General features: G+C 52.0%; 110 protein-coding genes, 1 tRNA gene, 1 pseudogene and 1 other annotated feature (1 of these 113 running past the window's edge). Of the genes and pseudogenes, 44 read left to right on the top strand and 68 right to left on the bottom strand.

All coding sequences use genetic code 11. The features are described from left to right. Both yicI and OGX83_RS20425 read right to left on the bottom strand, forming a co-directional pair. On the bottom strand, positions 1-1,763 hold the 5' portion of the coding sequence (gene yicI / locus OGX83_RS20430) for an alpha-xylosidase (protein ID WP_286588992.1). The gene continues 556 nt to the left of window position 1, outside the view; only the first 1,763 of its 2,319 coding nucleotides appear in the window; its start codon is at positions 1,761-1,763; its stop codon lies off the left edge, out of view. 10 nt (positions 1,764-1,773) lie between these two features. Continuing rightward, entirely contained in the window at positions 1,774-3,156 is a 1,383-nt protein-coding gene (locus tag OGX83_RS20425) for a glycoside-pentoside-hexuronide family transporter (protein ID WP_103014665.1), read from the bottom strand. Between the two features lie 290 nt (positions 3,157-3,446). Between OGX83_RS20425 and OGX83_RS20420 the strand changes: the two genes are divergently transcribed. Then, positions 3,447-3,541, top strand: a tRNA-Sec gene (locus OGX83_RS20420). A gap of 161 nt (positions 3,542-3,702) precedes the next feature. After that, positions 3,703-3,828: pseudogene (locus OGX83_RS20415) on the top strand (integrase arm-type DNA-binding domain-containing protein); the annotation flags it as partial. Positions 3,829-3,967: 139 nt separating this feature from the next. Here the strand turns inward: OGX83_RS20415 and OGX83_RS20410 are convergent. The 3 genes from OGX83_RS20410 to OGX83_RS20400 are packed head-to-tail and all read right to left on the bottom strand — an operon-like array spanning position 3,968 to position 6,382. Next, the gene (locus tag OGX83_RS20410) at positions 3,968-4,657 is read right to left on the bottom strand and encodes a primase 1D-like protein (RefSeq protein ID WP_257748587.1); all 690 of its coding nucleotides are present in this window, start codon (positions 4,655-4,657) and stop codon (positions 3,968-3,970) included. Then, positions 4,654-6,186, bottom strand: coding sequence for a dGTPase (gene dgt / locus OGX83_RS20405; RefSeq protein ID WP_286588987.1), 1,533 nt, complete (start codon positions 6,184-6,186; stop codon positions 4,654-4,656). The genes OGX83_RS20410 and dgt overlap by 4 nt, the downstream gene beginning before the upstream one ends. A gap of 7 nt (positions 6,187-6,193) precedes the next feature. Continuing rightward, complete coding sequence (locus tag OGX83_RS20400; protein ID WP_142878768.1) at positions 6,194-6,382, bottom strand: YlcI/YnfO family protein; 189 nt, start codon at positions 6,380-6,382, stop codon at positions 6,194-6,196. A gap of 128 nt (positions 6,383-6,510) precedes the next feature. Here OGX83_RS20400 and OGX83_RS20395 point away from each other — a divergent pair, with 128 nt between their 5' ends. Continuing rightward, entirely contained in the window at positions 6,511-6,801 is a 291-nt protein-coding gene (locus OGX83_RS20395) for a SymE family type I addiction module toxin (RefSeq protein WP_286588985.1), read from the top strand. Positions 6,802-7,020: 219 nt separating this feature from the next. Here the strand turns inward: OGX83_RS20395 and misL are convergent, their stop codons facing one another. Together misL and OGX83_RS20385 are read right to left on the bottom strand one after the other, a co-directional pair. After that, entirely contained in the window at positions 7,021-9,825 is a 2,805-nt protein-coding gene (gene misL, locus OGX83_RS20390; RefSeq protein WP_286588981.1) for an intestinal colonization autotransporter adhesin MisL, read from the bottom strand. Positions 9,826-9,899: 74 nt separating this feature from the next. Then, positions 9,900-10,517 carry a helix-turn-helix transcriptional regulator gene (locus tag OGX83_RS20385; protein ID WP_032945410.1) on the bottom strand — a complete coding sequence of 206 codons (618 nt, stop codon included), beginning with the start codon at positions 10,515-10,517 and terminating at the stop codon, positions 9,900-9,902. Positions 10,518-11,094: 577 nt separating this feature from the next. On the opposite strand from OGX83_RS20385, the gene OGX83_RS20380 reads away from it, so the two are divergent. From OGX83_RS20380 to OGX83_RS20370, 3 genes are all read left to right on the top strand, one after another. Next, entirely contained in the window at positions 11,095-11,868 is a 774-nt protein-coding gene (locus OGX83_RS20380; protein ID WP_128611378.1) for a winged helix-turn-helix domain-containing protein, read from the top strand. After that, on the top strand, positions 11,865-12,329 hold the full coding sequence (locus OGX83_RS20375; RefSeq protein WP_003827183.1) for a YqeJ family protein: 465 nt from the start codon (positions 11,865-11,867) through the stop codon (positions 12,327-12,329). Before OGX83_RS20380 ends, OGX83_RS20375 begins: the two co-directional genes overlap by 4 nt. Before the next feature lie 342 nt (positions 12,330-12,671). Further along, positions 12,672-14,168 carry a C69 family dipeptidase gene (locus OGX83_RS20370; RefSeq protein ID WP_032945412.1) on the top strand — a complete coding sequence of 499 codons (1,497 nt, stop codon included), beginning with the start codon at positions 12,672-12,674 and terminating at the stop codon, positions 14,166-14,168. Positions 14,169-14,204: 36 nt separating this feature from the next. On the opposite strand, the gene OGX83_RS20365 is transcribed toward OGX83_RS20370, so the two are convergent. Beyond that, positions 14,205-15,107, bottom strand: coding sequence for a LysR family transcriptional regulator (locus tag OGX83_RS20365; protein WP_234103334.1), 903 nt, complete (start codon positions 15,105-15,107; stop codon positions 14,205-14,207). Between the two features lie 238 nt (positions 15,108-15,345). On the opposite strand from OGX83_RS20365, the gene OGX83_RS20360 reads away from it, so the two are divergent. Both OGX83_RS20360 and OGX83_RS20355 read left to right on the top strand, forming a co-directional pair. Continuing rightward, positions 15,346-16,353, top strand: a complete 1,008-nt coding sequence (locus OGX83_RS20360; protein ID WP_234692476.1) for a zinc-binding alcohol dehydrogenase family protein — start codon at positions 15,346-15,348, stop codon at positions 16,351-16,353. Position 16,354: 1 nt separating this feature from the next. Next, a complete protein-coding gene (locus OGX83_RS20355) occupies positions 16,355-16,660 on the top strand; it encodes a putative quinol monooxygenase (protein WP_191227999.1) in 306 nt (101 codons plus the stop codon). Between the two features lie 39 nt (positions 16,661-16,699). Here OGX83_RS20355 and OGX83_RS20350 read toward each other — a convergent pair whose 3' ends face one another. Then, positions 16,700-17,476, bottom strand: a complete 777-nt coding sequence (locus tag OGX83_RS20350; protein ID WP_286588975.1) for an SDR family NAD(P)-dependent oxidoreductase — start codon at positions 17,474-17,476, stop codon at positions 16,700-16,702. 146 nt (positions 17,477-17,622) lie between these two features. Between OGX83_RS20350 and OGX83_RS20345 the strand changes: the two genes are divergently transcribed. Continuing rightward, positions 17,623-18,567, top strand: coding sequence for a LysR substrate-binding domain-containing protein (locus tag OGX83_RS20345; RefSeq protein ID WP_048227379.1), 945 nt, complete (start codon positions 17,623-17,625; stop codon positions 18,565-18,567). A 25-nt stretch (positions 18,568-18,592) separates the two neighbouring features. Continuing rightward, positions 18,593-19,495 (top strand): carboxylate/amino acid/amine transporter, encoded by a 903-nt coding sequence (locus OGX83_RS20340; RefSeq protein WP_003827166.1) that lies wholly within the window; start codon positions 18,593-18,595, stop codon positions 19,493-19,495. Between the two features lie 28 nt (positions 19,496-19,523). Here OGX83_RS20340 and nlpA read toward each other — a convergent pair whose 3' ends face one another. The 3 genes from nlpA to OGX83_RS20325 all read right to left on the bottom strand — a co-directional run bounded on the left by nlpA (position 19,524) and on the right by OGX83_RS20325 (position 22,034). Next, positions 19,524-20,342 (bottom strand): lipoprotein NlpA, encoded by an 819-nt coding sequence (nlpA, locus tag OGX83_RS20335; protein ID WP_008786507.1) that lies wholly within the window; start codon positions 20,340-20,342, stop codon positions 19,524-19,526. 123 nt (positions 20,343-20,465) lie between these two features. Continuing rightward, positions 20,466-21,392: an Rpn family recombination-promoting nuclease/putative transposase gene (locus tag OGX83_RS20330; RefSeq protein ID WP_286588974.1), complete on the bottom strand. Its 927-nt coding sequence runs from the start codon at positions 21,390-21,392 to the stop codon at positions 20,466-20,468. A gap of 225 nt (positions 21,393-21,617) precedes the next feature. Beyond that, the gene (locus OGX83_RS20325; protein ID WP_079934369.1) at positions 21,618-22,034 is read right to left on the bottom strand and encodes a GNAT family N-acetyltransferase; all 417 of its coding nucleotides are present in this window, start codon (positions 22,032-22,034) and stop codon (positions 21,618-21,620) included. 130 nt (positions 22,035-22,164) lie between these two features. Here OGX83_RS20325 and OGX83_RS20320 point away from each other — a divergent pair, with 130 nt between their 5' ends. Then, complete coding sequence (locus OGX83_RS20320; RefSeq protein ID WP_008786509.1) at positions 22,165-22,458, top strand: YicS family protein; 294 nt, start codon at positions 22,165-22,167, stop codon at positions 22,456-22,458. A gap of 37 nt (positions 22,459-22,495) precedes the next feature. Here OGX83_RS20320 and OGX83_RS20315 read toward each other — a convergent pair whose 3' ends face one another. Beyond that, positions 22,496-23,443 (bottom strand): LacI family DNA-binding transcriptional regulator, encoded by a 948-nt coding sequence (locus OGX83_RS20315; protein ID WP_032941556.1) that lies wholly within the window; start codon positions 23,441-23,443, stop codon positions 22,496-22,498. A gap of 292 nt (positions 23,444-23,735) precedes the next feature. Here OGX83_RS20315 and OGX83_RS20310 point away from each other — a divergent pair, with 292 nt between their 5' ends. The 5 genes from OGX83_RS20310 to OGX83_RS20290 all read left to right on the top strand — a co-directional run bounded on the left by OGX83_RS20310 (position 23,736) and on the right by OGX83_RS20290 (position 28,697). Next, a complete protein-coding gene (locus OGX83_RS20310) occupies positions 23,736-24,050 on the top strand; it encodes a PTS sugar transporter subunit IIB (protein WP_008786511.1) in 315 nt (104 codons plus the stop codon). Between the two features lie 12 nt (positions 24,051-24,062). Then, a complete protein-coding gene (locus tag OGX83_RS20305) occupies positions 24,063-25,394 on the top strand; it encodes a PTS sugar transporter subunit IIC (RefSeq protein ID WP_286588972.1) in 1,332 nt (443 codons plus the stop codon). 20 nt (positions 25,395-25,414) lie between these two features. Beyond that, positions 25,415-26,797, top strand: coding sequence for a 6-phospho-beta-glucosidase GmuD (gene gmuD / locus OGX83_RS20300; RefSeq protein WP_267458523.1), 1,383 nt, complete (start codon positions 25,415-25,417; stop codon positions 26,795-26,797). A 12-nt stretch (positions 26,798-26,809) separates the two neighbouring features. Continuing rightward, positions 26,810-27,112, top strand: coding sequence for a PTS lactose/cellobiose transporter subunit IIA (locus OGX83_RS20295; RefSeq protein ID WP_008786514.1), 303 nt, complete (start codon positions 26,810-26,812; stop codon positions 27,110-27,112). Between the two features lie 205 nt (positions 27,113-27,317). Beyond that, entirely contained in the window at positions 27,318-28,697 is a 1,380-nt protein-coding gene (locus OGX83_RS20290) for a carbohydrate porin (protein ID WP_286588970.1), read from the top strand. 61 nt (positions 28,698-28,758) lie between these two features. Here OGX83_RS20290 and nepI read toward each other — a convergent pair whose 3' ends face one another. The 3 genes from nepI to OGX83_RS20275 all read right to left on the bottom strand — a co-directional run bounded on the left by nepI (position 28,759) and on the right by OGX83_RS20275 (position 31,170). After that, entirely contained in the window at positions 28,759-29,952 is a 1,194-nt protein-coding gene (gene nepI / locus OGX83_RS20285) for a purine ribonucleoside efflux pump NepI (RefSeq protein ID WP_286588968.1), read from the bottom strand. Between the two features lie 141 nt (positions 29,953-30,093). Then, complete coding sequence (locus OGX83_RS20280; protein WP_234096620.1) at positions 30,094-30,618, bottom strand: SRPBCC domain-containing protein; 525 nt, start codon at positions 30,616-30,618, stop codon at positions 30,094-30,096. Positions 30,619-30,717: 99 nt separating this feature from the next. Continuing rightward, positions 30,718-31,170 carry a DUF1198 family protein gene (locus tag OGX83_RS20275; protein WP_003827141.1) on the bottom strand — a complete coding sequence of 151 codons (453 nt, stop codon included), beginning with the start codon at positions 31,168-31,170 and terminating at the stop codon, positions 30,718-30,720. A gap of 105 nt (positions 31,171-31,275) precedes the next feature. Between OGX83_RS20275 and OGX83_RS20270 the strand changes: the two genes are divergently transcribed. Next, entirely contained in the window at positions 31,276-32,181 is a 906-nt protein-coding gene (locus OGX83_RS20270; protein ID WP_048227350.1) for a LysR family transcriptional regulator, read from the top strand. A gap of 47 nt (positions 32,182-32,228) precedes the next feature. Here the strand turns inward: OGX83_RS20270 and uhpT are convergent, their stop codons facing one another. From uhpT to rbsK (OGX83_RS20235), 7 genes are all read right to left on the bottom strand, one after another. After that, a complete protein-coding gene (gene uhpT, locus OGX83_RS20265) occupies positions 32,229-33,620 on the bottom strand; it encodes a hexose-6-phosphate:phosphate antiporter UhpT (RefSeq protein WP_003023929.1) in 1,392 nt (463 codons plus the stop codon). Between the two features lie 142 nt (positions 33,621-33,762). Continuing rightward, positions 33,763-35,091 (bottom strand): MFS transporter, encoded by a 1,329-nt coding sequence (locus OGX83_RS20260; RefSeq protein WP_286588966.1) that lies wholly within the window; start codon positions 35,089-35,091, stop codon positions 33,763-33,765. Between the two features lie 9 nt (positions 35,092-35,100). Continuing rightward, entirely contained in the window at positions 35,101-36,603 is a 1,503-nt protein-coding gene (gene uhpB / locus OGX83_RS20255; RefSeq protein ID WP_057066455.1) for a signal transduction histidine-protein kinase/phosphatase UhpB, read from the bottom strand. Next, positions 36,600-37,193: a response regulator transcription factor UhpA gene (gene uhpA / locus OGX83_RS20250; protein WP_003023923.1), complete on the bottom strand. Its 594-nt coding sequence runs from the start codon at positions 37,191-37,193 to the stop codon at positions 36,600-36,602. The genes uhpB and uhpA overlap by 4 nt, the downstream gene beginning before the upstream one ends. Before the next feature lie 153 nt (positions 37,194-37,346). Continuing rightward, positions 37,347-38,360 carry an aldose 1-epimerase family protein gene (locus OGX83_RS20245; protein WP_079934373.1) on the bottom strand — a complete coding sequence of 338 codons (1,014 nt, stop codon included), beginning with the start codon at positions 38,358-38,360 and terminating at the stop codon, positions 37,347-37,349. 11 nt (positions 38,361-38,371) lie between these two features. Then, positions 38,372-39,688, bottom strand: coding sequence for an L-fucose:H+ symporter permease (fucP, locus tag OGX83_RS20240; RefSeq protein ID WP_003827126.1), 1,317 nt, complete (start codon positions 39,686-39,688; stop codon positions 38,372-38,374). Between the two features lie 27 nt (positions 39,689-39,715). After that, positions 39,716-40,636 carry a ribokinase gene (gene rbsK / locus OGX83_RS20235; RefSeq protein WP_003827124.1) on the bottom strand — a complete coding sequence of 307 codons (921 nt, stop codon included), beginning with the start codon at positions 40,634-40,636 and terminating at the stop codon, positions 39,716-39,718. A gap of 324 nt (positions 40,637-40,960) precedes the next feature. Here rbsK (OGX83_RS20235) and OGX83_RS20230 point away from each other — a divergent pair, with 324 nt between their 5' ends. Then, positions 40,961-41,746: a DeoR family transcriptional regulator gene (locus OGX83_RS20230; protein WP_003827122.1), complete on the top strand. Its 786-nt coding sequence runs from the start codon at positions 40,961-40,963 to the stop codon at positions 41,744-41,746. A 1-nt stretch (position 41,747) separates the two neighbouring features. Here the strand turns inward: OGX83_RS20230 and ilvN are convergent, their stop codons facing one another. The 3 genes from ilvN to ivbL all read right to left on the bottom strand — a co-directional run bounded on the left by ilvN (position 41,748) and on the right by ivbL (position 43,936). Continuing rightward, positions 41,748-42,038: an acetolactate synthase small subunit gene (gene ilvN / locus OGX83_RS20225; RefSeq protein ID WP_003023914.1), complete on the bottom strand. Its 291-nt coding sequence runs from the start codon at positions 42,036-42,038 to the stop codon at positions 41,748-41,750. Between the two features lie 3 nt (positions 42,039-42,041). Next, the gene (gene ilvB / locus OGX83_RS20220; protein ID WP_060682992.1) at positions 42,042-43,730 is read right to left on the bottom strand and encodes an acetolactate synthase large subunit; all 1,689 of its coding nucleotides are present in this window, start codon (positions 43,728-43,730) and stop codon (positions 42,042-42,044) included. A 107-nt stretch (positions 43,731-43,837) separates the two neighbouring features. After that, the gene (ivbL, locus tag OGX83_RS20215; RefSeq protein ID WP_003827118.1) at positions 43,838-43,936 is read right to left on the bottom strand and encodes an ilvB operon leader peptide IvbL; all 99 of its coding nucleotides are present in this window, start codon (positions 43,934-43,936) and stop codon (positions 43,838-43,840) included. A 522-nt stretch (positions 43,937-44,458) separates the two neighbouring features. Between ivbL and tisB the strand changes: the two genes are divergently transcribed. From tisB to emrD, 3 genes are all read left to right on the top strand, one after another. Next, a complete protein-coding gene (gene tisB / locus OGX83_RS20210) occupies positions 44,459-44,548 on the top strand; it encodes a type I toxin-antitoxin system toxin TisB (RefSeq protein WP_003023909.1) in 90 nt (29 codons plus the stop codon). A gap of 123 nt (positions 44,549-44,671) precedes the next feature. After that, positions 44,672-45,505 carry an EamA family transporter gene (locus OGX83_RS20205; RefSeq protein WP_286588963.1) on the top strand — a complete coding sequence of 278 codons (834 nt, stop codon included), beginning with the start codon at positions 44,672-44,674 and terminating at the stop codon, positions 45,503-45,505. Positions 45,506-45,696: 191 nt separating this feature from the next. Further along, positions 45,697-46,881: a multidrug efflux MFS transporter EmrD gene (gene emrD, locus OGX83_RS20200; protein ID WP_032934162.1), complete on the top strand. Its 1,185-nt coding sequence runs from the start codon at positions 45,697-45,699 to the stop codon at positions 46,879-46,881. Here the strand turns inward: emrD and OGX83_RS20195 are convergent. Both OGX83_RS20195 and dsdC read right to left on the bottom strand, forming a co-directional pair. Further along, entirely contained in the window at positions 46,808-47,890 is a 1,083-nt protein-coding gene (locus OGX83_RS20195; protein ID WP_286588961.1) for a cellulase family glycosylhydrolase, read from the bottom strand. The two genes, emrD and OGX83_RS20195, sit on opposite strands and share 74 nt — an antisense overlap. A gap of 78 nt (positions 47,891-47,968) precedes the next feature. Further along, positions 47,969-48,895: a DNA-binding transcriptional regulator DsdC gene (gene dsdC, locus OGX83_RS20190; protein ID WP_003827110.1), complete on the bottom strand. Its 927-nt coding sequence runs from the start codon at positions 48,893-48,895 to the stop codon at positions 47,969-47,971. A 229-nt stretch (positions 48,896-49,124) separates the two neighbouring features. Between dsdC and dsdX the strand changes: the two genes are divergently transcribed. After that, positions 49,125-50,462: a D-serine transporter DsdX gene (gene dsdX, locus OGX83_RS20185; protein ID WP_003827107.1), complete on the top strand. Its 1,338-nt coding sequence runs from the start codon at positions 49,125-49,127 to the stop codon at positions 50,460-50,462. Positions 50,463-50,479: 17 nt separating this feature from the next. Continuing rightward, positions 50,480-51,802 carry a D-serine ammonia-lyase gene (dsdA, locus tag OGX83_RS20180; protein WP_286588959.1) on the top strand — a complete coding sequence of 441 codons (1,323 nt, stop codon included), beginning with the start codon at positions 50,480-50,482 and terminating at the stop codon, positions 51,800-51,802. A 12-nt stretch (positions 51,803-51,814) separates the two neighbouring features. Here dsdA and OGX83_RS20175 read toward each other — a convergent pair whose 3' ends face one another. The 6 genes from OGX83_RS20175 to ibpA form a co-directional block, all read right to left on the bottom strand. Further along, positions 51,815-52,327, bottom strand: a complete 513-nt coding sequence (locus tag OGX83_RS20175; RefSeq protein WP_003827104.1) for a radical SAM protein — start codon at positions 52,325-52,327, stop codon at positions 51,815-51,817. 14 nt (positions 52,328-52,341) lie between these two features. After that, positions 52,342-52,704: a DUF202 domain-containing protein gene (locus tag OGX83_RS20170; RefSeq protein WP_032945444.1), complete on the bottom strand. Its 363-nt coding sequence runs from the start codon at positions 52,702-52,704 to the stop codon at positions 52,342-52,344. Beyond that, positions 52,694-53,041, bottom strand: a complete 348-nt coding sequence (locus tag OGX83_RS20165; RefSeq protein WP_252430567.1) for a YidH family protein — start codon at positions 53,039-53,041, stop codon at positions 52,694-52,696. Before OGX83_RS20165 ends, OGX83_RS20170 begins: the two co-directional genes overlap by 11 nt. Positions 53,042-53,226: 185 nt before the next feature. Then, entirely contained in the window at positions 53,227-54,888 is a 1,662-nt protein-coding gene (locus OGX83_RS20160; RefSeq protein ID WP_286588956.1) for a putative transporter, read from the bottom strand. A 124-nt stretch (positions 54,889-55,012) separates the two neighbouring features. Further along, positions 55,013-55,441, bottom strand: coding sequence for a small heat shock chaperone IbpB (gene ibpB / locus OGX83_RS20155; RefSeq protein ID WP_003827096.1), 429 nt, complete (start codon positions 55,439-55,441; stop codon positions 55,013-55,015). A gap of 92 nt (positions 55,442-55,533) precedes the next feature. After that, on the bottom strand, positions 55,534-55,947 hold the full coding sequence (ibpA, locus tag OGX83_RS20150; RefSeq protein WP_003023882.1) for a small heat shock chaperone IbpA: 414 nt from the start codon (positions 55,945-55,947) through the stop codon (positions 55,534-55,536). Then, positions 55,941-56,013: a sequence feature (ROSE (Repression Of Heat Shock gene Expression) occurs in the 5'-region of heat shock genes and acts as an RNA thermometer to modulate expression.), on the bottom strand. Its footprint overlaps the gene before it by 7 nt. Before the next feature lie 238 nt (positions 56,014-56,251). Here ibpA and OGX83_RS20145 point away from each other — a divergent pair. Then, the gene (locus OGX83_RS20145) at positions 56,252-56,584 is read left to right on the top strand and encodes a YceK/YidQ family lipoprotein (protein ID WP_003023879.1); all 333 of its coding nucleotides are present in this window, start codon (positions 56,252-56,254) and stop codon (positions 56,582-56,584) included. Position 56,585: 1 nt separating this feature from the next. Here the strand turns inward: OGX83_RS20145 and OGX83_RS20140 are convergent, their stop codons facing one another. Further along, positions 56,586-57,812 (bottom strand): YidR family protein, encoded by a 1,227-nt coding sequence (locus tag OGX83_RS20140; RefSeq protein WP_103014649.1) that lies wholly within the window; start codon positions 57,810-57,812, stop codon positions 56,586-56,588. Between the two features lie 99 nt (positions 57,813-57,911). On the opposite strand from OGX83_RS20140, the gene cbrA reads away from it, so the two are divergent. Then, on the top strand, positions 57,912-59,057 hold the full coding sequence (gene cbrA, locus OGX83_RS20135; protein WP_032945448.1) for a colicin M resistance lipid reductase CbrA: 1,146 nt from the start codon (positions 57,912-57,914) through the stop codon (positions 59,055-59,057). Here cbrA and OGX83_RS20130 read toward each other — a convergent pair. From OGX83_RS20130 to dnaA, 8 genes are all read right to left on the bottom strand, one after another. Continuing rightward, positions 59,046-60,173 carry a DUF4056 domain-containing protein gene (locus tag OGX83_RS20130; protein ID WP_192464106.1) on the bottom strand — a complete coding sequence of 376 codons (1,128 nt, stop codon included), beginning with the start codon at positions 60,171-60,173 and terminating at the stop codon, positions 59,046-59,048. The two genes, cbrA and OGX83_RS20130, sit on opposite strands and share 12 nt — an antisense overlap. Then, positions 60,170-61,300: a BamA/TamA family outer membrane protein gene (locus OGX83_RS20125; protein ID WP_008786539.1), complete on the bottom strand. Its 1,131-nt coding sequence runs from the start codon at positions 61,298-61,300 to the stop codon at positions 60,170-60,172. Before OGX83_RS20125 ends, OGX83_RS20130 begins: the two co-directional genes overlap by 4 nt. Next, positions 61,297-62,307: a hypothetical protein gene (locus tag OGX83_RS20120; protein ID WP_286588952.1), complete on the bottom strand. Its 1,011-nt coding sequence runs from the start codon at positions 62,305-62,307 to the stop codon at positions 61,297-61,299. The genes OGX83_RS20125 and OGX83_RS20120 overlap by 4 nt, the downstream gene beginning before the upstream one ends. A 171-nt stretch (positions 62,308-62,478) precedes the next feature. Further along, positions 62,479-63,291, bottom strand: a complete 813-nt coding sequence (gene yidA, locus OGX83_RS20115; RefSeq protein WP_008786541.1) for a sugar-phosphatase — start codon at positions 63,289-63,291, stop codon at positions 62,479-62,481. Between the two features lie 210 nt (positions 63,292-63,501). Continuing rightward, positions 63,502-65,916 (bottom strand): DNA topoisomerase (ATP-hydrolyzing) subunit B, encoded by a 2,415-nt coding sequence (gene gyrB / locus OGX83_RS20110; protein ID WP_008786542.1) that lies wholly within the window; start codon positions 65,914-65,916, stop codon positions 63,502-63,504. A 28-nt stretch (positions 65,917-65,944) separates the two neighbouring features. Then, complete coding sequence (gene recF, locus OGX83_RS20105; RefSeq protein WP_048215236.1) at positions 65,945-67,018, bottom strand: DNA replication/repair protein RecF; 1,074 nt, start codon at positions 67,016-67,018, stop codon at positions 65,945-65,947. After that, a complete protein-coding gene (gene dnaN / locus OGX83_RS20100; RefSeq protein ID WP_003023863.1) occupies positions 67,018-68,118 on the bottom strand; it encodes a DNA polymerase III subunit beta in 1,101 nt (366 codons plus the stop codon). Before dnaN ends, recF begins: the two co-directional genes overlap by 1 nt. Before the next feature lie 4 nt (positions 68,119-68,122). Continuing rightward, on the bottom strand, positions 68,123-69,526 hold the full coding sequence (gene dnaA / locus OGX83_RS20095; RefSeq protein ID WP_003827078.1) for a chromosomal replication initiator protein DnaA: 1,404 nt from the start codon (positions 69,524-69,526) through the stop codon (positions 68,123-68,125). Between the two features lie 222 nt (positions 69,527-69,748). On the opposite strand from dnaA, the gene OGX83_RS22920 reads away from it, so the two are divergent. The 10 genes from OGX83_RS22920 (at position 69,749) to OGX83_RS20050 (ending at position 77,792) form a co-directional block, all read left to right on the top strand. Then, complete coding sequence (locus tag OGX83_RS22920) at positions 69,749-69,904, top strand: hypothetical protein (protein ID WP_418657320.1); 156 nt, start codon at positions 69,749-69,751, stop codon at positions 69,902-69,904. Between the two features lie 228 nt (positions 69,905-70,132). After that, complete coding sequence (rpmH, locus tag OGX83_RS20090; RefSeq protein WP_003023858.1) at positions 70,133-70,273, top strand: 50S ribosomal protein L34; 141 nt, start codon at positions 70,133-70,135, stop codon at positions 70,271-70,273. A gap of 17 nt (positions 70,274-70,290) precedes the next feature. Beyond that, positions 70,291-70,650 (top strand): ribonuclease P protein component, encoded by a 360-nt coding sequence (gene rnpA / locus OGX83_RS20085; protein ID WP_003844432.1) that lies wholly within the window; start codon positions 70,291-70,293, stop codon positions 70,648-70,650. Then, a complete protein-coding gene (gene yidD, locus OGX83_RS20080; protein WP_003023846.1) occupies positions 70,614-70,871 on the top strand; it encodes a membrane protein insertion efficiency factor YidD in 258 nt (85 codons plus the stop codon). Before rnpA ends, yidD begins: the two co-directional genes overlap by 37 nt. A gap of 2 nt (positions 70,872-70,873) precedes the next feature. Next, the gene (gene yidC / locus OGX83_RS20075; RefSeq protein ID WP_003827058.1) at positions 70,874-72,520 is read left to right on the top strand and encodes a membrane protein insertase YidC; all 1,647 of its coding nucleotides are present in this window, start codon (positions 70,874-70,876) and stop codon (positions 72,518-72,520) included. Positions 72,521-72,625: 105 nt separating this feature from the next. Next, entirely contained in the window at positions 72,626-73,990 is a 1,365-nt protein-coding gene (mnmE, locus tag OGX83_RS20070) for a tRNA uridine-5-carboxymethylaminomethyl(34) synthesis GTPase MnmE (protein WP_008786545.1), read from the top strand. Between the two features lie 182 nt (positions 73,991-74,172). After that, a complete protein-coding gene (locus OGX83_RS20065) occupies positions 74,173-75,354 on the top strand; it encodes an MFS transporter (protein ID WP_048215234.1) in 1,182 nt (393 codons plus the stop codon). Then, on the top strand, positions 75,323-76,282 hold the full coding sequence (gene yidZ, locus OGX83_RS20060; protein WP_003827051.1) for an HTH-type transcriptional regulator YidZ: 960 nt from the start codon (positions 75,323-75,325) through the stop codon (positions 76,280-76,282). Before OGX83_RS20065 ends, yidZ begins: the two co-directional genes overlap by 32 nt. 166 nt (positions 76,283-76,448) lie before the next feature. Beyond that, positions 76,449-77,195: a 4'-phosphopantetheinyl transferase family protein gene (locus OGX83_RS20055; RefSeq protein WP_048227371.1), complete on the top strand. Its 747-nt coding sequence runs from the start codon at positions 76,449-76,451 to the stop codon at positions 77,193-77,195. A gap of 30 nt (positions 77,196-77,225) precedes the next feature. Beyond that, the gene (locus OGX83_RS20050; protein ID WP_003827046.1) at positions 77,226-77,792 is read left to right on the top strand and encodes an NADPH-dependent FMN reductase; all 567 of its coding nucleotides are present in this window, start codon (positions 77,226-77,228) and stop codon (positions 77,790-77,792) included. Positions 77,793-77,848: 56 nt separating this feature from the next. Here OGX83_RS20050 and adeP read toward each other — a convergent pair whose 3' ends face one another. Continuing rightward, positions 77,849-79,186, bottom strand: a complete 1,338-nt coding sequence (gene adeP / locus OGX83_RS20045; RefSeq protein WP_003827042.1) for an adenine permease AdeP — start codon at positions 79,184-79,186, stop codon at positions 77,849-77,851. 167 nt (positions 79,187-79,353) lie between these two features. Here adeP and yieH point away from each other — a divergent pair, with 167 nt between their 5' ends. Then, on the top strand, positions 79,354-80,019 hold the full coding sequence (yieH, locus tag OGX83_RS20040; RefSeq protein ID WP_003827040.1) for a 6-phosphogluconate phosphatase: 666 nt from the start codon (positions 79,354-79,356) through the stop codon (positions 80,017-80,019). A gap of 121 nt (positions 80,020-80,140) precedes the next feature. Here the strand turns inward: yieH and phoU are convergent, their stop codons facing one another. From phoU to asnC, 20 genes are all read right to left on the bottom strand, one after another. Then, the gene (phoU, locus tag OGX83_RS20035; RefSeq protein ID WP_003023824.1) at positions 80,141-80,866 is read right to left on the bottom strand and encodes a phosphate signaling complex protein PhoU; all 726 of its coding nucleotides are present in this window, start codon (positions 80,864-80,866) and stop codon (positions 80,141-80,143) included. 14 nt (positions 80,867-80,880) lie between these two features. Further along, positions 80,881-81,654, bottom strand: coding sequence for a phosphate ABC transporter ATP-binding protein PstB (pstB, locus tag OGX83_RS20030; RefSeq protein ID WP_003023821.1), 774 nt, complete (start codon positions 81,652-81,654; stop codon positions 80,881-80,883). 46 nt (positions 81,655-81,700) lie between these two features. Further along, a complete protein-coding gene (gene pstA / locus OGX83_RS20025) occupies positions 81,701-82,591 on the bottom strand; it encodes a phosphate ABC transporter permease PstA (RefSeq protein WP_003827037.1) in 891 nt (296 codons plus the stop codon). Continuing rightward, the gene (gene pstC, locus OGX83_RS20020; protein ID WP_008786549.1) at positions 82,591-83,550 is read right to left on the bottom strand and encodes a phosphate ABC transporter permease PstC; all 960 of its coding nucleotides are present in this window, start codon (positions 83,548-83,550) and stop codon (positions 82,591-82,593) included. The genes pstA and pstC overlap by 1 nt, the downstream gene beginning before the upstream one ends. Positions 83,551-83,693: 143 nt before the next feature. Next, positions 83,694-84,734: a phosphate ABC transporter substrate-binding protein PstS gene (gene pstS, locus OGX83_RS20015; protein ID WP_003827033.1), complete on the bottom strand. Its 1,041-nt coding sequence runs from the start codon at positions 84,732-84,734 to the stop codon at positions 83,694-83,696. A gap of 334 nt (positions 84,735-85,068) precedes the next feature. Beyond that, positions 85,069-86,898, bottom strand: a complete 1,830-nt coding sequence (glmS, locus tag OGX83_RS20010; protein ID WP_003827031.1) for a glutamine--fructose-6-phosphate transaminase (isomerizing) — start codon at positions 86,896-86,898, stop codon at positions 85,069-85,071. A 240-nt stretch (positions 86,899-87,138) separates the two neighbouring features. After that, positions 87,139-88,509 (bottom strand): bifunctional UDP-N-acetylglucosamine diphosphorylase/glucosamine-1-phosphate N-acetyltransferase GlmU, encoded by a 1,371-nt coding sequence (glmU, locus tag OGX83_RS20005; protein WP_008786550.1) that lies wholly within the window; start codon positions 88,507-88,509, stop codon positions 87,139-87,141. 671 nt (positions 88,510-89,180) lie between these two features. Continuing rightward, positions 89,181-89,600 (bottom strand): F0F1 ATP synthase subunit epsilon, encoded by a 420-nt coding sequence (locus tag OGX83_RS20000; RefSeq protein ID WP_003023809.1) that lies wholly within the window; start codon positions 89,598-89,600, stop codon positions 89,181-89,183. 20 nt (positions 89,601-89,620) lie between these two features. Continuing rightward, complete coding sequence (gene atpD / locus OGX83_RS19995) at positions 89,621-91,003, bottom strand: F0F1 ATP synthase subunit beta (protein WP_003023806.1); 1,383 nt, start codon at positions 91,001-91,003, stop codon at positions 89,621-89,623. Positions 91,004-91,029: 26 nt separating this feature from the next. Beyond that, positions 91,030-91,893, bottom strand: a complete 864-nt coding sequence (atpG, locus tag OGX83_RS19990; protein ID WP_006687765.1) for a F0F1 ATP synthase subunit gamma — start codon at positions 91,891-91,893, stop codon at positions 91,030-91,032. A 50-nt stretch (positions 91,894-91,943) separates the two neighbouring features. Next, positions 91,944-93,485 (bottom strand): F0F1 ATP synthase subunit alpha, encoded by a 1,542-nt coding sequence (gene atpA, locus OGX83_RS19985; RefSeq protein WP_003023802.1) that lies wholly within the window; start codon positions 93,483-93,485, stop codon positions 91,944-91,946. Positions 93,486-93,497: 12 nt separating this feature from the next. Beyond that, on the bottom strand, positions 93,498-94,031 hold the full coding sequence (atpH, locus tag OGX83_RS19980) for a F0F1 ATP synthase subunit delta (RefSeq protein WP_003827024.1): 534 nt from the start codon (positions 94,029-94,031) through the stop codon (positions 93,498-93,500). Positions 94,032-94,045: 14 nt separating this feature from the next. After that, the gene (atpF, locus tag OGX83_RS19975) at positions 94,046-94,516 is read right to left on the bottom strand and encodes a F0F1 ATP synthase subunit B (RefSeq protein ID WP_003827022.1); all 471 of its coding nucleotides are present in this window, start codon (positions 94,514-94,516) and stop codon (positions 94,046-94,048) included. Between the two features lie 59 nt (positions 94,517-94,575). Continuing rightward, positions 94,576-94,815 (bottom strand): F0F1 ATP synthase subunit C, encoded by a 240-nt coding sequence (gene atpE / locus OGX83_RS19970; protein WP_003023794.1) that lies wholly within the window; start codon positions 94,813-94,815, stop codon positions 94,576-94,578. Positions 94,816-94,861: 46 nt separating this feature from the next. After that, positions 94,862-95,677, bottom strand: coding sequence for a F0F1 ATP synthase subunit A (atpB, locus tag OGX83_RS19965; protein WP_003023792.1), 816 nt, complete (start codon positions 95,675-95,677; stop codon positions 94,862-94,864). 7 nt (positions 95,678-95,684) lie between these two features. Next, complete coding sequence (gene atpI, locus OGX83_RS19960; RefSeq protein ID WP_003827019.1) at positions 95,685-96,065, bottom strand: F0F1 ATP synthase subunit I; 381 nt, start codon at positions 96,063-96,065, stop codon at positions 95,685-95,687. Between the two features lie 614 nt (positions 96,066-96,679). After that, positions 96,680-97,303, bottom strand: coding sequence for a 16S rRNA (guanine(527)-N(7))-methyltransferase RsmG (gene rsmG, locus OGX83_RS19955; RefSeq protein WP_003827017.1), 624 nt, complete (start codon positions 97,301-97,303; stop codon positions 96,680-96,682). A gap of 102 nt (positions 97,304-97,405) precedes the next feature. Continuing rightward, a complete protein-coding gene (mnmG, locus tag OGX83_RS19950; protein WP_003827014.1) occupies positions 97,406-99,295 on the bottom strand; it encodes a tRNA uridine-5-carboxymethylaminomethyl(34) synthesis enzyme MnmG in 1,890 nt (629 codons plus the stop codon). A 372-nt stretch (positions 99,296-99,667) separates the two neighbouring features. Beyond that, a complete protein-coding gene (mioC, locus tag OGX83_RS19945; protein WP_003827013.1) occupies positions 99,668-100,117 on the bottom strand; it encodes an FMN-binding protein MioC in 450 nt (149 codons plus the stop codon). Positions 100,118-100,205: 88 nt separating this feature from the next. Then, complete coding sequence (gene asnC, locus OGX83_RS19940; RefSeq protein WP_003023780.1) at positions 100,206-100,664, bottom strand: transcriptional regulator AsnC; 459 nt, start codon at positions 100,662-100,664, stop codon at positions 100,206-100,208. Positions 100,665-100,815: 151 nt separating this feature from the next. Between asnC and asnA the strand changes: the two genes are divergently transcribed. Continuing rightward, the gene (asnA, locus tag OGX83_RS19935; RefSeq protein WP_003827009.1) at positions 100,816-101,808 is read left to right on the top strand and encodes an aspartate--ammonia ligase; all 993 of its coding nucleotides are present in this window, start codon (positions 100,816-100,818) and stop codon (positions 101,806-101,808) included. Between the two features lie 3 nt (positions 101,809-101,811). Here asnA and viaA read toward each other — a convergent pair whose 3' ends face one another. Then, positions 101,812-103,263, bottom strand: a complete 1,452-nt coding sequence (viaA, locus tag OGX83_RS19930) for an ATPase RavA stimulator ViaA (RefSeq protein ID WP_008786554.1) — start codon at positions 103,261-103,263, stop codon at positions 101,812-101,814. Further along, the gene (gene ravA, locus OGX83_RS19925; protein WP_234692999.1) at positions 103,257-104,753 is read right to left on the bottom strand and encodes an ATPase RavA; all 1,497 of its coding nucleotides are present in this window, start codon (positions 104,751-104,753) and stop codon (positions 103,257-103,259) included. Before ravA ends, viaA begins: the two co-directional genes overlap by 7 nt. A gap of 329 nt (positions 104,754-105,082) precedes the next feature. Between ravA and kup the strand changes: the two genes are divergently transcribed. The 7 genes from kup (at position 105,083) to rbsR (ending at position 113,029) form a co-directional block, all read left to right on the top strand. After that, entirely contained in the window at positions 105,083-106,951 is a 1,869-nt protein-coding gene (gene kup / locus OGX83_RS19920; protein ID WP_003827003.1) for a low affinity potassium transporter Kup, read from the top strand. Positions 106,952-107,143: 192 nt separating this feature from the next. Continuing rightward, the gene (rbsD, locus tag OGX83_RS19915; protein WP_003827001.1) at positions 107,144-107,563 is read left to right on the top strand and encodes a D-ribose pyranase; all 420 of its coding nucleotides are present in this window, start codon (positions 107,144-107,146) and stop codon (positions 107,561-107,563) included. Positions 107,564-107,570: 7 nt separating this feature from the next. Next, positions 107,571-109,076, top strand: a complete 1,506-nt coding sequence (gene rbsA / locus OGX83_RS19910) for a ribose ABC transporter ATP-binding protein RbsA (protein WP_003023764.1) — start codon at positions 107,571-107,573, stop codon at positions 109,074-109,076. A gap of 5 nt (positions 109,077-109,081) precedes the next feature. Continuing rightward, a complete protein-coding gene (gene rbsC / locus OGX83_RS19905; RefSeq protein ID WP_045449027.1) occupies positions 109,082-110,047 on the top strand; it encodes a ribose ABC transporter permease in 966 nt (321 codons plus the stop codon). A 24-nt stretch (positions 110,048-110,071) separates the two neighbouring features. Continuing rightward, positions 110,072-110,962, top strand: coding sequence for a ribose ABC transporter substrate-binding protein RbsB (gene rbsB, locus OGX83_RS19900; protein WP_003023760.1), 891 nt, complete (start codon positions 110,072-110,074; stop codon positions 110,960-110,962). A 141-nt stretch (positions 110,963-111,103) separates the two neighbouring features. After that, positions 111,104-112,033, top strand: a complete 930-nt coding sequence (rbsK, locus tag OGX83_RS19895; RefSeq protein WP_003826997.1) for a ribokinase — start codon at positions 111,104-111,106, stop codon at positions 112,031-112,033. Between the two features lie 3 nt (positions 112,034-112,036). Further along, positions 112,037-113,029, top strand: a complete 993-nt coding sequence (gene rbsR, locus OGX83_RS19890) for a ribose operon transcriptional repressor RbsR (RefSeq protein ID WP_095533112.1) — start codon at positions 112,037-112,039, stop codon at positions 113,027-113,029. On the opposite strand, the gene mdtD is transcribed toward rbsR, so the two are convergent. After that, the gene (mdtD, locus tag OGX83_RS19885; RefSeq protein WP_008786557.1) at positions 112,995-114,422 is read right to left on the bottom strand and encodes a multidrug transporter subunit MdtD; all 1,428 of its coding nucleotides are present in this window, start codon (positions 114,420-114,422) and stop codon (positions 112,995-112,997) included. The genes rbsR and mdtD overlap by 35 nt on opposite strands. A 1-nt stretch (position 114,423) precedes the next feature. Further along, positions 114,424-115,128 carry a FadR/GntR family transcriptional regulator gene (locus OGX83_RS19880; protein ID WP_003023753.1) on the bottom strand — a complete coding sequence of 235 codons (705 nt, stop codon included), beginning with the start codon at positions 115,126-115,128 and terminating at the stop codon, positions 114,424-114,426. Between the last annotated feature and the right edge of the window lie 215 nt (positions 115,129-115,343).

Below are 115,343 nucleotides of genomic sequence, written 5' to 3'. Positions count from 1 at the left end.
ATCATCGGCGTTCCGAGTTCATTGGCGCGCGCCGCTTCGCGATACAGGTATGGCATCATGCGGCATTTCTGCTCAGTGAAGTAGCGTACCACGTCGCAGGATTCATCATCGTACGCCCATGGCACACGGTAGGATTTACTACCGTGCAGGCGGCTGTGGCTGGAGAGCAGCCCGAACGCACACCAGCGCTTGTAGACGTGCGCCGAGGCGGTATTCTCAAAGCCGCCAATATCGTGACTCCAGAAGCCAAAGCCGGACAGGCCGATGGACAACCCGCCACGCAGGCTTTCGGCCATTGATTCATAGTTGGCGTAGCAGTCGCCGCCCCAGTGCACCGGAAACTGCTGCGCGCCGACCGAGGCCGAACGGGCGAACAGCACTGCCTCTTCTTCACCGACGGTCTCTTTCAGCACGTTCCATACCAGTTCGTTGTAGATGTACGCATAATGGTTGTGCATTTTCTGCGGATCGGCACCGTCAAACCACTTAACGTCAGTAGGAATGCGTTCGCCAAAGTCAGTTTTGAAGCAGTCAACGCCGATATCCACCAGACCTTTCAGCTTGTTGGCATACCACTCGCAGGCTTCAGGATTGGTAAAGTCATAAATCGCCAGGCCCGGCTGCCATTTATCCCATTGCCACAGGGAGCCGTCCGGGCGCTTGAGCAGATAACCTTTCTCTTTCAGTTCATTGAACAGTGGGGATTTCTGGCCGATATAAGGATTTATCCATACGCAGACCTTCAGCCCTTTCTCTTTCAGGCGGCGGATCATACCTTCCGGGTCAGGGAAGGTCACCGGATCCCACTCAAAGTCGCACCACTGGAAGGCTTTCATCCAGAAGCAGTCGAAATGGAAGACGTGCAGCGGCAGATTGCGCTCGGCCATCCCGTCGATAAAACTGTTCACCGTCGCTTCATCGTAATTAGTGGTGAACGATGTAGTCAGCCACAAACCGAATGACCAGGCTGGCGGCAGTGCCGGACGACCGGTAAAGCGGGTATAGCGATCCAGCACCGCTTTCGGCGTAGGGCCGTCGATGACGAAATATTCCAGATACTCGCTTTCAACGCTGAACTGCACTTTTGACACTTTCTCAGAGCCAATTTCAAACGACACGCACTGCGGATGGTTTACCAGCACGCCGTAACCACGGTTGGTGAGATAAAACGGGATGTTCTTGTAAGACTGCTCGGTACTGGTGCCGCCATCGCGGTTCCATGTTTCCACCGTCTGGCCGTTACGTACCAGCGCAGTAAAGCGCTCGCCCAGACCGTACACCGTTTCGCCAACGCCCAGATCCAGGCGTTCAAACATATAGTTTTTCCCGCTATTGGTGTCCTGCACGTAGCCGTTATTTTTCAGCTGGCTGCCGGTAATACGTTCGCCGTTACGCAGGAAATCCAGCGACCAGAACTCACCTTTAGTGACCCGCACGGTCAAATTTCCGCTTTTCAGTTCGGCAAATTCAGCGGTGTTTTGTATCTCTACATTGACGTCCTGCAGCACGTTCAGCGAATAGTGCGGACCGTTATTCAACGCGCCCTGGAAATGTTCCATACGCACGCCCACCACGCCTTCCTGTGGCGAGAAAAAGCGCAGGGTGAAGAGTGGAGTATCCAGTTGCCAGGTACGTTCACGCACATCGCGCGGCGCAACGTAGACAATCATCTCGTTACCCTGTTGCTCGACCTCGAATACCTGAATCGGGTGAGTTAAATTCAGGCCAGGCTGCGTCAGCCAGTTTCCGTCGCTAATTTTCATCGTTGGTTCCTTAGTTCTGTAATTCTTTCGTCGAAAAATCCTGCTGATTGCGGTGCGCACCCTGAGCCAGCTGACTCATGATTTCCGTCAGATACGGCGTTTTCAGGGTATAGAAGCGTTTGGCAATCACGGCACTCAACAGGTAACAAATAGCCGGGACAATCGTGAACAATGCGATAATGATGCTAATGGTGGCGCTGTTCTGGGTTTTCGCTGCGGCATCGTAACCGCCGCCCGCCAGCATCCAGCCGATCATCGCCCCGCCGAGCGCCAGACCCAGCTTGAGCACGAACAGCGTGCCCGCGAAGCTGATCCCCGTCAGACGTTTTCCGTTACACCACTCGCCGTAATCAACGGTGTCGGACATCATCACCCACTGGATTGGCGTCACGAGCTGATGCAGTACGCCAATCACGAAGATGAAGGCGAACATGGTGAGGTTGGCGTGCATCGGCACGAAGAACATTGCCAGACTGACGACCGCCAGCAGGGCGTTCGTCCACCAGAAGACGCTGACTTTGCATTTCCAGTCAGTCAGCGGTTTTGCCAGCGCAGAGCCGATAAGATTGCCGACGCAATAGGTGGTGAGGAAGGCGACAAACACTTCCGGGGTACCCAGAATCCAGGTGACGTAATACATCATCGCCCCGCCGCGTACGCAGACGGCAAGGATGTTGAGGATGGTCAGCAGGCCGACGATGCGCCATTGGTCGTTCTGCCAGATGTCGCGCAGGTCTTCACGCATTGAGTTGCTGCTCGGCGGCGCTTCCACACGTTCTTTGGTAGTGAAGAAGCAAAACGCCAGCATCAGGAACGCCACAACCGAGAGCACGGCAATCCCGCCCTGGAAGCCCAACGCTTTATCTTCGCCGCCAATCAGATTCACCAGCGGCATCATCAGCACGGTGGAGAGCATGCCGCCCGCCGTCGCCAGCACAAAGCGCCATGACTGCAGGGAGATACGCTGCGTTGGGTCATTGGTTATCACACCGCCCAGCGCGCAGTAGGGAATATTCACCACGGTATAAAGCAGGGTCAGCAGCGTGTAGGTGATTGCGGCATAAATCATTTTGCCGTGCAGGCTGAGATCCGGCGTGCTGTAGGCGAGCACACAGACCAGACCAAATGGCAGAGCGCCAAACAGCACCCACGGGCGGAATTTCCCCCAGCGCGAACGGGTGCGGTCGGCGAGCAGTCCCATGCAAGGGTCTGAGATAGCATCCAGCGCGCGAGCCAGTAAGAACATCGTGCCGACAAAACCGGCCGGGATACCAAAAATATCGGTATAGAAGAACATCATATATAACATAACGTTATCAAAGATGATGTGGCTGGCGGCATCGCCCATGCCGTAGCCAATCTTCTCTTTAACGGACAAAATCTCACTTTTCATTACGCATCCTTGTTAGCACTTTCACACGCACTGATACCGGTTACAGTTCTTGTAAACCATCCCTGTGAGCGCGGGTATTCCGATATCTCGTTATCAAATTACGATTCTTGTTTTCTGTGATCAGAGTAGCGTCAAAAAATGTGTCTAAGTGTAAGTAATGGATTTTGCGGGGATTTATTTGAAACTGGTCATGGTATGGAGAAACGGAAGTTAAAAAAGTGAGTGAGGGGGTGTGGAAACGTTTGGAAGTAGCTATAATGCGCCCCGCCTCCATGTAGCAATCGAGGCGCGGAAGATCGTCATCTCCGGTGAGGTGGCTGGACTTCAAATCCAGTTGGGGCCGCCAGCGGTCCCGGGCAGGTTCGACTCCTGTGATCTTCCGCCAAAGTTCCTCCGCCACCATCCGAGAACGTCTAAAAATCCTTTATTTTCAACATACATAGTAAATCACTTATCCGTAACCGTCCGACAAGTTCTCCCTGAATCCATGAAAAATATGTATAGTGATGTGTATAGATTTTTTATACATATTTTTGACTTATACTCATGCCACTAACAGACATACAAATTAAACGAGCAAAGCCCCAAGACAAGCCCTATACATTGAACGATGGACAAGGTCTGTCATTACTCATCAATCCAGACGGCTCAAAAGCCTGGCGCTTCCGATTTCTCCGCCAAAATCTATATACTTATTCGCTTTCACTAGAGCTAAAATAATTTTTCATATAGAATTTGGATAAAAAATATTATCTGAATAAGGAGTCCCACCTCCTCATTCAGATAATCTACAAGATTCGTTCTAGAATTGTTAACCTTCAAAATTTCTTATACTTTCATTTGAGATCCCATTAAGATCACCAAATGAAGTTAGCTCATCATAGAAACCTTGCTCATTGAAGTAACCAATATGAGTAGGATACTTTTTATATTTTGACGTGTTTTTACTCCACCGCAGAGATGAATAACCAGCTAAAATTCTATGCCCAACCCACCTATCATCTATGATTTTTGAAGATCCTGGCATATTTAGTAATAATAGGCTTCCCATGAAACTTATCCATTCGTTTTGACTCAAAAGTCGATTTCCATATGCATGGTAAGAGCGTCCGCTACTATAAGCTTGAAACTCTAGCCCCCAATAACTACAAAATTCCTTTAGGGTGGGTTCGAATAATCGACTATCTTTACCTCCAAAGTCGATCAATGGCATATGAAATGCTGAACCAATATCGAAAACCGTCGAGTGCAACGCTAATTCTTCATCATCTTCTAGATCCATTAACAAATCAAATAATGATGATTTGTTTAAATCAGCAATAGGTAAAGTGAATACTATTCTTTCATCATAATATGATTGCGGAATATATTTATACTTACTAAATTCCAATCGTGCATTTCTTGTTAAAACATTACTGTACATGTATTGATGCAAAAGATCAGCCACCCAAAATATTGGGTGTCTATTGATTTTTATATTAAGCCCTCTCCATTTATTCATTTTATCTTTATTCCTCTTAATAAATGATAAATTTCCATTGAAAATTGATCCGTCATTCCAGAAACAAAATCAACAATCAAGTGGGCTCGTAACATCCATTCATCACAAATGTCTATTTCATTAATTTTATTCTTAAATAGTTCATCTGACCATTTATCATCTTTTATAGATAACTCCGAAACAGCAGCTTTATATGCATTTAAGTGTTTTTCTGGTAAGCGGTTAAACAAGCGCCTTTCAATATGAAGCTTATTTTCTTTAATACCATCAGAGTCATTGAGTAATAAATACAAGAACTCTTGTTTTGTGAGCGATAAAATTTTTAGATACTCATCAAGAATACCTTTTATTATAGCAAAACCGGATAACTCCATTTTTTCGGCTTCATATGAAGAGAATAAATTTTCTGATGTATAATCTTTCAATATCTCTAATACATCATACTCAAACTCATTCTTACATATGATTGTTTTATTAAACTTTAAGGATAAGAATAAATTATAGTTATCAACGAATTTTTTTGCTACCTGTGCTACTAAATAGTTTGAAAGATTGGTTTTAAACGAAAGAAAAGGACCAATTGAAGATTTTTTTCTTCCTTCTAAAATATCTATTAACTCATTGCAATAAACTGTTCTATCTGGATATTTATCTTTAAGTTCTGTTAACCGCTCAATCACAAATTTGAAAAAATGCTCTTCATGAATAATATCTTTTTCTATCCCATCTTCAATATCACTTATACAGTAAGAAATATCATCGGATGCCTCCATCAAAAAACCTAATGGGTGTCTTGTATTTTTTGGCATACCTAAACCGTCCCAAGTACTATAAATAATATCTTTTTCAGAGTTAAAGTATCCTATTTTTTTACTAAATGGTATTTTCTCGACATTATCTTCATGCTTAGGCTTATCACTAGGGCCATAAGTATACTTCAAAAAACTTGCTAGCTGGCTATATGTCAAATTGAGGCCATTATATCCATCTTCCCCCTGAAGTTTTGTTAGAATTCGAAAACCCTGCGGATTACCATCAAACTCGATAAAGTCTGATAAAATACAATCGATATTGACATCACAAGAATCACCCAATGCTTTTTTTAAAGCATCTATTGTTTTTTCTGAGCGAGCCCACTCTTTTATCGCTGCTTCACCAAAATGACCAAATGGAGGATTACCAATATCATGTGCTAAACACGATATCTCAACCATATTTGAAATTGCCTGACTATTTTCTCGCCAACATTTTTTTTGCTCGTCATTCAAAGCATCTGACTTATCAACTAACTCACAAATTACAGAAACTATATACCGTCCAATGTGAGATACTTCTATAGAGTGTGTTAATCGAGAACGTACCGCAGAATTACTTTCGAGAGAAAAAACCTGAGCCTTTTGTTGTAACCTCCGGAATGCCGCAGAATAAATTAATCTAGCACGATCACTTTGCGTTACTGCCAAAAAAGATAGTTGTTTATCTTTAGATTCAGAAACACGATGCCTTTTATCGGAAAGATACTTGTTCATTAATACCTCAAGATTTAGAATTTATTTTACTTAATTGCTCATGGACTAACCTAATTTTGCACGCATCTTTCACCCACTTACTAAAATTCCCTTTCCCCGCAGCTTTCTCAATCTGCTCCAGAAGCTCATCCTCAAATCGAATGTTCTTCATCGTGCTCTTCGTGCGGTCAAAATTTGGCTTTTTTTTCTCTTGCATGGTAGGTACCACTTAGGTTAGTTTATCATCATATGGTACCTACCATACGGATAATGAAATCTAACGGCGCCCTAAGGTGCTCGAACACCAAAGGGCGTCTAACCTCACCAACTATCAAGGAGTTGATTATGGCTGATTCGCATTCTACCCCAGACACCGACCAATCTGGAACCGAGCGTTCGGTAATTGTGGGATATCGCCCGAATGTTTTCGACAAATCCACACCCAAAATTATTCTTTCCGGCAAGTGGCTACGCGAAGCGGGGTTTGATACCGGGCAACAGATTAGCGTAAAAGTGATGAACGGTTGTATCGTCCTGATGATCTACGGCGAGCAGGAACAACGGTTGCAGGATGAGCTGCAAGAAGCAAATCAGAAGTTAAAAAGAATTGAGAGCACGCTGGCAACTCTCCAGTGAAGTACGTCTGAACCTGTAAGCATTAATTACAGGTTAGCCAGATGCCGGATGGCGCTAACGCTTATCCGGCCTACGAACTGCACACAGCAAAAAATAACGTTGCGGCCTTTCATTTTCAGTTGTTCGGTTTTACCGAACAACTGCAATAACCATCATATTTAATACGTAAAAAAGCCGCCGATCGGTTAATCAGCGGCTTTTCCATTACCTGCAACTACGTCAGAAGTTATATTTCACGCCGAGCATACCGCGGGTATCGCTGTAGCCTTTATCGCCGACTTGTTGGGCCACGTTGCTCCACACGTTGAGGCGCGGAGTGATTTGACCTTCAACGCCGACTTTCAGCTCGCCGATGTTTTTGGTGCCGCGCATGTCATTGCTCACATCGTCCATCTTCACGCTGGTCGTCTGCGTGTTGTGGATCCAGTTGGCTTCAACAAACGGCTGGAACTCGCGAGATTTACCGTCGTCGATGGCGTTGTGCCCGTTGATAAAGGCTTTCACACCCAGACGGGTCATCAGGTTGCCATCGGTGTTGTCCTTCACGCGGGTACCGTTCGCTTCGCGGTGACTGTCGGCTTGCACGTCCATCCATACCACCTGCGCTTTCGGTTGCAGCCAGTAGCTGTTGCGTTCGCTTTCACCCAGTTTGAAGCTGTAACCGGCTTCAACCGAAGCGGTTATCCCGCTGGATTTGTATTTCTCTGCTGCCTGCTCCTGGCCCATCACTTTGTTATCAAACCAGTTGTACAGCGCCCAGGTATCCACGTAGGTGCCGGTCTTGTCGGCGTCATTGGCATACCATGTGCCATACAGCCCCACGCTGTAACCGGTGACCTGGCCACGTGAATGGTAGCCGGTCAGGCTGGACTGCGTGCGGTTCTGGCTGTTGGCATAACCGGCCATCGCGCCGAGGTGCCAGCGGTCAAGACCGTCGCTACTCCACTGCGCCAGGTCGCCGCCTAGCTGCATCACATAGCTGTTGCTTTGGGTTTTCAACTGCCCGCTACCGTCTTTGAAGCGGGTATGCGCCCCAACGTTACGCATCCACAGGCTGGTAACTTTCTTCTCGCCTGTCAGCATATCGACGTACTGCGTTTCACCCAGACGATCGTGCAGTCGGGTCATAAACAGCGTGTTAGCCGCATAGTTGTTCGCCAGATAACTGCCTGCTTCCGGACGGTATTGCTGCTCAGTGACAGGAGGCGCAACAGGTTCTTCCGGCTCAGGGATAATCGGGTCTACAGGATCGACCGGGTCTGGATCAATAGGGTCAACCGGGTCCGGATCAACAGGGTCAGGGTCATGCGGATCGACGGGGTCCGGGTCTTCCGGATCCGGCGGAGCAGGAATAAAGCTGGTCAGATACCAGTTACCGCCTTTCTGCACCACGTTATAGTCGTACGCACCGGCAACAATACGGCCCGCTTTCTCAAAAGTACCGTCAGAATTACCGGCCACTTCGATGATCTCAATACCTTCAATGGTCTGCGCCCCGGTTCCGCCAATGTTATTCACCGCCACAAACGCATTACCCGCGGTGTTGCCGAGCACTTTCAGCTTGTCGGTTTCGGAGGTATCGTCATTCAGGACAGTATTGAAAACCAGTTTGCCGCCGTTCCCGGTAAAATCTTCATTGATGGTAAGCGTCTGCCACGGTTCGCCGTCAGCATGCCCAAAGTTCACCACTGACCCGCCGTTCAGCGTCAGGTCGGTGAGCGTTGAGCTGTTAGTCATGTTCCAGGTCGCGTCGCTCATTTGCAGCGAGATAACGCCCGTCCCGGCAGTGGCGCTGGTGATGTATGACGCCCCGCTCCACAACGAGTTGTCGGTCATGTTGAGCTTAATGGTACTGTTTTGCTGCGGCAAGCTGCTGGTTGCAGCAGTCGCGCCAGCGGCATGAAGATCGCCGTCGATAAGAAAACGCCCGCCAGTAGAACCGTCTACGATGCCGCCCGTTTCAGTGCTGATGGCATAACTTTCGTTGCTGTGATCGCCCGCCATGGTAATGGCGGCACCGCCTGCCAGGTTTATCGCCCCGCGTGAAGTCGCATACAGGCCGCGTGGCGCTTTGCTGTATGACGCCGCTTTCGCCGAACTGTTCACGTTGATCGTTGCGTTTTCACCAAGATTCACGGTCGCGTTGGTGGAATAAACCGCATGTGCGCTGACGCCGTTGACCGTAATCGTCGCGTTGTTGCCCAGTTCCGTTTTGGACGATGAGGCGGCATAAATCCCCGTTGAAGAAGCACCCGAAGTCTCAATGGTGGCGTCATTGCCAAGCAGTATCGAGGAACCGCTCTGCCCGGTGCGAAGACCCTCTGAACTGTCACCTGTCGTCACAATGTGTGCCCGGTCGCCGACCACAATTGTATTTTTGGCCTGCGTGGCGTCTTTCATCGCGTTTGCTGTGATACCACGTCCCTGGGAACCGGTGGTTTGAATATACAGATCGTCGCCGACGTAAATGCTGGCCGAGCCCTTCCAACCCTGGCTATAGGAGTTGTAACCGGCGTTAATACCGTCACCATCCTGACCGTCCACATAAATACTGGTGCGATCCCCGGTGATGATAAAGACCGGGTTATCCGGCGTATTGGCCCCGTGCGTGCGGATACCGTCAACATCTTTACCATTATTGGCGGCATTCTTCGACTGCGTGCGAATCGTCAGGTCGTCCCCAAAAATAACGCCCGGACTACCCGTTGTACTGTTCTGAATAACGGTAACAGAGTGCTCAAAAGCTTCAGCGCCGGGTCCATTAATCGTTAATCCATTGCCATAAACGGGAATCGTGCCCGCACTCCATTGATAAACATAATTCGGCATGGCGCTGGTTTTAGCGAAACTGGCATTTGCCTGCGCTGGAATTATTGCCTGCAATTCCGGGGGCAGACTGCTAACCAGTCCGGTGGAGGGTAGACTATCAACGTCAACCCATGCCGCTTGAGCTGAAAATACCATAGAGGTTAATGCGGCTGAAACCGCTATGGCAATACGAGAATAAGATTTGGGATTTGGCATATTAGCCTCCTGCTTTCAGGCGTAGAGCGTCCACCACATCGCAAGGATGTGAAAATAATAAAATTCAAAAAACGTTATAAAATATTCGACAATATTTGATGAATACTATGGCCTAACTTATCTTCAAGCCTGAGCTTGTAGACATATATTTTCTTAATATCGATATTATCTATTTTGGTAATTTGCTGAATACTTTTCCCTGACACAAAACGCTTCAGTAATATCATTTCAGTATAGTTAAGTGAGCGTCCACGTTTGCTGTTAGCGAGATGACCAGTAAAGAGTCGCCTAATTTTCTGATGTTGAACTTCGTCATCATCATCAGAATATATAATCCCTTGTATTTTATTGCTTTTGGACAGCCAGTAGTTGGCTAACGGCGCCAGGTTCCTGTCTGCTATCAACACAATATGCATACCGCTGTAGGCAAGCCGGTCAACCCATTGCGGGTCGGCAAACAGGCGCAGATTCGGGAAAGAAAAGTCCACAAAAATAAACCCACGCGACAAATGGTTTTGATTATTAAGCAGAAGCTTTTCAATAATTCCTTTTTGCAGAAAGCCATTCCCCTCAGGCCAGATCGCAAATGCGGCACGGTGACAGTAACTGGCACGAACCGCAGTATCCGGAAATAATTGACAGGATAATTCACAGCTTATGCAACGAACAGTCTGTGACGGTGATCTCTTCATCAAAAATGACTCCTGTTATTTTTCCATAAATATTTCATTGGTAAATAAATGTGTCAATCCAACACGTAGTACGTTCCTTGTCAGCTAATAACAGTGGCGCTAATAAAATGTAATAAACTCCTGATGCACTAATATGTATGGTCTGTGAGTAATACGATTGCGCTAAGCTTATTTACGCTTTATCTCAGAATAACAACCTATGCATTAGGAATTTTATGCATAAATTCAGATTCCAGGATAAACAGTAAAAAAGCACTATTTGCTAAAAAATAACCTGCGCAAAAGTTACTTACTAATTACGTAATTCTGATAACTCAATCACCCTTGTCATGTTGTGGACAAATATAAAGATAATTCAGATAAAACTGTAATGAATTCTCATTATTTAACCTTAGTTAATTCTCACCTAAGAAATAAGATCGCTAACATATTGTATTTAAAGATGTTTTAATGAATTAGTGAAATTCTTATCTTCGTTCATGAACAAAGAGTGAGGCGCATTTTCGATTTGGATGTAAAATTTAAAGGATGCGTTAGCACACGCTGTGATTCGTTTTGGTTACTGAGGGCTGGGCAATTGTACCTTATCAATCAGTTGGTCGAATTTAATCCTGATAGCAAAAGTCTGGTCAATCGTCAGACCGGGCGAGCAATTCAGCTCCAGCTCCCTGCCTCGCTCTGTTTTCTCTATTTAATTACTCACGCAAGTGACATTGTTTCCCAGAACACGTTGATGACAATTGGTTGGGGTGAAAGAAATAATGTGACCACCACCAACACATTTTACCAGGCTATTCTGACGCTACGAAACGCGCTGGCGGACGTGGGGTTGCCTCGTGATACGGTGAAAACTATTTCCCGACGCGGGCTCAGATTAAATGAGAATACGCAAGTAGAGACAATAATGCTTCAACAGAGTGAAGTTTCCCCGCCGCCGGTTATTGAAGAAATCCCCCCCGCAAAGATAATTCCTTCGACACCACAACAAACGACGCAGATACCCTGGTTTGAGGTTTTATTTAGCGCCAGTGTCGTGATTGCCACGTTGATCATCTGGCTGGTGTGGTATCAAACGCGCCCTGTTATGCCGTTTAGTAAATTTGTCCAGGCTTCCATGCAGACGCCATCGCGGCAAAATTGCAAAATCTATTACTCACCAAATGAACACGACCAGCAAGGCTATTTCAATCTGATGCAGTTACATCCCTATCTCTGTGAAAACAACAAGCACGTGTTTCTTACCGGTTACAGCAAAGCGGAAAGGATCGTGGCATTTGTCTGTGATAAAGATGCACGGGTGGATGCTAACGCATTTTGTACTACTCATTATTACTGGATGCGCGGGCAATGAAAAAAACACGCCACCTTATAGTGCTCGTGGCCGGGCTGGTTACTGTGCTCGGTTCAGGCGGATGGTTATGGCATTCACGCTATGCCGACAAACCGCTGAATTGCATCGGTAACATGGAATGGAATATTGGCAGCAACCGCTTTACGGGTACGTTATCGTTTCGGATGTACAACAGTGAAGGCCTGGCCACTATTACCGGCAAACTGTACGGGCGTAATACCTCAGACATTAGCAGGAACATCTATTTTAACTACACCCAAAAGCGCGATGCCCGGGTGCTACAGGCGATGCAGGTCGTCAAAACCTTCGCTGACACCGCTGATGAAGCGGATATTAACGACACATTACCTGGATTTTACCGCCAAAGCGGACGAAGCCTGAGCCTGGTCATGGAGGAGTATAAAGGTGCATGGATTTTTGCCAGCTCCAATGTGCCCTCGCTGTATTGCCGCAAAAGGTAGCGTCATATCCGGAAACAAAAAGTACGGCCCCTCAATGAAATTCACATTTGTCATCATTGACTTACGCGACATGGGTCACTGAATCCACACATAACCCATTGCTATTCTTCATCGCGAATCAGGAAACATCCTGAATATCATAATATCCGTTGCGTAATAATTAAGCGAAATGGGCGTTATATTTTGCCCAGAAGACTTCAACCTACGGATGGATATTTGGAGAAGACGTGGGCAGGGGCGTTTATCTCTCTCGCGAGCAATGTCTGAGCGTTCAGGCGTTATCGCATTTCAGGAAACGGTGTGTTTCCGGTGTATTTTTGGCGTACATATGAGGGATACGTAATGTTTACTTTTAAAAAGTGCCTGATTGCACTTTCTATAAATTTGGCCGTTGTTTCATCAGGTTTTGCTTGTACGACCCTGCTGGTCGGCAACGAAGCATCAGCGGACGGCTCCATGCTGGTCGCCCGTAGCGCAGACAGCGATGCCCTGAAAGCACAGCATTTTGTCATTCATCCGGCAAAGCAAAATCAGACCGGGGTATACAGCACCAAAGCACATAATGGTGCGAATGATTTTACCTGGCCACTGCCGAAAAACTCTCTGCGTTATACCACTGTCCCAAACTGGAAAACCCAACTGCACGGCGCGACCGGATTTAACGAGCTGGGTGTCGGCGTGAGCGGTACAGAATCCATTTTTGCCTCACCGAAAGCACTGGCCGCCGACCCGTACGTTGAGGATAAAGGGATCACCGAAGACGATATCCCGGATATTCTGCTGTCACAAAGTAAAACCGCACGTGAAGCTGTGGCGCTGTTGGGCCATATCGTTGAGACCGTCGGCGCAGGCGAAGGTTTTGGCGTTGCCGTCGTCGACGATAACGAGATCTGGTACCTGGAAACCGGTAGCGGCCACCAGTGGATGGCGCAGCGTCTGCCGAATAACCAGTATTTTGCCACCGGTAATCAGGGCCGCTTACAGGATTACGATCCTAAAAGTCCGGACATGATGGCGTCAAAAAACCTGATTCAATTTGCGACTGAAAAAGGGCTGTACGATCCGGCGAAAGACGGTAAATTCAACTTCTCCAAAGCCTATACCCGTGATGACGAGCGTGACCGCACGTATAACGACCCTCGCGTATGGACCATCCAGAAAGAGTTCAATCCTTCCGTAAATCAGGATATGGCCAAAGGGCGCGAATTCCCGGTCTTCATGACGCCAGAGAAGAAAATGACGCTGGACGATGTGAAAGCCGTGTTGCGTAGTCACTATGAAGGGACCAGCCATGACCCGTACACCAACGGTCTGAACGGCAAAGAGCCATGGCGTCCGGTCAGCGTTTTCCGTACCTATGAAGCGCACGTTATGCAGGTCCGTCCGTGGTTGCCAAAAGAGATTGGTGAAACGACCTACATTGGCCTGGGCATGGCTGACCTCACCGCCTTCGTTCCGTACTACAGCGGTCTGAAAGCGTATCCGGCTAACTACACGATGGGTACCGATAAAGCGGACGATCAGTCTATCTACTGGAAATATCGTAAATTACAAACGCTGACGATGACCGATTATCCGAAGCTCGCGCCAATCGTCAAAAAAGCCTACAAAGCGTGGGAAGACAAAGTGGCGAAGGAGCAAAAAGAGGTCGAAGCAGAGTATCTGAAGATGGCGAAAACCGATAAACCCGCCGCGGATAAGATGCTGAATGACTTCAACCTACGCATCATGGCCGACGCCGAGAAGCTGACGGAAGATCTAACCAATCAGCTATTTACCATCCGTACTAAAGACATTCAGTCTGATATTTTCTTTGCGAATGCAACGAAAAAAGACTGAGTAACGACGCGATAGTATTCTGGCGTAAAGCGCTTATTAGCTTTGCGCCAGCATTTCACACCGTGCCCTCACCGCCTCGTGCAGAAGGCGTACCGCGGTTGAAAGCTGCTTCCGATGCGGGCAAATCATATTCAGCGGGACTTTCTCTCCCTGATAATCCGGCATCAGCAGTTGTAATCGACCGTCACGCACATCCTCGCTGACATCCAGCCACGACTTGTACGCCACACCTTCTCCGGCAATCGCCAGGCGCCGGATCACTTCCGCATCGTCACTCATAATGGTGCCGTTAACCTGCACACTGCTGACCTCGCCGTTGCGCGTAAACGTCCAGCGATCGTGCAGGCGGCCGCGTAATACGAAAGTCATGGCGTTGAGCTGTGTTAAATCATCCAGTTTTTGCGGCGCGCCGTTTTGCTCAACCCATTCCGGTGATGCCACCAGCACGCGTCGGTTACCCGCTGCAACGGGCAGCGCAATGTAAGACGCGTCTTCGGTGTTGCCATAGCGAAACGCAACATCGACGGGGTCTTTAAAGACATCCGTTACCTGGTCGGAGAAAAAAATCCGCAGGCGCAGCGCGGGATAGCGGCGTCGAAACGACTGAAAGACCGGCAGCAGCAGGTTACGACCGAGATCGGAAGGCACGGCGATTTGCAGCGTGCCTGACACTTCATCTTCCGGGGTCTGAATTTTTTGCAGCCCGGCATGCATTACGTCCAGCATCTGGCGAGCATAGGGTAGCCAGACTTCACCTTCTGGCGTCAGGCGCAGGCTGCGCGTGGAGCGAGCGAACAAGCGGATAGCCAACGTAGACTCCAGGCGCTTGATAGCTGAACTGACCTGAGCAGGCTGAACGCCGACTTCGCGCGCGGCATCACTAAAACTATTCAGCGCCGCGGCGCGGACAAACAACGTGAGATCTTCAAGCCGGAACATTTTCACTCCCCGAGTATAAGTCCTGTCGCCATAGGGCTATTTTTCCCGTTCTGTTACCGGTTTACCATCAAATTATATCAACAGATATACCCTAAATAATTCGAGTTGCATGAAGGCAGCAAGAGAGTGAATCTCCAGGAGCATAGCAAACTATGTGACTGGGGTGAGCGAACGTAGCCAACGCACATGCAGCTTGAAGTATGACGGGTATAAACTGATTCCTGTGACCGGAGAGAATATGAAAGCCATCGCCATTACCCGCGCCGCGACCGACGGCAATAACATTGAATTTTTACAAGAGATTGACCTGCCCATGCCAGTTGCTACCGGGCACGATCTGCTGGTTGAAGTGAAAGCCATTTCCGTCAACCCCGTTGATACCAAGGTCCGCGAAGGTTTTAACGCTGATGTGCCGCGTGTGCTAGGCTGGGACGCCGTTGGCGTGGTGAAGTCCGTGGGCGAAGCCGTCACCCTGTTCGCACCCGGTGATGAAGTCTGGTACGCCGGAGCGCTCGGCCGCGCTGGCAGTAACAGTGAATTTCAGCTGATTGATGAACGTATTACCGCGCTGAAGCCAAAAACACTGGATAATGCTTCTGCTGCGGCGCTGCCACTGACAGCTATCACCGCCTGGGAAATGCTGTTCGACCGTCTGGGCGTTGAGGAAAATGGCAATGAAGATGATGTATTATTGATTGTTGGCGCGGCTGGCGGCGTCGGTTCTATTCTGACACAACTGGCCAGTAAGCTGACCAAAATGACCGTCATCGGTACCGCATCGCGTCCGCAGAGCCAGAAATGGGTACGTGAAGCGGGCGCTCATCATGTGATTGACCACAGCAAGCCGTTGACGGAAGAGCTGGCACGGATAGGCATTAAAGAGGTGACGCACGTTGCCAGCCTGAACAATACCGAGCAGCACTATTCGCAAATTATTGCCGCACTGGCGCCGCAGGGCAAACTGGCGCTGATTGACGATCCTCAATCTCTCGATGCGCGCCCGCTGAAGGCCAAAAGCATTTCGCTGCACTGGGAGTTTATGTTTACCCGTTCGATGTTTACCACCCACGACATCATTGCGCAGCATCAGTTACTGACCCGCGTGGCGCAGCTGATCGACGACAGCACCCTCCGTACCACGCTGGGCGAACATTTTGGCGCGATTACCGCGGCAAATCTGCAAAAAGCCCACACGCAAATTGAAACCGGTCGCTCGGTCGGCAAGATTGTGCTGGAGGGGTTTTAACATGTCTGATTCTGACGTGATTTCAATTATTGCGGTACTGAAAGCCAAACCGGGGAAAATAGACGCACTGAAACAGGCGCTACAAGCTCTGCTGCTGCCCACGCGTCGGGAGCCGGGCAATATTGAATATGCCCTGTTCCAGTTACGCGACACGCCGGATGTGTTCTACGTGCGCGAATCCTGGCGCGGTCAGGCCGGTCTGGATGAGCATATCGCTCTGCCACATTTCCAGGCGTTCATTCTACAAATGAACGATCTGCTAGCCGAACCGCTACGGCTGGATTATCTGACGCCGATTGCGCCTTAATGTCTCGACGCTCCCCCGCAGCTATGCGGGGGATTTACATCAGCCATTACGTCCGGCCATAACACCGCCATCCACATCCCAGATAGCGCCAGTTACCCATTGCGCTTTGTCTGACAACAGGAACGCGACGGATTCAGCCACATCACGCGGCGTACCAACCCGACCAATCGGATGGAAGCTGTCAAAGCTGCTCATCACACCTTGTACGTCTTCTTTCGGGATAAATCCTTCGTAGATAGGTGTATGCACCACTGCTGGCGAAACGGCATTGACGCGGATCCCATTCGCCCCCAGCTCGATGGCCAGATTTTTAGTTAATGCATGCAGGCCCGCTTTTGCCATTGAGTACGCTGAAGAAGGTGTTGCGCCAATTGCCTGTTGCGCCCACATCGAACCAATATTCACGATGGCACCCTGGATGTTAGCCGCCACCATATTACGCACGACATCGCGGGTGATAAAAAACGTCGCGCGGTTGAGGCTCATGTACAGTTCATAATCTTCAACTTCATGATCAGTGAAAGGTTTTGGGAAAAAAACCCCAGCTGCATTTACTAACAGGTTGATGTCTTTGTGCTCAGCATTCACCGTTGCCATCACCTGCTTAACGCCCGCTTCTGACATCAGATCCGCCACAATGACAGAGACGTTACCCAGTTCCGCCAACGCCTGACGGGCCCGTTCCGCTTTCTCGGCGCGATTGCCAACCAGCACCACTCGACCACCACCCTGGAGGATCAGTTTTGCGGTTTCAAATCCGATACCACTGGTACCGCCCACCACTAACAGTTTTTTGCCGACAAATAATGTGTTCATCGCTAGCCTCGTTTCACGTATTCGTTAATGCGCTAACAATGCCACTCCCCTGAGGCGCTGACGAATGAGAAGAAATAGCGAACCGAGAAAGAAAATCTATCTCGATGGCATATACTGAAGATATTCACAAAACGGGAAATGACCTGATGCGCTCGCTTAATCGGCTTAAATGGTTACACGCTTTTGAGGCCACTGCCCGCCACGGCAGTTTCACTGGTGCGGCGCAGGAACTGGGGGTCACTCCGGCTGCCGTTGGGCAACTGGTTCGTGCGCTGGAAGACTGGGTTGGCCACCCGCTGCTGCATCGTACCCGTTCAGGCAAAGAGCGTCTCACGCTGGTCAGCGAAGCACAGGACGCGTTGCGCGAGATAACCCAGGGACTGGATAGTCTGGAATCTGGGCTGAACAAGTTACGCGGTCGGCGAGCGCGCTCGGTGGTGATTATCACGGCCTCTCAGGTACTGGTGATGAACTGGCTGATGAGCCGCCTCAATCGTTTCTCACAAGCGCATGAAAACATAGAATTACGCTTGAACGTGACGGAAAAGCTGATGGATGTTGCTCATGGCGAAGCGGATCTGGGCGTACGTTGCGGTAAAGGCGACTGGCCTGGGGTAAATAAAACCTGGCTGATGGATGAAGAAGCGGTTCTGGTTTGTAGCCCACGTATTGTGCCAGTAGATAAAATATCCTGTGGAGAATGGTTGGCCGCACAGAAGCTTATCCATGATGACACTCCCCACCCCGGCGCCAATTTCCCGGGCTGGAATGATGTCCTGACCGCCACCCAGGCACCTGCCGTTCGCGACAGTGGATTGCACATCAACTCTACCTCTGCAGTGATTCTGGCGGCGCTCAGCGGTCAAGGTGTCGCCATTGTGCGTAGGGCATTGGTGCAGCAGCTACTGACAGACGGACAACTGGTTCAGCTTCATCCCAACACCCGCTGGCCTCTGGCGTGGTCTTACTACATTGTTACGCCACAGCACGCGGTAATGCGCCCGGAGGTAAAAGTCTTTAATGACTGGCTGATTGCGGATGTGCTGGCAGAAATCACAACCATCTCTGCTATGATGCCTGCACACAAATAAAACAAAACAACATGCCGAGGGAAAGATGAGTTCCACCAGAAGAGGGATGATGAACGTCCTGATTGCCGCCGTATTGTGGGGAAGTTCAGGCGTTTGCGCGCAATACATCATGGAGCAAAGCCAGATGTCGTCGCAGTTTCTGACCATGACGCGCCTGATTTTCGCCGGGCTCATTCTGCTGATGCTCTCTTTCGTTCACGGCGACAAAGTGTTCTCCATTATCAAAAACCGCAAAGACGCCATCAGCCTGCTGATTTTTTCCGTGGTTGGGGCTCTCACCGTACAGCTAACTTTTCTGCTGACTATTGAAAAATCCAACGCCGCTACCGCGACGGTGCTGCAATTTTTGTCACCGACCATAATCGTGGCGTGGTTTTCCGTGGTGCGCAAAGCACGACCGGGGATTTTAGTGCTGACTGCGATCTTCACCTCGCTTATCGGCACCTTCTTGCTGGTCACCCACGGTAACCCGACGTCGCTGTCTATCTCACCTGCCGCGCTGTTCTGGGGAATTGCCTCGGCGTTTGCCGCCGCGTTCTACACCACCTACCCCTCAACGCTTATCGCGCGCTATGGTACGCTGCCGGTCGTCGGCTGGAGTATGTTAATCGGCGGCATGATCCTGCTGCCGTTTTATGCCGGACAGGGCACTAATTTCGTGGTGAATGGCAGTTTGATTCTGGCGTTTTTCTATCTGGTGGTCATCGGCACGTCGCTGACGTTTAGCCTGTACCTGAAAGGCGCGCAGATGATTGGCGGACCGAAAGCGAGCATTTTAAGCTGCGCGGAACCATTGAGCAGCGCATTGCTGTCCCTGCTGCTGTTAGGTATTACCTTTACCCTGCCAGACTGGCTGGGCACGCTTTTGATCCTCTCTTCGGTAATACTTATCTCAATGGACTCACGTCGCCGCGCCAGAGCGGTTTAACACCAACCGGCGCGGCAAAAGGTTATGATTACCAGCCCGGAACCGCGCCACCGTTAAAGATAGTTTCTGCCGCCTTCGCCACTTCAGGTGACTGATAAGATTGCAGGAACTCTTTCACATTCTCGGCATCTTTGTTGTCTTCTCGCGCCACCAGAATGTTCACGTACGGTGAGTTTTTGTCTTCAATAAATACGCTGTCATGTACCGGGGAAAGCCCGGTTTGCTGGATGTAGGTGGTACTGATAATCGCCACATCCACTTTCTGATCGTCCAGCACACGCGGCAACTGCGCACCTTCCAGTTCCATAATTTTCAGATGCCGAGGATTATCAGTAATATCCAACGCTGTTGGCAGCAGGCCGGTATCCGCTTTCAGCGTAATTAACTTCTCTTTTTGCAGCAGCAACAGCGCCCGGCCCAGGTTGGTTGGATCGTTAGGTATCGCAATCGTTGCACCGTCTTTTAGTTCAGCGACAGTTTTGATTTTCTTCGAATAACCAGCCATCGGGAACACAAAGGTATTGCCCACCGCAACCAGCTTATAGTCGTGTGCTTTATTATCTTGTTCAAGGAACGGGCGATGCTGGAAGACGTTGGCATCCAGCTCACCATGATTGGTGGCATCGTTGGGCAGCAGAGAACCGCTAAAACCCACCAGTTCCACCTCCAGACCATATTTTTCTTTAGCGACTTTCTTCGCGACCTCCGCCACATCCTGCTCTGCACCGTTAATTACACCCACTTTGATATGCTTTGCATCGCTGCTCTGTTGATCGCATCCTGCCAGCAATAATCCCGCCAGTAATACCGCCGCCCCGGCCCCGAAATAAGGTATCTTCAGCTTCACGTTTTATCCTTTTGCAATAACCGCCTGATGAGTAATGAAATGACTATAGCGGGAAGGCCGCTGCGGTTTAAAAAACGAAAAAGCATCAGCAAGAAGAAAAAAGCATAATGGGGCTAAGATAAATTAGTCGGAAGATACTGTTAGTTCATCAATTGCAAGCCCGGTAATAATTAGCACCAGTTCACGATCGATCCCCTTCTCAAGCATGGCATGGGCTATCCGCAACGCTTCGTCCTTTTTGCCCTCGCGTTTGCCTTCGAGTTTGCCCTCTAGCAACCCTGTCCTTCGCCCCGACTCACGTAAGCATTCTGCAATCGTCATTAATCTCTCCTTATGCTGGGGAACGCGCAGGGCAACCTCTCGAATAAACGCCTCAAAACGCGGTGCGCTGCCAGACTGCACCAGGTAATTAAATAGCGTTTCTACCTGACTGTCATTAGCGTGTCCCTTAATCAACAGGGCAACCAGTTTATCGACCAGCACCATCAAATCGCGCTCGCGTATATGCTTCTGGACAAGTTCCAGTAGTGCCACTCGCCGGTGCTGCATAATCTCATCATCAGACACCACCGTGATATCGACCAGCGGGAAGGCCGCGCTATAAAGCTGCCGCGCAGTCTCTGGATCGTCAAACTCATCCAGCCAGCACAGCGAAAAAGGGTACGGGCTGGCAACGCCATGGTAAAAAAGTATCGGAACCACCAGCGGCAGCGTTTTGTGGCCAGCATCAAGGTGATTCTGCATCGCGGCAACGGCATAACGCATCATTCGGAATGCCATATGAGCATCCGGTGAACTCTGGTGTTCAATCAACGCGTAGATATAGCCTTTACCAGTTCTCGTTTTTAGCGACCACAGAACATCGGAATAACTGGCACGCAGGTCTTCCTCAATAAAACTCCCAGGCTCCAGCTTCAGTGTGTTCAGATCGCAAAGTTCACGTAATGGTGCGGGGAGATAGCTATCAAGAAAATCCCGTGCCGTTTCTGGATGGCTTAAGAACTTTTTAAATACCGCATCATGCGGCGTAGAAGTTGTTGGTTTTTTCATGGCGGTCCGTCACCAGAAGAACAAGATGACAGAACCTTACTCGCCAGGCGCACACACAACATCTGTGAATTTTTCTAGTTGCGGGGCGGCTTGGCGGATAAATACATACTTTTGCAATGTATTCATTTTCAGGGAATAACGCTCGCAAAAATGCCCGGTAAGCGTGATCACCTCCGGGCAAGTACCTAAATCCTCTTTGGCGGCGGTATCCAGACCTTCCGGTCATCAAAACGTTTTCGACAAATAATGGCGCGCGGAACCGGTTTCCGGGAAGTTATCGAGGGTCATTTGCAGCTGATAGCCGTTTTTCTGATAAAACGGCAGCGCCTGGAAACTCATGGTATCCACCAGCGCATGCAGGCATCCTCTCTCACGCGCCGTCTGTTCTGCGGCCTGCATCAATTTTGTGCCGTAACCACCTTTACGCAGCGAGTCATGCATCCACAGAAAATCAATGCACAGCCATTCGCCTTTGATTTTGCCGATCAGCCCACCCAGAATGTCATTGCGCTCATCGCGCCAGTACACCGCCAGGTCGCCAAAATTGGTGGTTCTCAGAAACTGCCGGTTGTAAGCGCGCAATCCGGCAAGCAGGGCATCTTGATCGTCTTCGGTAATCGTATCTGTAATCTGTATTTGCATCCTATCCTCCTGAAATAACTACAACTTCTGGCTGATTTATTTTTAGACATTAACACAGGGTGATGAGTGAGTCGTATGCCGTCTACACTTACTCTTGAGATGATGCGCATAGACAACAAGGATTATTATCATGAAACGAGTCATTTTTCCGATTATTGCCGTCCTTTTCACGCTACCCGGTCTGGCACATGCCGACTCGGCTTATGGCAGTCTGCAGGCTGTACACGAAAAGAATACTGTTATGAAGGATTTACGTAAGATTTGCACCCCGCAAGGGTCGCCATCTGATGAGGTGTGGGAAAAAACGATTATGGCTGATACGCGTAATCAGCAGCACATCCGCGAAGCCATTCTGGCAATTCAAAGAAACAATCAAAACAACTACTGGGAAGCGCTTGGCAAAGTTGAATGCCCGGATTTATAGGCGTGAAGCGAAATAGCCCCACGCCAGAGGGAAAGCGTTAACGCTGAGGAATAATTAAGTCGCCGCGCAGCACGTACGACCCCAGCACACTCTGGGTTTTCTCGTTGAGCCAACTGACGATCCGCGCCGCCATGGCGTCCATGGAATATTCAATCGCCGGGATCGTAGGGATTCCCGGCAGATGCAGCGAACCGGCCAGGCTAAAGACCATAATGTCTTGCGGTACTGATTTATTAAACGCCTGCAACTGCGGGATCACCCGCTGTGCCTGCTGTTCATCCGCCACCAGCAGCGCGTTAAAATTCAGCGTTGACGCGTTGTTCAGCAGCTCCTGCAAGGCCACTGACGATGACGTTGCAGCCATAAATACCAGGTTACGGTTAAACGGCAGGAAGTTTTTTTCCAGCGCGTGTTTATAGCCCAACAGCACCTGATCGGAGAAACCCATCCCGTCCGGATGAATTAAAGCAATCTGGCGTCGGTTCTGACTTATCAGGTAGTTACAGGCGGTTTCGGTAGCGAACTCATGATCGAACTGGATGCTGTTGACGTCATCGCCGGAATCCAGACAATCCACCAGAATGACATTCTCCTGATTGATGTTCAGCGGAAAACGCGCGCCAATAATCAGGACGTCATCGCACAAGCCGCAGCTTAATTCATCAAGAGCGCTCATGACTTCCGCTTTGGTATTGGCAAAACGCAGCAGCAGGTGCTTTTGATGCTGGCTAAGATGCTTTTCCAGCGCATAGAGATAACCCGTGGTCTGATTAATGTTGTCCTGCGCGCATATCACGCCGATACAGCCCGTAGACTGGCTGAGTAGCGACTGCGCAATCACGTTCGGACGATAATTGAGTTCATCCACCGCTTTCAACACGGCGAGGCGGCTGGCCTCTTTTACGCCACGCGATCCGCTCAACACGCGTGACACAGTGGCTTTTGACACGCCAGCCAAACGCGATACATCGTTGATAGTAGACATCATTCTCCCCTGACAGGACCCGCCTGGCCCTTTCCATCCTGAATTTAACATTGGCTCAAATAATCGCCATCCGCAGTATAGCTGTTTCCGTTTTTCATGGAAACCGATTTTCCATTTGGACTCAAAAAGAGATCTTCACAGCTAATTTCGTGAGCTAAATCCAAATAATTAGCCTTATAAGAATAAGATCTTGATGGCCGTCACAGTTCTGTTTTCCATGAATGGAAACCGGTTTCCGTATGATATCAAATCAGACTCGCAATAAGTTTTTACATTTAAAGGATGGTTCACTATGTTCAGGATTATGTTGTGTTGTTCGGCAGGGATGTCCACCAGCTTGCTGGTTCGCAAAATGGTTGAAGAGGCAGAGTCTCGCGGATTGCCTGTGAAGATTGAGGCCTACGGTGTTTCCGAATTTGACATTCAGTTTCCAAATTACCAGGTGGTGCTACTCGGCCCCCAGGTAAAGTACATGCTTAATACGCTCTCCGAAAAGGCTGCCACCCAGGGTATACCCGTAAAAGCCATAGATATGATGGATTACGGTATGCAACGCGGTGACAAAGTGCTGGATTATGCTCTGTCGCTGATTGAAGCGACACACTAGAAAGGTGTCATTATGAGTTCGTTATATCAGTCAATGGTTGCCGTCATTGAACAATCCATCACCCCGCTCGCTGGCAAGTTAGGGCAGCAGAAGTATGTGATTGCAATTCGTGACGGTTTTACGGCGGCGCTGCCGTTTATGATCATCGGCTCCTTCATGCTGGTGTTTATTTTTCCGCCGTTCTCTGCCGATACCACCAACAGCTTTGCCCGGGGCTGGCTCGATTTCTCGGCAACTTATCGTGAACAGCTGATGCTGCCGTTTAACCTCAGCATGGGTGTTATGACGTTCTTTATCTCCGTGGGCATTGGTGCCAGCCTGGGCCGTCAGTTTAACCTCGATCCGGTGATGTCTGGCCTGCTGGCCTTTATGGCGTTTTTACTGGTTGCTGCGCCCTATGCCGACGGTAAAATCTCGACGCAGTATCTTTCCGGTCAGGGTATCTTTACCGCCCTCATCACCGCCATTTACTCCACCCGTATATATGCATGGCTGAAGCAGAATAACGTGACAATCCGCCTGCCGAAGGAAGTCCCGACCGGCGTCGCACGTTCATTCGAGATCCTCATTCCGGTACTGGTGGTGATTGCGACCCTGCATCCGCTGAACCTGTTTATCGAAGCACAAACCGGGATGATCATCCCGCAGGCGATTATGCACCTGCTGGAGCCGCTGGTTTCCGCTTCTGACTCACTGCCCGCTATTCTGCTTTCTGTGCTGTTGTGCCAGATTTTCTGGTTTGCCGGCATTCACGGCTCATTGATCGTAACCGGCATCATGAACCCATTCTGGATGGCGAACCTGTCCGCTAACCAGGCCGCTCTGGCAACGGGCGCTGCGCTGCCCCATGTCTATCTGCAAGGTTTCTGGGATCACTACCTGCTGATTGGCGGCGTCGGTTCAACTTTACCGCTGGCATTCCTGCTGCTGCGCAGTCGCGTCGCGCATCTGCGTACTATCGGCAAAATGGGAATTGTGCCTAGTTTCTTTAATATCAATGAGCCTATTCTGTTTGGTGCGCCAATCATCATGAACCCGATGTTGTTCATCCCGTTTGTCTGCGTCCCGCTGGTTAACGCCGTGCTGGCCTATAGCGCCACCAAACTCGGCTGGCTGGCACAGGTTGTTTCACTGACGCCGTGGACTACGCCTGCGCCAATCGGTGCTTCCTGGGCCGCAAACTGGGCATTAAGTCCGGTGGTGATGTGCTTTATCTGTATGGCGATGTCAGCGCTGATGTACCTTCCATTCCTGCGTGCTTACGAACGTTCTTTGCTGAAAACCGAAGAGCAAAAAGCACAGGATGCCGTCTCCGTGGCGAACGCTGCCCGTAGCAACTCATAATGAATCAAGGAGTCAGAACAATGAGATACCGTTTTCCTGAAAACTTCTGGTGGGGCAGTGCCTGCTCAGCGCTGCAAACCGAAGGGGATAGCCTGAACGGCGGCAAAAGCCAGACCACGTGGGACGTGTGGTTCGACCGTCAGCCAGGTCGTTTCCATCAGGGAGTTGGCCCGGCAACTACCTCGACCTTTTATCAGCACTGGAAACAGGATATCGCACTGCTCAAACAGCTGAAGCATAACAGCTTCCGTACGTCTCTGAGCTGGTCGCGCCTGATTCCGGACGGTACCGGCGAGGTTAATCCTGAAGCCGTCGAGTTCTATAACAACGTCATCGACGAGCTGCTGGCACAAGGCATTACGCCATTTATCACCCTGTTCCATTTCGACATGCCGATGGTGATGCAGGAGAAAGGCGGCTGGGAAAACCGTGAAGTGGTCGAGGCGTTTGGCCGCTATGCACAAACGTGTTTTACATTGTTCGGCAACCGGGTTAAGCACTGGTTTACCTTTAACGAGCCAATTGTCCCGGTTGAAGGCGGCTATCTGTATGACTTCCATTACCCTAATGTGGTGGATTTCAAACGTGCAGCCACCGTGGCGTATCACACCGTACTGGCGCATTCGACGGCGGTTCGGGCATATCGTGCCGCAAATCATGATGGTGAAATCGGCGTGGTGCTGAATTTAACGCCTTCCTACCCGCGTTCACAAAATCCGGCGGATGTAAAAGCCGCACACTATGCGGATCTGCTGTTTAACCGCAGCTTCCTCGACCCGGTGCTGAAGGGTGAATATCCAGCGGATCTGGTTGAGCTGCTGAAGGAGTACGATCAGTTACCAACATGCCAGCCAGGCGACAGCCAGTTAATCGCCGAGGGCAAAATCGACCTGCTCGGCATCAACTACTATCAGCCGCGTCGCGTGAAATGTCGTGATAGCGCCGTCAACCCGGATGCACCGTTTATGCCGGAGTGGCTGTTTGATTATTACGAAATGCCGGGGCGGAAAATGAACCCCTACCGTGGCTGGGAAATTTATGAGCCGGGTATTTACGATATTATTACCAATCTGCGTGATAATTATGGCAACCCGCGCTGTTTTATTTCTGAAAACGGTATGGGTGTCGAGAATGAGCAGCGTTTTATTCAGCAAGAGCAAATCAACGACAGCTACCGTATTGAATTTGTCTCTGATCATCTTAAATGGCTACATAAAGGAATTAGCGAAGGCTGTAATTGTCTTGGCTACCATATGTGGACCTTTATTGATAACTGGTCATGGCTTAACGGCTATAAAAACCGCTACGGTTTTGTTCAGTTAGATTTAGCAACGCAAAAACGTACGGTGAAAAAAAGCGGCGAATGGTTTGCCCAGACCGCCGAAAATAACGGGTTCGATTAGGAAGAGAACAACATGATTGCATTAGAAGAAGCAGTAATGGAAATCATCGTCAATGCCGGGCAATCCCGCAGTCTGTGCTTTGAAGCGCTGCATGCCGCGCGCGCCGGCAATATTGACGAGGCAAAAAGCCTGCTTCGTGAGGCTGACGGTTACGCCCGTCAGGCTCATCACATGCAAACCAAATTGATCGAACAGGACGCCGGGGAAGCCCGGCAACCAATGACATTAATTATGGTGCATGCGCAGGATCACTTAATGACGTCGTTATTAGCCCGCGAACTGTCAGAAGAAATTATTCATCTGTATCAGCGTTAATCGTTAATTAAACATTCAACAACGGAGAAAGCATTACGATTAAATAAAGCAGCCCTGTACCCGTTATTAAATAGACAAATCAACTTGTTTTGGTGATAGCAAATTAAACCGAGACGGGATGGTTATTATCTTAAAATAAATTAATGCACACGCTTATTCAGAATGCTCTGCGCAAACTGAAGGGTAAAGTGTCGATGAGATAACCATGAACATGATAAAAAAACTTCCAGTCACGCTGGCGGTCGTCGCCGCGCTGTGCCCAATTTCTGTCCTCGCACAGGAATTCACACAAGAACAAATCGATGCCATCGTTGCCAAAGCCGTCGATAAAGCGCTGGCTGAGCGTCAGGCTAAAATGGACGCCGCCGTGGCGAAAAAAACCGATGTCATTAACGAGCCGCAAAGCGCGGCGCAATCGCCGGATATGGCTATTCCGTTCGGTGTGAAATTCAGCGGCTATGCGCGTTACGGCGCGCATTTCCAGAGCGGCGATCAGAAATACGTTGGCGTTGATGGCTCCTACAACGGTGCTTCCGCTATCGGTCGCCTGGGTAACGAAGGCAACGGCGGCGAGTTCCAGCTCTCAAAAGCGTTCAAAAGCGATAACGGCGCCATCTGGGACATCAACGTGATGATCGACCACTGGGGCGACGAAGTTAACCTGAAAAAAGCCTACGCGGGCGTCACCAACGTACTGGAATCCAATCCCAACGCCTATATCTGGGCAGGCCGCGACTTCCACCAGCGTCCGCAACAGGGTATCAACGACTACTTCTGGATGAACCACGACGGCCAGGGCGCCGGGGTGAAGAACTTCGACATCGGCGGCGTACAGTTTGATGTCGCCACCGTTGCCGCAGTTGAATCGTGCAGCCCGGAAGTGATGGAAGACGAAGCCAACCCATCGCGTATTACCTGTACCGGCGGTTCCGGTACCGGCGATAAAGGCAACTACGCTGTGACGTCAAAAATTCACAATATGAAAGTGGGCCCGCTGGATCTGGAGATCTACGCCAACTACGGTTTTGACTCCAAAGCCGTCGAGAGCGATGACCGCCTGAAAGCCTGGCAGGGCGCATTCGTGCTGAGCCACACCAACGACAGCGGCGTGAATAAAGTGATTGCCCGTTATTCTGATAACTCCGACAACAGCGTCTATAACAAAACCGACGACCTGACTACGGTTTACGCCAGCTTCGAGGGAAGTCATAAGTTTACCCGCCAGGCGCAGGTGGAATACCTGTTAGCGTTCCATGATTACGATAACAGCACCGATAAGAGCGATAACCGTAAGAACTACGGCGCGATTGTGCGTCCAATGTACTTCTGGAACGACGTTCACTCCACCTGGCTGGAAGCGGGCTATCAGCGCGTAGATTACGACAACGGCGGGGATAACAACGGCTGGAAACTGACGCTGTCGCAGAACATGTCGATCGCCATGGGACCGGAGTTCCGCCCGATGCTGCGCTTCTACGTCACCGGCGGCAAGGTGGATAACGATCGCACCGCGCGGGTCAACGGCACGCAGGATGAAACGCTGGACGACTTTAACCTTGGTGCCATGTGGGAAGCATGGTTCTGATTAGTGAGTCGTGAAGTGCCGGATACGGCGAGAACGCCTTATCCGGCGAACAACACCGAGATTATTGCATACCTTTTATGCGAACTTTCGCTGCCACCAAAAGCGCCGTCAGCAGCATCAGGCTGCCGGAAAGCATCAGGGGCGACAGCAGTCCGAGGTTATCGAGCGCATAGCCTCCCACCGCAGCCCCGCAGGTATTGGCAAGCTGGATCACGGCGACCTGGACGGATCCAGCTTTTTCTGCCTGATCGGCAAGCGAGCGGGTGATCCACGTCGACCAGCCGACCGGTACCAGCGCAAACAACAGTCCCCAGATTATCGCAATACCCGCCGCGACCACTTTGTCGCTTCCCCACAGGATCAGGACCAGCGCACTGAGCGCCAGCACCAGTGGCGCACCGGCTAACGCCAGTTTGACCGAACGCTTCAAAATCATCGACGAGAACGACGTGCCAACAAAACTGGCAATACCGAAGCTCAGCAGCACCAGCGTCAGGCCATCAACGCCAAAGCCCGCCAGATTCATATAGATCGGGCGAATATAGGTAAAGAAGGCGAACTGACCAGCAAAGGACATGAAGATGGCAATCATCCCGGCCATCACCCCTGGACGCTGCAACAAGCTGAACATGTTTTGTTTCTGATGCGAAGGTTCACCAGGCAGCGAAGGCAACGCTCTCACCACCCAAATCGTGCACAGCACGCCCATTACCGCCGCCGCATTAAACACGTTACGCCAGCCGATAATGCCGCCCAAAAAGCTCCCCAGCGGCGCGGCAATTACCAGCGCGATGGAGACCGCGCCAAAAATAACCGACAGCGCTTTCGGCACCGTACGTGCAGGAACCAGACGCATGGTCAGCGACGCCGACATCGCCCAGAAGCCGCCAAGCGCCAGACCGAGGCAGGCGCGGCCAACGAGCAGCAGCGAAAAAGAATTGGCAAAGGAAACCAGCAGACAGGAAAGCGTCAGTAGCACCGAAAACAGGATCACCACATAGCGACGATCGGTCGCCTGAATAATTTGCGTCACAAACAGGCTGGCGAACATGGCGACAAATGCCGTCACGGTCACCGATTGCCCGGCCACGCCTTCAGAAATCCCCAAATCCTGCGCCATCGGCGTTAACAGGCTAACGGGGAGAAATTCAACGGTTATCAGGCAGGCAACGCAGAACGCCACGGCAAATACCGCCGACCAGTTAGGTCGGGAATTTGCCTCAGCGCGGGATTTTTGTTCAACAGCTTCACTCATTTTGTTACCTGCGTGGGGTTATTGTAGAAAAGTTACGCAGTGTAACATTAAATTTGTGACGTAATTAACGTTTTGACAACTATTCACCAGAGATCGGCTGCGCCTTATCCGGCCCAGGACAGAGAGCCCTTTCTGGCTCAATTAAGCGTCACGCGCAGCCCGGGCCAGGCCGGTTATCCACTCCTGGTGACCGTTGATCATCGGATTGGGCAGCGTACGTGCCAGTTCTTGTGCCGGAACGCCAATTTGTGATTCCTGGGTCAGAATACGTACGCGCCCGCCGGGTAAATCCTCAAAGAGCCAGGCGTGGATCACATCCAGACGTGTAGTGGCGTCGCCTTCCGCCCAGCCATGCCAGGCAACACGCGCGACCTGGCCGTCAACCGGCGGCACATACTCGGTGATTTGCGCTTCGATGGGGAAACCAAAAGTCGTAAAACGAAAACGGGCATCCATGCTTAACAATGGACCGGAACCGTCGTGAAAACGGATATCCGCCACGTTGCTGTAATACGTCGGCCAGCGCGTTGTGTCATTAAGCTGTGCCCAGACGGCACGGGCGCTCAGTCCGGCAACGATAATTTCATTTGAGGCAAAGTTATCAGTCGTCCCCGGCAGATACGCTGCAGGCCAGATAATTGCACGTTGTTGAGTCGCTTGATTCATGATGTACCTCGTCGTGTGAGTTAACGAGGTACATCATGCTTTCGCGTAAGATATAAAGATAATGACGGTTCAAAATAGTCGTCATCATAAATTTTGATATCAGTGCAGCCAGTGCACGCCATCCTCGGGCTGGAAAAAGGCGTTATAGCGCATCTGGAACGCATTAAGCTCCTGCATATCCGGCTCCATCTCGCGCAGAAAACCGAGCGCCAGACGCACCTGCGCGTCGGTAATCGGTGCAGCCAGCCGGGCTTTTTGCAGCCAGCGGTGCCATTGCAACAAGTTCTGCTCACTGCCGTCGACAATAACGATTTGCCAGATCAACAGCACCTGGGCAGCATTTTGTAGATGCGATTCATCAGGACGGTGGAGGTACTGTAAAAAAGCCTCACCCTGTACTTTTCCCATCTGATCGATCATCGATTCTACCGGCACGACATCAATGTTCAGCCGCTCGCTCAGACGGCGAATTGCCCGCCGCGACCCGGACGTTAGCACCCGAAATCCCACCACAAAAACAACCACCAGCGTGGCCAGCATTATCCAAATCATGCGCACATCCATTACCAGACAGGACGCCCATCATAGCGGCAAATTCACCTCTGTCGACGACTGAACGTGTCATAATGTGACTTATCGAACTCGCAGGCAGACATCATGAAATCTGATATCAGAACGCTCGATCTCAATCTGTTAAAAACGCTGGATGCCCTGCTGGATGAACGCAGCGTAACCCGGGCGGCGCAGCGGCTGTCGCTCACTCAGCCTGCGGTAAGCGGTATGCTCAACCGCCTGCGCGACTATTTTGACGATCCGCTGTTTAGTCGCACACCGCATGGCATTGTTCCGACGCTGCGTGCCCAACAGTTGGCCGCCCCGGTCAAACAGATCCTCAGCGATATCGATATCCTGCTTAAACCGACACAATTTGACCCGCTCACCGCAGCGCTCACCTTTACCGTCGCCGCTACGGATTACGCGCTCAAAGCGGTTATCGTGCCATTTATTGCCGCGCTTCGCGTGCGCGCACCGGGCATTCGTGTACGAGTGATCCCGGTTGAGCCAGTGCTGCTCACCACACAGTTTGAGCAGGGGAAAATCGACCTGGCGTTGCTGACGCCGGATTCCACGCCCGACAACCTGCATAGCCGGGCGTTATATGATGAAGAGTACGTTTGTCTCATGCGTCATGCGCATCCTGATGCGGGGCAACCGCTGACGCTCGATCGCTTCTGCGCGCTGGAGCATGTGCTGGTTTCTTATGAGGGTGAAAGTTTCTGGGGCGTCACCGATGAGGCACTGGCAAGCGTCGGACGCCAACGGCAGATTGGTTTGTCGGTTAGCAGCTTCCTGGTATTGCCGGACATCCTCGCCATCAGTGATATGATTGCCGTTGTTCCTGCCCGTCTGGCGTATGACGACACCCGTATGCACGTTTTACCGCCCCCGCTGCCCATAACCGGTTTTACAAAAAGCATGGCCTGGCATGAACGCACGCATCGCGATGCCGCTCATCAGTGGCTGCGCAATCTGGTACATGAAACCAGCCAGTTTAGAGCATAAAAAAGCCCGCCATTAAGGCGGGCAAAAGTTACCAATGCACACTTAACTCAAGCAACTTTCAATTGTTGAATCTTTTTCTCGCGGCGAATTTTACGTTCTTCAAACACGGCCACGATGGCCATCAGGCAGATACAGCCAATGGCGGCGGTATCCAGCGCAGCAAAGGTGCCTGCCCAGCCGGTCAGCCCGAAAATCGGCGTGCCGTCGGCAATCATCCCCAGACCGAGCTTGGCGAAGCTGTCACCAATCAGATAAGCGAAAGTGCCTTTAATCCCATCGGCTGCGCCGATCGCTTTTTTCGGCACAAATCCGACTGCCGCAACGCCGATTAACAGCTGCGGGCCAAACACCAGGAAGCCCAGCGCAAACAGCGAAGCCAGATAAACGTACTGGTTGCTGGCGTGCTGATAAACGCCCAGGGTGGCGATAATCAACGCCAGCGCTACACAGGCCACCAGCGCACGACGACCGTTCGCCAGGTCAGAGAGCCAACCCCACAGCAGCGTACCGACCAACGCGCCCACTTCGAACAGGGTAAAGCCCTGAATCGCCACTTCTTTGGAAAGCTTCAGCTCCTGGAAGGCGTAGACTGTGGACCACTGGTCGATACCGATACGCACTACGTACAGGAAGATGTTCGAGAAACATAACAGCCAGATCACTTTGTTTTTCAGCACGTACTCAACAAAGATCTGCCATTTGGTCATCTCGTTTTCTTCGGTCTCTTTGTCTTCTTCGCTGATCTCCTCACCGAACAGCTCTTCGGCTTTACCGAGGCCATAAGATTCCGGGGAGTCGCTGCCGTAGCGCAGGCCGATAAAGCCGACAATCAGAGCAATAATCGACGGGAAGATAAACATACCGATGACGTGACCGTCGAACAGATAGTTAGCGCCAAACAGCGCCACGCCCGCCGCACCCGCACCGCCGAGGTTGTGGGAGATATTCCACATGCCGAGGTAGGAACCCCGCTTGCGACGCGGCGTCCATTTAGTAATGGTGGAATAGCTACATGAGCCGCCAGTACTCTGGAAGAAACCGCTCAGCGCGTAGAAAGCGATCATCAAAAACAGGCTGGTTGAACCCGCGCCCATGCTGGCGCTAAAGCCAAGCATACAGATGGCGGAGAGGATCAGCATAAACGGCAGAAACTGCTTGGTGTTTTTGCCGTCCGCGTAGTAGGAAACCAGCGTTTTACCCACGCCGTAGGTGATGGAGAAGCCCAGGCCAATCATCCCCAGCTGCGTCATGCTCAGCCCGTAGGTGGAGATCATGTCGTTCTGCGCGATGTTGAAGTTTTTGCGGATCAGGTACATGGTCAGGTAGCCGATAAAGACCACCAGATAGGACTGCATGAACGGTTTGAACCACATTTTGCGCCGCACATCGAGCGGCAGATCCAGGGTCGGCTTGCGCACCTGGTTTAGAAAGGCCAGCATTTGACACTCCCGAGCTAATTTTTATACCTGCGAATAGCAGGCATTGTAAAAATCAGCCAGAAGACGCGCCTGAGACAGCGTCCAGGTGAAACCGGGAAAATTTCTTAGTTTTGCTCCACTCGGGGCAAAAAGGTGAGGTACATCACGCTTCGTTGAGTTCGCGCGGAGCCTGGGCGTTTAAAAACGGCAGCAGCAGCAGCGCGGAAATTCCCGCCGCAATAGCGATCACCACAAAGAATCCGGTCCAGTGCCAGACCTCCATCACCTTTGCCAGCGGCCAGCCGGAGAGTGATGCCCCCAGATAAGCAAACAGCCCGACAAATCCGGTTGCCGCGCCCGCCGCCTCTTTGTGCGAACACTCCGCCGCCGCCATGCCGATCAGCATCTGCGGGCCGAAGACGAAGAATCCGGTGGTGAAGAAGCACGCGGCCTGCATCACATAGCTGGCGAACGGCATTAGCCACAGCGAGCCAACGGAGAGCAAAATTCCGGCGGCGAAAATCAGGTTCATTGGACCGCGGTTGCCGTTAAACAGCTTGTCCGAGCCCCAGCCCGCGACCAACGCGCCGATGAAGCCGCCCAGTTCGAACATGGTCACGGCGGTATTGGCAGTGACCAAATCAACGCCAAGTGTCTCCGACATATACAGATTGCCCCAGTCGTTAATCGCGGCACGGACCACGTACACCAGCACATAACACAGTGACAGCAGCCAGATATAAGGATTCAGCAGCACATAGCGGGTGAGGATCTCTTTGCGGCTCAGCCCAGCACCTTCCTGCTGTTGGGTAATTTCCAGTTCATCATGCCGCCAGTCGCCAATCGGCGGCAGACCAATCGCCTGCGGCCTGTCGCGCAGCCGCCAGCAGAGAAAAACCCCCACCACAATCGCCAGCAGCCCGGCGATCATCATCCCGGCGCGCCAGCCGTAGTGCAGCGCTGTCGCCGCCATCACGATAGGGATCAGCGCCCCGCCGACGTTGTGCGCGGTGTTCCACAGCGCCCACCAGCCGCCGCGTTCAGTACGCGAATACCACGCGGTCAGTAAACGCGCGCAGACCGGCGATCCCCAGCCCTGGAAAAAGGCGTTCAGCGCCCACAGCACCGCAAAGGCCCATAGCGAGGTGGAGAATCCAAACAGAATGTTTACCACGCCGGTGGCAATCAGTCCGATGCCCATAAAATAGCGAGCGTTGGATCGGTCGCTGACGATACCGGAAACAAACTTCGACAGGCCGTAGGTGATGTAAAACAGCGTCGCCAGCAGCCCAATGTCGCTGCGAGTCAGCACGCCGCTGGTGAGGATATCCGGTACGGCGGCATTGAAGCTTTTGCGTGTGAAATAGAACAGCGCGTAGCCGAGCCAGATGGTGGTCAGGATATGCCGCCGCCAGTAGCGGTAGAGGGCATCCACTTCACGCTTATCAGTAATGAGCGGCGCACTGGCCGGAGCTTTTAAAAACGAAAACATGACCGCGCCTTACACATATCGCTGGGGTAACGACACGCTGACCCGCGTGCCGTGCGTACAGGAAATCGAGAGCGATCCGCCGAGGGCGCTAATCCGTTCACGCATCCCCGTAAGGCCAAATCCCTGTTGATTCGACCCTGGCGGCAGGCCGCTACCGTCGTCCTCAATCACCAGCATTAGCCGTTCATCCTGTTGCCAGCCCTGAAGCGTCACCGCGCTGGCGTTGGCGTGCTTAACGATGTTGTTCAGCCCTTCCTGACAGACGCGAAACAGCGTCACCCGCTGGCTTTCGCTAAGTGCAGATTCGTCAATTCGCCAGTCGAGATGGCTGACGATGCCACGGCTTTCCAGCTCCATTTCGCGCATCAATGAGCGGATGGCCTGCTCCAGCGTGAGATCGTCCAGTTGACGTGGTCGCAGACGGCCTAACAGGCGACGCACCGAATCGTACACGCCGAGAGAAAGTTGTTCGATGTGCGCCCCGCTGCGCTTCACCCCTGCGTTTTCTGGCGCCAGCCGCTGAACAATACCCGCCTGGGTGCGAATGGCGGTGATGGTCTGGCCGATATCATCGTGCAGTTCGCGCGCCACATCCCGGCGCACGCTCTCTTCGGTTTCCAGCAGGCGTTCCGCCAGACGATGGTTGCGTGCTAATTCATTTTGCAGCGACTGGTTAAGTTCGCGCAGACGCTGAATACCCGCACCGAGCAGCAGCCCGGTCAGGCTTTGCACCAGCAGCGAGAGCAACAGATCGACGGGATGATCGTGCCAGGTCTGGCTGGCAATCAGCGCGATGGCGTTCATCAGCGTCGCAATCAGCGCCCCCTGCCAGCCGTAGTGCCAGGCCAGCGCAATGATCGGCAACGCGAGGCAAAACGGCGTGAAGCGCGAAAGCTCGGCGGGTAAACCGAGCTGTAGCCACAGGCTGACGCTAAACAGCAGCAGGTACCAGACCAGATGCCGCCCGCGCCAGTTCACCGGCTGCGACACCACCGCCGGGCCCAGCGGCAGCCAGGTCGTGCTGGTCAGATAGTGCCAGAACACCAGGCAGATCGGCGCCAGCGTTAATCCGCCGGTGAGCGTCAGCAGCAGCGCGTTCCACGCCTCTTCACCTTGCCCAAGCCAGGGCAGAGATTGCAGCAATGCCGCCGCCGTGAGCGCCGCGCCCTGCAACAACAGCGTGCGCCAGTCGCGCTGATGGCGGTATCGCGAAATCAACATCACCGGGAGTAACGTGAGGAAGCTACCGATCATCAAAAGTGGCAAATGGGCCAGCGCCACTTCCTGCGCCAGCCAGAAAAGAAGCAGCCATTCCGCACCCAGCAGCACCGGCCAGTAGCCGCGCGGACATTGCAGCATCAACCCCAGACGCAGGCCAAACGGAAACAGCAGTACCGCCAGCTCCGGGCGCTCAACCAGATGCAGGCTGATGCTCCACAGGCAAAACCACGCGGCAGAGAAGATAAAGAAGCAGGCAACAACGGTGATTAACCGGGAACAGAGCGTGTTCATTGCCAGCCGTCAAACATCCGTCGGGCCAGTTCGACGTCGTTGCTGACCCCCAGCTTTTCCATCAGGTTGGCGCGATGCACGTGCACCGTTTTCGGCGACAGACCCAGTTCAGCGGCAATCTCTTTGACCGCCATACCTTGCGCCAGTTTTTCCGCCACCTGACGTTCGCGTTTGGTGAGCGGATCCTGACGACCGGCCGCCAGTTTGACGGCGATGTCCGGCGTCAGGTAACAGCCGCCAGTCGCCACGGTATGCACCGCCGCGATCAGCTCATCCGGGCTACAACGTTTAGAAAGGAAACCACGCGCGCCCGCGTTGAGCGCCTGCTCCACCAGTGCCGGGCTGTCGTGGACAGAGAGCATGATAATCGCCATTCCTTTTGGCAACTGGCTTAACAGTTCAAGACCGGAGATATCAGGCATCGAGATGTCGCAGATACACACCTGCACGCCGCGTCCCGGTAATCCCGCCAGCGCCTCACTGCCTGAGCCAAACTCAGCGACCACCTGCAAATCAGGTTCCAGCCCCAGCAGTTGGGCAAAGCCGGAGCGGACGATGAGGTGGTCGTCAATAAGGGCAACGGTAATCATGGGTTCATCCTGGCGCTAAGGCATGCCTGATGGCGCTACGCTTATCAGGCCTACGGGCGGGTGCCGTTGTAGGCCGGATAAGGCATTAATGCCGCCATCCAGCAAAAGCGCTTACCTTAACGATAAGTGCTTTGGTGTTCAAGCCTTGAGCGATCAGGCTATGCCAGTTGTGACTGTAAATGTCCGGGTGTGCTGCGGTTCTATTTCAATCAAGGTGCCATTGCGTTGTGCTGCCAGGAATCCTTCAGGTCGACAGGTTGCAGGCAAGGCGAATGCCGCAACCTGTTGATCGCCGTTATAGAGGATCCAACGCGTCACATAATTCAGCTCCGTGCTGGAGAAACGCGTAACGAACGTGGTGCCATCAGGCGCGATCATGCTAAATTCTGGCTTATTAGTGTACCTGTCCAGTTGGTCAGCAAAGAAGACAATTTCCGGATCGTAAAAATGGGGTTCATTGAGCCGCGCCAGAGAAGCCTCGCCCTGTACAATCCGCTGATTAAACGCCAGCCACTGCTCAGTCGGCTTAACATGCGCGGGTATCGACTCACGCAGCTTCATGGCCTCATCCGGAATATTCTGGCTGAAGGTGGCTTCCGGTACGTAGGCATAGTTCATATGGCACATGTACTGCAACGGCATTGCCACTGAGGCGAGGTTGGTAACCGCCATCTGAATATCAAACAGCGCGCTCGCTTTGTGCATTACCACCGCAGGATGCGCCTGATAATGATGACCGAACCCCATCACATACTCATAGCGTCCACCCACGCGCAAATTCTCACCCTCCAGCTCCAGCCAGGCTTCATCCATCGCGGCACAAGCCATTTCACCGTGCAAAGGATGTGAATCCTCTGGTGATGGGCAGCCATTTGCCAACAGACCTGAGTGGAAGGCAAAACAGCCGTAGGTCGCCACCACTTCCGCCGCCGGTTTCGGCTGACTGAACATGTTACGCATGGTCAGGTCATGGCCATCAAACTGAGCATCCCAGATCATCTGCCCCATCCAGGGCAGAATAACCAGATGTCCACGACTGTTTTCTACCTTCAGCCCTTCCACTCCGCTGGCGTAACGAAATGCGGTAACCGTGAAGTCGTTATTCTTCAGTAAGATTCGCGGATGCTCTGCAAAGAGTTCTCGCCACAGCGTTATACGTGTTGTCATGATCGCTCTCCTCAGGAAACTGTCGCTTCAGCCAGGTTGTTGCGCACTTTGCTTTCACGCCAGAAGTAGATACCGACGTACACGAAACAGAGCATGGAAACCAGGAACGAAAGTTGCAATGAATGGAACATATCGGCCACATAGCCCTGAATCGCCGGAACCACCGCCGCGCCGACAATCGCCATGACAATGACGGCACCCGCCATTTCGGTATGCTCGTTATCCACGGTATCAAGCGTACCCGCATAGATTGTCGCCCAGCAGGGTCCAAACAGGACACTCACCAGCACTGCGACATACACAGCGCTGAAGCTTGGCGCCAGTGCAACATAGACGAGGAACAGCGCACCAATAATGGAATAGAGAATCAGCACTTTTTCCGGATTGAAGCGCGTCATCAAAATGTTGGCGATAAACTTGCCGATAAAGAAGCAGGCGAAGCTATAGACCATGAAGGTTGAGGCGTCGCGCTCGTTGATATCACCTAATTCCAGTGCCAGACGGATGGTGAATGACCACACCGCGACCTGCATCCCCACATAAAGAAATTGCGCCACAATTCCACGACGGAAACGGGCATTGCTGGCCAGATAACGCAGTGTATCCATCGCTGACGGGCGTTTATGACTCGTGGTTTGCGCGACTTTACAGGTCGGGAAGCGAGTCAGCAGGAATAACACCATCACCACAACCAGTACCATAATCATGTACTTGTATGGCTCAAGGGTATTTTCCAGCATCAACACTTTAAAGTTATGGATCTGCTCAGCGTTCATCCCGGCCATCTGTTTTTCCAGGCTTTCACCTTCAGAGAAGACCAGATATTTACCTAGCAGAATGCCAGCAGCCGCACCAATAGGATAAAAAGTCTGACTGATGTTCAGGCGTAAAGTGGCATACGCTTTTGGGCCGATCATTGAGCTGTAGGTGTTGGCTGCTGTTTCCAGGAAGCTCAGACCAATCGCAATCGCGAAAATCGCCGCAAGGAACATGGTGTAGGTGGCCATGTGCGATGCCGGGAAAAAGAGCGTACACCCAACGATATAAAGGGTCAGCCCCATTAAGATGGCGACTTTATAACTGGTCTTTTTAATCACCAGAGATGCTGGAATCGCAATTAAAAAATAACCGCCATAAAAGGCACTCTGAACTAATGCCGAGGCAAAGTTGCTGAGTGAAAATACGCTTTTGAATTGCGTAATCAGAATATCATTTAATGCGGCTGCGCATCCCCATAACGGGAATAAACAGGATAACAAAATAAACTGGAACAGAGGGGTCTTATTCAAATAGCCGTCAGGCATCTGAATGATGTTTTTATCGTTCATAGTGCTACCTTTTACAGTGCAGGAGTATTATTCGTTTAAGGTAAGAAACTCATTAAATTGTTCGATGCTTGGATAAGATGATTGAGTGCCTTTCCCGGTAACGCTGAAAGCAGCGAAGAGAGCGGCTTTTTTCATGGCGGCTTCCACATCACCGCTTTGAACGTAATAGTGAGCAAAACAACCGATGAAAGCGTCGCCTGCGCCACTGGTATCGACAGCGTTCACTTTAAACGCTGGAACATGGACTTCCTGGTCACGCGTCATCCACAGCGCACCTTTCTCACCCATGGTGACGATAATATTGTTCAGACCTTTATCAACCAGAGAACGTGCCGCTGCGCGAATATGGTCATAAGTATCTACTGGCATACCGGTTAATATTTCCAGCTCGGTTTCATTCGGCACAAAAAAATCACATTTACAGGCATAAGACATATCTAATTCCCGTAATGCAGGGGCGGGATTCAGTAACACTTCAATACCGTGTTTTTTGCCAAATTCAATCGCGTGATAAACGGTTTCCAGCTGCACCTCCAGTTGCAGGACAATAAGCTGACATTTTTTCAGATCTTCCGCCGCACGATCGATATCTTCCGGGGAGAGAAATTTGTTCGCTCCTTTAATAATCAGAATACTGTTGCTGGAGTTGGCATTAACAAAGATCGGTGCGACACCGCTGCTGGTGCAGGGTACCTTTTCGACATAGGTAGTATTAATTCCCCAGGATTCGAGATTGCGAATAGTGTTATCCGCAAAAATATCATCACCGACTTTTGTCAGCATCAGCACTTTGGAATTGAGCTTAGCGGCCGCAACGGCCTGATTTGCGCCTTTGCCCCCGCAGCCAATTTTGAACGCCGGTGCTTCCAGCGTTTCCCCTTCTTTGGGCATCTGGTTGATGTAGGTGATGAGATCCACCATGTTGGAGCCAATAACCGCGATATCCATTTTACTACCTCTCAGAAACAATCACACAACAATGATATTAAAATAACATTATCATGTTACTTTTGTATCATTTGTGACTAGGATCGCGATTGGAAGATCATTTTATTGTTTATTTATTGCACTAAACGTTACACCCACATCACAATACAAATGATGAACTTGCTTACAATTGACTGAAAATTAACTGGATATAATCAATAAAACGTGAAAAAACACGCTTTTATTTCCGAATAGTCAGACGTATAGTAATGCGGCAATGTCATGTTCTCAGAAACACAAAAATGTTACTGAAGGAACATGGGAACATGATTCGTGGAGAAGCACATGGAAACTAAGCAAAAAGAACGTATTCGACGTCTGATGGAATTGTTGAAGAAGACCGACCGAATCCATCTGAAAGAGGCGGCACGAATGCTGGAAGTTTCCGTGATGACTATTCGTCGGGATCTCAGTCAGGATGACGAACCGTTACCACTCACGCTGCTCGGTGGTTACATTGTGATGGTGAACAAACCTGCTGCCATCGTTAACGCGCCACTCCCCGCGCAAAAACAGTATCACCGCGACGATTTACCGGTTGCCATTCTGGCTGCGGGACTGGTGAGTGAAAATGATCTGGTCTTTTTTGATAATGGTGCGGAAATGCCGTTGGTGGTCAGCATGATCCCGGACGATATTTCCTTTACCGGGATTTGCTACTCGCACCGGGTGTTCGTAGCGCTAAATGAAAAGCCCAACGCCACAGCGATTCTTTGCGGGGGGACCTACCGGGCGAAAAGTGACGCCTTTTACGACACCAGCAATCCCTCCCCGCTGGATGCACTAAACCCACGGAAAGTCTTTATCTCCGCCAGCGGAGTCCATGAGCATTTCGGCGTTAGCTGGTTCAATCCGGACGATCTGGCCACAAAACGCAAAGCGATGGAACGCGGATTACGCAAAATTCTGCTGACGCGGCACGCCCTGTTCGATGAGGTCGCCCCCGCCAGCATTGGTCCACTCTCCACCTTTGACGTACTGATAAGCGACCGTCCGTTACCGGCAGATTACGCAACCCACTGCCGGAACGGCTCTGTAAAAGTGATCACCCCGGATTCAGACGGCGACTAACTCACTCAAAGAACACGGTAATTTTGTTAAACATCGACGGATCGGACTGGTTGCGGGCCACTTTCACCACATCTTCCAGCTTGTCGATCTGGCTTATCATCTGCTCAAGACGTTGATCGTCGTTGACCAGTAGCCAGATGCGGCTCTTATCGCTGTCCTGAATCGGTAGACAGAGAATGCCTTCTACGTTGAACGCGCGGCGGGCGAACAGCCCGCAAACGTGAGTCATTACGCCCGGATGGTTGCGTACGGTGAGTTCCAGGATTACGTTGTCATGTGTCTGCTGTTGCATGGCTTATTCCCCCACCATTTCTGTGTTTGCCGCACCCGGCGGCACCATCGGGTACACTTTTTGTTCGGCATCGATGCGCACGTGGATCAGCGCAGGCCCAGGGCGATTAATAATCTCCTGCAACGCTGCCTGTGGGTCCGCTTCGTTATTCAGATCGCAGGTTTCGAGACCAAACCCGGCGGCTATCTGCATAAAGTTAATCATCCCCGGATAGGTCGCGGCAAAAACACCCTGCTTATAGAACAGACTCTGCTGCTGATATACAAGACCCAACGCTTCGTTATTCATCAGGATGATTTTAATATCCAGCTGATTTTCGCTGGCTGTCGCCATTTCCTGAATATTCATCATCAGGCTGCCGTCGCCGGAGAAGCACAGCACTTTTTTGTCTGGGTTGGCCAGCGCCGCGCCAATCGCCGCTGGCAGGCCAAAGCCCATGGTCCCCAGACCGCCGGAGGTCAGCCACTGACGCGGACGGTTCAGCGGATAAGCCTGTGCCGCCCACATCTGATGCTGGCCTACGTCGGTGGTGATAATGGCGCTATCGTCTACGCAGGCAGCCACGGCGTTGATCAATCCATAGTGGCTGAGCGGGTCGCTTTCCTGCGGAATAGTGCAAGGGAATTCACGTTGTAAATCGGCCACCGTCTGATGCCACGACTCTCGCGGCTGCGCGTCAATTAATGGGATCAATTGTGCCAGAACCTCATTGACATCCGCCTGAATCGCCACGTGCGGTTGTTTGATTTTACCCAGCTCCGCGCGGTCGATATCCACGTGAATGATTTTGGCGTTCGGGCAGAACTGCTCCGTTTTACCAATCGCCCGGTCATCAAAACGTGCGCCCAGAACAATCAATAAATCCGCTTCTTGCAGAATAAAGTTAGTGCTACGCGCGCCGTGCATGCCCAGCATGCCTAACGACAGCGGATGCGCTTTCGGCAACATACCGAGCGCCATTAAGGTCATAGTGGTGGGCAGCATCGCTTTTTCCGCCAGTTCACGCACGCGCTCAGGTGCGTTAATCACGCCGCCGCCGAGGTACAGCACCGGACGCTGTGCGGCGTTAATCATGGCTGCGGCATCGCGAATGCTGTCCTGGCTGAACGCTGGTGCCGCCATTTTCTGCGCAGGCTCCGGCATCTCTTCAATGTCAAAAACGGCGGTTTGAATATCCTTAGGAATGTCTATCCACACCGGGCCTGGACGTCCGGACTGCGCAATGCGGAACGCATCGCTCATGACCTGAGGTAATTCACTGATATGGCGGACCAGATAGTTGTGCTTAGTGATGGGGATAGAGATGCCGTAGGTGTCGACTTCCTGGAAGGCGTCGGTGCCGATCATTGAAGCCGGAACCTGCCCGGTGATACACACCAGCGGGATGGAATCCAGACGCGCATCGGCAATGGCGGTCACCAGATTGGTTGCGCCCGGTCCGCTGCAGGCCATACAGACGGCGGGTTTGCCATCGGTTCTCGCCATTCCCTGCGCGATAAACCCTGCTCCTTGCTCGTGGCGCGCCAGGATATGACGGATTTGCGTGCTTTGACTTAAGGCGTCATAGACGGGAAGAATCGATCCGCCGGGAATACCGGTAACAACCTGAATTCCCTGGCGTTCCAGGAAATGAACGATGAATTCTGCGCCCGTAAAACGCGTACGCTTGGATGTTATGCCCGAACTTGCCATGCTCCAGTCCTTTTATTCTGGGCCTTTGCTCCGGGCAGGTCTCTGAAACGAAAAACCCCGCCCGGTTTGCGCCGGCGGGGTTTTGGAATCGTGTGTTGATTCGGACCCTACGGCGCATTGCCGACGACCACCACCACACGCACGACGACCGCTGCGCGAGATGGCGCAGTTTTTAGTAGGGTCGCAGTCAGCATGGAAGGGTTCATTAGGGACCTGTCTGTTTGTTGATTAACTGGATTTATACAAACACAGGTTTTTCAGCGTGACAATGGAAAAATTTTCATCTGCATAAAAATGCGTCAACGATCACATTTCGTTGTGCATTGCTGAAAAACAAAAAACCCCGCCGGAGCGAGGTTTTTTTCAGTGCTGTGCGGTTGGTAGCCGCCGAACACACTGTGTTATGTCAACGAAAAAAGTATACGCGTTCTGCGAAGAACACGCAATTTCGGCACGAATTTTGATGGTTTTGAGTATGGAACATGAATAGCGTAACGTCCATAAAATACTGTTAATTTATACAGTGTTTATCTATAATGTCTCGGTACGCAATGTGTTATGCGGGGGCCGCATCGTAAACCGGCGCATCAAAGTCCTGGCTGAAACGGGTGGTGCCGTCAGCGCCTTAACCCCCGTGTGAGCACACTGTGTTATGTCAACAAAGGTGCTGGCAACAGGCAGCGGCGAGGTACGTCAGCACCGTGCTCCTTGTACCAAAAGGAGAGCGTATGAGCCTCGTGGATATCGCTATTCTTATCCTCAAACTCATTGTTGCAGCACTGCAACTACTTGATGCCGTTCTGAAATACGTTAAGTAATTCGGATTCAAGTCGCACCTAAGGGGGGCGGGTAACACTCCGCTCCCCTTTCACCTTCTCCCTGGTGCTTGTGTCGCGCCAATATGTTACGTTTTTATGACATTCTCAGGGAAGAATTCCACCATGACGCTTTCTGTTTTCTGCATTTTGCTGTTCGCCGCGCTGCTGCATGCCAGCTGGAATGCCATTGTTAAAGCTGGAAACGATAAACTGTACTCAGCGATCGGTGTCAGCGGTTCTGCTGCAATTATGGCATTGATTTGCTTACCCTTTGCGCCGCAACCTTCCGCCGCCAGCCTGCCGTTTTTAGCCGTCTCAACTGCGTTGCAAATTGTATATACCGTCCTGGTCGCCAAAACCTATCAGGTTTCGGATATGAGCCAGACCTATCCGTTAATGCGCGGCACAGCGCCGCTGCTGGTCGCAATTATCAGCGTCCTGTTTCTTGGCGATAGCCTCTCTGTGCTAGCCTGGGTGGGGATTGCCACGATCTGTCTGGCGATCCTCGGCATGGCGTTTAACGGACGCAGCAGCTCGCAACGCGGGATCGTGCTGGCGCTCATTAACGCCTGCTTTATCGCCGGATATACGCTGGTTGATGGCACCGGCGTACGTTTATCAGAAACCGCGCTGGGTTATACGCTGTGGACCTTCTTTCTGAACGGCTCCTGCCTGCTGGGCTGGGCGATGATTGCCCGACGCCGGGAAGCGTCGCGCTATCTGGTACAACAGTGGAAGAAAGGTATTCTTGGCGGGGTTGGCACAATGGGTTCTTACGGTCTGGCGCTGTGGGCCATGACTCAGGCTCCGTTGGCGGTAGTCGCTGCGCTGCGTGAAACTTCCATCCTGTTTGGCGCGCTGCTCGCGTGGCTGCTACTGAAAGAGAAGGTTGCCGGAATACGTCTTGTTGCGGCTGGAGGCATTGCCATAGGCGCAGTTTTGCTACGCTTATCATGACCTCTGTAAACCCGATGCAATCCGGCAACATTTGTTGCCGCTTTTTGTTTACATTTCCTGCCGTTCATCGTTTAAACATTCCAGCCCACTATCTGGCCTTCTTTTTCTGTTGTGGTAGATTCCACGCGCATTTACGGGAAAGTGCAGCACCTTATTCTTATTTTTTCACTTTTTGAAAAGTAATCAGCGAAATGAAAAGGCATAGAAGCGTCAATTTGTTGTTGATGTTGGTATTACTGGTGGCGGTAGGTCAGATGGCGCAAACCATTTATATCCCCGCGATTGCTGATATGGCGCGTGAACTGAACGTTCGCGAAGGGGCGGTGCAAAGCGTGATGGCCGCCTATCTGTTGACCTACGGCCTGTCACAACTGATTTACGGCCCACTTTCCGATCGCGTTGGCCGCCGCCCGGTGATCCTCGCCGGGATGTCCATTTTTATGCTGGCTACGCTGGTCGCCATAACCACCCACAGCCTGACGGTATTGATTATCGCCAGCGCAATACAGGGGATGGGAACAGGCGTCGGCGGCGTGATGGCGCGAACGTTACCGCGCGATTTGTATGAAGGCACGCAGTTACGCCACGCTAATAGCCTGTTAAACATGGGGATTCTGGTCAGCCCACTGCTGGCACCGCTGATTGGCGGTATGCTGGATACCCTGTGGAACTGGCGTGCCTGTTACATCTTCCTGCTGGTGCTGTGCGCAGGCGTTACGTTTAGCATGGCGCGCTGGATGCCGGAAACGCGCCCCGCAGGTGCGCCGCGTCCACGGCTTATCGCCAGCTACAAAACGCTGTTTGGCAACAGCTCTTTCACCTGTTACGTGCTGATGCTGATCGGCGGCCTGGCGGGCGTTGCGGTCTTCGAAGCCTGTTCCGGGGTGTTGTTAGGCGCGCGTCTCGGCTTAAGCAGCATGGTGGTCAGTATCCTGTTTATTCTGCCCATTCCGGCGGCGTTTTTTGGTGCCTGGTTCGCCGGTCGCCCGAATAAGCGTTTCTCGACGCTAATGTGGCAGTCAGTTATCTGCTGTCTGGTCGCCGGTTTGATGATGTGGATCCCTGGTCTGTTCGACGTGATGAACGTCTGGACGCTGCTGGTTCCCGCCGCACTGTTTTTCTTCGGCGCCGGGATGCTGTTTCCGCTGGCAACCAGCGGCGCAATGGAGCCTTTCCCGTTCCTGGCCGGTACTGCTGGTGCGCTGGTTGGTGGATTACAGAACATTGGTTCCGGCGTGCTGGCGTGGTTCTCTGCCATGCTGCCGCAGACCGGGCAAGCCAGTCTGGGCCTGCTGATGACCCTTATGGGGCTGTTGATTTTTGTTTGCTGGCTTCCGCTGGCGTCACGCGTGTCGCATCAGGGACAGGCGGTTTAAGCGTATGATGGCCCGGCTTCTCGCCGGGCTTTTCACACTCAGGGGCAATCATGGTATTCAACAACGGCTCCAGCGCCGGTCTCCATGCCCCTTCCTCACCATCATAGAACTGCGTATCCGCATTGATAGCATAGGGAATTTTCGCTTTCTTCAGCTCGCAAGCCATAAAGCGGGCAAACGCCATTTGCGAGGCAGAAGGCGCGTTCCTGATGGTTTCTCCCGGCGACCAGCCTCCTACCCAACTAACATGACCGGTTTTCTGCTGCCAGTGAATGGCAGTATTGATACGGGCGCGAATGGCGGCCTTTTCTGCCGCTGTCCCTGAGGTCCACGGGTATTTACCGTTATTTTTCAGCGGCCCCCACGGGAAAATATGCCATTGGGCCAGCACGGTATTCTGACTTTGCGGCGGCAATTTTAGGTTGGGCAAATCTTCCGGAGCGGCATGCAGTTTCGGCGCGATAAATATCATTCGCTGTGGATCGATAGCATGGATGGTACGGATGGTTTTGCCATACACCCTATTGAGCGACGCCTGATTATGGTTGAGCTTATCGGCAGGTTCATAAATCAGGTCGAAACCCAGCAACGGCGAACTTTGACCAAAGTAATGCGCCACTGCCACCCACCAGTTAACCACCTCTTTTTCGTTACTGGCACTGGGGTCTTTTTTATACTCGTCAGCCTGATAGGCGATTATCGGGATCACGCCATACTGCTCGCAGGCTTCCACCAGCTTGCGCAGATGAATGAGCCGCGCCTCCGTAGGCTCACCCGCCACGCGAATGCGCACGTGGGTCAACCCTTTCGCCTTATAATCCCTCACCACCAGCGGATCGAATTCACGGATGCCCCGATCGGTACGCGCCCAATCTACATCCATCCCAACCCCAAGCTGCTGCACATACTGCGCCGCCGTCAACGCAGGTTGCGCGGCACACACGGTGGCGCTGGCCAACAGTAAAAGGGAAACAATCGGCTTTAACACGGTCGTCCTTACGCAAATCATCAGGAGTGATATCACGTATTTAGCACGCTTTTTCACTTTCCGTGTAGAGCGAAAGCGTAAAAAATATTCGCGACCCGCTTATTTAACCTGCTCCTGCAGCCAGCCAATAAACGCCTCGATTTTCGGCCACTGCCTGCCGGGCAGCGTGGTGATGTAGTAATGCTGATGACATTTCAGCGCCATATCGCCAAAAGGCGCAATCAACTCTCCGCTGTCGAGGCGTTTTTGCACCAGCCGTTTTCGGCCCATCGCCACGCCGATATGGTTCATTGCCGCAATTACTGCTAAATCCGAACGATCAAAACCAATCCCCGACGATGTCGGCAAATTCGCCGCAAAATGCTGCGCCCAACTGTGCCACTCATCGGTCCCGGAATCGTTACTCCACGCCTGTCTGTCGTGCAGCAACGTACAGTGCGGCAAATTCACCAGCGAACCGGTAAGGTCATGGCGGCGGGCGTAGTCCGGGCTGCACACCGGCAGGATCTCTTCATCCATCAGGAAGTGATGCGTGAGTTGCGCGGAGGGTGCATCGTCAAAATAGATGGCGAGATCGATACCCGCACGCTGTAGATTGACGTTGTCGTTCCCGGTCAACATGGTTAGCGAAATTGACGGGTAGCGACGGGTAAAGTCGCCGAGCGCCGGAACCAGCCAGCACTGGGCGATAGAAGGCCGTGAGTAGACGGTGAGCGTCCCCGAGAGCTCCTGATTCTTAATATCAAGAATCTCCTGGTTAAGCGTGTCCAGCGACGACTTCAGCGCCCAAAATACCCGCTTACCCTCATGAGTGAGTTCCACTTTGCGATGAGAACGAACAAATAATTGGATACCAAGCTCATCTTCAAGCTGATTTATGCGATGGCTGACGGCACTGGGGCTCAATGACAGCTCGTCTGCCGCCAGCGCAAAAGACTGATGCCGGGCCGCCACTTCAAAAGTATACAGCTTTGATAGCTGCCAGCCGTTGAGCAGCCGGTTTCTGACTTCGCGTAGGGGATCCATTCTCACCTCTTTTTCTTCTGATTCATGCGCTGGAGTGTAAAAAAGTTCGCTGCAAAAATCAGCTCAAAGGTGAATCAAAGTGAACCATATCGCATAAACAAAGCGCAATTAGACATAAATCACTCATTTGATGCAATCTGGCTCATGTGAAGGGGGATTTATATCGTTTGTCAGACCATGCCTTATTTTTGTCCAATAACCCTATATTAATCACAGGGCAAGGTGAGTTATGCACTCTCAAATCTGGGTTGTGAGCACGCTGCTGATAAGCATCGTGTTAATCGTTTTGACCATCGTGAAGTTCAAATTCCACCCGTTTCTGGCGCTACTGTTAGCCAGCTTCTTCGTGGGTACGATGATGGGCATGGGGCCGTTGGATATGGTCAATGCCATTGAGAGTGGCATCGGCGGTACGCTGGGCTTCCTCGCCGCGGTTATCGGCCTTGGGACCATTCTGGGCAAAATGATGGAAGTGTCCGGCGCAGCCGAACGCATTGGCCTGACGCTGCAGCGCTGCCGCTGGCTATCCGCCGACGTCATTATGGTTCTGGTTGGGCTGATTTGCGGGATCACGCTGTTTGTTGAAGTCGGCGTGGTGCTGTTGATTCCACTGGCCTTTTCAATTGCCAAGAAAACCAATACTTCATTACTGAAGCTGGCGATTCCGCTGTGTACGGCGCTGATGGCGGTGCACTGCGTGGTACCACCGCACCCGGCTGCCCTGTTCGTGGCGAACAAGCTGGGCGCAGACATTGGCACCGTGATTGTCTACGGCTTACTGGTCGGCTTGATGGCCTCGCTGATCGGTGGTCCTCTGTACCTGAAATTCCTGGGTAACCGTCTGCCGTTTAAACCGGTTCCGGCTGAGTTTTCTGACCTTAAAGTGCGTGACGAAAGTACGCTACCGTCGCTGGGTGCTACGCTGTTTACCGTTCTGCTGCCGATTGGCCTGATGCTGGTAAAAACCGTCGCTGAGCTGAACATGGCGAAAGGCAGCACGGTATATACGCTGCTGGAGTTTATTGGTAACCCGATCACCGCGATGTTTATTGCCGTTTTCGTTGCCTATTACATTCTCGGCCTGCGTCAGCACATCGGTATGGGTACGTTGCTGACCCACACTGAAAACGGGTTTGGCTCCATCGCTAACATTCTGTTGATTATCGGCGCAGGCGGCGCGTTCAACGCTATCCTCAAGAGCAGTGGGCTGGCGGATACTCTTGCGCTGATCCTCTCGAACATGCATATGCACCCGATTCTGCTGGCGTGGCTGGTGGCGTTAATCCTGCATGCCGCGGTGGGTTCCGCCACGGTGGCAATGATGGGCGCCACGGCAATCGTTGCACCGATGCTGCCGCTCTATCCCAACGTCAGCCCGGAGATCATCGCCATTGCTATCGGTTCCGGCGCTATTGGCTGCACGATCGTTACCGATTCCCTCTTCTGGCTGGTGAAGCAATACTGCGGTGCCACCCTGAATGAAACGTTTAAATACTATACGACCGCGACATTTATCGCGTCCGTGATTGCACTGGCTTGCACATTCCTGCTTTCCTTTATTATCTAAGCGCAAAGAGACTGACTATGGAAAACATTCAAACACTTATGGCCCAGTATCCTTTAGTGGAAGATCTGGTTGCTCTCAAGGAGACAACCTGGTTTAACCCTGGCACCACCTCTCTTGCGGAAGGTTTACCGTATGTTGGCCTGACTGAACACGATGTTCAGGATGCTCACGCCCGTCTGACGCGCTTTGCGCCGTACCTGGCAAAGGCATTCCCGGAAACCGCGGCCACCGGCGGCATTATTGAATCTGAGCTGGCCGCGATTCCGGCCATGCAAAAGCGGCTGGAGAAAGAGTACGGGCAGCGCATCAATGGCGAAATTCTGCTGAAGAAAGACAGTCACCTGCCAATTTCTGGCTCGATTAAAGCCCGTGGTGGCATTTATGAAGTACTGACCCACGCGGAAAAACTGGCGCTGGAAGCTGGTCTGCTGACCACACAAGACGATTACAGCGTTCTGCTTTCGCCTGAGTTCAAACAGTTCTTTAGCCAGTACAGCATCGCGGTAGGCTCCACCGGTAACCTCGGCATGTCGATCGGTATAATGAGCGCCCGTATCGGCTTTAAGGTGACGGTGCATATGTCGGCCGACGCCCGCGCATGGAAAAAAGCCAAACTGCGCAGTCATGGCGTGACGGTCGTGGAGTATGAAGAAGATTACGGCGTGGCGGTTGAACAGGGCCGTAAGGCGGCGGAGTCCGATCCAAACTGCTTCTTTATCGATGATGAAAATTCCCGCACTCTGTTTTTAGGCTATGCGGTGGCCGGACAGCGCTTAAAGGCGCAGTTTGCCCAGCAGGGGCGCGTGGTGGATGCAGACCATCCACTGTTTGTTTACCTGCCATGCGGCGTCGGCGGTGGCCCTGGCGGCGTGGCGTTTGGCCTGAAGCTGGCGTTTGGCGATAACGTGCACTGCTTCTTCGCAGAACCAACCCATTCACCGTGCATGCTGCTGGGGATTTATACCGGACTGCACGATACGATTTCCGTGCAGGATATTGGCATCGACAACCTGACGGCGGCTGATGGGCTGGCTGTCGGCCGTGCGTCTGGCTTTGTTGGCCGGGCAATGGAACGTCTGCTCGACGGTCTGTACACCCTGGACGATCAGACTATGTACGACATGCTGGGCTGGCTGGCGCAGGAAGAAGGTATTCGCCTCGAACCGTCAGCGCTGGCAGGGATGGCCGGTCCGCAACACGTTTGCGCCTCTGCTGACTATCAGCACATGCACGGCTTCAACACGAACCAGCTCAATAACGCCACCCACCTGGTGTGGGCGACCGGCGGTGGAATGGTCCCGGAAGATGAAATGGCGCAGTATCTGGCCAAAGGACGTTAAATACCGCTGAGCTTAACGCAGCATCGCCATCAGCTCCATCGGTGAGCGATGCTGCTTAAGCAGGTCACGCATCACGCGCATATGTGGTGCGGTGTGGCTGAAGAAAGCCTGATAGCCTGCACACAGCACGCCCTTTCCATTTTCCTCGCAGTACGCAGGACAATCACCGTGGTAATATTGAAACAATGAGCATGTCTGGCAACGCGTATTCATTGATGACATGGTCTGTCGTTCAATCTGTGCCGTCAGACCACACCACTGGCGAAGCGTTTTATCGAAAAGCTGGATAGATATCTGATTAATATCTTCACGTACCCAGATATCAAATATCGTAATTAAAAATCGGCCCCATGCCTCAGACGTAACCGATTCGTCTGTCAGATGACCTGAACCATCGTGCTTAACCAGCGGAATAAACTGTACCAGGCGAACATTTCCTTGTTGCAAACCACGGTACACTTCAACCGGTTGTAAACACTTCTGATGGTCAATCACCACGTTTAAAACATCATCACTAACATCCATGTTCTCACATCCTGTCATGCAAAATTCCCGATAAATACGATAAGTTGGCGAACATGCGTTACAGCAAACAGCATTGCGAGGGATAACACCGCGAGGGAGATCATAAATTTGTCACGCACCGCGCGAGATTCAGAAAAATCGCTATGACTCACATCCATCAGATTACGGCTGCGGGTGTAGCGCCAGAGGATAATCGCCACTATCGCCAGCACAACTACCGATATCCAGAACAACGCTCCCGCCTGGTGCCAGTTGTGCTTAATCGCCAGCGCCATTAACGCGCCATAACCCAACAACGTGCGAAACCAGGCCAGTGAAGTCCGCTCCGGTTGTAACCCCGGGTCAGCGATGCGTCGCGATTTGCGGCTATCCGGCATACAGCACCAGCGTCATGACAATCGCCGCCACAATAGTCAGCATGACGCTGATAATCAGCAGGCTGTGGGTGTAGGGCAAGTCCTCTTTCAGTCGCATCGCCTTTTCGTTACGTAGCCAGCGCAGGTAGCCGTAGATCGCCAGACCGCCGGCAAACAGACACAGCAACAAGGCAAGCGCCTCACGGATGACCGGCGTGGCAAAATCCGGGGCCAGTTGATCAAGGCCAACCCCCGCCGCCAGAAATCCGAGCGCGGTGCGGATCCACGCCAAAAAAGTACGCTCATTTGCCAGCGAGAAGCGATAATCCGGTGCTTCTCCAAGGCGAGAAATCTTCATGACAGCTCCTTAAATATTGTTGTCTGGTCGTTATACCGGAACAGTTAAGGAGTATGAACCTGATTCTCAAACGAGAGGGCGAGTCGGGTGATGAGACAATGGGAAAGAGAGAGGGTGTTTGTAATGCCGGATGGAGAGTTGCGTTTTATCCGGCCTACAGGAGATGCAGGCCGGATAAGTCAGTTTTAACCTAATCCCCAGAAGAGCACCGCCAACAGTTGCGGGGTGATAATCCTCAGGAACATGACCAGTGGATAAACGGTAGCGTAGGAGAGCGCTGCTGCCCCGCTGGTGGCATGCAGGTTATTAGCAAACGCCAGAGCCGGGGGATCGGTCATTGAGCCAGCCAACATGCCGCACAGCGTCAGATAGTTCATTTTGGCAAAGATTCGCGCCAGCAAGCCCACGGTAATGAGCGGAATCGCGGTAATGAAAATACCGTAGCCCACCCAGCTCAGACCATCTCCCTGTGTTAGGGTATCGACAAAATCACCGCCTGACTTCAGTCCCACCACTGCAAGAAACAGCACGATACCCAACTCTCGCAACGCCAGGTTAGCGCTGGGAGGCATAAACCAGTACAGCTTACCGATGCTACCAATACGCCCCAGGATCAGGGCCATAATCAGCGGCCCGCCGGCCAACCCCAGTTTCAACGCCACCGGGAACCCCGGGATGAACAGCGGGATTGAACCCAGTAGAACACCCAGCCCGATACCGATAAATACCGGCAGCATCTGCACCTGCTGCAGTTTTTGCTGCGCGTTACCCACAACATTGGCAACGGCATCAATGGACGCGGGACGCCCCACCAGATTGAGGATATCCCCGAATTGCAGGCTGGCGTCACTGCTGGCTACCAGCTCAACACCCGCACGGTTCAGGCGGGAAATCACCACGTCGTAACGCTCTTTGAAATGCAGGTCGCGGATTCGTTTACCCAGTACCTGTTCGTTGGTCACCACCACGCGTTCGACGCGTAAATCGGTACCTCGCGTAGACAGCGATGTGTCTACCTCCTGCCCAATCACCACCTGCGCGTTATGCAGGTCAGCAGGCTGTCCGACCAGGTGTAGCAGGTCGCCCATCTGGATAACAGTCCCTGGCGACGGCACCATCAATGTCTCGTCACGTTTCAGACGCGAGCAGATGATTTTGTCGCTGTTCAGAATCGGGACATCCTGAATCGCCATATTGTTGATGTTTGGGTTTTCCACGCGGATGTTCATCGTCTGAATCAGTGCGTGCCCGTTGGTCAGCGTGGATTCATGCTGATGGGCTTCAGCATCGACGTTAACGCGGAAAATAAGGCGCATCAGCCACATGGTCAGTAAAATTCCGCAGATGCCGAAAGGATAAGCCATGGCATAGCTCATCCCCATCTGGTCAACCACATCGCCAGGCGTACCTAAATCGCGCAGAATTTGCTGCCCCGCACCTAACGCCGGGGTATTGGTGACCGCTCCAGAGAATATTCCCAGCACCACAGGGAGAGGAATGGCAAAAATCTTATGCAGGATCGCGGTGACCAGGCCACCCATGATGACAATCAGCACAGCAAACAGATTCAGCCGCAGGCCCGAAACGCGCAGAGAAGCAAAAAAGCCCGGCCCCACCTGAATACCAATGGTGTAGACGAAAAGAATCAGGCCAAATTCCTGAATAAAATGCAGCATGTCGCCGCTCAGGGTCATCCCTGCCTGATCGACAAAATGCCCGACGATAATACCGCCGAACAGCACGCCTCCAATGCCAAAACCCACACCACGTATTTTTATGTTGCCGATCCATAACCCGACAACTGCCACTAATGCCAGAACGCTGACCGTCAATGCTATATCACTCATTATTCTGTTCCCTGTGAATAACATCATTAAGTAAATGGATTCTCGCAGAGTACAGTCGCAATGTATGGGTGGTAAAGCACAAAAAAGCCCCGTCATTTCTGGCGGGGCAAAGGCATGGAGCTATTTAACTATCTAATGCAGGACGTTCGCTGATGGCGATACGTTGTGGAGCAATGGTTTCAGGTTCATTCCGGGTCAAATCAATATGCAGCAAGCCGTTAGTGAAGCTTGCGCCGGAGACCTCCATATTTTCAGCCAGCGTAAAGCTCAGGCTGAACGGCTGAGTGACCAGCCCCTGATGCAACCATTTGGTCTCTTTTTCCGGCTGCTGCGGCGTACCTTTCACGGTCAGGCGCGTGCCTTCCAGTTGAATATCCAGATCTTCCTGGCGGAAACCGGCTAACGCAAGGGTAATGCGGTAGTGGTTATCATCGCTCTTTTCGATGTTATAAGGCGGGAAGCTCTGGCTTTCACCGGTGTTTTGCAAGGCATTGGCCAGTTTGTCAAAACCGATCCATTGACGCAGCAGTGGGGATAAATCGTAGTTACGCATAATAATCTCCTTCTAAGAAGCGAGTAGGTACCTTTCGGCTCCCTGACGGCAAGCCGATGACTTAGCAAGGCCGCCTGAAGCGGCCTACAGAATTAGTTGATTTCGATGCGGCGCGGTTTGTTCGCTTCAGGAATCACGCGCTCAAGATCGATATACAGCAGACCATTTACCAGGTTTGCGCCGCGAACATGAATGTTCTCCGCTAACTGGAACTTGCGTTCAAAGTTGCGCTCGGCAATACCCTGATACAGGTAAGTACGTTCTTTTTGATCGTCCGCATGGGCGCCTTTTACCACCAGCAGATTGTCCTGGGCAGTAATTTCCAGTTCGCTTTCAGCAAAACCGGCAACAGCAATTGCAATGCGGTAATGGTTTTCGTCTACCAGCTCAACGTTGTACGGAGGGTAGCCGCCATTGCTCTGGCCCTGATTGTTTTCCAGCAGGTTAAACAGACGGTCAAAACCAATAGCAGAACGGTACAGCGGGGATAAATCAAAGTTACGCATAATCAATAGCTCCTGAAATCAGCGAGAATAATTGACCTTCCATCATGGACAGGTCAGGTAGCCAGGACACCCATCAGGCATGCCCTTCATTTGTCTACACTCTAAAAATGGGTCTTAATACAAACTTTTCAAGCGTATTCATCTGACTTTTTTTGCAGTTTGTTGTCTATTGCATACACTGGGGGGAGCAGTTGTTCTCGTTAAATCGCGATGGCCGCCACAGTGCGACGAAATGGTGATGTTATTTTCGCAACGGATCGCTTTAACTCACCATGCAAACACGATAAATACAGATGAATAAATGATGATTAAAAAAATGTTGGTAACACTGACGATGTGTAGTGGGATGGCGTTTGTAAGCGGTTGTTCCAGCATCATGTCGCATACAGGTGGTAAAGAAGGGACGTATCCTGGCACGCGAGCCAGTGCCACAATGATTAGCGAAAGTGATACAAACTGGGGAACCAAGTCGCTGGCGATTCTGGATATGCCTTTTACCGCGGTGCTCGATACGGTATTGCTACCTTGGGATCTCTTTCGCAAAGATAACTCGGTGAGATCCCGCGTAGAAAAGAGCGAGGAGAGAACCCAGGCCACGAACGCCGTTATTCCCCCGGCAGAAATGTCTGCTCCATAAATTAACGCCCGGTTTCAGTCACCCACAGCTGGCGGAAACCCTCGACGTCTTCCATCCACGCAACCTGTCGACCATCAGGGGAGAAGACGATCGCATCGGCCGACGGCGGGTTATCATGACGTTCCGTTAAAAAATCAATCTCGCCCGTTTGAACATCACAACAGGCAATTCTGTTCTCCAGTACAAATCCCAGCCATTTCCCCGATGGGTGCCAGTTAAAGGCTGACTGAATATTCGTAGCGCACTGGGTAAGCTGACGCGGCGCTCCACCCTGTGGGGAAATCAGCCAAAGCTGTACAATACCGTTGTCATCACGCATTAAAAACGCAATCTCTGATGCCTTTGGATTACTGCGTACCCAGTGGCGAGGCTGATTCACCAGCCCCGGGAAGGCGCGCTCATGGGTAAACGTCAGACGGCGTTGGCGAATACCGGATGGTGGCGCAGGCATGGTCATGTCAGTCCCCTCCAGAGGCGCGTCCCCCGGCTGTTTCCAGCCGCTTTCATCCTGTGGCAAATCAACAATAAACAGCTCCGGTACTTTCTCGCCAGTGGCTGATAGCGTATCACCGATAAACGCCAGCCTGTTTTCTCCAACCCAGCCCTCTTCATAGGCGCGGTTAATCTCATCGCTACCCGGTTTTGGCGTTGGTGTCGTCTGGCTCACCAGCACGCACCAATGGCTGCCACTGTATTCACGCGGATGCTGCGCGGAGACCTTCACCGGGCCATACGGTGCGGCCACACCGACGTTGCGTAAATCGAGCGCCGGAGAGCGCTCATGCAAAACATGGTCGTTATAGGTGAAACTGACAAACTCACCGTTCGGGCTAAAGACATGCACATGACTCCCGCCGCGCAGCGCACCTGGCGTATAGGGCGCGGTAATATCCATTGCATCCAGATTCTCCACCCCAGCCTGCGTAACAATCACCCCACGACGATGATGGAAGTCGTAATGCCATGTTTCATCAGGATTTTCAGGCCCGTGAATGAATACATATTTTTCCAACTTTGGATGAACGGTCACCACGCCAACGTGCGATCCCTGAGTAGCCCGGTAAATCACTTCCAGCTCGCCAGTATGGATATTGACGCGCTCAATTGTTTCACCGGTAAAAGAGGCGCCGGAAGGGCGCACATCAAAGACCAGCCACTGGCTGTCCGATGTCCAGGTGTTGATATTGGTAAGCTGATGATTACGCGGCGTAAAGGTGATTTGCTTCATGAGATGCCCTGATACAAGACGATTAAAACAATCATACTTCACAAGCACTTCACTTTCAGGCTTTAGCGTATCGCCATCTTCATTTTTGCGGACAGAAAGATGGAACATTTTGACGTAGCGATTATCGGTTTAGGTCCGGCAGGCGCAGCGCTGGCGCGACAGTTGAGCGGAAAAATGCGCGTGATTGCGTTGGATAAAAAACGCCAGTGCGGCAACGAAGGTTTCACTAAACCCTGCGGCGGCCTGCTGGCCCCGGACGCCCAGCGTTCGTTTATCCGCGACGGGATTACCTTACCCGTTGATGTCATCGCCAACCCGCAGATTTTTAGCGTTAAAACGGTTGATGTTGCCGCTTCTTTGACGCGTAACTACCAGCGCAGCTACATTAATATCAACCGCCATGCTTTTGATTTATGGCTTAAATCTCTCATCCCTGATGATGTGCAGGTGTATCACGACAGCCTGTGCCGGAAAATCTGGCGCGAGGGCGATAAATGGCATGTTATCTTCCGCGCCGACGGTTGGGAGCAGCAGATAACTGCACGTTATCTGGTGGGGGCAGACGGTGCGAACTCACTGGTGCGCCGTCATCTCTATCCACAGCACCAAATCCGTAAATATGTCGCTATTCAACAATGGTTTGCGGAAAAGCATCCCGTACCGTTCTATTCCTGTATTTTTGATAACGATGCAACTGACTGTTATTCCTGGAGTATCAGCAAAGATGGCTATTTTATCTTTGGTGGCGCCTACCCCATGAAGGACGGACAGGCACGCTTTGACGCGCTGAAAGAGAAGCTGGAAGCGTTCCATTTCCAGTTCGGCAAACCGGTGAAAAGTGAAAAATGTACGGTGCTATTCCCCTCACGCTGGAAAGACTTCGTCTGCGGCGAGGACAACGCATTTTTGATTGGTGAAGCGGCCGGTTTTATCAGCGCCAGCTCGCTGGAAGGGATTAGCTATGCGCTGGACAGCGCGGAGATCCTCAAATCGGTACTGCTGCGGGATACGCCAGATATGAATCACGCTTACCGTAAAGCCACCCACAAGTTACGTCTCAAACTGTATGGCAAAATCCTGAAAAGCCGGGCCCTGACGTCGGCATTTTCCCGTAAATGGATTATGCGCAGCGGCGTTGCGCATATTCCCTTGGCAAAATCTGAAAGTCACCCGCCAGCGAAAGCAAAGCGTGAGAAATCGCGTAGTATGGCTATGACATTATGGCGCGTTTTTTTAAGGGACTGAGTTCACCTCACTGTCACGGCCTTGTGCCACCGTAGCCAGCGCGGGAAAGTTGGCGACGGTGTACCAGGAACCTGGCGTAGGCAGCCGCTCCATTGTATGGCCAGGCCAAAGTTCGAGTTGTGCCAACGCATCAAGGGAATATTGTCGCCAGTGATGTGGCAACATCAGTCTCAATGGCGAGGCTTGTTCACCCGGTACCGGCGTCGGTAAACGCGAGTCACTCACATCATAGTTTCTGTGCAGAACCAAATATTTCTCTGGTACCCGACGCTGGCTGTTCCACCATTTACCATCCAGCATATCAAACTGAAAGCGGGTGATTTTTTCCGGTTTAGCCCCCAATTGCTTCAACGCCTGGCGCAGCGCGTTGTTCATCGCCGCATCGTACATTTCCGTTGTTGCCAGTTGCCCATTGAGGATCAGCGATACCGCAATTCTGGCACCCAACAAATTTGAGTAGAGATCTTCCGGGGAAAATGCAGAAACCTCCTCCGAAAATCCAGGGACGGACTCAAAACCATACCATTGCGCAATTTCATGCCAGGCAGCGAGCTGAAACGCCAGATGCGCGGCCATCCATGCCGCCAGCGCGTAACGATCAGCAGGCTCTGTGGGAGGTGTGAAAGCGTTAAATACGACATGCCGTTGCGCAAGCTCATCATCCAGACGCAGCGTAAATGATTGACCAAGCCGTGGAAGAAGATGGCTAAAGAGCCAGGCCGTCATGTCTGCGGTATCACGGACATGTGCAGTATCAATGAAGCCACCGCGAGCGGTATACACTATGCCGTTATTCTCATGCCCGATCCCTGCCAGATTCGCTAGCCCTAACAGTAGGCTATCGTTATAGCGGTGCTCGCCGATGCTATCGATCGTGACAACATTATCAAGTTCATAAAATGGCACCGGCATATGCAGTACCTGTGCGTGCAGGTCGTAGCCAAACGCGCAGCACGGACGTAATCCCTGAGGTGCAGGGAGGGGCGAAACTACCGGCCAGGCAGTACCCTGGGCCTTATCCTCTGTAGAAACGAGCTGCAAAGTTACAGGTATTGCCGCACGGGCTATCGCCGTTGCCAGCCATAAGAGCGCTATTAACACCACCTTATTGATCAAAATGCCTCTCCAACCTGAAAATAAAAACCGCTGCTCCCTTTGCCAATCCCATAATCAAGACGCACATTCACCCGGGGCTTAAATTCAAAGCGGTAGCCCACACCGGCGGACGGTAACCAGCGTCCATCGTCCAGCGCATGAAAAGAGGGTCCCATCGTGCCCGCACCGAGCCAACCAACCACACCATGCCGCCAGTCAAGTTTCCGCCGATACTCCAGTTGCCCGCTGACGGCGTTTTTATCCCGGTAGCGCCCTTCGTAATAACCGCGCATACGCTGATTGCTGCCAAGCAGCGGCATCATGCTCCACGGCACATCGCCCTGGGTAAACGCGCCGTCCATCTCCCAGGCAAGCACATTGTTCTCGTCCAGCGAGTGATAGCGGCTGTAGTGCAGTTGATATTCATCAAATCGCGTATCGCTTCCCACCTCTGGTGTGAATCGGGTATAGCGCACATCGGCATACTGTCCTTTACGCGGGTTGGGAACGAAATCACGATCGTCCCAGCTGAGTTCGACACTACTTCCGGAGCTGAGAACCGACGCCCCCTGCCCGGTATGCTCAATGTTGGGCGGATCGTTATCGTCCATTTGGGTAGCGTGCTGGGCGTTCAGCGACCAGCCAAGCCCCAGATAAACATTGGGTGCCAACTGGCGATACAACGTTGGACGCAACTCCAGAACCTGAGCGGTGTATTGCTGTTTTTGGTTATCTTTATCCCCAGCGCTAAAACCTTGCCCCCAGTAGTAGGTTGGAGTATCCGTTAATGCGCCATTGAGAAAAAATCGCCACCGATCGTCGGCAAAAAATGCGTAATTTTGCATCGTGATACCGAATGCGCCAGTTGAGCTAAAATAGCCGCTGAGCGTCAGCGTCGAGTTTTGGCTTACCGTATCATTCGGGTCAGGGCGATACATCCCCACCACCGCTGTACCGATCCCTAACCCCAGCTCCGGGGTATAAAACGGTCCCGGCATTACTCCCCAGTCAATGCCTTTGCTGGCGTCAAAGCTATCACTGGCACCCAACTTATTTAGCCAACCGTCAACTTCGCCTCGGCTTGGCAACGCTGCCCGCACTGTACAGGAGAGCATGTTGAACAGCAGGAAGAGGGTAAGACGGCTCAAAAGCGATACTCTCCCGCCATGAAGAAACTGTTACGTTCAGCAAAGCCGATTTCGGTCGTGACGTTGAAGTTCCGGGTAATTTCATACTGTGCGCCCACCAGCACGTTCCAGGGGGATTGCAGATGCTGTTTAACGTCAAAGCGACCATTACCGTCTTTGTTGGCAATATCAACGAGTCTTTGCAGCGTTTCAGACGGCATGGTGAGGTCGTTAAGGCTACCGCTAAATTCTTGCTGCACGTCCTGGTACATACTGCCAACCCATAGATTCAACTTTCCGGATGGCAGGTGCAGCGCATCCACACTGGGGGTGGTAAAGCGATATCCGATGCGCGGAGAAAGAGTTAAGGCGTCAATACTCCCATCCAGAATATCGAACCGCGTCTGGGTGTAGTTGGCATCAAAAGCAGTAAACCAGTTGCCTACACCGCCGACCAACGTCGTCCCTACGCCGTAGGTGGTGCCTTTAAAATCGAGCTGAAACGCCAGATTCTGCAAACTGCTTGGTGTGCGGTCTTTAAGGGGGCCTTTTATCCCGACGCCTATTTGCGAAACGGAGTGGCCATCGGTATAGCCAATCAAGCCATAGACATTCATAAACGGCAGCAGCCAGGCATCCAGCTTCAGCGTTTCGGTTTTACTGCGTTCACGCGTATTGCCGACGCTAATTTTAAACGCGTTATCCAGTGAGCGGCCACCGAGGGAAAGACCGTTGAAGTTAATACTATCCACATTAATATTTTGTCGGATATTCATGTAGTTAATATTCACGCCAAACGGTGCCGGTAGTTCATATCCGCGCTTACGCGCTTCATCGCCTAAAAAGGGCAAAATGGTGTGGTTTTCGACAGGTTTAACCGTCGTTTTTTCCGGTACTGGCGCAGACAGACCGTCATCCTGATAGCCAAAGAGAGGTGTAATAGTTGAGCTGGAATCCGTCGCGGCACTGGCATGAAAAACCAGACAGGAAGACGTTATCAACACCACGCGGATGCTTGTGTTTGTCATAAGAAAGTTTAGTAGCAGGCAGGAATTGCCCAGATATAAAAGAAGAAGGGAGAGTATAGAAGTTACGTACTATGTGGAGGTATTAATGTGCGGTTTCACATCTGATAATATAAATATATGTTTTATAACATGTTAATGTTATTGCCCAGCCGAGGCCAGGCATAACACGCATCAGGAAAGGACGTATTTCTCTATCGCCCAGGCGACGCCATCTTCAAGGTTAGATTTCGTCACGAAGTTGGCGATTTCTTTGACTGATGGAATAGCATTGTCCATAGCAACGCCCACCCCTGCGTATTCAATCATCGCGATGTCGTTTTCCTGATCGCCAATCGCCATCACCTCTTCGGCTTTAATGCCTAACGCATCGGCCAGCGATTTTACGCCCGTCCCTTTATTGACGCGTTTATCGAGGATTTCGAGGAAATACGGCGCACTTTTCAGCACGGTGTACTTCTCTTTTACTTCCGCAGGTAGACGAGAGATAGCTTTATCGAGGATCTCCGGCTCGTCAATCATCATCACTTTCAGGAACTGGGTTGCAGGATCCATTTTCTCGGCTTCGCAGAACACCAACGGAATCGTCGCAACAAACGATTCGTGTACCGTGTAGTAGCTGATATCACGGTTCGCGGTATACAGCGTATTGCGATCGAGGGCGTGGAAATGCGAGCCAACTTCCCGGGAGAGCTGCTCCAGGTAACGATAATCATCATAGCTCAGCGCGGTTTGCGCCACGGTACTGCCATCCCCTGCTTTCTGCACCAGCGCACCGTTGTAGGTAATGCAGTAGTCACCGGGTTGTTCCATATGTAGTTCTTTCAGATAGCTGTGAACGCCGGCATACGGGCGTCCCGTGGTCAGCACCACATTCACGCCACGCGCGCGTGCCGCGGCAATCGCCGTTTTGACCGCTGGTGAAATGGTGTGATCGGGCAGCAGAAGTGTGCCATCCATGTCGATAGCAATAAGTTTGATAGCCATGAGTTCCCCGGATTAAATGAGTCCGTCCTCATGCTAACGCGATTCCGCTCAAAAAACAGCTACGAAAAGGGGGATAGAAAGGGGAATCGAGATTCCCCTTTTTGTAGATTGGTTGTCGTTTGTAGGTCTGATAAGCAACGCGCCATCAGGCACAATACAACGTCTTGCCGGATGGCGGCGTAAACCGCCTTATCCGGCCTACAGATTGGCTTAAATATCGATGTTCGCCGCTTTCAGGGCGTTTTCTTCGATAAACGCGCGACGCGGTTCAACGGCATCGCCCATCAGCGTGGTGAACAGCTGGTCGGCAGCAATCGCATCCTTCACGGTAACGCGCAGCATACGACGGCTTTCCGGATCCATGGTGGTTTCCCACAGCTGTTCCGGGTTCATCTCGCCAAGACCTTTATAACGCTGGATAGCGAGGCCACGACGAGACTCTTTCTGCAGCCATTCCAGTGCCTGCTCAAAGCTGGCAACCGGCTGGCGACGCTCGCCACGTTCGATAAACGCATCGTCTTCGATCAGCCCACGCAGCTTCTCGCCAAGCGTACAAATACGATGGTACTCGCCACCGGTCACAAATTCATGTTCCAATGGATAGTCAGTATCGACACCGTGGGTACGCACCCGGATCACCGGTTCGAACAGGTTCAGTTCAGCGTCTTTACGCACGAAGCTATTCCAGGTGCTGCCGTGCATTTCGTTTTCATTAAGCACGTTAACCAACTGGGAAACCCAGGCCGTAACTTTCGCTTCATCAGCCAGATCGGCTTCTGGCAGCGTCGGTTGATAAACCAGCTCTTTCAGCAGCGCTTTCGGGAAACGGCGTTCCATACGGCCAATCATTTTCTGCGTCGCGTTGTATTCAGAAACCAGTTTCTCTAACGACTCACCGGAAAGGGCTGGTGCGCTAGCGTTGGTGTGCAGCGTTGCGCCATCCAGAGCGATAGAGATCTGATACTGATCCATCGCTTCGTCATCTTTAATGTACTGTTCCTGCTTGCCTTTTTTCACTTTGTACAGCGGTGGCTGTGCAATGTAAACGTGGCCGCGTTCAACGATTTCCGGCATCTGACGATAGAAGAAGGTCAACAGTAGCGTACGAATGTGCGAGCCGTCGACGTCGGCATCGGTCATGATGATGATGCTGTGATAACGCAGTTTGTCCGGGTTGTACTCGTCACGACCGATGCCACAGCCGAGCGCGGTGATCAGCGTCGCGACTTCCTGAGAGGAGAGCATCTTGTCAAAGCGCGCTTTCTCGACGTTGAGGATTTTACCCTTCAGCGGCAGAATCGCCTGGTTTTTACGGTTACGGCCCTGCTTCGCAGAACCGCCCGCGGAGTCCCCTTCCACAAGGTACAGTTCGGACAGCGCCGGGTCACGTTCCTGACAATCCGCCAGCTTGCCCGGCAGACCGGCTAAGTCGAGCGCGCCTTTACGACGGGTCATTTCACGCGCACGACGTGCAGCTTCACGAGCACGTGCAGCATCAATAATTTTGCCAACAACGATTTTCGCGTCAGACGGGTTTTCCAGCAGATATTCGCTCAGCAGTTCGTTCATCTGCTGTTCTACCGCCGATTTCACCTCAGAGGAGACCAGCTTGTCTTTGGTCTGTGAGGAGAACTTCGGATCCGGTACTTTCACGGAAACAACGGCAATCAGACCTTCACGGGCATCGTCACCAGTAGCGCTGACTTTCGCTTTTTTGCTGTAGCCTTCTTTGTCCATGTAGGCGTTCAGGGTACGGGTCATCGCCGCACGGAAGCCTGCAAGGTGAGTACCGCCGTCACGCTGTGGAATGTTGTTGGTGAAGCAGTAGATGTTTTCCTGGAAACCATCGTTCCACTGCAGCGCAACTTCAACGCCGATACCGTCTTTTTCGGTGGAGAAGTAGAAGATATTCGGGTGGATCGGCGTTTTGTTTTTGTTGAGATATTCAACAAACGCCTTGATGCCACCTTCGTAGTGGAAATGGTCTTCTTTGCCGTCGCGCTTGTCGCGCAGACGAATAGAGACGCCGGAGTTCAGGAATGACAGCTCACGCAGACGTTTCGCCAGAATGTCGTATTCAAATTCAACAACATTGGTAAAGGTTTCGTGGCTTGGCCAGAAACGGACCTGAGTCCCGGTCAATTCTGTTTCGCCGGTTACTGCCAGCGGCGCCTGCGGCACACCGTGCACGTAAGTTTGCTGATGCACTTTGCCTTCACGACGAATCACCAGTTCCAGCTTCTGTGACAGGGCGTTAACGACGGAAACCCCCACGCCGTGCAGACCGCCGGAAACTTTATAGGAGTTATCATCGAATTTACCGCCTGCGTGCAAAACGGTCATGATAACTTCCGCTGCCGAAACGCCCTCTTCCGGGTGAATACCGGTTGGGATACCACGGCCATCATCGGTAACGGACACGGAGTTGTCAGCGTGAATCGTTACCACGATATCTTTACAGTGACCCGCGAGCGCTTCGTCGATAGCGTTATCTACCACCTCGAATACCATGTGGTGCAGACCGGTGCCGTCATCCGTGTCGCCGATATACATACCCGGGCGCTTACGCACCGCATCCAGTCCTTTCAGGACTTTGATACTGGAGGAGTCATAAGAATTCGACATCAACGTTTCTCGCTCATTTTATCTTGGGTTAATCCGTTATTTTACCCTTTTCCACGGTAAACATCTTCGAATTTTCATCGGACATGTCTATAACGTGTTCAGCGCTGATTGCGCTGACAAAGACCTGAGATTGCGTGGCTTTTAAGCGGCTGGCCAGCAGTCCGCGACGCGCGTCATCCAGTTCAGAGGCAAAATCATCTATCAGGTACAGGCAGCGCCGCCCGCTTTCACGGGTCAGGAACTCCCCTTGCGCCAGACGTAAGGCGCACATCAGCAGCTTTAGCTGCCCACGCGACAACGTATCTTCCACCGGCGCACCGTCGGCGCGAATGCGGAAATCCGCCTTATGCGGGCCGTGCGCAGTGTAGGTCAACATGCGATCGCGTTCAAAACTGCGTTCCAGCACTTCGGCATAATCAGTCTCTTTCTCCCAGCCGCGCTGGAATGAGAAGGAGAGCGAAAACTCGGGAAGAAACTGCTGGCAGGTATCCGCCATATCCTGCGCGATACCGGCGCTGTACTCCGCGCGCCAGGTGCTGATTTGTTCCGCCAGTGGGATCAGTTCTTTATCCCACGGGCGCAGTTGCTCATAACGACTCACCTGGCGCAGTGCCGCATTACGCTGCTTGAGCAGTCGCTTCAGGTTGCTCCAGGCGGTGAAAAATCCGGCTTCATTGTGAAAGCATCCCCAGTCAAGAAATGCTCTTCTGTATTTGGGGCCGCCGTTGAGTAAAGTAAACCCCTCTGGCGTGATCAGTTGCATCGGCATCAGGTGCGCCAGTTCTGCAACCTTGTGCCCGTCAGTGCCGTCAATGCGCACTTTGCTGTCGCCCAGTTTGTCTTTCGTCAGGCCAATCGACGTCTCACGTTCTTCACCCTGCAAACGCCCGTGTAAAACAAACGACTCCTGCTCGTGGCGAATCACGCGGCCAATCTGCAAACTGCGAAACGCCCGGCCATGGCCGAGCGTATAGATGGCTTCCAGGACGCTGGTTTTGCCGCTGCCGTTCGCGCCAACCAGGAAGTTAAAGCCAGGGGATAAAGCGAGATCCGCGCTTTCGATATTGCGAAAATCGCGGATCAACAGGCGGGTGAGCGACATTACAGTCTCATTGGCATAACAACATAGGCAGCCGACTGTGATGCGGCATCTTCAATCTGTACGCTCGATACGGAATCAGTCAGCAGAATACGCACGTTCTCGCACTTCAGCGCGTTCAGAACGTCCAGCACGTAGCTCACGTTAAAGCCGATTTCCAGTTCTGTACCAGGATAGGAGACATCCAGAATTTCTTCTGCTTCTTCCTGCTCCGGGTTGTTGGCGGTGATTTTGAGCTGGTTTTCGCTGACATACAGACGCACGCCGCGGAATTTCTCGTTCGACAGGATCGCCGCACGCGCAAACGCCTGTTTGAGGATATCGCAACCGGCTTCCAGATGTTTGTCCGGATTCTTCGGCAATACGCGGCGATAATCCGGGAAACGGCCATCAACCAGCTTAGAGGTGAAGATGAAGTCACCAACGTGCGCACGAATGTTGTTGCTGCCAATCTGCACGCGCAGCGGGTTATCGCCGCCGTCGAGCATACGCATCAGTTCAATCACACCTTTACGCGGTACGATCACCGAATGGCTTGGCAACGGCTGACCAACAGGCATTGAACAAACCGCCAGGCGGTGACCGTCGGTCGCCACGGTACGCAGCTCTTCCCCTTCGGTTTCAAACAGCATGCCGTTTAAGTAGTAACGTACGTCCTGATGCGCCATCGAAAACTGCGTGGCTTCAATCAGGCGCTTCATCGTCGCCTGCGGCAGGGTGAATTCGACTTCGCTCTGCCAGTCGTCCAGATTCGGGAAGTCGGCGGCAGGCAGCGTAGACAGCGAGAAACGGCTGCGGCCAGAACGCACCAGCATACGGTCGCCTTCCAGTTGAACGGCAATTTCCGCGCCTTCCGGCAATCCACGGCAAATATCGAAGAATTTACGCGCCGGAACGGTGGTCGCGCCAGGTTCATGAGGCTGGATCAGCGCCACGCGCGCCACCATCTCCATTTCGAGATCGGTACCGGTCAGCGAAAGCGTGCCGTCAGCAACCTGCAGCAGCAGGTTTCCGAGAATAGGCAGTGTAGGACGTCCACCCAGCGGGCCGCTGACCTGCTGAAGCGGTTTTAATAAATGTTCACGTTCAACGGTAAATTTCATAGCGTCACGAAGATAATGTTCTGATTAAATTGGAGAAATCTTCTTTAATATCATGGCTTTCTTCACGCAACTGCTCAATCTTGCGGCAGGCATGAAGCACGGTAGTATGGTCACGCCCACCAAACGCGTCGCCAATTTCCGGCAGACTGTGGTTAGTGAGCTCTTTTGCCAGCGCCATCGCCATCTGGCGCGGACGAGCTACCGAGCGAGATCGACGCTTAGAAAGCAGATCCGCAATTTTGATTTTGTAATACTCCGCCACCGTCTTCTGGATATTGTCGATGGTGACCAGCTTTTCCTGCAAAGCCAGCAGATCGCGCAGCGCTTCACGCACGAAATCGATAGTAATCGCCCGGCCGGTAAAATTGGCGTTGGCGATCACGCGGTTCAGTGCGCCTTCCAGCTCACGTACGTTAGAGCGTAGACGCTTGGCAATAAAGAACGCTACTTCACCCGGCAGACGAATGTCGTTTTCGTCGGCTTTTTTCATCAGGATCGCAACACGCGTTTCCAGTTCAGGCGGTTCGATCGCGACAGTCAGTCCCCAGCCAAAGCGGGATTTCAGACGATCTTCAACGCCGTTGATCTCCTTCGGATAGCGATCCGAGGTCAGGATGATCTGCTGATTGCCTTCCAGCAGGGCGTTAAAGGTGTGGAAAAACTCTTCCTGCGATCGCTCTTTATTCGCGAAGAATTGGATATCGTCAATCAGCAGCGCGTCAACGGAACGGTAGTAGCGTTTAAACTCTTCGATCGCGTTGTTTTGCAGGGCTTTGACCATGTCCTGCACAAAACGCTCGGAGTGCATATACACCACTTTGGCGTTTGGCTTACGCGCCATAATGCCGTTACCGACAGCGTGCAACAGGTGGGTTTTACCCAGACCCGTACCGCCATAAAGGAATAACGGATTGTAGGCGCCGCCAGGATTGTCCGCCACCTGACGTGCCGCCGCGCGCGCCAGTTGGTTAGATTTACCTTCAACGAAGTTATCAAACGTGTGTTTGACGTTGACGTTAGAACGATAGGTAGGTTCTGCCGGAGCCGGGACGTTATCCCAGCCTGGACGCGCCGCCGGAGCAGCACGTTGTGGTTGCACTTGCTGAGCCACGTGGGCGGGCGCAACAACATTGTTGACCGGCGTTTTCAGCGTTTGCGTGACGGGTTTAGTGCCGACTTCAAAGCGCAGCTGTGGGGCATCCGCGCCACAGAAATTATTGAGTAATCCATTAATATTATTAAGGTATTTATCCCTTACCCAATCGAGCACGAAACGGTTTGGCGCATACAAAGCCAGCGTGTTATCGCTCAGTTCCGCCTGCAACGGGCGTATCCACATACTGAACTCTGTGGCTGGTAACTCATCCTGCAATCGGGCAAGACACTGCTGCCAAAGCGAAAGTGACACGGCGGACTCCACTCGAACAAAAGTCGATAAATGACAAAGGCTGAAACATTCATGATTGTTGACGCACATCGACAAGACCCTATGCAAAGGGTGACGTGCGAATTGCTATCTGCAATTTTTACCCGATCAGGATCCATTGAAACGATCAGGACCGCGGATCATAGCGTAAACTGAGAAAGAGATCTTCTGTTTCTCACAGATTCTTCCCGATTTATCCACAGGATGATCCAGAATCGGCTAAGTGTAAACGATCCTGGAGAAGTGCTGCAGGTTTTAGCGCGCATATTGAAAAAATTAATGAGTAAAGATGCTTTACTGCTTAAACGATCTAATAAAGATCCCGTGCGATCCTTGCGCTTTATCCACCAGCCCGTATAATTCTTACCCCCAGCGAGTAACGGTCGCCTTACGGCGTCAACGCTGCCTGTTTTTTACGCGAAACCATGCGGAAAAAAGCGGGAAATAAGGAAAGAGAATTGACTCCGGAGTGTACAATTATTACAATCCGGCCTCTTTAATCACCCACACTGTGGCGTAAGTCGTTCGAAATTCGTTCGGGTATACGCAAAAGTCAGTGAATTTATTCAAGTTTAGGTAGAAATCGCCATGAAACGCACTTTTCAACCGTCTGTACTGAAGCGCAACCGTTCTCACGGCTTCCGTGCTCGTATGGCTAATAAAAATGGTCGTCAGGTTCTGGCACGTCGTCGTGCTAAAGGCCGTTCTCGTCTGACCGTTTCTAAGTAATAAAAGCTAGCCCCTGAGTGGTTAAGCTCGCATTTCCCAGGGAGTTACGTTTGTTAACTCCCACTCATTTCACATTCGTCTTCCAGCAGCCACAACGGGCTGGCACGCCGCAAATCACCATCCTCGGCCGCCTGAATTCGCTGGGGCATCCCCGTATCGGTCTTACAGTCGCCAAGAAAAATGTTAAGCGTGCGCATGAACGCAATCGGATTAAACGTCTGACGCGTGAAAGCTTCCGTTTACGTCAGCACGAGCTTCCAGCAATGGATTTCGTGGTGGTGGCGAAAAAAGGGGTTGCTGACCTCGATAACCGTGCTCTCTCGGAAGCGTTGGAAAAATTATGGCGTCGCCATTGTCGCCTGGCTCGCGGGTCCTGATAGCCCTCATTCGGGTCTATCAACGCCTGATCAGTCCGCTGCTTGGGCCGCATTGCCGTTTCACTCCAACCTGTTCGAGCTACGGAATTGAGGCATTGCGCAGGTTTGGAGTGATAAAAGGCAGTTGGTTGACGGTGAAACGCGTATTAAAATGCCACCCTTTACACCCTGGTGGTGACGATCCCGTCCCGCCCGGACCATTTGATACCAGAGAACACTAACGATGGATTCGCAACGCAATCTTTTAGTCATCGCTTTGCTGTTCGTGTCTTTCATGATCTGGCAAGCCTGGGAGCAGGATAAAAACCCGCAACCTCAGGCCCAACAGACCACGCAGACAACGACCACCGCAGCGGGTAGCGCCGCAGACCAGGGCGTACCGGCCAGTGGCCAGGGGAAACTGATTACGGTTAAAACTGACGTGCTTGATCTGACCATCAACACCCGTGGTGGTGATGTGGAACAGGCTTCACTGCCAGCTTACCCGAAAGAACTCGGTTCTACCGAACCGTTCCAGTTACTGGAAACTACGCCACAGTTCATCTACCAGGCACAGAGTGGCCTGACAGGTCGTGACGGCCCGGATAACCCGGCTAACGGCCCACGTCCGCTGTACAACGTCGATAAAGACGCGTTTGTACTGGCTGACGGTCAGAACGAACTGCAGATCCCGATGACCTATACTGACGCAGCGGGTAACACATTCACTAAAACGTTTGTTCTTAAGCGTGGTGAATATGCTGTCAACGTTAACTACAGCGTGCAGAACGCCGGCGAAAAACCGCTGGAAATCTCCACCTTTGGTCAGTTGAAGCAATCCATCAATCTGCCATCTCATCGCGACACCGGTAGCAGCAACTTTGCGCTGCACACCTTCCGTGGCGCGGCGTACTCCACGCCGGATGAGAAGTATGAGAAATACAAATTCGACACCATTGCTGAAAACGAAAACCTGAACGTCAATGCTAAAGATGGCTGGGTCGCAATGCTGCAACAGTATTTCGCAACGGCATGGGTTCCGCGTAACGACGGCACCAACAACTTCTATACCGCTAACCTGGGTAACGGCATTGCCGCTATCGGCTATAAATCACAGCCGGTACTGGTTCAGCCTGGCCAGACTGGCGCGATGACCAGCACCCTGTGGGTCGGCCCGGAAATTCAGGATAAAATGGCGGCCGTTGCACCGCACCTGGATCTGACCGTGGATTACGGCTGGTTGTGGTTCATTTCTCAGCCGCTGTTTAAACTGCTGAAGTGGATCCATAGCTTCCTGGGTAACTGGGGCTTCTCCATCATCGTTATCACCTTTATCGTTCGTGGCATCATGTACCCGCTGACCAAAGCGCAGTACACCTCCATGGCGAAGATGCGTATGCTGCAGCCGAAGATTCAGGCTATGCGTGAGCGTCTGGGCGATGACAAACAGCGTCAGAGCCAGGAAATGATGGCCCTGTACAAAGCTGAGAAGGTTAACCCGCTGGGCGGCTGCTTCCCGCTGATCATCCAGATGCCAATCTTCCTGGCGTTGTACTACATGCTGATGGGCTCCATTGAACTGCGTCATGCGCCATTCGCTCTGTGGATCCATGACCTGTCTGCACAGGACCCGTACTACATCCTGCCGATTCTGATGGGCGTGACGATGTTCTTCATTCAGAAGATGTCTCCGACCACTGTAACCGACCCGATGCAGCAGAAGATCATGACCTTTATGCCGGTCATCTTCACCGTGTTCTTCCTGTGGTTCCCGTCAGGTCTGGTGCTGTACTATATCGTCAGCAACCTGGTAACCATTATTCAGCAGCAGCTGATTTACCGTGGTCTGGAGAAACGTGGCCTGCATAGCCGCGAGAAGAAAAACTCCTGATTCGGTGTAGGCCGGATTAGGCGAAGCCGCCATCCGGCAAACGGAACATAAAGTAAAGGGCGGTCATTAGACCGCCTTTTTTATTGCATTAAGAAGAGACAAACCATGAGCCATAACGACACCATCGTCGCTCAGGCCACCCCACCGGGACGTGGTGGCGTGGGTATCCTGCGTATCTCCGGCCTGAAGGCGCGTGAGGTCGCAGAAACCGTACTGGGGAAACTGCCCAAACCGCGTTATGCCGATTATCTGCCGTTCAAAGACGCGGATGGCAGCGCGCTGGATCAGGGGATTGCCTTGTGGTTCCCCGGCCCAAACTCCTTTACCGGCGAAGACGTTTTAGAGCTTCAGGGCCACGGCGGTCCAGTGATTCTTGACCTGCTGCTCAAACGTATTCTGACCATTCCCGGGCTGCGCATTGCCAGACCGGGTGAATTCTCCGAGCGAGCGTTTCTCAATGATAAGCTCGATTTAGCCCAGGCCGAGGCGATTGCCGACCTGATCGATGCCAGCTCAGAGCAAGCCGCTCGCTCGGCGCTGAACTCGTTGCAGGGCGCATTTTCCGCACGGGTAAATCATCTTGTGGAAGCGCTCACTCACCTGCGCATCTATGTTGAAGCAGCGATCGACTTCCCGGATGAAGAAATCGACTTCCTGTCTGACGGCAAGATTGAAGCGCAACTCAACAGCGTTATCAGCGATCTTGATGCCGTGCGTGCGGAAGCGCGTCAGGGCAGCCTGCTGCGCGAAGGGATGAAGGTGGTGATTGCCGGTCGGCCAAACGCCGGGAAATCAAGCCTGCTGAACGCGCTGGCTGGCCGTGAGGCGGCCATTGTCACCGATATCGCCGGGACTACTCGCGACGTGCTGCGTGAGCATATTCACATCGACGGCATGCCGCTACACATCATCGACACCGCCGGTTTGCGCGATGCCAGCGACGAAGTTGAACGCATCGGTATCGAACGTGCCTGGCAGGAAATTGAACAGGCCGACCGTGTACTGTTTATGGTTGATGGCACCACCACCGACGCCGTGGACCCGGCAGATATCTGGCCAGACTTTATTGCCCGTCTGCCAGCCAAACTGCCGATCACCGTGGTGCGTAACAAAGCGGATATTACCGGTGAGACGCTGGGCCTTAGCGAAGTAAATAGCCACTCACTGGTTCGCCTCTCCGCGCGTACCGGTGAAGGCGTTGACGTACTGCGTAATCATCTCAAACAGAGCATGGGCTTTGAAACCAATATGGAAGGCGGCTTCCTGGCGCGTCGTCGTCACCTGCAGGCGCTGGCAGAAGCTGCAGAGCATCTCGAGCAGGGTAAAGCCCAACTGCTCGGAGCATGGGCCGGAGAATTGCTGGCTGAGGAGCTACGCCTGGCGCAGCAGAACCTCAGTGAGATCACCGGAGAATTTACTTCCGACGATCTGCTGGGACGGATTTTCTCCAGCTTCTGTATTGGTAAGTAGCGTTGTGTTGCCCGGTAGCTCGATGCTAACCGGGCCTACAGGCCCCGTAGGCCGGATAAGGCGTTTACGCCGCCATCCGGCAACAACTATTTCCCATGAGGAAATCACTGTTGTCCAAATGGCAACTCGTGCAGTTGACTCTCTGACCGTATGCTTAGCGCCACATTTCTTATGAGGTCGCTATGACACGCTTTCTAATCTGCAGTTTCGCCCTGGTTCTTCTTTATCCAGCCGGTATTGATATGTATCTGGTGGGGCTGCCCCGTATTGCTGCCGATTTACAGGCCAGCGAGGCGCAACTGCATATCGCGTTTTCGGTATATCTGGCAGGAATGGCGACGGCGATGCTGTTCGCCGGTAAAATTGCCGACCAGTCAGGTCGCAAACCGGTCGCCATAGTCGGCGCACTCATCTTTATTTTCGCCTCTGCGCTATGTTCTTTCGCCGAAAGCGGTACGCCATTCCTCATAGGTCGTTTTATTCAGGGCGTAGGTGCGGGCTGTTGTTACGTGGTGGCTTTCGCCATCCTGCGCGACACACTCGACGATCGCCGCCGGGCGAAGGTGCTGTCGTTGTTGAACGGTATTACCTGTATCGTGCCGGTTCTGGCTCCGGTGATGGGGCATCTGATCATGCTCAAATACCCGTGGCAGAGCCTGTTCTACACGATGATGGGAATGGGTGTGGCTGTTTGCCTGCTGTCGGTGTTTGTCCTGCGAGAATCGCGCCCAGCAACGCTTATGGCGACGACGGAAAAGAGCCACACAACCGAATCACTGGTAAACCGCTTTTTCTTAAGCCGTCTGGCCATTACCACCCTCAGCGTGTCGGTGATCCTGACCTTCGTGAATACGTCTCCGGTGCTGCTGATGGAAGTGATGGGCTTCGACCGTGGTGAGTACGCCACCACGATGGCCATGACCGCAGGCATCAGTATGGCGGTCTCTTTCTCTACGCCATTTGCTCTGAGCGTATTTAAGCCTCGCGTTCTGATGCTGACCTCACAGGTGCTGTTTCTGTGTGCCGGCGTGGTGTTAACCCTTGCCACTTCACACGCAGTAACGCTTTTCGGGCTGACGTTAATCTGCGCCGGATTCTCAGTCGGCTTCGGTGTTGCGATGAGCCAGGCGCTTGGGCCGTTCTCGCTGCGCGCGGGCGTCGCCAGCTCGGCATTAGGTATTGCCCAGGTTTGCGGTTCCTCGCTGTGGATTTGGCTGGCGGCGGTTCTTGGCCTTGATGCGCTGAATATGCTGATCGGGATTCTGATTGGCTGTAGCATAGTGAGTATCATGCTGATTATCACTGTTGCACCTAACCGGTCCGCGCCAACTCATGAAGAAATCCCTCAGCAGTCTCGATCTTAATTTATTGCTCTGCCTGCAGCTGTTGATGCAGGAACGCAGTGTCACTAAAACCGCCAAACGGATGAACGTCACACCGTCGGCGGTCAGTAAGTCGCTGTCGAAGCTGCGGACCTGGTTTGATGATCCCTTGTTTGTGAACACCCCGCTGGGGCTATCGCCGACGCCGCTGATGGTCAGCATGGAGCAGAGCCTTGCTGAATGGATGCAGATGGGCAATCAGTTGCTCGATAAGCCGCACCATGAGTCTCCACGCGGGCTGAAGTTTGATCTGGCGGCCGAAACGCCGTTAGTGATGATCATGTTCAATGCGCTCTCCCAGCAGATTTATCAGCGCTATCCCCAGGCGACAATCAAAATACGCAACTGGGACTATGACTCGCTGGATGCCATTATTCGCGGTGAAGTGGATATTGGCTTTACCGGGCGCGAAAGTCATCCGCGTTCGCGCGAACTGCTGAGTTTGTTGCCATTGTCGATCGACCATGAAGTGCTGTTTTCCGATCTGCCCTGCGTCTGGCTACGTGAAGATCATCCCGCACTGCAGGAAGAGTGGAATCTGGACACCTTTCTGCGCTATCCGCACATCAGCATTAGCTGGGAGCAAAGCGATACATGGGCGCTGGATGAAGTCCTGCAAGAAATGGGACGCGCACGCAATATCGCGTTATGTCTGCCCGGTTTTGAGCAATCGCTGTTTATGGCCGCGCAGCCGGATCACGCGCTGATAGCCACCGCACCGGTCTATTGCCAGCGTTATAACCAACTCCACCAGCTCCCACTCGTGGCGCGACCTATGCCATTTGATACGGCGCAACTGGAAAAAATGCGCGTACCGTTCACTCTTCTTTGGCATAAACGCAACAGCCACAATCCTAAGATCGTCTGGCTAAAAGACACGATCAAGGCGCTTTATCGCGATATCTCCTGACGATCCTTCATTTTGGTGTTGCTAAATCGACCATTCTGGCAACAGAAATGTAAATATCGCGTAATGTCTCCCATTTTCGCTTAGTTTTTGGGCAGCAAAGCCTGCCCGGAAGCCGTGTAAATGTTACTCTGGTAATAATCACGGACCATTAATCACGGAGCGACAAATGGCGACACATTTTGCCAGAGGGATTCTTACGGAGGGACACCTGGTTTCAGCTCGCCTCCCTTCTCCATGTCATATCGAAGCAAGAGATCTACCCGCTCATCGCCGGACACGTTTCCTGGCTTCCCGAAGTCTTCTCGCTGAACTGATGTTTATGCTTTACGGCACCAGCACGCTGCCCGAAATTGTTACTCAGGCCAAAGGTAAGCCCGTTTTTCGCGATAAGAACCTGCCGGGTTTTTCGATTTCCTATGCCGGGAATATCGTCGGTGTTGTGCTAACAACTGAAGGAACGTGCGGCCTGGATATGGAACTTCAGCGGGCCACCCGCGGGTTTCACAATCCAAATTCAGCGGAAACGTGGCGCTTCTCCAGTAACGAAAACCTGTGGATCAATAACCAAAACGACCCCAACGAAGCACGCGCGCAGCTCATTACATTGCGCCAGAGCGTACTCAAACTCACTGGCGATGTGTGCAATGACGATCCGCGCGAGCTCCAGCTTTTACCCGGCGCAGGGCGCCTGAAATGTGCCCATGTGGCGCAGGTTGAAGCCATTTGCGATGCGGAAGATGTACTGGTGTGGTCAGTTGCGGTTACGCCAACCATTGAAAAACTCAAAGTTTGGGAGTTTGATGGTAAACAGGACTGGAAAATTTTGCCTGATATCCAGACTCGCGCCAATGAGCCAACGGGTCGTCTGATCCGGTTCTCTCAATTATGTGCAGCGAAGAGCCATACGCTTTGATTTAACCTTCATGATGAAACAGGAGCCACCATGTCTGAAACATTGAATGTTGTTACGTTACTGGGAAGTCTGCGCAAAGGTTCGTTTAATGGAATGGTTGCCCGTACGCTGCCCAAGATTGCTCCAGCGGGAATGGAAGTGAACGCGCTGCCGTCGATTGGTGATATCCCTCTGTACGATGCCGACCTCCAACAGGAAGAGGGTTTTCCGGCCAGCGTAGAAGCACTGGCTGAGCAAATCAGAAAGGCTGACGGTGTCGTCATCGTCACACCTGAATATAACTATTCTGTTCCGGGCGGACTGAAGAACGCCATCGACTGGCTGTCCCGCCTGCCCGATCAGCCATTATCGGGTAAGCCGGTGCTGATCCAGACCAGTTCTATGGGCGCTATTGGCGGCGCGCGCTGCCAGTATCATCTGCGTCAGATCCTGGTATTCCTCGACGCCATGGTAATGAACAAGCCGGAATTTATGGGCGGCGTCATTCAGAACAAAGTAGACCCGCAGACAGGTGAAGTGATCGACCAAAGCACGCTGGACCATCTGACAGGTCAATTGACCGCATTTGGCGACTACATTCAGCGCGTGAAAGCGTAAAAGAAAAAGCCCGGCGATATGCCGGGCTTGTTGATATATGGGCAAATAAACAACGATTAGTGCGCGTCGATAAACACAATCTTCAGCACAAACAGCAGCGCGACAATGATGACGCACGGGCTGAGATCGCGGAAACGTCCGGTACCAATCTTCATCACGCAGTAAGAAATAAAGCCCAGCGCAATACCTTCGGTAATTGAGAAGCTAAAGGGCATCATCACGGCAGTAATAAACGCCGGAACCGCTTCTGTCAGGTCATCCCACTTCACGCGCGACAGGCTTGATGTCATCAGGACGCCAACGTAAATCAGCGCACCTGCTGCTGCATAACCCGGTACCATCCCCGCCAGCGGCGACAGGAAGATAACCAACAGGAACAGCAGACCAACGACCACGGCGGTCAGACCGGTACGTCCACCGACCGAAACCCCGGAAGAAGATTCGATATACGCAGTAACGGAAGAAGTCCCGATAAACGCCCCGGTAACCGACGACACGCTATCCACATACAGCGCTTGCTTCATGCGCGGGAACTTGCCCTTCGCATCCGCCAGACCGGCTTTATCCGTAACGCCAATCAGCGTACCGGAGGAGTCGAACAGGTTAACCAGCATGAACGAGAAAATCACACCCGCCAGGCCAATGTTAAACGAACCGGCCAGGTCGACATGTCCGATTACGGACATCACGCTCGGTGGCGCAGAAACGATACCGTTGTAATGAACATCGCCCAGCATCCAGCCCAGCAGCGTGGTTACAATGATAGAAATCAGCACCGCCGCGTGAATGTTACGTGACGCCAGAATCGCGATGATAAAGAAGCCCAGGATACCGAGCAGTACGCTGTGGGACGTCAGGTTACCGATAGACACCAGTGTGTCTTTGTTGGCGACGATAACACCGGCGTTTTTCAGTCCCATCATGCCGATGAACAGACCAATACCACTGGTGATCCCCACACGTAGGCTAACCGGGATATTGGCAATCATCCAGTAACGAACGCGGAAAATCGTCAGCAGCAGCAGACCAACAGCGCCCCAGAAGATAGCGCCCATACCAATCTGCCATGACAGCCCCATCGCGCCAACGACCACGAAAGCGAAGAATGCGTTCAGGCCCATAGCAGGCGCAAGTGCGACCGGCAGGTTGGCAAACAGGCCCATCAGGATGCTACCAAATGCAGCAATAAGGCAGGTGGTAACAAAGACAGCGCTGGTATCCATGCCAGCCACGCCAAGAATTTGCGGGTTAACAAAAACGATATACACCATCGTCAGGAAGGTCGTTAAACCGGCGATCACTTCGGTCCGTGCCGTCGTGCCATGTTCGCGCAGTTTGAACACGCGTTCCAGCATCCCCTGGCCAGAAGCCTGGGTTGTGTGTTGTTGACTCATTATCAATTTCCGAACAAGGAGGGAAAATTCGTCGCTATCCTATACCAAAATGCGACAATAGGGTTGGGTTATGAGCAACTTTTTTCATTGATTTTGCTTATACGGCAACGATTGCGTCGCCCAATAATGCATTACGAAAACGTTAAACTTGTTAAAACGGAAATGACATGTCCCAGATAGAAGCCGTATTTTTTGACTGTGACGGTACCCTTGTCGACAGTGAAGTGATTTGTTCTCGCGCGTATGTCAGCATGTTCCAGGCGTTTGGCATTACGCTCGATCTTGAAGAAATTTTCAAACGCTTCAAGGGGGTAAAGCTGTACGAGATCATCGACATTATCAACGAAGAGCACGGTGTCGAACTGGCAAAAGCCGATTTAGAACCGGTTTACCGCGCTGAGGTCGCACGTCTGTTCGATACGGAACTGGAGGTGATTGCCGGTGCCAATGCGCTACTGGACAGCATGGCCGTACCAATGTGTGTGGTCTCTAACGGTCCAGTCAGCAAAATGCAGCATTCGCTGGGTAAGCTGGGCATGTTGCACCATTTCCCTGATTTACTGTTCAGCGGCTACGATATTCAGCGTTGGAAGCCCGATCCGGCCCTGATGTTCCATGCGGCGAAAGCGATGGACGTTAACGTTGAGAACTGCATTCTGGTTGATGATTCCAGCGCAGGTGCGCAGGCGGGGATTGCCGCCGGGATGGAAGTGTTCTACTTCTGCGCCGATCCGCATAACAAACCGATCGATCATCCAAAAGTGACGACGTTTACCGATCTGGCACAGTTGCCGGAATTGTGGAAAGCGCGGGGTTGGAATATCGTCGAATAAACAGTAGGCCCGATAAGCAAAGCGCCATCAGGCGAATAGCGCAGAATGCCGGATGCGGCGTAACACCTTATCCGGCCTACAATAGCGACGCCGGGGGATCCCGGCGAACGCAACAAACTGCTTATTCCTTCGGATCTTTGCCCGCCAGCAGCTTATCCAGCTCATCCCCGCCCACGTGACGGAAGTCTTGTCCCTTCACGAAGTAGAAGATGTATTCGCAGATATTCTGGCAGCGGTCACCGATACGTTCGATGGAACGTGCGCAGAACAGCGCGGTCAGCACGCTTGGAATGGTACGTGGGTCTTCCATCATATAAGTCATCAGCTGACGCACGATGCCTTCATATTCCTGGTCAACTTTCTTATCTTCGCGATAAATACGCACTGCTTCGTCCAGATCCATACGCGCAAACGCATCCAGCACGTCATGCAGCATTTGTACGGTGTGGCGGCCCAGTGATTCCAGGCTTACCAGCAGCGGCTGGTGCTGTTGCGAGAACTTCTCCAGCGCGGTACGGCAAATTTTGTCCGCCACGTCGCCAATACGTTCCAGCTCAGCGATGGTTTTGATAATCGCCATCACCAGACGCAGGTCGCTCGCTGTCGGTTGACGCTTGGCGATGATACGCACGCAGGCTTCGTCGATCGCCACTTCCATCATGTTGACGTTCTTATCGCCTTCAATGACGCGTTTTGCCAGCTCGCTGTCCTGGTTGTGCATCGCCGTGATTGCATCAGAAAGCTGCTGCTCGACCATGCCGCCCATGGTCATCACCTGGGTACGGATGCTTTCCAGCTCTGCATTGAACTGGCCGGAAATATGTTTATTAAGGTTAAGGTTATCCACAACAAGCTCCTGAATCAGCCGTAACGACCGGTGATGTAATCTTCAGTTTGTTTCTTCGCGGGCTTGGTGAACAGATCGTCCGTGTTGCTGAACTCAATCAACTCGCCCAGGTACATAAATGCCGTGTGATCGGAACAACGCGCAGCCTGCTGCATGTTGTGGGTAACGATAACGACGGTGTAATCCTCTTTCAGCTCAGTGATCAGCTCTTCGATACGCCCGGTAGAAATAGGGTCGAGCGCTGAACATGGCTCATCAAGCAGAAGCACTTCCGGGCGAATGGCGATACCACGCGCAATACACAGACGCTGCTGCTGACCACCCGAGAGAGAGTACCCGCTCTGGTGTAATTTATCTTTGGTTTCGTTCCACAATGCGGCCTTGGTCAATGCCCACTGCACACGCTCGTCCATATCCGCACGCGAGAGTTTCTCAAACAGACGTACGCCAAAAGCAATGTTGTCGTAGATGGACATCGGGAACGGCGTCGGCTTCTGGAATACCATGCCCACTTTGGCACGCAGCAGAGCGATATCCTGGGTATTGGTGAGAATATTGTCGCCATCCAGCAGGATTTCACCTTCCGCACGCTGCTCCGGGTACAGTTCAAACATTTTGTTGAACGTACGCAGCAGCGTTGATTTACCACAGCCTGACGGCCCGATAAACGCCGTTACCTGGTTTTTAGCAATATCCAGGTTGATGTTCTTCAGGGCATGGAATTTGCCATAGTAGAAGTTCAAATCACGAACCTGAATCTTACCCGGGGCAGTATCAACCATACTCATTTCAATCTCTTCCTCATCCGGCGCCGCATCAGCCACGCCGTAAAAATTAACCGTGTTTCTTCTTCGCGAAAATGACGCGCGCCAGAATATTCAGCAGCAGTACGCACAAGGTAATAATCAGTACCCCGGCCCAGGCCAGTTGCTGCCACTCAGCAAACGGGCTCATAGCAAACTTAAAGATAGTGACCGGCAGGTTGGCGATAGGCTGCATCATGTCGGTGCTCCAGAACTGATTGGAGAGCGACGTAAACAGCAGCGGAGCCGTTTCACCTGCGATACGAGCAATCGCTAACAGAACGCCTGTAATGATCCCCGAGACAGACGCCTTCAGGGTGATTGCAGAAATCATCTTCCATTTCGGCGTACCCAGTGCATAGGCAGCTTCACGCAGGCTATCCGGCACCAGCTTGAGCATGTTCTCCGTGGTACGAATAACAATGGGCACCTGCAGCAGCGCCAGCGCGATAACGCCCGCCCAGCCAGAGAAGTGTTCCATTTTTGCTACCACAATGGTGTAAACGAACAGACCGACTACGATTGATGGCGCAGACAGCAGAATGTCATTGATAAAGCGGATAACCTCAGCCAGCCAGGACTTACGTCCGTACTCTGCCAGGTAGATACCCGCCATAATGCCAAGCGGTGTACCAAACACGGTCGCCCACAGAATTAACAGTCCGCTACCGGCCAGGGCGTTCGCCAGACCACCACCCGCCGTATTCGGCGGAGGCGTCATTTCGGTGAACAGCGCCAGCGACATACCGTCAATACCACGGGTGATCGTGGACATCAGGATCCAAATGAGCCAGAACAGACCGAACGCCATGGTCGCCATAGAGAGCGTCAGCGCGATGCGGTTCTTCAGACGGCGACGTGCCTGCATTTTACGGCGGGACTCCGCCAGCGCAGTGGTGTTTTGCATTTCAAGCGTAGCCATTAGCGTGCCCCCTCGTTCTTCGCAAGGCGCATGATCATGAACTTAGACGCCGCCAGTACGATGAAGGTGATCACAAACAGAATCAGACCCAGTTCCATCAACGCAGCAACGTGCAGGCCAGATTCCGCTTCGGCAAATTCATTCGCCAGCGCAGAGGTAATACTGTTGCCCGGCATGTACAGCGAGGCACTATCGAGCTGGTAGGTGTTACCAATGATAAAGGTGACCGCCATGGTTTCACCCAGCGCGCGGCCCAGACCCAGCATCACACCGCCGATCACACCATTTTTGGTGAACGGCAGGACGATACGCCAGATAACTTCCCAGGTGGTACAGCCGATGCCGTAGGCTGACTCTTTCATAAGCACCGGCGTTTGTTCGAACACATCACGCATAACCGCAGCAATGTACGGAATGATCATGATAGCGAGGATCACACCAGCCGCCAGAATACCGATACCAAACGCCGGGCCAGCGAACAGTGCGCCAACAAACGGAATGTTGGAAAGGATGTTTCCGACCGGCTCCTGGAAGTACGTCGCAAACAGCGGGGCAAAGATAAACAGGCCCCACATGCCGTATACGATACTCGGAATTGCTGCCAGCAGTTCAATAGCGATACCCAACGGGCGACGCAGCCAGCCAGGTGCAAGTTCCGTCAGGAATAACGCAATGCCGAAACTCACCGGAACGGCAATCAGCAATGCAATAAACGAGGTGACCAGCGTACCGTAAATAGGTACCAGCGCGCCGTAGATATCGTTCGGCGCATCCCAGTCTTTGGTCCACAAAAAGGAGAAACCAAATTTCTGTATGCTTGGCCAGGAGGAGATAACCAGAGAGACAATAATGCCACCCAACATCAATAGCACAATCAGCGCAGCCAGTTTTACCAGCGCGCTGAATATCATGTCACCCTTTTTACCCGGTGGGTTAAAAGCAGGCTTGGTTGCAGCCATAAATCACTCTTTAAGTTAAACGCGTTTACGAAATTGCCCTGCCGGATGGCGCTACGCTTATCCGGCCTACAAATTGGGCCTACAGTCGGAACTGTAGGGCGGATAAGCGTAGCGCCATCCGCCAACTCGTTAAAGATATTCTATTAGTACAGCGCTTTACCGCTGCTGTCTTTCACGTTGGTCTTCCATGCAGCACGAATCTGCTCAACCACGCTGTCCGGCAGGCTGGCGTAATCCAGGTCATTAGCCTGTTTGCCACCATTTTTATATGCCCAATCGAAGAATTTCAGCACTTCAACGCCCTGCTCAGGCTTCTTCTGCTCTTTATGGACCAGGATGAAGGTGGTGGAAGTGATTGGCCACGCATCGTCACCTTTCTGGTTCGTCAGATCCTGAGCGAAGGTTTTGCTCCAGTCAGCGCCTTTAGCGGCGTTGGCAAAGTTTTCTTCGGTCGGGCTTACCGGTTTACCATCAGCAGAGACCAGCTTGGTGTACGCCAGGTTGTTCTGCTTAGCATAAGCGTACTCAACGTAACCGATAGAACCCGGCAGACGCTGTACGAACGCGGCGATACCGTCGTTACCTTTACCGCCCAGACCGGTCGGCCAGTTAACGGTAGAGCCGGAACCAATTTTAGATTTCCACTCTTCGTTCACTTTCGCCAGGTAGCTAGTGAAGACGAAGGAAGTACCAGAACCATCAGCGCGACGCACAACGGCGATATTTTGCGAAGGCAGCTTCAGACCTGGGTTCAGTTTGGTGATGGCTTCGTCATCCCACTTCTTAATTTTACCGAGGTAGATGTCGCCCAGCGTTTTACCGTCAAGCACCAGCTCGCCGGATTTCAGTCCAGGGATATTCACCGCCAGCACCACACCGCCGATAACGGTCGGGAACTGGAACAGGCCTTCTTGTGCCAGTTTCTCGTCAGACAGCGGGGCATCAGAAGCGCCGAAATCAACGGTATTGGCCGTAATTTGTTTTACACCACCGGAGGAGCCGATACCCTGGTAGTTTACTTTGCTACCGGTCTCTTTCTGATAGGTATCTGCCCATTTGGCATACACTGGCGCAGGGAAGGTTGCACCTGCACCTGTCAGGCTCGCTGCTGCAAACGCAGAGAACGCGCTCATGGATAAGGTCGCGGCGACAACAGTTGCGACAGTGGTACGCATAACTTTCATAATGTCTCCTGCACGGTTTTCGTAAATCGTTGTTTGAGTTGCTACTGTGAGCAAAATAGGACAAACAGGTGACAGTTAAATGTACGAAATATGACAGTTTTATGACAATGAAAAACACGGGAAGTTATTTGTCTAAAAATACCTTTAAAACAAAACGTTAACCATTACCATGACAATAACATTTCGCTAAAATTTTCTTTTTATGACACTGCAAACAGTAGCTGAAGATGACGGTTTGTCACATAAAACAGGCGGGATAATTGATTAAAAACAGAACAAGTTTAAAAAAATGCCCCGCTCATAGCAGGGCATTTTCAGTTCAGTTAGGTACGGATTACTCTACGGTAACCGACTTCGCCAGGTTACGCGGCTGATCCACGTCGGTGCCTTTAATCAGCGCCACATGATACGCCAGCAGCTGCAGCGGAACGGTATAGAAGATCGGTGCAATCACCTCTTCCACATGCGGCATCTCAATGATGTGCATATTTTCGCTGCTGGTAAAGCCAGCATCCTGGTCAGCAAAGACGTACAGTTGACCACCACGGGCGCGAACTTCTTCAATGTTGGACTTCAGTTTTTCCAGCAGTTCGTTGTTCGGCGCAACCACGATAACCGGCATATCGGCATCAATCAGCGCCAGCGGACCGTGTTTCAGTTCGCCTGCGGCATATGCTTCAGCGTGAATATACGAGATCTCTTTCAGCTTCAGCGCGCCTTCCAGCGCAATCGGGTACTGATCGCCGCGGCCCAGGAACAGCGCATGGTGTTTATCAGAGAATCCTTCAGCCAGAGCGGCAATGCGTTTGTCCTGAGACAGCATCTGCTCAATACGGCTCGGCAGCGCCTGCAGACCGTGAACGATTTCCTGCTCAATAGCCACATCCAGGCCTTTCAGACGAGACAGTTTCGCCACCAGCATCAGCAGAACGGTCAGCTGAGTGGTAAATGCTTTCGTGGAGGCCACGCCGATTTCGGTACCGGCATTAGTCATCATCGCCAGATCGGATTCGCGCACCAGAGAAGAGCCCGGTACGTTACAAATAGCCAGCGAACCCAGATAGCCCAACTCTTTGGATAAGCGCAGACCCGCCAGGGTATCTGCCGTTTCACCAGACTGGGAAAGGGTGATCATCAGGCTGTTACGACGCACGGCGGATTTGCGATAGCGGAATTCGGAAGCAATTTCGACATCACAAGGAATGCCAGCCAGCGATTCAAACCAGTAGCGGGACACCATACCGGAGTTGTACGACGTACCGCAGGCGATAATCTGGATATGCTCAACCTGAGACAGCAGCTCGTTGGCATGCGAACCCAGCTCGCTTAAATCCACTTCACCGTGGCTGATACGGCCGGTCAGCGTGTTTTTAATTGCGTTCGGCTGTTCGTAGATCTCTTTCTGCATGTAGTGGCGATAAATACCTTTTTCGCCCGCATCGTATTGCAGATTAGATTCGATATCCTGACGTTTCACTTCCGCGCCAGACTTGTCGAAAATAGAGACCGAACGACGGGTTACTTCCGCGATGTCGCCCTCTTCCAGGAAGATGAAGCGACGGGTTACCGGCAGCAGTGCCAGCTGATCGGAAGCGATAAAGTTCTCACCCATACCCAGACCAATCACCAGCGGGCTGCCAGAACGGGCCGCCAGCAGGGTTTCCGGGTTACGGGTATCCATGATCACCGTGCCGTAGGCACCGCGCAGCTGCGGAATAGTACGCAGCACGGCTTCACGTAACGTACCACCCTGTTCCAGCTCCCAGTGCACCAGGTGAGCAATCACTTCGGTGTCGGTTTCAGAAACAAAGGTGTAGCCACGCGTTTTCAACAGCTCACGCAGTGGTTCATGGTTTTCAATGATGCCGTTATGCACCACAACAATGTGTTCAGAAACATGGGGATGCGCGTTCGCTTCTGAAGGTTCACCGTGTGTCGCCCAGCGGGTGTGAGCAATACCAGTACCACCATGCAGCGGATGTTCTTCCGCAGCAGCAGTCAGCATCTGCACTTTACCCAGACGACGCAGACGGGTCATGTTGCCTTCAGCATCTACAACGGCCAGACCAGCAGAGTCATAACCACGATATTCCAGACGGCGTAAACCTTCGAGAAGGATTTCAGCTACATCACGCTGCGCGATAGCGCCAACAATTCCACACATATTTTTTGATTCCGAATTTAGGCATTGTGCCTGTCGTTGTCGGTCAACCTGATACCCGTATTCCGGGCGCCCCGAGCCTTGTAGAGAGTGGGGTTATTTTTATAGGTACTGCTTGTTGAGCGGAGGATTATATTATCCCCTCATCTCTTGTCTGCCTGATGGCGCTCACGCTTATCAGGCCTACAGAACGTCACCGCACGTAGGCCGGATAAGGCAAAGCCGCCATCTGGCAAAAATAAATTACTTCTTCTTCACCGGACGCTGCCAGCCCTGTTTATGGACCTGAGGTACACGGCTTAATACCAATTCGTTATCGGCGACATTACGCGTTACGGTGGTTCCTGCGGCAATCGTCGCACCTTTACCCACGGTGACAGGTGCCACCAGCTGAGTATCAGAACCCACAAACACATCATCACCAATAATGGTTTTAAACTTATTGGCACCATCGTAGTTGCAGGTGATCGTACCCGCGCCGATATTCACATTATCGCCAATTTCCGCATCGCCCAGATAGGTCAAATGACCAGCTTTAGAGCCTTTACCCAGACGCGCTTTTTTCATTTCGACGAAGTTACCCACGTGTGCGCCTTCCTGCAGCTCAGCACCCGGGCGCAGACGCGCGAATGGACCGATGGTGCAAGCGGCTTCCAGATGGGCATCTTCCACCACACTGTACGGGCTAAGCTCACAACCCTCACCAATCACGCTGTTTTTGATGATGCAGCCAGCGCCAATCTTGACGCGATCTCCAACGGTTACGTTACCTTCAATGATAACGTTAGTATCAATTTCAACATCGCGCCCGTGAATCAGCGTACCGCGAAGATCAAAACGTGCAGGATCGCGCAGCATCACGCCCGCCAGCAGCAGTTTTTCTGCCTGCTCGGACTGATACACACGTTCCAGACGGGATAACTGAAGGCGGTTATTTACCCCTTCCGTTTCACTGATTCGTGCCGGATGTACCGCAGCAATTTCACGTCCTTCCTGATACGCCATCGCGATGATATCGGTGATGTAGTATTCACCCTGCACGTTGTTGTTGGTCAGTTTAGACAGCCAACGCTTCATGTCAGCGCCGTTGGCAATCAGAATGCCAGTATTGATTTCCTGGATTTGACGCTGCTCGTCGGTTGCATCTTTATGCTCAACAATGCCAGTAACTTTGCCGTTATCACGGGTAATACGCCCATAGCCGGATGGGTCGTCCAGTTTTACCGTTAACAAACCGATACCGCCCTGCGGTTTGGCTTCACGCAGGCGACGTAAGGTATCGGTAGAGATCAGCGGCACATCTCCATAGAGCATTAAAATGTCTTCGTCATCACTAAAGAATGGCGCCGCCTGCTGCATTGCATGGCCGGTACCCAACTGCTCAGCCTGCAGAACCCAATTCAGATTGCCATCTTTCAGCGTTTGCTTAAGCAGATCGCCACCGTGTCCGTAGACAAGGTGCACATGAGTCGCACCTAATTCATTAGCTGCATCAATGACATGCTGAACCATCGGCTTTCCTGCGAGGGTGTGCAGCACTTTAGGAAGATCGGAATACATACGCGTGCCTTTGCCTGCGGCAAGGATCACAACGCTCATAGCATTATTCAACATACACGTCCTGACTGTAATTTGAGAACGAATTTATACCGTTTCACATTGAAAATACTACATTTTTTTCAGCGTGAAATGGACCGAAGATAAAACGTTCAACAGGGGGGATTCCCCATCTGATAACTCACTATTTTCGTCTATATCTGCGTCTTTTGTCTCCCAAAAACCAGGAGTCTGCTCTTATTAAAGCCTTAGGTTAATGTTTTTGCTATTTTTTTACCGCATGAATAAAGCATTACATCAGCATAATACGATTTTATTTATGTGATTCAGTGAGAAGCAGAAAAACGGGTAGGGAAAATTGAGGGGGAAAGACAGAGAACAAATGATACAGCGAAGGAGGGGGATTTAATAACGATGGCGCTAGCTGATAAACCGTATTAAGCATCGCGCCACAGAGCAGGTAGGGAACGACTAAACGTCCATGCTGCTGAAAAGGGCGATGATTTTGTTAAACAATTTCATGTTGGTATCCTGTTTTTATCTGAATTAATTTTGTGACACACATCACACAAAAAAGAGTTTACGCCTCATTTTTTAACCGATCAACATTTTTGTGATGTAAATCACAAAATAATAAAACAGCTTTTTAGTTCCACTTTTACTGAAACAAATCCATAAAAAAAGCCAGCCTGGAAACCAGACTGGCCTTTGTGCTTTTCAAGCCGGTGTTACATCGCTTTTTTGGTCAACTCGATAACGCGCAGTTTCGCGATCGCTTTGGCCAGTTCCGCAGATGCCTGAGCGTAATCCACGTCACCATGAGAGCTCTTGATATGCTCTTCAGCCTTACGCTTCGCTTCCAGGGCTCTCGCTTCATCGAGATCCTGTCCGCGAATCGCGGTATCAGCCAGTACGGTCACACTGCCAGGCTGCACTTCAAGAATGCCGCCGGACAGATAGATAAACTCTTCATGACCGAACTGTTTAACGATGCGGATCATACCAGGCTTAATGGCGGTGAGCAGCGGTGCGTGACCCGGGAAAATACCCAGTTCACCTTCACTACCCGTTACCTGGATTTTCTCGACCAGACCAGAGAACATTTGTTGCTCTGCGCTGACGACGTCCAGGTGGTAAGTCATTGCCATATCACCCTCCGATTAAGGCGTTAAAGTTTTTTGGCTTTTTCCACGGCTTCGTCGATAGAACCAACCATGTAGAACGCCTGCTCTGGCAGGTGGTCGTATTCGCCTTCCATGATGCCTTTAAAGCCACGGATGGTGTCTTTCAGGGAAACGTATTTACCCGGAGAACCGGTGAATACTTCCGCAACGAAGAACGGCTGGGACAGGAAGCGCTGGATCTTACGCGCACGTGCTACCACCAGTTTATCTTCTTCAGACAGTTCATCCATACCCAGGATGGCGATGATGTCTTTCAGTTCCTGATAACGCTGCAGCAGGGACTGTACGCCACGCGCTGTGTCGTAGTGTTCCTGACCAACAACCAGCGGATCCAACTGACGGCTGGTGGAGTCCAGCGGGTCAACTGCCGGGTAGATACCCAGAGACGCGATCTGACGGCTCAGTACCACGGTTGCATCCAAGTGAGCAAAGGTGGTTGCTGGGGACGGGTCAGTCAAGTCATCCGCAGGTACGTATACCGCCTGAACGGAGGTGATAGAACCGGTTTTGGTAGAGGTGATACGTTCCTGAAGAACACCCATCTCTTCCGCCAGGGTCGGCTGGTAGCCTACCGCTGATGGCATACGACCCAGCAGTGCAGATACTTCTGTACCGGCCAGGGTGTAACGGTAGATGTTATCAACGAACAGCAGAACGTCACGACCTTCGTCACGGAACTTCTCAGCCATGGTCAGACCGGTCAGTGCAACGCGCAGACGGTTTCCCGGCGGCTCGTTCATCTGGCCATATACCAGGGACACTTTGTCCAGTACGTTGGAGTCGGTCATTTCGTGGTAGAAGTCGTTACCCTCACGAGTACGTTCACCTACGCCCGCAAACACGGAGTAACCGGAATGTTCGATCGCGATGTTACGGATCAGCTCCATCATGTTTACGGTTTTACCTACACCCGCACCACCGAACAGACCGACTTTACCGCCCTTAGCGAACGGACACATCAGGTCGATAACTTTGATGCCGGTTTCCAGCAGTTCCTGAGAGCTGGACAGCTCTTCGTAGGAAGGTGCTGCGCGGTGGATAGCCCAACGCTCTTCTTCACCGATATCGCCTTTCATGTCGATCGGGTGACCCAGGACGTTCATGATACGACCCAGGGTTGCTTTACCTACCGGGACTTCGATCGGGTGTTCGAGGTCTTTAACTTCCAGACCACGACGCAGACCGTCGGAAGAACCCATGGCGATGGTACGTACGATACCGCCGCCGAGCTGCTGCTGAACTTCCAGCACCAGGCTCTCTTTACCATTCATAACCTCAAGAGCATCGTACACGCGCGGTACGGCATCCTGAGGGAATTCGACGTCAACCACGGCGCCGATTACCTGGACAATTTTTCCAGTAGCCATCTTGAATCCTCTACGAATTAACCTGGTTATACCGCGGATGCACCACCGACGATTTCGGTGAGTTCCTGAGTAATGCTGGCCTGACGAGCTTTGTTGTATACCAACTGCAGCTCTTTAATCAGGCTGCCGCCATTGTCGGTCGCGGCTTTCATCGCCACCATACGTGCGGCCTGCTCGCTGGCCAGGTTTTCTACCACGCCCTGATAAACCTGAGACTCGACATAACGACGCAGCAAGGTATCCAGCAGCGCTTTCGGGTCTGGCTCATACAGGTAATCCCAAGATTTACGCTTCAATTCATCATCATCTGATGCCGGCAGAGGCAGCAGTTGAGTGATGGTTGGCGTCTGAGACATGGTGTTAATAAATTTGTTGCTGACAACGTACAGTTTGTCCAGACGACCTTCATCGTAGGCCTGCAGCATCACTTTAACCGGACCGATCAGTTCGGACAGGGAAGGGTTATCCCCCATGCCAGTTACCTGAGCGATCACGTTTCCGCCAACGGAGTTAAAGAAAGACACGCCCTTAGAGCCAATCATTGCGATATCGCACTGAACGCCTTTATCGGACCATGTTTTCATATCCGCCAGCAGCTTTTTGAACAGGTTAATGTTCAAGCCACCGCACAGACCACGGTCGGTCGACACCACCAGGTAGCCCACGCGTTTAACGTCGCGTTCTTCCAGGTAAGGGTGCTTATATTCCAGATTACCATTCGCAAGGTGACCAATCACTTTGCGCATGGTCTCTGCATAAGGACGGCTGGCCGCCATGCGATCCTGCGATTTACGCATTTTGGAAGCGGCGACCATCTCCATCGCTTTAGTGATCTTCTGCGTGTTCTGGACGCTTGCGATCTTACTACGTATCTCTTTTGCGCCGGCCATGAGCTTCTCCTCAATGCCTTGCGGTCCGCCCTAAAGCAGACCGCCAGACGTTACCAGGACTGGGTTGCCTTGAAGGAATCGAGGATAGCTTTCAGCTTGCCTTCGATTTCATCGTTATAGCCACCGGACTGGTTGATCTCTTGCATCAGCGGAGCGTGGTCACGGTCAACGTAAGCCAGCAGAGCGGCTTCGAAGCTACCGATTTTCGCCAGTTCCACATCTTCGAGGTAACCGCGTTCAGCCGCAAACAGCACCACACCCTGCTGTGCAACAGACATTGGCGCATACTGTTTCTGCTTCAGCAGTTCAGTTACTTTCTGACCATGGCTCAGCTGCTTACGAGTAGCTTCATCCAGGTCGGAAGCGAACTGAGAAAACGCTGCCAGTTCACGATACTGTGCCAGAGCGGTACGAATACCACCGGACAGTTTCTTGATGATCTTGGTCTGCGCTGCACCACCAACACGAGATACGGAGATACCCGGGTTAACTGCCGGACGAATACCGGAGTTAAACAGGTTGGTTTCCAGGAAGATCTGACCATCGGTAATGGAAATTACGTTAGTCGGAACGAACGCAGAAACGTCACCCGCCTGGGTTTCGATAATCGGCAGAGCGGTCAGGGAGCCGGTTTTACCTTTAACTTCACCATTGGTGAACTTCTCAACGTATTCCGCGTTTACGCGGGATGCGCGTTCCAGCAGACGGGAGTGGAGGTAAAATACGTCGCCCGGGAATGCTTCACGTCCTGGCGGACGACGCAGCAGCAGGGAAACCTGACGGTAAGCAACGGCCTGTTTAGACAGGTCATCGTAAACGATCAGTGCATCTTCACCGCGGTCACGGAAGTATTCGCCCATTGCGCAACCGGCATATGGTGCCAGGTATTGCAGTGCAGCAGATTCAGACGCGGTCGCCACAACAACGATGGTGTTGGACAGTGCGCCGTGTTCTTCCAGTTTACGAACCACGTTGGAAATGGTGGACGCTTTCTGGCCGATAGCCACGTACACACATTTGATGCCGGAATCACGCTGGTTGATGATGGCATCGATTGCCATCGCAGTTTTACCTGTCTGACGGTCACCGATGATCAGCTCACGCTGGCCACGACCGATTGGGATCATGGCATCAACAGATTTATAACCGGTCTGTACTGGCTGATCGACGGACTGACGTTCGATTACGCCTGGTGCGATAACTTCGATTGGCGAGAAGCCATCGTTATCAACCGGACCTTTACCGTCAATCGGGGAACCCAGAGTGTTCACCACACGACCCAGCAGGCCACGGCCAACCGGAACTTCCAGAATACGACCCGTACACTTAACCTTCATGCCTTCGGCGAGGTCAGCGTATGGCCCCATCACAACAGCACCTACGGAGTCGCGCTCCAGGTTCAGTGCGATAGCGTAACGGTTACCCGGCAGGGAAATCATCTCACCCTGCATACAATCGGCCAGGCCGTGAATGCGGATAACACCGTCACTTACAGAAACAATAGTACCTTCGTTGTGAGCTTCGCTCACAACATTGAACTGAGCAATGCGCTGCTTGATCAGTTCGCTGATTTCGGTGGAATTCAGTTGCATGCTCCAGTCCCCTTAAGACTGCAAGACGTCTGCAAGGCGCTCAAGACGGCCGCGTACGCTGCCATCAATGACCATATCACCCGCTCGGATGATTACGCCTGCCATTACAGACTTATCGATTTTGCAATTCAGCTTAACTTTGCGTGACAGACGTTTTTCCATCGCAGCACTAATCTTCGTAAGCTGTTCATCACTCAGTGCATTGGCAGAAGTGACTTCTACCTCAGAGATAGCCTCACTGGCTGCACGCAGGTGAATAAACTGCTCAAGAACATCCGGGAGCGCATTCAGACGGTTATTTTCAGCCATAACCCTAATCAGGTTTTGGCCGCTTTCGTCCAGCTGCTCACCGCACACGGCGATAAACGACTCAGCGAGCGTTTCCGGCGCCAGCGCGCCAGAGAGAAGCTCTGCCATTTGTTCGTTTTTTGTCACCTCAGCGGCGAACGTCAACATATCCTGCCAACGGTCAATGCTTTGGTGCTCAACGGCAAAGTCAAAAGCTGCTTTGGCGTAGGGGCGAGCTACCGTAATAAATTCAGACATCAGCCCCTCCCTCCTTACAGTTCAGCGACAAGTTTGTCCACGATGTCGCTATTAGCAGCTTCATCCACGGAACGTTCGATGATCTTCTCGGCGCCAGCAACAGCCAGGATAGCAACTTGCTTACGCAGCTCTTCGCGAGCACGTTTACGCTCGGCGTCAATTTCCGCCTGCGCCTGTGCCACGATTTTAGTACGTTCCTGCTCTGCTTCAGTTTTAGCTTCGTCCAGGATCTGAGCACGGCGTTTGTTCGCCTGCTCGATGATTACCTGAGCTTCCGCCTTCGCTTTTTTCAGCTGGTCGGTCGCGCTGGCCTTTGCAAGGTCAAGATCCTTATGTGCTCGTTCTGCAGAAGCAAGGCCGTCAGCAATTTCTTTTTGACGTTTTTCGATGGCAGCCATTAATGGCGGCCATACGTACTTCATGCAGAACAGAACGAACAGGACAAACGCGATGGCCTGGCCGAGGATTGTTGCGTTAAGATTCACAGCACAATGCCTCTATCTAGTTAACGTTCTGATATTGCTCTTAATTCAAGCAACGCTTACTACGCGACAGCAAACATCACGTACAGACCCAGACCTACAGCGATCATTGGGATTGCATCCACCAGACCCATAACGATAAAGAACTGAGTACGCAGCAGAGGAATCAGATCCGGTTGACGCGCTGCGCCTTCCAGGAATTTACCCCCGAGGATGCCGATACCGATCGCAGCACCGATTGCCGCCAGACCCATCATCACAGCGGCAGCAATGTACAGCAGATCCATATTCAGGTTTTCCATGACAGTCTCCAGTTTGTTTCAGTTAAAACGTAGTAGTGTTGGTAAATTAATGCTCTTCAGATGCCATCGACAGATAGACAATCGTCAGAACCATAAATATGAAGGCTTGCAGCGTGATAATCAGTATGTGGAAAATGGCCCAAGGCACATTCAGGATCCACTGTGACCACCACGGCAACAGACCAGCAATCAGAATGAAAATCAGCTCACCGGCATACATATTGCCGAACAGTCGCAGACCAAGAGAGATTGGTTTGGACAGCAGGCTTACCCCTTCAAGGATTAAGTTGACAGGGATGAACGCCCAGTGATTGAACGGCTGCAGCGTCAACTCTTTCGCGAAGCCACCGATGCCTTTCATTTTGATGCTGTAGAACAGAATGAGGATAAATACGCCCAGCGCCATCGACAGGGTGATGTTCACGTCAGCAGACGGAACCACACGCAGAGCCGGTAGGCCAAAGATATGCTCACCGATGTACGGCAGCAGGTCGATAGGCAGCAAATCCATCAAGTTCATCAGGAATACCCAGACGAAAATCGTCAAGGCCAGCGGAGCAATCAGCTTGCTTTTGCCATGGTACATGTCTTTCACGCTACCATGCACAAAGCCGATTACCAGCTCAATCGCGGTCTGAAATTTACCTGGTACGCCGCTGGTCGCCTTTTTGGCTACGCTACGGAACATAAGCAGGAACAACAGACCCAGAACCACCGAGAAGAAAATGGAGTCAATATTGAGCGTCCAGAAGGTGGCTGGGGGGTTGTGCGGATCCACCAGCGAGAATGTACGTAGGTCCAACTGAAGGTTATTCAGATGGTGTCCTATGTAATCCTGCGGCGTCATATTTTCTGAAGCCATGATGCCTTTACCCTTTGTTGTTAATTACAGCCGGCGCCAGTATCTGAACCACCAGCACCAAAACCCACGTAACGATCAGCGGCATGAATACCGCTTTCAAAACAGCCAACGCCACCACCAACAACACCAGCATCGCTAATACCTTGAAGGCTTCGCCGAAAGCGAACGACCAGGCTACTCGGCCCTTCGCTGGTGTATGTACCTGGTGACGCCAGGCAAATATCATAAACAACACATTAGGCAGTAACACTGCCAATCCTCCACACAACGCGGAGATGCCCCAGAAAGGGTCTTTGAGGCTAAACAGCAATCCACTTGCTATTACAACCAGAAGCTGTGTGAGCAAAAGCTTACGAGCAACGTTTCGACTCAAGAGCGACATAGACATCACGTTTTTACTCCTGCTCCCTTCGAGGTATGCCGCGTGTCGTATAAAACGTTCTTTATGGCTTAGAGTCAAGCATCAAAAAGCGGACAAATTATACGGTGCGCCTTCGTGATTTCAAACAATAAGTAGCTAAAAAGTGAATAAATGTTTAAATATTTTTCGCTGCCCCACATTTATTACTTTTAAGCAAACTGTGAACGATCATGCAAAACTGCAAATGCCGCGAAAACACTGGCGTCAAAGCGTGCACCAGATCACATATTGAACATATTCACCTTCGCATAATTTATTTACGTGGCAATTGATGCCTTTTCATCTTTTTGATATTTAAGCGTAAAAATAGCCACTATTTCAAAAACAACGCCTAACAACAAAAAAACCGCTCATTGACATTTATAATAAAAAATTAACACGAACGGTGATTCTTACGTTCTATTTTTAGCAGACTGATATTTTCACAGCTGACTTGTTTCGCTTTTAACAAAAAACGGTACGTTATAGTTATGATGCAAAACCGTAAGGCACTAGTGAAATGTAACGACATTTAACCACACTATTACCTATGACTTTTAACACCTGAAAAGCCGTTTTTTCTCTATTTTTTTTGATAAAAATTAAATTTTGTTTGGCTTAATAACCACCAAATGACGTTCACCATCCAACTGCGGAACGCGTAATTTTTCGACGGACTCAACGCTGAATTCTGCTGGCAGCGAATCAATTTCATCTGCAGGCAACTGCCCTTTTAGCGCATAAAAACGCCCATTCTGGCCCGGCAAATGATGACACCAGCTCACCATATCATTGAGTGAAGCGAAAGCACGGCTAATCACCCCATCAAACGGCGGTTCTGAAGGAAATTCTTCAACACGGCTTTGCACTGGAGTGATGTTAGTAAGCGCAAGCTCATGCTGCACCTGACGCAAGAAACGAACACGTTTTCCCAGGCTATCGAGCAGTGTGAAATGCGCTTCTGGACGCACGATAGAGAGCGGAATTCCCGGCAGGCCCGGTCCCGTACCTACATCGATAAAACGCTCACCCTTCAGATACGGTGCAACGACAATGCTGTCCAGAATATGGCGCACCAGCATTTCGTTTGGATCCCGCACCGACGTCAGGTTGTAGGCTTTGTTCCATTTGTGCAGCATATCGACATACGCAATCAGCTGATTTTTCTGGTGATCGGTAAGAGAAATACCGGCATCAGCCAGCAGACGAGAGAGTTTGTTGAGCACGGTCGTTACCTGTTAATAATCAAATGCCCGATGCGCTTTCGCTTATCGGGCCTACAAATTTGTACGGCGGGCAAGCGAAGCGCCCCCGCCAAAATAGTGTTATCAAGCGCTGCGGCGCAGCATACCTTGTTTTTTCAGCCATACCAGCAGAATGGAGATGGCGGCAGGCGTTATGCCGGAAATACGCGATGCCTGACCGATCGAAACGGGTTTGTGATCGTTCAGCTTAGCGATAACTTCATTCGACAAGCCAGAGACCTGACGATAATCCAGCGTTGCAGGCAACAGGGTGTTTTCATTGCGCTGTTGTCTTTCAATTTCTTCCAGCTGACGGGCAATATACCCTTCGTATTTCACCTGAATCTCAACCTGTTCTGCGGCCTGAGCATCATCAAGCGCGGGTGCGAACGCAGATAAAGAGGTCAACTGAGCATAGGTCATATCCGGGCGACGCAGCAGATCTTCACCGCTCGCTTCACGGGACAGAGGTGTAGCCAGGTGAGCATTCACTTCTGCTGCGGACTCCGCTAACGGATTCACCCAGGTTGATTTAAGACGTTGGCGTTCCTGTTCGATACGCTCCAGTTTCTCGTTGAAGCGAGCCCAGCGCTCATCGTCCACCAGACCCAGTTCACGACCAATTTCGGTCAGACGCAGGTCGGCGTTATCTTCACGCAGCATCAAACGATATTCAGCGCGAGATGTGAACATACGGTACGGTTCTTTGGTACCCAGCGTACACAGGTCGTCCACCAGCACGCCAAGATAAGCCTGATCGCGACGCGGTGCCCACCCCTCTTTTTCAGCAGACAAACGTGCGGCGTTCAGACCTGCCAGCATGCCTTGTGCGGCGGCTTCTTCATAACCGGTTGTACCGTTAATCTGGCCCGCAAAGAACAGACCCTGGATGAATTTGCTTTCCAGAGTAGGTTTCAGGTCACGCGGATCGAAGAAATCATACTCAATCGCGTAGCCTGGGCGGACGATTCTGGCATTTTCCATCCCCTGCATGGAGCGGACAATTTGCATCTGCACATCGAACGGCAGGCTGGTGGAGATGCCATTCGGGTAAATTTCGTTAGAGGTCAGTCCTTCCGGTTCGAGGAAGATCTGATGCTGGTTACGATCGGCAAAGCGCATCACTTTGTCTTCGATCGACGGGCAGTAGCGTGGGCCGATACCTTCGATCACGCCAGCGTACATTGGGCTACGATCGAGGTTATTGCGGATCACGTCATGGGTTTTCTCATTGGTATGCGTGATGTAACACGGCATCTGGCGCGGATGCTGAGAAGCATCACCCAGGAATGAGAAGACCGGCATCGGGTTATCGCTGTTTTGCTGGCCGAGCACGCTGAAATCAATCGTGCGCGCATCGATACGCGGCGGTGTACCGGTTTTCAGGCGGCTGACGCGCAGCGGCAGTTCACGCAGACGGCGTGACAGCGGGATGGATGGCGGATCGCCAGCGCGGCCACCGCTGTAGTTATCCAGACCAATATGAATTTTGCCGTCGAGGAAAGTCCCCACGGTTAATACGACCGCTTTGGCACGGAACTTCAGTCCCATTTGGGTTACTGCACCCACAACGCGATCGTTTTCGACAATCAGATCTTCAACCGCCTGTTGGAAGATCATCAGGTTAGGTTGATTCTCCAGCGCAGTGCGTACCGCCTGACGATAGAGCACACGATCGGCCTGAGCTCGGGTAGCGCGAACGGCTGGCCCTTTGCTTGCGTTTAGTATCCTAAACTGAATACCGGCGTGGTCGATCGCTTTTGCCATCAATCCACCAAGCGCATCCACTTCTTTTACCAGGTGTCCCTTCCCAATACCGCCAATCGCCGGGTTGCAGCTCATCTGCCCCAGAGTATCGATATTGTGTGTCAAAAGCAGGGTTTGTTGTCCCATTCGCGCCGCGGCCATTGCGGCCTCGGTGCCTGCATGACCCCCGCCAATGATGATGACGTCAAAAGGATCCTGATAAAACATGGTGATTGCCTCGCATAACGCGGTGTGAAAATGGATTGAAGCCCGGGCCGTGGATTCTACTCAACTTTAGTCGATCGAGAAAGACCTGGGATCCTGGGTATTAAAAAGAAGATCTTTTTATTTAGAGATCTGTTTTATTGTGATCTCTTATTAGGATCGCACCTTTCTGTGGATAAGGACGATCCTTTAAGTAAGATCAACAGGTTGCTGAGGATCATTAGCTGTGAATGATCGGTGATCCTGGTCCGTATAAGCTGGGATCAGAATGAAGGGTTATACACAACTCAAAAACTGAACAACGGTTGTTCTTGGGATAACTACCGGTTGATCCAAGCTTTTAACCAGAGTTATCCACATAAAAAAGTACGATCTTTACAAATCTCTGAGCAACGGATGCCACGATCCCAGCCAAATTTCAGCCGGATCTTCCGGAATTTCATGTTCCAGCACGTTGATCCTGAGTGTTTCGCCGATCTGTTTTGCCCCACAGGCCTTCAATTCGGCTTCCAGCTTGTCGATTGCGCCGCAAAAGGTGTCATATTCACGACTGCCGATCCCGATTGCACCAAAGCGCACTTGTGACAGGTCCGGCTTTTGCTCGCGTAACGCATCATATAAAGGCTGCAGGTTGTCAGGAATATCTCCCGCACCGTGCGTGGAGCTGATAATCAGCCAGATCCCGTCAGTCGGAACCTCTTCAAGCATTGGCCCATGCAGTATTTCGCTGGAAAAACCGGCGTCGTCCAGCTTTTCAGCCAGATGCTCTGCTACATATTCCGCACTGCCAAGCGTACTACCGCTGATAAGAGTGATGTCTGCCATGATCGCCCACCTTTATAAAGAGGGCGTATTGTACGCTGTGAGCGAGCTGGGATCTACCTGTGGAAAACCAGGGGATTAAAAAAACCGATCATGGCTTGATGGTGCGCATGATCGGGTTTTGCAGGACGATCAGCGTTTCCGTGGACTGAATTTCGTCAATTGTTTGGATCTTGTTGATAAGTACCTGCTGCAATGCGTCGATCGACTTGCACATCACCTTAATAAAGATGCTGTAGTGCCCGGTGGTGTAATACGCTTCGGTCACTTCATCGAGGCTTTCCAGTCTGGCCAGCGCTGACGGATAGTCTTTCGCACTTTTCAGGATGATGCCGATAAAGCAGCCGACGTCATAACCCAATTGTTTGGGACTGACATCAATCCGCGCGCCGGTAATGATCCCCGCCTGCTTCATCTTTTCTACGCGAACGTGAATTGTTCCTGGGCTGACGCCGAACTGTTTGGCTAATTCTGCGTAGGCGGTACGAGCATTTTCCATTAAGGCGTCAAGAATGCCGCGGTCCAGATTGTCGATCTGATAATTTTCCATAGGTTTTTCTTATGTAGATTAATGATTCCCTCTATTTTAGACGTAATTTTTAACGAATCAAAATCGAAGTCGGCTTTTTATTTGTTGATTATTGAATATTACCTCCATTCTGTTGCTTAATCATAGGCAACAGGACACAGGAGTACACATAATGAAAACCGCTTACATTGCCAAACAACGTCAAATTAGCTTCGTAAAATCTCATTTTTCTCGCCAGTTGGAAGAGCGTTTAGGCCTGATCGAAGTTCAGGCGCCGATCCTCAGCCGCGTTGGAGATGGCACGCAGGATAACTTGTCGGGCTGTGAGAAAGCGGTGCAGGTGAAGGTTAAAGCATTGCCAGACGCTCAATTCGAAGTGGTTCATTCACTGGCGAAGTGGAAGCGTCAAACGTTAGGACAACACGACTTTAGCGCAGGCGAGGGGCTGTACACGCACATGAAAGCCCTGCGTCCCGATGAAGATCGCCTCTCCCCACTGCACTCAGTGTATGTTGATCAGTGGGACTGGGAGCGCGTGATGGGCGACGGTGAGCGTCAATTCTCCACTCTGAAAAGCACGGTAGAGGCTATCTGGGCGGGAATTAAGGCCACCGAAGCTGCGGTTAGCAAAGAGTTTGGTCTGGCACCGTTCCTGCCGGAGCAGATCCACTTTGTTCATAGCCAGGAGCTGTTATCTCGTTATCCGGATCTTGATGCAAAAGGTCGTGAACGTGCGATCGCTAAAGAGCTGGGTGCGGTATTCCTGGTGGGGATCGGCGGTAAGCTCAGTGACGGTCACCGTCATGACGTACGTGCGCCCGATTATGATGACTGGAGTTCAGCGTCCGAGCTGGGTCATGCCGGTCTGAACGGTGATATTCTGGTCTGGAACCCGGTTCTGGAAGATGCGTTTGAGCTGTCTTCTATGGGGATCCGTGTGGATGCTGACGCCCTGAAACACCAGCTGTCTCTGACCGGTGATGAAGATCGCCTGAGTCTGGAGTGGCACCAGGCGCTGCTGCGCGGTGAAATGCCTCAGACAATTGGTGGCGGCATTGGGCAGTCGCGTCTGACCATGCTGTTGCTGCAATTACCGCACATTGGTCAGGTTCAGTGTGGCGTATGGCCGGCCCAGGTACGTGAAAGCGTCGCTTCTCTGCTGTAACAATTAACGCCGCCAGCGTCTGAGCAGGCGGCTTCGCATCCCGGTATCAAAGCGCCAGATATGATCGAAAATGCGCATGATGCCGGGTTTGCCATGTGCTGACATCGCTACCGCATGAAAACGGTGCTGGTGTACCCGCTGTAATTCACCCACTTTATTGACGACCTCATCGGGCAATCGCTGAGCGATAAAATCTGAGATCACCACCGCATCTGCATCAAACCATTCCCGACCCTGCATGCGCTCAATTATGGCGCGAAAACAGCTGGCAATATCAGTGCCGCCACGAAAGCGCTGACTTAAAAAGCGGATCGCCTGTTCGATGCCCTCCGGACCGGAAAGCTCATAGCGCACCACTTCTGTTGAAAACAGCATAATGAAACAGCGCCGGTTATCGGCAAGGGCAACGCGCATTAGCGCCAGGCAAAAGGCTTTCGCACACTGTTCATTAAATCCACCCATCGATCCCGAGGTATCAACGCAGACGATAAAAGGCCCGCGCGGCTGCTCGTCAAAATCCTGATGCACCACCGGACGTTCCGTTACTTTCTCACGCCATGCTTCGCCGTGCAGGCGGTAGGTGAGCAGTTGCTTTTCCACCAGCCGTCGGTAGAACTCGTATTCCAGTTCGGTAATGCCCAGCGTGGCCAGCTCTGGCGGTAGCAGGCGCAGGATATCGTCACTTTGCTGGATGCCATCCACCTGCTCCGGGACGGTTGCCGGTTCGCGCACCAGGGTACGGAAGGTTTCCATTGGCGCATCTTTACGCGGCACGGATTTCGCCTCTCTGGAACGACCTAACTGCTCGGCCAGGCGCTGGAGTTCGGGTTGTTGCGTCAGAAATTCGCCGTATTTCACCATCAACTGATAATCACCGCGCTTGATTTGGCCCGCGCTCATATCCCACAACCGGCCTGCTGCGTTGTCATTTTCTGCCAGTACAGGTTCCAGTTGCCCGCTGAGGGTCATCCGTTCTTGTACTTCACTGAGCAAATGCTCGCGCTCTTCTTCCAGCAGTTGCTGATTCAGCGTTGTGGTTTGCACCACCAGGCTCAGGCGCCAGCGCTGGAGAAAAAGCGTATGTAGGGCGGGCGTAAAGGTGCTGTTGTCATTGACCAGTTGCTGCGCTTGTCCGGCCCAGGGCGAATGGAGGCGGTGCAATAGGGATAATATTTGCGGTAGCTGAACGATAAACTGCGCATGAGAGAGGAGCTGGCTTTGTTGATAGCACATAACCTCCTCCATCAGCTCCGGCGGTACATGGGTATCTTTGAGGCGGCTACGCAATGATTCACGCCAGCGGGGAATGTCGTCAGTGATCGCTTTTTTAAGGCGAGGAAATTTTTTAAAAAATACCACCATCTTTGGGGAAGCCAGCAGGGCGACGATCATCTCTTCGATCATCGCCTCTTCGCTGACTGCCAGCATGATGTTGAGCGTATCAAGGGTCAGCATTGTTGCGCCTGGCGGATTTGCGCCCCGACATCCTGCAGGCTGGCCTCAATGAGGCCTAACCAGTCGCTATGAATAAACAGGCATTTTTGCTGTTCGCTGAATGCGCTGTGCTGCTGATGCCACTCATTATCGAGCGCTTCAAGCTCCTGTTTTATCTCTGCGGGCATACTCTCTTGCGAAGCACCCGGCAGCGCCAGGCGAGAACCTTGTAAACTGACATCGCGTACAACCAGATGCTGTGCGCTATCGACTTCCATATTCAGCGTTTGGGCAAAGCCGATCCCGTTTAGTTTTCCGCGGATCTCACCGCCTTTTGTTAGCCACAGTTCCAGCGCGCCACGTTCGAAAGCTATATGGATAACCTCCATATCATGCAGTTTTAAAGGCTTTTGCAGCAGTAATGTCACGACCGAAGACGAGGCTTCTGGCGGTAAATCATAATGAGGACGACGGCTGAACATTCCGCCCTGGCGGATCACCGTGAACGCCGTTTTATCGCTTTGCTGCTGCTGGAGCTGAATGCGGCGCTGCACAATGCTGCCCAGGCGCGTCAGCATGGCTTGCTGTTGCCAGGCGTGTCCGGTCATCAATATTTCAAGCTGCTGTTGCATCAGATTCAAGCTTTGTGCGTCGTACCACAGGCAATCTTTCAGCAGGATTAGGTCGATAGGTACTACCGCATCGCGTCCGCTAAAGAAAGCGCTGGCCTGGAGTAGGCGGATCGCTTTTTTCCAGCGACGATCGGACACATAAGGTGCATTCGGTAACACGTCCAACTGCTGGCGCAGCGTGAAAATGAGCTCAAACACGCGATCGGGAAGCTTGATCGCACCAATGTCTTTTTGCCACTGGTGATACTCTTCATCCGTCACCTGCAATGATGCCGGGACCGGATTGTCGCTTTCATCCTGCTGACTTAACAGCATGGAGCGGAAATTGGCTTTGTCCTGAACTTTATCCAGCCACAGCCGAATCAGCATACGGTCGTACAGCGCTTCCAGGCTGCTGTCGGCTTCAGGCAGTTCGTTGGAAGCCGCCACCAGCAGACGCATCGGAATTTTTTCTTCATACGCGCCGTTACGGAAGTGACGTTCGTTAATGGCGGTCAACAGGGTGTTAAGAATTGCCGGGCCTGCTTTCCAGATTTCATCGAGAAAAACGATTTCAGCTTCAGGAAGATAGCCCGCCGTTAAGCGTTCATAGCGACCTTCGTCTTTTAACGCCTGAATGGACAGCGGACCAAATACCTCTTCGGGCGTAGAGAAGCGCGTCATCAGGTATTCAAAAGCGCGTGCATTTTGGAAGGCAAACTTCAGTCGGCGGGCAATTAAGCTTTTTGCGATCCCCGGGGGACCTAATAAGAAAACGCTCTCGCCGCTGAGTGCTGCCAGCAGACACAGACGAATGGCGTGGCTACGTTCATAAAGTCCCTTTTCCAGCGCATTGCTCAGACGGGAAATTCTTTCCGCTAATAAATGTGGGTGAGCCATAATGAAGTGGCGTCCTTTCGCCAAATGTACTGCATAAACTGCGAGTATAGATGCTTCACACCATTGCAGTAATAGACTGAAGGTGCGCTTATTTTTCTTTGAGCCAGATTAATCTGGTCTCATTTAGGGGTACGATTTTGTGATTAATCGTGCATACTGTGCGCCTTTTTGTGGGCCAAGGGACGACGCACACATTTCTTATATATACACCAAATCAATCAAGCTGCACCAAGGCGGCAATGGAGTTTTCTTCTGGGATGGGGGGAATAACGAATGCAGCCCACACGGAGTGGCTTGAGAGATGATGTGTATAAACGAAAGACGAGTCTATGAGCACTGATAATAAACAATCATTGTCTGCGATTACCCTTGCGGCCATTGGGGTTGTCTACGGTGATATTGGTACCAGCCCACTTTATACGCTTCGTGAATGTTTGTCCGGCCAGTTTGGTTTTGGCGTTGAACGTGATGCCGTATTTGGTTTTCTCTCGCTGATTTTCTGGCTGCTGATCTTTGTTGTCTCCATTAAATACCTGACGTTTGTCATGCGCGCAGATAACGCCGGAGAAGGTGGGATCCTGACGCTGATGTCATTGGCCGGGCGCAATACCTCGGCGCGAACAACCTCCATGCTGGTCATTATGGGATTGATAGGCGGCAGCTTCTTCTATGGTGAAGTGGTGATTACGCCAGCCATTTCGGTGATGTCTGCAATTGAAGGTCTGGAGATCGTTGCCCCGCAACTGGATACCTGGATTGTTCCGCTCTCAATAATTGTGCTGACCCTGCTGTTTTTGATTCAAAAACACGGTACCGGCATGGTCGGTAAGCTGTTTGCGCCGATTATGCTGCTATGGTTCCTGACGCTCGCGGTATTAGGTGTGCGCAGTATTATTGGCAATCCGGAAGTGCTGCAGGCGCTCAATCCGTATTGGGCGGTGCATTTCTTCCTCGAATTCAAAACGCTGTCCTTTATCGCGCTGGGTGCGGTGGTGCTGTCGATTACCGGTGTTGAAGCGCTGTATGCGGATATGGGCCACTTCGGTAAATTGCCGATTCGTCTGGCATGGTTCTCCGTGGTATTGCCTTCACTGGTGCTGAACTATTTTGGGCAGGGCGCGTTGCTGTTAAAGCATCCTGAAGCGATCAAAAACCCGTTTTTCCTGCTGGCGCCGGACTGGGCATTAATTCCATTGTTGATCCTCGCCGCGCTGGCAACGGTCATCGCCTCTCAGGCGGTTATCTCCGGCGTCTTCTCGCTGACGCGTCAGGCCGTACGTCTGGGGTATTTATCGCCGATGCGTATCATCCATACCTCGGAAATGGAATCGGGCCAGATTTACATTCCTTTCGTTAACTGGATGCTCTATTTTGCGGTAGTTATCGTGATTGTGAGCTTTGAACACTCCAGTAATCTGGCCGCGGCGTATGGGATTGCGGTAACGGGGACGATGGTACTGACATCTATTCTGTCTACCACCGTGGCGCGCAAAAACTGGCACTGGAATAAATACTTCGTCTTCCTGATCCTGGTGGCGTTCTTGTGCGTCGATGTTCCGCTGTTCTCTGCGAACCTCGATAAGCTTATTTCTGGCGGTTGGCTGCCTCTGACGCTGGGTCTGGTGATGTTCACCATCATGACCACCTGGAAAAGCGAACGCTTCCGTCTGCTGCGTCGCATGCATGAGCACGGTAACTCTCTGGAGGCGATGATTGCTTCTCTGGAGAAATCGCCACCGGTACGCGTGCCGGGAACGGCGGTGTATATGTCCCGCGCACTGAACGTCATCCCGTTTGCGCTTCTGCATAACCTCAAGCATAACAAGGTGCTGCATGAGCGCGTTATTCTGCTGACGCTGCGTACGGAAGATGCGCCCTATGTTCACAACGTGCGTAGAGTGCAGATTGAGCAGTTATCGCCCACCTTCTGGCGCGTGGTGGCCAGCTACGGTTGGCGCGAAACGCCGAACGTGGAGGAAGTGTTCCATCGCTGCGGTCTGGAAGGCTTAAGCTGTCGGATGATGGAAACGTCCTTCTTCATGTCGCATGAGTCGTTGATTGTAGGCAAGCGGCCATGGTACCTGCGTCTGCGCGGCAAGCTGTATCTGCTGCTACAGCGCAACGCGCTGCGCGCGCCGGACCAGTTTGAAATCCCACCGAACCGGGTTATTGAGCTTGGTACTCAGGTAGAGATTTAATCTCATCGACGCCCTCTTTCATCGCGAAAGGGGGCGTTTTGTTTTGCCCCTCTCAGTTTTCATTTCATCAAATGATAATCCTTGCGAAACGTTTCGATGGCGATCACATTTTCGTAACGTCGCGGTGGTTTTCTGTCCACTCTTCGCACTACACTTATCTCCAGCGAAACGTTTCGCTAGTGGGGAAAGAAAATGAAGAAAGGCACGGTACTCAACTCTGAAATTTCAACGGTGATCTCCCGTCTGGGGCATACCGATACGCTGGTGGTGTGTGATGCAGGTTTACCCATCCCGAACAGCACAACGCGTATTGATATGGCATTAACCCAGGGCGTACCTTCTTTTATGCAGGTACTGGATGTGGTCACACGTGAAATGCAGGTCGAGGCAGCCATTCTCGCGTCGGAAATTAAACAACATAATCCGCAACTCCACGAAACGTTGCTCAGCCACATTGAGCAACTGCAACAACACCAGGGAAACACCATAGAAATTCGTTACACCACGCATGAACAATTCAAAAAACAAACCGCAGACAGTCAGGCGGTAATTCGCAGCGGAGAATGTTCTCCGTATGCGAATATCATTCTCTGTGCTGGCGTCACGTTCTGAGGCCATCATGAACGCATTACTGCAACTCAAAGGGATCGATAAAGCGTTCCCGGGCGTAAAAGCGCTATCCGGCGCCGCGCTGAATGTCTACCCTGGCCGCGTAATGGCGCTGGTGGGCGAAAACGGCGCGGGCAAATCCACCATGATGAAAGTGCTGACCGGGATCTATACCCGTGATGCCGGTTCTTTATTGTGGCTGGGGAAAGAGACCACCTTTAACGGCCCGAAATCCTCCCAGGAAGCCGGAATCGGTATCATCCACCAGGAGCTGAACCTGATCCCGCAACTCACTATCGCCGAGAACATTTTTCTTGGCCGCGAGTTTGTGAATCGCTTTGGCAAAATTGACTGGAAGAAGATGTACGCCGAAGCCGATCTGCTGCTCGCCAAACTGAATCTGCGCTTTAAAAGCGACAGACTGGTTGGTGAGCTGTCGATTGGCGATCAGCAGATGGTCGAAATTGCCAAAGTGCTGAGCTTTGAATCGAAGGTCATCATTATGGATGAACCGACGGATGCCCTCACCGATACCGAAACCGAATCCCTGTTCCGCGTCATCCGCGAACTGAAATCCCAGGGACGCGGCATTGTCTATATTTCTCACCGTATGAAAGAGATCTTCGAGATTTGCGACGACGTAACCGTCTTCCGTGACGGGCAGTTTATTGCCGAACGTGAAGTTGCCTCGCTGACTGAAGACTCGCTGATTGAAATGATGGTGGGACGTAAGCTGGAAGATCAGTACCCGCGCCTGGAAAAAGCGCCGGGTGATATTCGCCTGAAGGTCGATAACCTGTGCGGTCCTGGCGTAAACGATGTTTCGTTCACGCTGCGTAAAGGCGAGATCCTTGGCGTATCCGGGCTGATGGGGGCCGGACGTACCGAACTGATGAAAGTGTTGTACGGCGCATTGCCGCGCACCAGCGGTTACGTCACGCTTGATGGCCATGAAGTGGTTACCCGTTCGCCGCAGGATGGGTTGGCTAACGGCATCGTCTATATTTCTGAAGACCGTAAACGCGATGGCTTAGTGCTGGGCATGTCGGTGAAAGAGAACATGTCACTGACCGCGCTGCGTTATTTCAGCCGCGCCGGTGGAAGCCTTAAACATAAAGATGAGCAGCAGGCGGTGGGTGATTTTATTCGTCTGTTTAATGTTAAAACGCCATCAATGGAACAGGCTATCGGCCTGCTGTCCGGTGGTAACCAGCAGAAAGTGGCGATTGCGCGCGGTCTGATGACCCGGCCAAAAGTGCTGATCCTTGATGAACCAACGCGCGGCGTTGACGTTGGGGCCAAGAAAGAAATCTATCAGCTTATCAACCAGTTTAAGGCTGACGGGCTGAGTATCATTCTGGTCTCCTCTGAGATGCCAGAAGTATTGGGCATGAGCGATCGAATTATCGTTATGCATGAAGGGCATCTCGGCGGTGAGTTCACTCGCGAGCAGGCCACTCAGGAAGTATTAATGGCTGCCGCTGTGGGCAAGCTTAATCGCGTGAATCAGGAGTAAAAAAGATGACTACCCAGGCTGTTTCTGGTCGCCGTTATTTCACTAAAGCATGGCTTCTGGAGCAAAAGTCGCTCATCGCTCTGTTAGTGCTGATCGCGATTGTTTCCACCATGAGCCCTAACTTTTTTACCGTTAATAACCTGTTCAACATTCTCCAGCAAACGTCGGTGAACGCCATCATGGCCGTTGGCATGACGCTGGTCATCCTGACGTCGGGTATCGATCTGTCCGTCGGTTCCTTGCTGGCGCTTACCGGCGCGGTTGCGGCTTCAATTGTAGGGATTGAGGTCAATGCGCTGGTGGCTGTTGCTGCAGCCCTGGCGCTCGGCGCTGCCATTGGCGCAGTCACCGGGGTGATTGTTGCGAAAGGCCGGGTGCAGGCGTTTATTGCAACGCTGGTGATGATGCTGCTGCTGCGCGGCGTGACCATGGTGTACACCAACGGCAGTCCGGTTAATACCGGATTTACTGACAATGCCGATGTGTTTGGCTGGTTTGGTATTGGTCGTCCGTTAGGCATCCCTACGCCAGTGTGGATCATGGGGATTGTCTTCCTGGCGGCGTGGTACATGCTGCACCACACTCGTCTGGGCCGTTATATCTACGCGCTGGGCGGTAACGAAGCGGCAACGCGTTTGTCCGGTATCAGCGTCAGTAAAATCAAAATTATCGTTTACTCACTGTGCGGTCTGCTGGCATCGCTGGCGGGCATCATTGAAGTCGCGCGCCTCTCCTCCGCACAACCGACGGCAGGTACTGGCTATGAGCTGGATGCTATCGCAGCGGTGGTGTTAGGCGGTACCAGCCTGGCGGGTGGTAAAGGACGTATTGTTGGGACGCTGATCGGCGCATTGATTCTTGGTTTCCTCAATAATGGTTTGAATTTGTTAGGTGTATCCTCCTATTACCAGATGATCGTCAAAGCGGTGGTGATTTTGCTGGCGGTACTGGTAGACAACAAAAAGCAGTAACAACGATTACAGGACATCTTAAATATGAACATGAAAAAACTGGCTACCCTGGTTTCTGCTGTTGCGCTGAGCGCCACCGTGAGCGCGAATGCGATGGCGAAAGATACCATTGCGCTGGTGGTCTCCACCCTCAACAACCCGTTCTTTGTTTCTCTGAAGGATGGGGCGCAAAAAGAGGCGGATAAGCTGGGTTACAACCTGGTGATTCTGGACTCGCAGAACAATCCGGCGAAAGAGCTGGCTAACGTTCAGGACTTAACGGTTCGTGGAACTAAAATTCTGCTGATCAACCCGACTGACTCTGATGCCGTTGGTAATGCTGTGAAGATGGCTAACCAGGCAAAAATTCCGGTTATTACCCTTGACCGTGTTGCCTCCAAAGGCGAAGTGGTAAGCCACATCGCGTCTGATAACGTGTTGGGTGGCAAAATTGCGGGTGATTACATCGCGAAGAAAGCAGGTGAAGGCGCGAAAGTTATCGAACTGCAGGGGATTGCCGGAACTTCAGCGGCGCGTGAGCGTGGCGAAGGTTTCCAGCAGGCCGTTGCGGCACACAAATTTAACGTACTGGCCAGCCAGCCGGCAGACTTCGACCGCACCAAAGGTCTGAACGTCATGCAGAACCTGCTGACCGCGCATCCTGATGTGCAGGCCGTATTTGCCCAGAACGATGAAATGGCGCTGGGTGCGCTGCGCGCACTGCAAACCGCGGGTAAATCTGATGTGATGGTGGTTGGATTTGACGGCACTCCAGATGGCGAAAAAGCAGTAAATGATGGCAAACTGGCTGCGACCATTGCTCAGCTGCCGGATCAGATCGGCGCGAAAGGCGTTGAAACTGCGGATAAAGTCCTGAAAGGCGAGAAGGTTCAGGCTAAATATCCGGTTGACCTGAAGCTGGTCATCAAGCAGTAATACCGATTCAGGTCGCTCGCGGCCTGATGGAGACATAAATACGCCATCCCCGTATCTGATTTTGGGGATGAAAGCGTAAAAAGAAAAGCAGGGCACGCGCCACCCTAACCCGGTGGCGCACTTTGACTTGGAACACCAAATATGAAAACCGCAGGCAACCTCGTTGTTCTTGGCAGTATCAATGCCGATCACATCCTTAACCTTAACTCTTTCCCGACACCTGGTGAAACCGTAACAGGTAGCCATTATCAGGTCGCATTTGGCGGTAAAGGCGCGAATCAGGCTGTTGCTGCGGGTCGTAGTGGCGCGAATATCGCATTCATTGCCTGTACGGGCGATGATGATATTGGCGAAAGTGTGCGTAAACAGTTAGCCAAAGACAACATCGATATTGCGCCGATTAGCGTAATTTCGGGGGAATCGACCGGAGTGGCGTTGATTTTTGTGAATGGTGAAGGTGAGAACGTTATCGGCATTCATGCCGGAGCGAACGCAGCTCTTTCGCCAGCGCTGGTGGAAGCGCAGCATGAGCGTATTGCTCAGGCGTCCGCCTTACTTATGCAGTTAGAATCGCCGATCGAAAGCGTACTGACTGCAGCAAAGATTGCACATCAAAATAAGACCATGGTCGCCCTGAACCCGGCACCGGCACGTGAACTTTCTGATGAACTGCTGGCGCTGGTGGATATTATTACCCCGAATGAAACCGAGGCTGAAAAGCTGACGGGGATCCGGGTCGAAAATGATGAAGACGCGGCCAAAGCGGCGCAGGCATTGCACGCTAAAGGTATCCATACTGTACTGATTACTTTAGGTAGTCGCGGTGTGTGGGCCAGCGTTAATGGTGAAGGTCAGCGTGTGCCCGGTTTTAAAGTGGAAGCCGTTGATACTATTGCCGCTGGAGACACCTTTAATGGCGCGTTAATTACAGCGTTGCTGGAAGAGACTCCGCTGCCTGAAGCGATCCGTTTTGCGCATGCCGCTGCGGCGATTGCGGTTACCCGTAAAGGCGCACAGCCTTCCGTTCCGTGGCGCGAAGAAATAGAAGCGTTTTTAAGTCAACAGAGGTAACGCTTGGCTACAATGAAGGACGTCGCCCGCCTGGCGGGTGTTTCCACGTCGACGGTTTCTCACGTCATTAATAAAGATCGCTTTGTCAGTGAGTCCGTCACTGACAAAGTAGAAGCTGCAATTAAAGCGCTTAACTACGCGCCCTCCGCGCTGGCGCGTAGTCTCAAGTTAAACCAGACCCGCACGATTGGCATGTTAATCACTGCCAGTACCAATCCCTTCTATTCTGAACTAGTGCGCGGCGTTGAACGTAGCTGTTTTGAGCGCGGCTACAGCCTGGTGCTGTGCAATACCGAAGGCGATGAACAGCGCATGAACCGTAACCTGGAAACTCTGATGCAAAAACGTGTGGACGGCTTGTTGCTGCTCTGCACCGAAACACATCAGCCTTCCAGAGAGATAATGCAGCGTTATCCTTCTATACCGACCGTGATGATGGACTGGTCGCCTTTTGATGGTGAAAGCGATCTGATTCAGGATAACTCCTTGCTGGGCGGGGATTTAGCCACGCAACATCTTATCGAAAAAGGTTTTACGCGCATTGCCTGCATCACCGGGCCGCTGGATAAAACCCCGGCGCGTTTGCGTCTGGAAGGATATCGGGCAGCAATGAAGCGGGCGGGGTTGTCTGTCCCGGAAGGCTACGAGATTACCGGTGACTTTGAGTTCGGCGGCGGCTTTGAAGCTATGCAAACGTTGCTGTCGCATAAACAGCGACCGCAGGCTGTTTTTACCGGCAATGATGCTATGGCAGTTGGCGCGTATCAGGCTCTGTACCAGTCAGGATTGCGCATTCCGCAGGATATGGCTGTGGTGGGTTACGATGATATCGAGCTGGCGCGCTATATGACGCCGCCCCTGACGACCATCCACCAACCAAAAGATGAATTGGGCGAACTGGCCATCGATGTATTAATTCACCGGATGGCGCAGCCAGCATTACAGCAACAGCGTTTGCAGCTTACTCCTGTTCTGATGGAGCGGGGGTCGGTTTAGGTTTGTGCCGATCTTTGATCAGGTTACGTCCATCTTTGGCTTTTAGCAGCATGAACATCAGCGCGGATATTACCGTGATAGCGCCCATCGTCATAAAGGTGTAGTGGAACTGTTCGACCGTATTGGTTCCTTCCATACCTTCATAGATACGCAGAACGGCGGCGCTGATGGCAACCCCTAAACTGATTGATAACTGCTGAGTAACGGCCAATACGCTGTTGCCGCTGCTGGCGTTTTCATCGGTCAGATCCGCCAGAGTGATGGTATTCATTGAAGTAAACTGGGTGGACATCGCCATACCTAAAATGAACAACGGCAGGATTAGCATCCAGATCGGCATGGCAGGAGATTGCAAAGCGAACTGCGCAATCATCAGGCCGATAAATACCGTAACACCCACCAATGTGGTCCTGTAGCCGAGTTTGCGCAGTACCTGCGTCACCATGGATTTTGCCAGAATTGAACCTAACGCTGTTGGCGCCATCATGCAGCCGGCTATCAGAGCCGGATATCCAAATCCTACCTGCAACATCAGCGGCATTAAGAAGGGCACACAGCCTGTACCCAGGCGAGTGGCGAGGTTTCCGGCGATCCCAACAGAAAAGGTCCGAGTCTTAAATATCGGAAGCGATATCAGCGGCGTTGGGTGGCGACGCGCATGGCGAATATAGGCGAGTAGTAACAACACACTGGCAAGAATAATACCGAGTGCGACCCAGGTCTCGACAAGCTTCTCACCGAACAATTCAACGCCGCTGGAAAACAACACCAGGCTCAAACCAAACAGAAAGAAACCGGTCATATCAAAACCGCGGCGTGGTGTGGTGAAGTTCGGCATATATTTGCGGGCATAGAAGATACCGGCAATGCCAATTGGAATATTAATCAGGAAGATCCAGTGCCAACTGGCCCATGTAACCAGTACACCGCCCAATACCGGACCTAAAATCGGCCCCACAAGTCCTGGCATGGTGACGAAGTTAAGCACGGGAAGCAGTTCGCTGCGGGGGTAAGCACGCAATAACGCCAGACGGGCAACGGGCATCATCATGGCGCCACCGATCCCCTGAATGACACGGAAAATCACCAGCTCGCTTAAGGAACTGGACAGCGCACAGGCCAGCGATCCCAACGTAAACAGGCTAACGGCAATCATAAAGACGCGTCGGGTACCAAATCGGTCTGCCAGCCAACCACTTACCGGGATCAGCATCGCGACAGTCAGGGTATAGCTGATAATGGCCGACTGCATGGCGAGTGGAGAGCGGTTAAGACTATGTGCTATTGCGGGTAGGGCGGTATTGAGGATCGTGGCGTCTAGTGCCTGCATAAAAAAGGCCATGGCTGCTATCCACGGTAGCCCGGCCATACTGCGTGATTTCTTTTCTGACATATTATTTATCCGGTAGCACGTTCGGTGCTATCAGCAATGCCTGACAGGCAGCAAAGGCGCGATCGCCATCGTTATCATCTATTGCATCGACAATGGCCTGGTGCAAATCCAGTTTCACCACATCGTTATAGGTAATAGAGGTAAAGTAGGTCTGGTAAACCGAATGGAACAGAGATGCAAAGGAAATAAGGAACGGATTCGCACTCATTTCATAGATGTGCTCATGCCAGGCGATATCAACCTCAATCCAGCGTTCGCGTCTGAAGTTTCTTTTCAGCTCGACCATCTCTTCCATCAGCGTGTTGAGGTGCGCTTTCTGTTCAGCCGTACCTATGGTCGCTGCCAGTAAGCACGCCTGAGGCTCCAGGCTGATACGCATCACCAGAAAATGTTTAATGACCTGCGGGAAATTATCTTCTGTCATCCACCAGGTGAGCAGCTCCTGGTCAAGGAAGTTCCAGTTTGCTTGCGGCATGACGCGTGTGCCAATACGTGGGCGCGGTAATACCATACCTTTTGCCGTTAATGTTTTTACTGCCTCTCTTACCGCGGTGCGACTCACGCCAAACTGATCGCCTAGCTCTATTTCGCCAGGCAATATCGCACCCGGCGCGTATTCACCTTTTAATATTCGCTGAGCCAGCTTTTCGGCCAGAACGTAGGACAAGTTTTTCTGTGCGGCTAGCTGTTGGGCATTTAACGGCATGAATGTTCTTCCTTACTCTTTTTCTTATTCATTAGTATGCCACCTGGAAGTGTGATTGCGGCTGCAAAAACGGCAATTTGCTTATTTTATGGCATGTTAATGGTTGTTTTGATGAAAAAACACGCACTCGGAAAGTTATTTTAAATTTCCCCTTGTCAGCCTGAAATAACTCCCTATAATGCGCCTCCACTGACACGGAACAACGGATTACAAGC

The sequence above is a fragment of the Citrobacter sp. Cpo074 genome (assembly GCF_030332745.1).
Classification (GTDB): Bacteria; Pseudomonadota; Gammaproteobacteria; order Enterobacterales; family Enterobacteriaceae; genus Citrobacter; species Citrobacter portucalensis.
This window is presented reverse-complemented; position numbering and strand designations above follow the sequence as displayed.

Bases quoted from the DNA above. Each gene is read 5' to 3' on its own strand.
- OGX83_RS20425 (WP_103014665.1), bottom strand. From the start codon at position 3,156: ATGAAAAGTGAGATTTTGTCCGTTAAAGAGAAGATTGGCTACGGCATG.
- OGX83_RS20410 (WP_257748587.1), bottom strand. From the start codon at position 4,657: ATGAATAAATGGAGAGGGCTTAATATAAAAATCAATAGACACCCAATA.
- dgt (WP_286588987.1), bottom strand. From the start codon at position 6,186: ATGAACAAGTATCTTTCCGATAAAAGGCATCGTGTTTCTGAATCTAAA.
- OGX83_RS20400 (WP_142878768.1), bottom strand. From the start codon at position 6,382: ATGCAAGAGAAAAAAAAGCCAAATTTTGACCGCACGAAGAGCACGATG.
- OGX83_RS20395 (WP_286588985.1), top strand. From the start codon at position 6,511: ATGGCTGATTCGCATTCTACCCCAGACACCGACCAATCTGGAACCGAG.
- misL (WP_286588981.1), bottom strand. From the start codon at position 9,825: ATGCCAAATCCCAAATCTTATTCTCGTATTGCCATAGCGGTTTCAGCC.
- OGX83_RS20385 (WP_032945410.1), bottom strand. From the start codon at position 10,517: ATGAAGAGATCACCGTCACAGACTGTTCGTTGCATAAGCTGTGAATTA.
- OGX83_RS20375 (WP_003827183.1), top strand. From the start codon at position 11,865: ATGAAAAAAACACGCCACCTTATAGTGCTCGTGGCCGGGCTGGTTACT.
- OGX83_RS20370 (WP_032945412.1), top strand. From the start codon at position 12,672: ATGTTTACTTTTAAAAAGTGCCTGATTGCACTTTCTATAAATTTGGCC.
- OGX83_RS20365 (WP_234103334.1), bottom strand. From the start codon at position 15,107: ATGTTCCGGCTTGAAGATCTCACGTTGTTTGTCCGCGCCGCGGCGCTG.
- OGX83_RS20360 (WP_234692476.1), top strand. From the start codon at position 15,346: ATGAAAGCCATCGCCATTACCCGCGCCGCGACCGACGGCAATAACATT.
- OGX83_RS20355 (WP_191227999.1), top strand. From the start codon at position 16,355: ATGTCTGATTCTGACGTGATTTCAATTATTGCGGTACTGAAAGCCAAA.
- OGX83_RS20350 (WP_286588975.1), bottom strand. From the start codon at position 17,476: ATGAACACATTATTTGTCGGCAAAAAACTGTTAGTGGTGGGCGGTACC.
- OGX83_RS20345 (WP_048227379.1), top strand. From the start codon at position 17,623: ATGCGCTCGCTTAATCGGCTTAAATGGTTACACGCTTTTGAGGCCACT.
- OGX83_RS20340 (WP_003827166.1), top strand. From the start codon at position 18,593: ATGAGTTCCACCAGAAGAGGGATGATGAACGTCCTGATTGCCGCCGTA.
- OGX83_RS20330 (WP_286588974.1), bottom strand. From the start codon at position 21,392: ATGAAAAAACCAACAACTTCTACGCCGCATGATGCGGTATTTAAAAAG.
- OGX83_RS20325 (WP_079934369.1), bottom strand. From the start codon at position 22,034: ATGCAAATACAGATTACAGATACGATTACCGAAGACGATCAAGATGCC.
- OGX83_RS20320 (WP_008786509.1), top strand. From the start codon at position 22,165: ATGAAACGAGTCATTTTTCCGATTATTGCCGTCCTTTTCACGCTACCC.
- OGX83_RS20315 (WP_032941556.1), bottom strand. From the start codon at position 23,443: ATGTCTACTATCAACGATGTATCGCGTTTGGCTGGCGTGTCAAAAGCC.
- OGX83_RS20310 (WP_008786511.1), top strand. From the start codon at position 23,736: ATGTTCAGGATTATGTTGTGTTGTTCGGCAGGGATGTCCACCAGCTTG.
- OGX83_RS20305 (WP_286588972.1), top strand. From the start codon at position 24,063: ATGAGTTCGTTATATCAGTCAATGGTTGCCGTCATTGAACAATCCATC.
- gmuD (WP_267458523.1), top strand. From the start codon at position 25,415: ATGAGATACCGTTTTCCTGAAAACTTCTGGTGGGGCAGTGCCTGCTCA.
- OGX83_RS20295 (WP_008786514.1), top strand. From the start codon at position 26,810: ATGATTGCATTAGAAGAAGCAGTAATGGAAATCATCGTCAATGCCGGG.
- OGX83_RS20290 (WP_286588970.1), top strand. From the start codon at position 27,318: ATGAACATGATAAAAAAACTTCCAGTCACGCTGGCGGTCGTCGCCGCG.
- nepI (WP_286588968.1), bottom strand. From the start codon at position 29,952: ATGAGTGAAGCTGTTGAACAAAAATCCCGCGCTGAGGCAAATTCCCGA.
- OGX83_RS20280 (WP_234096620.1), bottom strand. From the start codon at position 30,618: ATGAATCAAGCGACTCAACAACGTGCAATTATCTGGCCTGCAGCGTAT.
- OGX83_RS20275 (WP_003827141.1), bottom strand. From the start codon at position 31,170: ATGATTTGGATAATGCTGGCCACGCTGGTGGTTGTTTTTGTGGTGGGA.
- OGX83_RS20270 (WP_048227350.1), top strand. From the start codon at position 31,276: ATGAAATCTGATATCAGAACGCTCGATCTCAATCTGTTAAAAACGCTG.
- uhpT (WP_003023929.1), bottom strand. From the start codon at position 33,620: ATGCTGGCCTTTCTAAACCAGGTGCGCAAGCCGACCCTGGATCTGCCG.
- OGX83_RS20260 (WP_286588966.1), bottom strand. From the start codon at position 35,091: ATGTTTTCGTTTTTAAAAGCTCCGGCCAGTGCGCCGCTCATTACTGAT.
- uhpB (WP_057066455.1), bottom strand. From the start codon at position 36,603: ATGAACACGCTCTGTTCCCGGTTAATCACCGTTGTTGCCTGCTTCTTT.
- uhpA (WP_003023923.1), bottom strand. From the start codon at position 37,193: ATGATTACCGTTGCCCTTATTGACGACCACCTCATCGTCCGCTCCGGC.
- OGX83_RS20245 (WP_079934373.1), bottom strand. From the start codon at position 38,360: ATGACAACACGTATAACGCTGTGGCGAGAACTCTTTGCAGAGCATCCG.
- fucP (WP_003827126.1), bottom strand. From the start codon at position 39,688: ATGAACGATAAAAACATCATTCAGATGCCTGACGGCTATTTGAATAAG.
- rbsK (WP_003827124.1), bottom strand. From the start codon at position 40,636: ATGGATATCGCGGTTATTGGCTCCAACATGGTGGATCTCATCACCTAC.
- OGX83_RS20230 (WP_003827122.1), top strand. From the start codon at position 40,961: ATGGAAACTAAGCAAAAAGAACGTATTCGACGTCTGATGGAATTGTTG.
- ilvN (WP_003023914.1), bottom strand. From the start codon at position 42,038: ATGCAACAGCAGACACATGACAACGTAATCCTGGAACTCACCGTACGC.
- ilvB (WP_060682992.1), bottom strand. From the start codon at position 43,730: ATGGCAAGTTCGGGCATAACATCCAAGCGTACGCGTTTTACGGGCGCA.
- ivbL (WP_003827118.1), bottom strand. From the start codon at position 43,936: ATGAACCCTTCCATGCTGACTGCGACCCTACTAAAAACTGCGCCATCT.
- tisB (WP_003023909.1), top strand. From the start codon at position 44,459: ATGAGCCTCGTGGATATCGCTATTCTTATCCTCAAACTCATTGTTGCA.
- OGX83_RS20205 (WP_286588963.1), top strand. From the start codon at position 44,672: ATGACGCTTTCTGTTTTCTGCATTTTGCTGTTCGCCGCGCTGCTGCAT.
- emrD (WP_032934162.1), top strand. From the start codon at position 45,697: ATGAAAAGGCATAGAAGCGTCAATTTGTTGTTGATGTTGGTATTACTG.
- OGX83_RS20195 (WP_286588961.1), bottom strand. From the start codon at position 47,890: ATGATTTGCGTAAGGACGACCGTGTTAAAGCCGATTGTTTCCCTTTTA.
- dsdC (WP_003827110.1), bottom strand. From the start codon at position 48,895: ATGGATCCCCTACGCGAAGTCAGAAACCGGCTGCTCAACGGCTGGCAG.
- dsdX (WP_003827107.1), top strand. From the start codon at position 49,125: ATGCACTCTCAAATCTGGGTTGTGAGCACGCTGCTGATAAGCATCGTG.
- dsdA (WP_286588959.1), top strand. From the start codon at position 50,480: ATGGAAAACATTCAAACACTTATGGCCCAGTATCCTTTAGTGGAAGAT.
- OGX83_RS20175 (WP_003827104.1), bottom strand. From the start codon at position 52,327: ATGGATGTTAGTGATGATGTTTTAAACGTGGTGATTGACCATCAGAAG.
- OGX83_RS20170 (WP_032945444.1), bottom strand. From the start codon at position 52,704: ATGCCGGATAGCCGCAAATCGCGACGCATCGCTGACCCGGGGTTACAA.
- OGX83_RS20165 (WP_252430567.1), bottom strand. From the start codon at position 53,041: ATGAAGATTTCTCGCCTTGGAGAAGCACCGGATTATCGCTTCTCGCTG.
- OGX83_RS20160 (WP_286588956.1), bottom strand. From the start codon at position 54,888: ATGAGTGATATAGCATTGACGGTCAGCGTTCTGGCATTAGTGGCAGTT.
- ibpB (WP_003827096.1), bottom strand. From the start codon at position 55,441: ATGCGTAACTACGATTTATCCCCACTGCTGCGTCAATGGATCGGTTTT.
- ibpA (WP_003023882.1), bottom strand. From the start codon at position 55,947: ATGCGTAACTTTGATTTATCCCCGCTGTACCGTTCTGCTATTGGTTTT.
- OGX83_RS20145 (WP_003023879.1), top strand. From the start codon at position 56,252: ATGATTAAAAAAATGTTGGTAACACTGACGATGTGTAGTGGGATGGCG.
- OGX83_RS20140 (WP_103014649.1), bottom strand. From the start codon at position 57,812: ATGAAGCAAATCACCTTTACGCCGCGTAATCATCAGCTTACCAATATC.
- cbrA (WP_032945448.1), top strand. From the start codon at position 57,912: ATGGAACATTTTGACGTAGCGATTATCGGTTTAGGTCCGGCAGGCGCA.
- OGX83_RS20120 (WP_286588952.1), bottom strand. From the start codon at position 62,307: ATGACAAACACAAGCATCCGCGTGGTGTTGATAACGTCTTCCTGTCTG.
- yidA (WP_008786541.1), bottom strand. From the start codon at position 63,291: ATGGCTATCAAACTTATTGCTATCGACATGGATGGCACACTTCTGCTG.
- gyrB (WP_008786542.1), bottom strand. From the start codon at position 65,916: ATGTCGAATTCTTATGACTCCTCCAGTATCAAAGTCCTGAAAGGACTG.
- recF (WP_048215236.1), bottom strand. From the start codon at position 67,018: ATGTCGCTCACCCGCCTGTTGATCCGCGATTTTCGCAATATCGAAAGC.
- dnaN (WP_003023863.1), bottom strand. From the start codon at position 68,118: ATGAAATTTACCGTTGAACGTGAACATTTATTAAAACCGCTTCAGCAG.
- OGX83_RS22920 (WP_418657320.1), top strand. From the start codon at position 69,749: ATGATCCAGAATCGGCTAAGTGTAAACGATCCTGGAGAAGTGCTGCAG.
- rpmH (WP_003023858.1), top strand. From the start codon at position 70,133: ATGAAACGCACTTTTCAACCGTCTGTACTGAAGCGCAACCGTTCTCAC.
- yidD (WP_003023846.1), top strand. From the start codon at position 70,614: ATGGCGTCGCCATTGTCGCCTGGCTCGCGGGTCCTGATAGCCCTCATT.
- yidC (WP_003827058.1), top strand. From the start codon at position 70,874: ATGGATTCGCAACGCAATCTTTTAGTCATCGCTTTGCTGTTCGTGTCT.
- mnmE (WP_008786545.1), top strand. From the start codon at position 72,626: ATGAGCCATAACGACACCATCGTCGCTCAGGCCACCCCACCGGGACGT.
- OGX83_RS20065 (WP_048215234.1), top strand. From the start codon at position 74,173: ATGACACGCTTTCTAATCTGCAGTTTCGCCCTGGTTCTTCTTTATCCA.
- yidZ (WP_003827051.1), top strand. From the start codon at position 75,323: ATGAAGAAATCCCTCAGCAGTCTCGATCTTAATTTATTGCTCTGCCTG.
- OGX83_RS20055 (WP_048227371.1), top strand. From the start codon at position 76,449: ATGGCGACACATTTTGCCAGAGGGATTCTTACGGAGGGACACCTGGTT.
- OGX83_RS20050 (WP_003827046.1), top strand. From the start codon at position 77,226: ATGTCTGAAACATTGAATGTTGTTACGTTACTGGGAAGTCTGCGCAAA.
- adeP (WP_003827042.1), bottom strand. From the start codon at position 79,186: ATGAGTCAACAACACACAACCCAGGCTTCTGGCCAGGGGATGCTGGAA.
- yieH (WP_003827040.1), top strand. From the start codon at position 79,354: ATGTCCCAGATAGAAGCCGTATTTTTTGACTGTGACGGTACCCTTGTC.
- pstB (WP_003023821.1), bottom strand. From the start codon at position 81,654: ATGAGTATGGTTGATACTGCCCCGGGTAAGATTCAGGTTCGTGATTTG.
- pstA (WP_003827037.1), bottom strand. From the start codon at position 82,591: ATGGCTACGCTTGAAATGCAAAACACCACTGCGCTGGCGGAGTCCCGC.
- pstC (WP_008786549.1), bottom strand. From the start codon at position 83,550: ATGGCTGCAACCAAGCCTGCTTTTAACCCACCGGGTAAAAAGGGTGAC.
- pstS (WP_003827033.1), bottom strand. From the start codon at position 84,734: ATGAAAGTTATGCGTACCACTGTCGCAACTGTTGTCGCCGCGACCTTA.
- glmS (WP_003827031.1), bottom strand. From the start codon at position 86,898: ATGTGTGGAATTGTTGGCGCTATCGCGCAGCGTGATGTAGCTGAAATC.
- glmU (WP_008786550.1), bottom strand. From the start codon at position 88,509: ATGTTGAATAATGCTATGAGCGTTGTGATCCTTGCCGCAGGCAAAGGC.
- OGX83_RS20000 (WP_003023809.1), bottom strand. From the start codon at position 89,600: ATGGCAATGACTTACCACCTGGACGTCGTCAGCGCAGAGCAACAAATG.
- atpD (WP_003023806.1), bottom strand. From the start codon at position 91,003: ATGGCTACTGGAAAAATTGTCCAGGTAATCGGCGCCGTGGTTGACGTC.
- atpG (WP_006687765.1), bottom strand. From the start codon at position 91,893: ATGGCCGGCGCAAAAGAGATACGTAGTAAGATCGCAAGCGTCCAGAAC.
- atpA (WP_003023802.1), bottom strand. From the start codon at position 93,485: ATGCAACTGAATTCCACCGAAATCAGCGAACTGATCAAGCAGCGCATT.
- atpH (WP_003827024.1), bottom strand. From the start codon at position 94,031: ATGTCTGAATTTATTACGGTAGCTCGCCCCTACGCCAAAGCAGCTTTT.
- atpE (WP_003023794.1), bottom strand. From the start codon at position 94,815: ATGGAAAACCTGAATATGGATCTGCTGTACATTGCTGCCGCTGTGATG.
- atpB (WP_003023792.1), bottom strand. From the start codon at position 95,677: ATGGCTTCAGAAAATATGACGCCGCAGGATTACATAGGACACCATCTG.
- atpI (WP_003827019.1), bottom strand. From the start codon at position 96,065: ATGTCTATGTCGCTCTTGAGTCGAAACGTTGCTCGTAAGCTTTTGCTC.
- mnmG (WP_003827014.1), bottom strand. From the start codon at position 99,295: ATGTTTTATCAGGATCCTTTTGACGTCATCATCATTGGCGGGGGTCAT.
- mioC (WP_003827013.1), bottom strand. From the start codon at position 100,117: ATGGCAGACATCACTCTTATCAGCGGTAGTACGCTTGGCAGTGCGGAA.
- asnC (WP_003023780.1), bottom strand. From the start codon at position 100,664: ATGGAAAATTATCAGATCGACAATCTGGACCGCGGCATTCTTGACGCC.
- asnA (WP_003827009.1), top strand. From the start codon at position 100,816: ATGAAAACCGCTTACATTGCCAAACAACGTCAAATTAGCTTCGTAAAA.
- viaA (WP_008786554.1), bottom strand. From the start codon at position 103,263: ATGCTGACCCTTGATACGCTCAACATCATGCTGGCAGTCAGCGAAGAG.
- ravA (WP_234692999.1), bottom strand. From the start codon at position 104,753: ATGGCTCACCCACATTTATTAGCGGAAAGAATTTCCCGTCTGAGCAAT.
- kup (WP_003827003.1), top strand. From the start codon at position 105,083: ATGAGCACTGATAATAAACAATCATTGTCTGCGATTACCCTTGCGGCC.
- rbsD (WP_003827001.1), top strand. From the start codon at position 107,144: ATGAAGAAAGGCACGGTACTCAACTCTGAAATTTCAACGGTGATCTCC.
- rbsA (WP_003023764.1), top strand. From the start codon at position 107,571: ATGAACGCATTACTGCAACTCAAAGGGATCGATAAAGCGTTCCCGGGC.
- rbsC (WP_045449027.1), top strand. From the start codon at position 109,082: ATGACTACCCAGGCTGTTTCTGGTCGCCGTTATTTCACTAAAGCATGG.
- rbsB (WP_003023760.1), top strand. From the start codon at position 110,072: ATGAACATGAAAAAACTGGCTACCCTGGTTTCTGCTGTTGCGCTGAGC.
- rbsK (WP_003826997.1), top strand. From the start codon at position 111,104: ATGAAAACCGCAGGCAACCTCGTTGTTCTTGGCAGTATCAATGCCGAT.
- mdtD (WP_008786557.1), bottom strand. From the start codon at position 114,422: ATGTCAGAAAAGAAATCACGCAGTATGGCCGGGCTACCGTGGATAGCA.
- OGX83_RS19880 (WP_003023753.1), bottom strand. From the start codon at position 115,128: ATGCCGTTAAATGCCCAACAGCTAGCCGCACAGAAAAACTTGTCCTAC.